At 45.9% G+C, this 115,343-nt stretch carries 91 protein-coding genes and 1 pseudogene; 18 read left to right on the top strand and 74 right to left on the bottom strand.

Annotated elements, in window-relative coordinates; all coding sequences use genetic code 11:
• Nucleotides 1-41: 41 nt before the first annotated feature.
• The 3 genes from menH to AB6D93_RS10700 are packed head-to-tail and all read right to left on the bottom strand — an operon-like array spanning nucleotide 42 to nucleotide 3,877.
• Nucleotides 42-839 (bottom strand): 2-succinyl-6-hydroxy-2,4-cyclohexadiene-1-carboxylate synthase, encoded by a 798-nt coding sequence (gene menH, locus AB6D93_RS10710; RefSeq protein ID WP_102332812.1) that lies wholly within the window; start codon nucleotides 837-839, stop codon nucleotides 42-44.
• 9 nt (nucleotides 840-848) lie between these two features.
• Nucleotides 849-2,573, bottom strand: a complete 1,725-nt coding sequence (gene menD / locus AB6D93_RS10705) for a 2-succinyl-5-enolpyruvyl-6-hydroxy-3-cyclohexene-1-carboxylic-acid synthase (protein WP_102332813.1) — start codon at nucleotides 2,571-2,573, stop codon at nucleotides 849-851.
• Nucleotides 2,570-3,877, bottom strand: a complete 1,308-nt coding sequence (locus AB6D93_RS10700) for an isochorismate synthase MenF (protein WP_017060167.1) — start codon at nucleotides 3,875-3,877, stop codon at nucleotides 2,570-2,572. Before AB6D93_RS10700 ends, menD begins: the two co-directional genes overlap by 4 nt.
• Before the next feature lie 296 nt (nucleotides 3,878-4,173).
• Here AB6D93_RS10700 and AB6D93_RS10695 point away from each other — a divergent pair, with 296 nt between their 5' ends.
• From AB6D93_RS10695 to AB6D93_RS10685, 3 genes are all read left to right on the top strand, one after another.
• The gene (locus AB6D93_RS10695; RefSeq protein WP_017060166.1) at nucleotides 4,174-5,406 is read left to right on the top strand and encodes a pyridoxal phosphate-dependent aminotransferase; all 1,233 of its coding nucleotides are present in this window, start codon (nucleotides 4,174-4,176) and stop codon (nucleotides 5,404-5,406) included.
• A gap of 344 nt (nucleotides 5,407-5,750) precedes the next feature.
• A complete protein-coding gene (yfbR, locus tag AB6D93_RS10690) occupies nucleotides 5,751-6,335 on the top strand; it encodes a 5'-deoxynucleotidase (protein WP_017060613.1) in 585 nt (194 codons plus the stop codon).
• 55 nt (nucleotides 6,336-6,390) lie between these two features.
• The gene (locus tag AB6D93_RS10685; protein ID WP_017060614.1) at nucleotides 6,391-7,734 is read left to right on the top strand and encodes an anti-phage deoxyguanosine triphosphatase; all 1,344 of its coding nucleotides are present in this window, start codon (nucleotides 6,391-6,393) and stop codon (nucleotides 7,732-7,734) included.
• 26 nt (nucleotides 7,735-7,760) lie between these two features.
• Here AB6D93_RS10685 and AB6D93_RS10680 read toward each other — a convergent pair whose 3' ends face one another.
• Nucleotides 7,761-8,360, bottom strand: a complete 600-nt coding sequence (locus AB6D93_RS10680; protein WP_017060615.1) for a tRNA-uridine aminocarboxypropyltransferase — start codon at nucleotides 8,358-8,360, stop codon at nucleotides 7,761-7,763.
• 9 nt (nucleotides 8,361-8,369) lie between these two features.
• Here AB6D93_RS10680 and rrtA point away from each other — a divergent pair, with 9 nt between their 5' ends.
• Complete coding sequence (gene rrtA, locus AB6D93_RS10675) at nucleotides 8,370-8,918, top strand: rhombosortase (RefSeq protein WP_017060616.1); 549 nt, start codon at nucleotides 8,370-8,372, stop codon at nucleotides 8,916-8,918.
• Here the strand turns inward: rrtA and AB6D93_RS10670 are convergent.
• From AB6D93_RS10670 to AB6D93_RS10635, 8 genes and pseudogenes are all read right to left on the bottom strand, one after another.
• A complete protein-coding gene (locus tag AB6D93_RS10670) occupies nucleotides 8,909-9,208 on the bottom strand; it encodes a helix-hairpin-helix domain-containing protein (RefSeq protein WP_017060617.1) in 300 nt (99 codons plus the stop codon). The two genes, rrtA and AB6D93_RS10670, sit on opposite strands and share 10 nt — an antisense overlap.
• A 224-nt stretch (nucleotides 9,209-9,432) precedes the next feature.
• The gene (gene ppiD / locus AB6D93_RS10665) at nucleotides 9,433-11,298 is read right to left on the bottom strand and encodes a peptidylprolyl isomerase (protein WP_017060618.1); all 1,866 of its coding nucleotides are present in this window, start codon (nucleotides 11,296-11,298) and stop codon (nucleotides 9,433-9,435) included.
• 218 nt (nucleotides 11,299-11,516) lie between these two features.
• On the bottom strand, nucleotides 11,517-11,810 hold the full coding sequence (locus tag AB6D93_RS10660) for an HU family DNA-binding protein (protein WP_012604504.1): 294 nt from the start codon (nucleotides 11,808-11,810) through the stop codon (nucleotides 11,517-11,519).
• A gap of 168 nt (nucleotides 11,811-11,978) precedes the next feature.
• The gene (lon, locus tag AB6D93_RS10655; RefSeq protein WP_017060619.1) at nucleotides 11,979-14,330 is read right to left on the bottom strand and encodes an endopeptidase La; all 2,352 of its coding nucleotides are present in this window, start codon (nucleotides 14,328-14,330) and stop codon (nucleotides 11,979-11,981) included.
• A 132-nt stretch (nucleotides 14,331-14,462) separates the two neighbouring features.
• Nucleotides 14,463-15,743, bottom strand: coding sequence for an ATP-dependent protease ATP-binding subunit ClpX (clpX, locus tag AB6D93_RS10650; RefSeq protein ID WP_009847283.1), 1,281 nt, complete (start codon nucleotides 15,741-15,743; stop codon nucleotides 14,463-14,465).
• An 81-nt stretch (nucleotides 15,744-15,824) separates the two neighbouring features.
• Nucleotides 15,825-16,451: an ATP-dependent Clp endopeptidase proteolytic subunit ClpP gene (gene clpP / locus AB6D93_RS10645; protein WP_004736080.1), complete on the bottom strand. Its 627-nt coding sequence runs from the start codon at nucleotides 16,449-16,451 to the stop codon at nucleotides 15,825-15,827.
• Between the two features lie 105 nt (nucleotides 16,452-16,556).
• Nucleotides 16,557-17,855 carry a trigger factor gene (gene tig / locus AB6D93_RS10640; protein WP_017065881.1) on the bottom strand — a complete coding sequence of 433 codons (1,299 nt, stop codon included), beginning with the start codon at nucleotides 17,853-17,855 and terminating at the stop codon, nucleotides 16,557-16,559.
• Nucleotides 17,856-18,149: 294 nt separating this feature from the next.
• A pseudogene (locus AB6D93_RS10635) lies at nucleotides 18,150-18,332 on the bottom strand (hypothetical protein); the annotation flags it as partial.
• A 163-nt stretch (nucleotides 18,333-18,495) separates the two neighbouring features.
• Here AB6D93_RS10635 and AB6D93_RS10630 point away from each other — a divergent pair.
• The 3 genes from AB6D93_RS10630 (at nucleotide 18,496) to AB6D93_RS10620 (ending at nucleotide 21,947) form a co-directional block, all read left to right on the top strand.
• On the top strand, nucleotides 18,496-20,316 hold the full coding sequence (locus AB6D93_RS10630) for an ATP-binding protein (RefSeq protein WP_017060622.1): 1,821 nt from the start codon (nucleotides 18,496-18,498) through the stop codon (nucleotides 20,314-20,316).
• Nucleotides 20,317-20,345: 29 nt separating this feature from the next.
• On the top strand, nucleotides 20,346-21,695 hold the full coding sequence (locus AB6D93_RS10625) for a sigma-54 dependent transcriptional regulator (protein WP_102332814.1): 1,350 nt from the start codon (nucleotides 20,346-20,348) through the stop codon (nucleotides 21,693-21,695).
• 78 nt (nucleotides 21,696-21,773) lie between these two features.
• Nucleotides 21,774-21,947, top strand: a complete 174-nt coding sequence (locus tag AB6D93_RS10620; RefSeq protein WP_017060624.1) for a hypothetical protein — start codon at nucleotides 21,774-21,776, stop codon at nucleotides 21,945-21,947.
• Between the two features lie 54 nt (nucleotides 21,948-22,001).
• Here AB6D93_RS10620 and AB6D93_RS10615 read toward each other — a convergent pair whose 3' ends face one another.
• The 3 genes from AB6D93_RS10615 to AB6D93_RS10605 form a co-directional block, all read right to left on the bottom strand.
• The gene (locus AB6D93_RS10615; protein WP_017060625.1) at nucleotides 22,002-23,363 is read right to left on the bottom strand and encodes a TRAP transporter large permease; all 1,362 of its coding nucleotides are present in this window, start codon (nucleotides 23,361-23,363) and stop codon (nucleotides 22,002-22,004) included.
• A 2-nt stretch (nucleotides 23,364-23,365) separates the two neighbouring features.
• The gene (locus AB6D93_RS10610) at nucleotides 23,366-24,121 is read right to left on the bottom strand and encodes a TRAP transporter small permease (RefSeq protein ID WP_048607896.1); all 756 of its coding nucleotides are present in this window, start codon (nucleotides 24,119-24,121) and stop codon (nucleotides 23,366-23,368) included.
• Between the two features lie 64 nt (nucleotides 24,122-24,185).
• Nucleotides 24,186-25,181, bottom strand: coding sequence for a TRAP transporter substrate-binding protein (locus tag AB6D93_RS10605; protein WP_016788636.1), 996 nt, complete (start codon nucleotides 25,179-25,181; stop codon nucleotides 24,186-24,188).
• Between the two features lie 346 nt (nucleotides 25,182-25,527).
• Here AB6D93_RS10605 and AB6D93_RS10600 point away from each other — a divergent pair, with 346 nt between their 5' ends.
• Nucleotides 25,528-25,935 carry a thioesterase family protein gene (locus AB6D93_RS10600; RefSeq protein ID WP_004736070.1) on the top strand — a complete coding sequence of 136 codons (408 nt, stop codon included), beginning with the start codon at nucleotides 25,528-25,530 and terminating at the stop codon, nucleotides 25,933-25,935.
• A 75-nt stretch (nucleotides 25,936-26,010) separates the two neighbouring features.
• On the opposite strand, the gene AB6D93_RS10595 is transcribed toward AB6D93_RS10600, so the two are convergent.
• Nucleotides 26,011-26,823 (bottom strand): 4'-phosphopantetheinyl transferase superfamily protein, encoded by an 813-nt coding sequence (locus tag AB6D93_RS10595; RefSeq protein WP_017060627.1) that lies wholly within the window; start codon nucleotides 26,821-26,823, stop codon nucleotides 26,011-26,013.
• 721 nt (nucleotides 26,824-27,544) lie between these two features.
• On the opposite strand from AB6D93_RS10595, the gene AB6D93_RS10590 reads away from it, so the two are divergent.
• The 4 genes from AB6D93_RS10590 to pfaD are packed head-to-tail and all read left to right on the top strand — an operon-like array spanning nucleotide 27,545 to nucleotide 45,017.
• The gene (locus AB6D93_RS10590; RefSeq protein ID WP_102332816.1) at nucleotides 27,545-35,380 is read left to right on the top strand and encodes a type I polyketide synthase; all 7,836 of its coding nucleotides are present in this window, start codon (nucleotides 27,545-27,547) and stop codon (nucleotides 35,378-35,380) included.
• Entirely contained in the window at nucleotides 35,380-37,428 is a 2,049-nt protein-coding gene (locus AB6D93_RS10585; protein WP_102332817.1) for a PfaB family protein, read from the top strand. The genes AB6D93_RS10590 and AB6D93_RS10585 overlap by 1 nt, the downstream gene beginning before the upstream one ends.
• Entirely contained in the window at nucleotides 37,425-43,349 is a 5,925-nt protein-coding gene (locus tag AB6D93_RS10580; protein WP_102332818.1) for a beta-ketoacyl synthase N-terminal-like domain-containing protein, read from the top strand. Before AB6D93_RS10585 ends, AB6D93_RS10580 begins: the two co-directional genes overlap by 4 nt.
• A 30-nt stretch (nucleotides 43,350-43,379) precedes the next feature.
• Nucleotides 43,380-45,017, top strand: a complete 1,638-nt coding sequence (pfaD, locus tag AB6D93_RS10575) for an eicosapentaenoate synthase subunit PfaD (protein ID WP_102332819.1) — start codon at nucleotides 43,380-43,382, stop codon at nucleotides 45,015-45,017.
• 97 nt (nucleotides 45,018-45,114) lie between these two features.
• On the opposite strand, the gene hflX is transcribed toward pfaD, so the two are convergent.
• From hflX to prmB, 10 genes are all read right to left on the bottom strand, one after another.
• Complete coding sequence (gene hflX / locus AB6D93_RS10570) at nucleotides 45,115-46,482, bottom strand: GTPase HflX (RefSeq protein ID WP_102332820.1); 1,368 nt, start codon at nucleotides 46,480-46,482, stop codon at nucleotides 45,115-45,117.
• A gap of 269 nt (nucleotides 46,483-46,751) precedes the next feature.
• Complete coding sequence (locus AB6D93_RS10565; RefSeq protein WP_017068959.1) at nucleotides 46,752-47,864, bottom strand: ABC transporter ATP-binding protein; 1,113 nt, start codon at nucleotides 47,862-47,864, stop codon at nucleotides 46,752-46,754.
• Between the two features lie 6 nt (nucleotides 47,865-47,870).
• A complete protein-coding gene (locus AB6D93_RS10560; protein ID WP_009848502.1) occupies nucleotides 47,871-48,728 on the bottom strand; it encodes a carbohydrate ABC transporter permease in 858 nt (285 codons plus the stop codon).
• The gene (locus tag AB6D93_RS10555; protein WP_102332821.1) at nucleotides 48,725-49,663 is read right to left on the bottom strand and encodes a carbohydrate ABC transporter permease; all 939 of its coding nucleotides are present in this window, start codon (nucleotides 49,661-49,663) and stop codon (nucleotides 48,725-48,727) included. Before AB6D93_RS10555 ends, AB6D93_RS10560 begins: the two co-directional genes overlap by 4 nt.
• Nucleotides 49,664-49,844: 181 nt before the next feature.
• Entirely contained in the window at nucleotides 49,845-51,092 is a 1,248-nt protein-coding gene (locus AB6D93_RS10550; RefSeq protein ID WP_004736057.1) for an ABC transporter substrate-binding protein, read from the bottom strand.
• 110 nt (nucleotides 51,093-51,202) lie between these two features.
• On the bottom strand, nucleotides 51,203-52,648 hold the full coding sequence (locus tag AB6D93_RS10545) for an ATP-binding protein (RefSeq protein WP_102332822.1): 1,446 nt from the start codon (nucleotides 52,646-52,648) through the stop codon (nucleotides 51,203-51,205).
• 45 nt (nucleotides 52,649-52,693) lie between these two features.
• A complete protein-coding gene (locus tag AB6D93_RS10540) occupies nucleotides 52,694-53,422 on the bottom strand; it encodes a response regulator (RefSeq protein ID WP_017066145.1) in 729 nt (242 codons plus the stop codon).
• A 152-nt stretch (nucleotides 53,423-53,574) separates the two neighbouring features.
• Nucleotides 53,575-55,032: a protein adenylyltransferase SelO gene (locus tag AB6D93_RS10535; RefSeq protein ID WP_102332823.1), complete on the bottom strand. Its 1,458-nt coding sequence runs from the start codon at nucleotides 55,030-55,032 to the stop codon at nucleotides 53,575-53,577.
• Between the two features lie 570 nt (nucleotides 55,033-55,602).
• The gene (locus AB6D93_RS10530; protein ID WP_017060639.1) at nucleotides 55,603-56,244 is read right to left on the bottom strand and encodes a LysE family translocator; all 642 of its coding nucleotides are present in this window, start codon (nucleotides 56,242-56,244) and stop codon (nucleotides 55,603-55,605) included.
• 253 nt (nucleotides 56,245-56,497) lie between these two features.
• Nucleotides 56,498-57,430 carry a 50S ribosomal protein L3 N(5)-glutamine methyltransferase gene (gene prmB / locus AB6D93_RS10525; RefSeq protein WP_017060640.1) on the bottom strand — a complete coding sequence of 311 codons (933 nt, stop codon included), beginning with the start codon at nucleotides 57,428-57,430 and terminating at the stop codon, nucleotides 56,498-56,500.
• 62 nt (nucleotides 57,431-57,492) lie between these two features.
• On the opposite strand from prmB, the gene smrB reads away from it, so the two are divergent.
• Nucleotides 57,493-58,023, top strand: a complete 531-nt coding sequence (smrB, locus tag AB6D93_RS10520; protein WP_017064096.1) for an endonuclease SmrB — start codon at nucleotides 57,493-57,495, stop codon at nucleotides 58,021-58,023.
• A 111-nt stretch (nucleotides 58,024-58,134) separates the two neighbouring features.
• Here the strand turns inward: smrB and sixA are convergent, their stop codons facing one another.
• Nucleotides 58,135-58,599 carry a phosphohistidine phosphatase SixA gene (gene sixA / locus AB6D93_RS10515; protein WP_017064097.1) on the bottom strand — a complete coding sequence of 155 codons (465 nt, stop codon included), beginning with the start codon at nucleotides 58,597-58,599 and terminating at the stop codon, nucleotides 58,135-58,137.
• Between the two features lie 305 nt (nucleotides 58,600-58,904).
• On the opposite strand from sixA, the gene AB6D93_RS10510 reads away from it, so the two are divergent.
• Nucleotides 58,905-61,682: an insulinase family protein gene (locus tag AB6D93_RS10510; protein ID WP_102332824.1), complete on the top strand. Its 2,778-nt coding sequence runs from the start codon at nucleotides 58,905-58,907 to the stop codon at nucleotides 61,680-61,682.
• 303 nt (nucleotides 61,683-61,985) lie between these two features.
• On the opposite strand, the gene fadJ is transcribed toward AB6D93_RS10510, so the two are convergent.
• Together fadJ and fadI are read right to left on the bottom strand one after the other, a co-directional pair.
• Nucleotides 61,986-64,202, bottom strand: coding sequence for a fatty acid oxidation complex subunit alpha FadJ (fadJ, locus tag AB6D93_RS10505; protein ID WP_102332825.1), 2,217 nt, complete (start codon nucleotides 64,200-64,202; stop codon nucleotides 61,986-61,988).
• Nucleotides 64,202-65,509: an acetyl-CoA C-acyltransferase FadI gene (gene fadI, locus AB6D93_RS10500; RefSeq protein WP_017060645.1), complete on the bottom strand. Its 1,308-nt coding sequence runs from the start codon at nucleotides 65,507-65,509 to the stop codon at nucleotides 64,202-64,204. The genes fadJ and fadI overlap by 1 nt, the downstream gene beginning before the upstream one ends.
• A 552-nt stretch (nucleotides 65,510-66,061) precedes the next feature.
• Between fadI and AB6D93_RS10495 the strand changes: the two genes are divergently transcribed.
• From AB6D93_RS10495 to AB6D93_RS10480, 4 genes are all read left to right on the top strand, one after another.
• Nucleotides 66,062-66,610, top strand: a complete 549-nt coding sequence (locus tag AB6D93_RS10495) for a sigma-70 family RNA polymerase sigma factor (RefSeq protein WP_017060646.1) — start codon at nucleotides 66,062-66,064, stop codon at nucleotides 66,608-66,610.
• Nucleotides 66,603-67,331, top strand: a complete 729-nt coding sequence (locus tag AB6D93_RS10490; protein ID WP_017060647.1) for a DUF3379 domain-containing protein — start codon at nucleotides 66,603-66,605, stop codon at nucleotides 67,329-67,331. Before AB6D93_RS10495 ends, AB6D93_RS10490 begins: the two co-directional genes overlap by 8 nt.
• Before the next feature lie 297 nt (nucleotides 67,332-67,628).
• Nucleotides 67,629-68,897 (top strand): outer membrane protein transport protein, encoded by a 1,269-nt coding sequence (locus tag AB6D93_RS10485; protein WP_102332826.1) that lies wholly within the window; start codon nucleotides 67,629-67,631, stop codon nucleotides 68,895-68,897.
• 296 nt (nucleotides 68,898-69,193) lie between these two features.
• A complete protein-coding gene (locus AB6D93_RS10480; RefSeq protein ID WP_102332827.1) occupies nucleotides 69,194-70,516 on the top strand; it encodes an outer membrane protein transport protein in 1,323 nt (440 codons plus the stop codon).
• 94 nt (nucleotides 70,517-70,610) lie between these two features.
• Here the strand turns inward: AB6D93_RS10480 and AB6D93_RS10475 are convergent, their stop codons facing one another.
• The 45 genes from AB6D93_RS10475 to AB6D93_RS10255 all read right to left on the bottom strand — a co-directional run bounded on the left by AB6D93_RS10475 (nucleotide 70,611) and on the right by AB6D93_RS10255 (nucleotide 114,707).
• Nucleotides 70,611-71,396 carry a VacJ family lipoprotein gene (locus tag AB6D93_RS10475; protein ID WP_102332828.1) on the bottom strand — a complete coding sequence of 262 codons (786 nt, stop codon included), beginning with the start codon at nucleotides 71,394-71,396 and terminating at the stop codon, nucleotides 70,611-70,613.
• Nucleotides 71,397-71,520: 124 nt separating this feature from the next.
• Nucleotides 71,521-72,741: a c-type cytochrome biogenesis protein CcmI gene (gene ccmI, locus AB6D93_RS10470; protein WP_017064103.1), complete on the bottom strand. Its 1,221-nt coding sequence runs from the start codon at nucleotides 72,739-72,741 to the stop codon at nucleotides 71,521-71,523.
• The gene (locus AB6D93_RS10465; protein ID WP_065583667.1) at nucleotides 72,741-73,232 is read right to left on the bottom strand and encodes a cytochrome c-type biogenesis protein; all 492 of its coding nucleotides are present in this window, start codon (nucleotides 73,230-73,232) and stop codon (nucleotides 72,741-72,743) included. Before AB6D93_RS10465 ends, ccmI begins: the two co-directional genes overlap by 1 nt.
• The gene (locus AB6D93_RS10460; RefSeq protein WP_017060653.1) at nucleotides 73,229-73,780 is read right to left on the bottom strand and encodes a DsbE family thiol:disulfide interchange protein; all 552 of its coding nucleotides are present in this window, start codon (nucleotides 73,778-73,780) and stop codon (nucleotides 73,229-73,231) included. The genes AB6D93_RS10465 and AB6D93_RS10460 overlap by 4 nt, the downstream gene beginning before the upstream one ends.
• 5 nt (nucleotides 73,781-73,785) lie before the next feature.
• A complete protein-coding gene (locus tag AB6D93_RS10455; RefSeq protein WP_102332829.1) occupies nucleotides 73,786-75,756 on the bottom strand; it encodes a heme lyase CcmF/NrfE family subunit in 1,971 nt (656 codons plus the stop codon).
• On the bottom strand, nucleotides 75,753-76,235 hold the full coding sequence (ccmE, locus tag AB6D93_RS10450) for a cytochrome c maturation protein CcmE (RefSeq protein WP_017064106.1): 483 nt from the start codon (nucleotides 76,233-76,235) through the stop codon (nucleotides 75,753-75,755). The genes AB6D93_RS10455 and ccmE overlap by 4 nt, the downstream gene beginning before the upstream one ends.
• Complete coding sequence (gene ccmD, locus AB6D93_RS10445; protein WP_009848525.1) at nucleotides 76,232-76,438, bottom strand: heme exporter protein CcmD; 207 nt, start codon at nucleotides 76,436-76,438, stop codon at nucleotides 76,232-76,234. Before ccmD ends, ccmE begins: the two co-directional genes overlap by 4 nt.
• Nucleotides 76,439-76,452: 14 nt before the next feature.
• Entirely contained in the window at nucleotides 76,453-77,193 is a 741-nt protein-coding gene (locus AB6D93_RS10440) for a heme ABC transporter permease (RefSeq protein WP_102332830.1), read from the bottom strand.
• Nucleotides 77,194-77,341: 148 nt separating this feature from the next.
• A complete protein-coding gene (gene ccmB / locus AB6D93_RS10435; RefSeq protein WP_017060658.1) occupies nucleotides 77,342-78,010 on the bottom strand; it encodes a heme exporter protein CcmB in 669 nt (222 codons plus the stop codon).
• A gap of 1 nt (nucleotide 78,011) precedes the next feature.
• Nucleotides 78,012-78,629, bottom strand: coding sequence for a cytochrome c biogenesis heme-transporting ATPase CcmA (gene ccmA / locus AB6D93_RS10430; RefSeq protein WP_017060659.1), 618 nt, complete (start codon nucleotides 78,627-78,629; stop codon nucleotides 78,012-78,014).
• A 278-nt stretch (nucleotides 78,630-78,907) separates the two neighbouring features.
• The gene (locus AB6D93_RS10425; protein WP_017071208.1) at nucleotides 78,908-79,420 is read right to left on the bottom strand and encodes a DUF2802 domain-containing protein; all 513 of its coding nucleotides are present in this window, start codon (nucleotides 79,418-79,420) and stop codon (nucleotides 78,908-78,910) included.
• Complete coding sequence (locus AB6D93_RS10420; protein ID WP_017064109.1) at nucleotides 79,420-79,914, bottom strand: chemotaxis protein CheW; 495 nt, start codon at nucleotides 79,912-79,914, stop codon at nucleotides 79,420-79,422. Before AB6D93_RS10420 ends, AB6D93_RS10425 begins: the two co-directional genes overlap by 1 nt.
• A 72-nt stretch (nucleotides 79,915-79,986) precedes the next feature.
• The gene (locus AB6D93_RS10415; protein ID WP_372159167.1) at nucleotides 79,987-81,099 is read right to left on the bottom strand and encodes a chemotaxis protein CheW; all 1,113 of its coding nucleotides are present in this window, start codon (nucleotides 81,097-81,099) and stop codon (nucleotides 79,987-79,989) included.
• On the bottom strand, nucleotides 81,086-81,868 hold the full coding sequence (locus AB6D93_RS10410) for a ParA family protein (RefSeq protein ID WP_017064111.1): 783 nt from the start codon (nucleotides 81,866-81,868) through the stop codon (nucleotides 81,086-81,088). The genes AB6D93_RS10415 and AB6D93_RS10410 overlap by 14 nt, the downstream gene beginning before the upstream one ends.
• Nucleotides 81,869-81,878: 10 nt before the next feature.
• The gene (locus AB6D93_RS10405) at nucleotides 81,879-83,003 is read right to left on the bottom strand and encodes a chemotaxis response regulator protein-glutamate methylesterase (RefSeq protein ID WP_102332832.1); all 1,125 of its coding nucleotides are present in this window, start codon (nucleotides 83,001-83,003) and stop codon (nucleotides 81,879-81,881) included.
• A gap of 13 nt (nucleotides 83,004-83,016) precedes the next feature.
• Nucleotides 83,017-85,215: a chemotaxis protein CheA gene (locus AB6D93_RS10400; protein WP_102332833.1), complete on the bottom strand. Its 2,199-nt coding sequence runs from the start codon at nucleotides 85,213-85,215 to the stop codon at nucleotides 83,017-83,019.
• Between the two features lie 9 nt (nucleotides 85,216-85,224).
• Nucleotides 85,225-85,956 carry a protein phosphatase CheZ gene (locus AB6D93_RS10395; protein ID WP_017064113.1) on the bottom strand — a complete coding sequence of 244 codons (732 nt, stop codon included), beginning with the start codon at nucleotides 85,954-85,956 and terminating at the stop codon, nucleotides 85,225-85,227.
• Nucleotides 85,957-86,061: 105 nt separating this feature from the next.
• Complete coding sequence (cheY, locus tag AB6D93_RS10390) at nucleotides 86,062-86,430, bottom strand: chemotaxis response regulator CheY (RefSeq protein WP_016767062.1); 369 nt, start codon at nucleotides 86,428-86,430, stop codon at nucleotides 86,062-86,064.
• A 42-nt stretch (nucleotides 86,431-86,472) separates the two neighbouring features.
• A complete protein-coding gene (locus tag AB6D93_RS10385; protein WP_017060667.1) occupies nucleotides 86,473-87,207 on the bottom strand; it encodes an RNA polymerase sigma factor FliA in 735 nt (244 codons plus the stop codon).
• Complete coding sequence (locus AB6D93_RS10380) at nucleotides 87,200-88,087, bottom strand: MinD/ParA family protein (protein ID WP_017060668.1); 888 nt, start codon at nucleotides 88,085-88,087, stop codon at nucleotides 87,200-87,202. The genes AB6D93_RS10385 and AB6D93_RS10380 overlap by 8 nt, the downstream gene beginning before the upstream one ends.
• A gap of 13 nt (nucleotides 88,088-88,100) precedes the next feature.
• Nucleotides 88,101-89,663: a flagellar biosynthesis protein FlhF gene (gene flhF, locus AB6D93_RS10375; protein ID WP_102332834.1), complete on the bottom strand. Its 1,563-nt coding sequence runs from the start codon at nucleotides 89,661-89,663 to the stop codon at nucleotides 88,101-88,103.
• Between the two features lie 27 nt (nucleotides 89,664-89,690).
• Nucleotides 89,691-91,790 carry a flagellar biosynthesis protein FlhA gene (gene flhA, locus AB6D93_RS10370; RefSeq protein ID WP_017064115.1) on the bottom strand — a complete coding sequence of 700 codons (2,100 nt, stop codon included), beginning with the start codon at nucleotides 91,788-91,790 and terminating at the stop codon, nucleotides 89,691-89,693.
• Nucleotides 91,791-92,000: 210 nt separating this feature from the next.
• Nucleotides 92,001-93,131 (bottom strand): flagellar biosynthesis protein FlhB, encoded by a 1,131-nt coding sequence (gene flhB / locus AB6D93_RS10365; protein ID WP_017064116.1) that lies wholly within the window; start codon nucleotides 93,129-93,131, stop codon nucleotides 92,001-92,003.
• 9 nt (nucleotides 93,132-93,140) lie between these two features.
• On the bottom strand, nucleotides 93,141-93,923 hold the full coding sequence (fliR, locus tag AB6D93_RS10360) for a flagellar biosynthetic protein FliR (protein ID WP_017060672.1): 783 nt from the start codon (nucleotides 93,921-93,923) through the stop codon (nucleotides 93,141-93,143).
• Between the two features lie 6 nt (nucleotides 93,924-93,929).
• Entirely contained in the window at nucleotides 93,930-94,199 is a 270-nt protein-coding gene (gene fliQ, locus AB6D93_RS10355) for a flagellar biosynthesis protein FliQ (protein WP_029235191.1), read from the bottom strand.
• An 11-nt stretch (nucleotides 94,200-94,210) separates the two neighbouring features.
• Nucleotides 94,211-95,140 carry a flagellar type III secretion system pore protein FliP gene (gene fliP, locus AB6D93_RS10350; protein ID WP_102332835.1) on the bottom strand — a complete coding sequence of 310 codons (930 nt, stop codon included), beginning with the start codon at nucleotides 95,138-95,140 and terminating at the stop codon, nucleotides 94,211-94,213.
• Nucleotides 95,127-95,567: a flagellar biosynthetic protein FliO gene (fliO, locus tag AB6D93_RS10345; protein ID WP_017060675.1), complete on the bottom strand. Its 441-nt coding sequence runs from the start codon at nucleotides 95,565-95,567 to the stop codon at nucleotides 95,127-95,129. The genes fliP and fliO overlap by 14 nt, the downstream gene beginning before the upstream one ends.
• Complete coding sequence (gene fliN, locus AB6D93_RS10340; protein ID WP_004739851.1) at nucleotides 95,567-95,977, bottom strand: flagellar motor switch protein FliN; 411 nt, start codon at nucleotides 95,975-95,977, stop codon at nucleotides 95,567-95,569. The genes fliO and fliN overlap by 1 nt, the downstream gene beginning before the upstream one ends.
• A 29-nt stretch (nucleotides 95,978-96,006) precedes the next feature.
• A complete protein-coding gene (gene fliM / locus AB6D93_RS10335) occupies nucleotides 96,007-97,053 on the bottom strand; it encodes a flagellar motor switch protein FliM (RefSeq protein WP_017060676.1) in 1,047 nt (348 codons plus the stop codon).
• Nucleotides 97,054-97,060: 7 nt separating this feature from the next.
• Nucleotides 97,061-97,549, bottom strand: a complete 489-nt coding sequence (gene fliL, locus AB6D93_RS10330; RefSeq protein ID WP_017060677.1) for a flagellar basal body-associated protein FliL — start codon at nucleotides 97,547-97,549, stop codon at nucleotides 97,061-97,063.
• A 90-nt stretch (nucleotides 97,550-97,639) separates the two neighbouring features.
• Nucleotides 97,640-99,784, bottom strand: coding sequence for a flagellar hook-length control protein FliK (locus AB6D93_RS10325; protein WP_102332836.1), 2,145 nt, complete (start codon nucleotides 99,782-99,784; stop codon nucleotides 97,640-97,642).
• 182 nt (nucleotides 99,785-99,966) lie between these two features.
• A complete protein-coding gene (gene fliJ, locus AB6D93_RS10320) occupies nucleotides 99,967-100,404 on the bottom strand; it encodes a flagellar export protein FliJ (RefSeq protein WP_102332837.1) in 438 nt (145 codons plus the stop codon).
• Between the two features lie 19 nt (nucleotides 100,405-100,423).
• Nucleotides 100,424-101,743, bottom strand: coding sequence for a flagellar protein export ATPase FliI (gene fliI / locus AB6D93_RS10315; RefSeq protein ID WP_017060680.1), 1,320 nt, complete (start codon nucleotides 101,741-101,743; stop codon nucleotides 100,424-100,426).
• Nucleotides 101,743-102,543 carry a flagellar assembly protein FliH gene (gene fliH / locus AB6D93_RS10310; protein ID WP_017060681.1) on the bottom strand — a complete coding sequence of 267 codons (801 nt, stop codon included), beginning with the start codon at nucleotides 102,541-102,543 and terminating at the stop codon, nucleotides 101,743-101,745. Before fliH ends, fliI begins: the two co-directional genes overlap by 1 nt.
• 124 nt (nucleotides 102,544-102,667) lie before the next feature.
• Nucleotides 102,668-103,729, bottom strand: coding sequence for a flagellar motor switch protein FliG (fliG, locus tag AB6D93_RS10305; RefSeq protein WP_017060682.1), 1,062 nt, complete (start codon nucleotides 103,727-103,729; stop codon nucleotides 102,668-102,670).
• Entirely contained in the window at nucleotides 103,722-105,464 is a 1,743-nt protein-coding gene (gene fliF, locus AB6D93_RS10300; protein WP_102332838.1) for a flagellar basal-body MS-ring/collar protein FliF, read from the bottom strand. Before fliF ends, fliG begins: the two co-directional genes overlap by 8 nt.
• Nucleotides 105,465-105,480: 16 nt before the next feature.
• The gene (gene fliE / locus AB6D93_RS10295) at nucleotides 105,481-105,792 is read right to left on the bottom strand and encodes a flagellar hook-basal body complex protein FliE (protein WP_017060684.1); all 312 of its coding nucleotides are present in this window, start codon (nucleotides 105,790-105,792) and stop codon (nucleotides 105,481-105,483) included.
• A 132-nt stretch (nucleotides 105,793-105,924) separates the two neighbouring features.
• Nucleotides 105,925-107,334: a sigma-54 dependent transcriptional regulator gene (locus AB6D93_RS10290; RefSeq protein ID WP_017064121.1), complete on the bottom strand. Its 1,410-nt coding sequence runs from the start codon at nucleotides 107,332-107,334 to the stop codon at nucleotides 105,925-105,927.
• A 33-nt stretch (nucleotides 107,335-107,367) separates the two neighbouring features.
• Nucleotides 107,368-108,408, bottom strand: coding sequence for a PAS domain-containing sensor histidine kinase (locus tag AB6D93_RS10285; RefSeq protein WP_017066378.1), 1,041 nt, complete (start codon nucleotides 108,406-108,408; stop codon nucleotides 107,368-107,370).
• A 184-nt stretch (nucleotides 108,409-108,592) separates the two neighbouring features.
• Nucleotides 108,593-110,059, bottom strand: a complete 1,467-nt coding sequence (locus tag AB6D93_RS10280) for a sigma-54 dependent transcriptional regulator (RefSeq protein ID WP_017064122.1) — start codon at nucleotides 110,057-110,059, stop codon at nucleotides 108,593-108,595.
• Between the two features lie 228 nt (nucleotides 110,060-110,287).
• Complete coding sequence (gene fliS, locus AB6D93_RS10275) at nucleotides 110,288-110,698, bottom strand: flagellar export chaperone FliS (protein ID WP_004736194.1); 411 nt, start codon at nucleotides 110,696-110,698, stop codon at nucleotides 110,288-110,290.
• Nucleotides 110,699-110,710: 12 nt separating this feature from the next.
• On the bottom strand, nucleotides 110,711-111,016 hold the full coding sequence (locus AB6D93_RS10270; protein ID WP_048661524.1) for a flagellar protein FliT: 306 nt from the start codon (nucleotides 111,014-111,016) through the stop codon (nucleotides 110,711-110,713).
• 3 nt (nucleotides 111,017-111,019) lie between these two features.
• Complete coding sequence (gene fliD / locus AB6D93_RS10265) at nucleotides 111,020-113,047, bottom strand: flagellar filament capping protein FliD (RefSeq protein WP_102332839.1); 2,028 nt, start codon at nucleotides 113,045-113,047, stop codon at nucleotides 111,020-111,022.
• A gap of 22 nt (nucleotides 113,048-113,069) precedes the next feature.
• The gene (gene flaG, locus AB6D93_RS10260; RefSeq protein WP_017066380.1) at nucleotides 113,070-113,495 is read right to left on the bottom strand and encodes a flagellar protein FlaG; all 426 of its coding nucleotides are present in this window, start codon (nucleotides 113,493-113,495) and stop codon (nucleotides 113,070-113,072) included.
• Between the two features lie 81 nt (nucleotides 113,496-113,576).
• Nucleotides 113,577-114,707: a flagellin gene (locus tag AB6D93_RS10255; RefSeq protein WP_102332840.1), complete on the bottom strand. Its 1,131-nt coding sequence runs from the start codon at nucleotides 114,705-114,707 to the stop codon at nucleotides 113,577-113,579.
• Nucleotides 114,708-115,343: the final 636 nt, after the last annotated feature.

Genomic DNA, 115,343 nt, shown 5'->3' with positions numbered 1-115,343 from the left:
TTCTATAGCGCTTGATACGAGAGGTTCGCTCAGTCAGTTCATCAACGACTGGCGATACATTGGATGATCAGATTTGAAAACATCTCTGGTTGCTCAAAATGAACATTATGACCCGCGTAATCCACCTGACTATATTCAAAGCCACTATTCTCAGCTAGCTCCATGAATTTACGATCTTTTTCTCCACATACATAATGCAATAAATGCTCATGAGATTTCAATGTGGCACGTAAATCCGGTTGCTTAGCTAACGAAGTAGATAACAACATATTTGCTACGGATACTCCAAGGTTACCACTACGCTTTATGACCAAAGTTTGTCTTTGCTCATGATTTAGTGAAGAAAAGACGCTTTGTTGATACCAATCGTCTAAAACATCTTCAATCGACTGCTGTGCAAAGCGAACAGCCCATTGCGTATCGTGTACTAACCTTTGTGCTCTTTCTTCATCACATTCCAAGCCAAAGTTGCCACCTTCAATGATGACTTTCTCTAAGTTAAGAGTTTCGAAGCAAGGGCTTGTTACCCCATACATGGCAAGCCTTCCCCCCATAGAATACCCAATCACCACGATAGGATAATCGACAGGAAGATCGTTGAGAGCCAGCTGAGATGTGATGCACTGAACTATCTTGGTACAGCAATGATCAAACCCTACCGGATCGATAAAGCGACTTTGTCCGTGTCCGGGTAAATCTATGCAAAGGAGAGGAAAATCCTCGAGGAATGGATGACATGCACTCCAATCATCCCCGCTTCCGAGTAAACCATGTAAGAAAACAAGCAAAGGTTTGTCAGAAGAATCTTGTACAGCTGGGTAATAATCGGAGTAAAGCATGTAAAGTCCTTAGGCTAATGCCTCGGTGAGCATTGAACTGAATTGTTTCAGCAAAGTAGACGCTTGTTCGGGAGGCGTCTTAACTTCCACGAGCAAGGTACCCTGACCCTGTTCGAAATGTTGTTCGATAATGGTTTGATAGCAATTCAAGGTTTCTGGCGCAGCGTATCCCAACTGGAATTGCGCAGCAGCGTGTTCAAAACTGAAACCATGAGGCATTTGATAAAGTGACTGTTTCTGCTGATCTGGCACCGGCAATAAATCAAAGATCGCACCACCATCATTGTTGGTCACAACAATAACCATCGGCGTTAAATTATGAGTCAGCAGAGCCAGTGAGTTGAGATCGTAAAGCAAAGAAGTATCGCCAATCAACATCAATAAGGGGTTCTGGTTGGCTTTCACTACACCCGCAGCCGTCGCCACCAAGCCATCAATGCCCGATGCACCACGATTGCTGTAAACCCGATTCGCAGAGATTGATGACAGCATATCCACCAGCCTTACCATCAAGCTGTTTCCCACAAACAACTCTCTGCCCTTAAGTCTAGACGACAAGTCAACGGCAACGCTCAACTCTGTCAGTTGGTCGTTATTAGAGATTTGCGCCAACGCTAACTGCTGAACCGTATTCGCGACTTCCGCCAAAGATGCCGCCCAGCCAGCATGTTCTCCCAACAGCGTTGGTAGATGTTGCTCTGATAACCAATGTTCGATATCAGCGACAATATGAGTTTGAGGCAGATGATCTTGATTAATACGATGTGCATCTGGTGAAACAACGATGTACTGCGATGAACAAAATGTGGCAGCTTGTTCTTTTACCCATTGGTTAAGACGCTTAGATACGATGCGCTCACCAAACTGGATAATAAAATCACACTGACTAAGCTGTGCTTTGGCTGCGTCACTTTGCATCCATAAATCATAGTGTTTCCAGTCACTACTGACACCCGATTGAGGGTCACAGAATACTGGCCAGCCCAAAGCTGTCGCAAACTGCTTGGCTTTAATTGCGGCTTCATTCTCGATAGAACCAATAATCACTGCGCCTTTACGAGCGACATAATCACTTGCTGAGACAGGCTGAGCGATTAAATGACTGGGCAAATAAGTGTTCGAGTAAAGGCAGGTTGAAGCTCTCCAAGCTGCCACGCTCTTTGTATAATCCGCATACATCTCGGCGCTATTAGCGGAATAAAGCGGTTCTGGGAACGGACAGTTGATATGAATAGCCCCACCGACGCTGCGCTGTTTCGCAAGCGCGCTATCAACCGATGTTAGAAGCCAATTCAATGAAATCTGTGTGGTTGGGCTTGGCAGGTTTAAAGCACTTTCTACATGGGAAGAAAAGATACCATGCTGCTTAATCGCTTGATTGGCACCACAGTCGACCAAGTCGATGGGCCTATCAGAGGTTAGCAAGATCAGCTTCTCTCGGGTCAGCCCAGATTCAGCCGTCGCAGGAAGCAAATTCGCCACAGCGGTTCCTGATGTCACAATCACCGCAACCGGTTTGTTGCTAGCCTTTGCTAAGCCTAAAGCTAAAAACCCAAGACCACGCTCATCAAAGTGCGTGTGTAAGGTTAACTTGGAGTTGGCTTCAGCTTCGAGAGTTAGCGGCGTTGAGCGAGAGCCCGGAGCAACACAAACATGTTCAACGCCATTGCGTGCAAGCTCTTCAAGTAACGTGTGACACCAAACTCTATTTAATACGGCTTGGTCGTGATTCATGACGCGACACCCAATGGAGGGTGATCTGAAATTAAGCTAAGCAGAGTAGACATCTTCTTGTTCAGCTCTTGCCATTCATGTTCGGCAACCGATCCCGGCACGATCCCCGCGCCAGCAAACAGTTGTACTTGATCGTTTACAATCAAGGCGCTTCGAATCGCCACGCAGAATTCCGCTCGCTGATGACTGATATAGCCTACAGAGCCTGCATACCAACCTCGTGCAAACGGTTCGTGTTCAAGAATGAAATCCATCGCCTCTTTACGAGGTAAACCCGCCACCGCAGCAGTTGGCTGTAAGGCAGCAAGCAACTGCACACCATTAACGCCATTGTTGAGCTGAGCATGGATATTGCGCTTCAAATGCTGCACCTTACGCAAGCGCACTAGACGCGCATCCTTTTCAACATGGACCGTTTGAGAATGAGGAGTGAGACGCTCAATGATGTCGTCGACCACATACTGGTTCTCATTGAGGTTTTTGCTGTCTTGAGAAAGCCAGTTGGCCAGTTCCATATCCTCAGTAGCGTTCTCTCCGCGACCAATGGTTCCAGCAAGCGCCTCGGTATCAAGCTCCATACCATGTCGGCTATATAAGCGCTCTGGTGTCGAGCCAATGAAACTGTGTTTAGAATCCAGCACCAACATAAAGTGGAAACTGTGGTGATTTTGCAGATAGCTGGCTTTAAGTAATTGAGCTGCGCAGATAGGCGCATCGAGTTGCAGTGTGGTTTTACGTGCTAAAACGACTTTTTTGTACTCTTCATCGCTAATGCCTTGCAGCACTTTATCGACAAGGTTGCCCCACTGCTCTCTTTCTGGAACGTGATTGATCTGTTCAATATGGGCAGACAAAGGCGCCAATATCGCGGCTTCTACAGAAAGCTTATTCAAAGCATTAATAGAAGAAACGCGATCAGGGGACAAATTAACCGCCAGCGACCAAGTATTGTCAAAGCGGATCAATTCAACCTGAGGAAGGAAGAAAAACGACTCCATGCAGCGACGGTTCTTTGCGGTGTGCCCATCAAACGAGCGTCCACCCCAGATTCGTTGGTCTTCACCAAGAATAGCGTACGCGGGTGCAGGATCTGAAAACGTATGTAACTGTCCGAGCGCAACAACCTCTTCACGAGTGTCGCGTGACTGCCAGTAGAACTTAGGAAAGAGCGGTTGAGCATGAAGCCATTCTATAAATGCAAACGATGGTTTTTGCGTTAGAACTTCAACACAACGAACTTCGCTTGCTTGGGCATTTTGTACTCGCTCAATCAAAGCGGAGATAGTTTGCTGGAAATGTGACAAATCGACCTCGTTCACATCTAAATTATTATTATATTAGTTTGATACTTTATGGGCAGTACCCACTTAGATCAAGAATGTACTATATCTTTTCAACATTCCTGTGATTTTAAGCGATCCCGCCCCTTTATTCATCTTAGCCAATAACCAAGAAAGCGATTAATTAAAATTTAGAAAAGAGTGACAACAAAAAGGCTAAACGTGATACTGAAATGCGACATTCATCAGATTTTTATTCTATCAAACGCCATTTTGCGGTACTTTAATAAAGTATTTAAATTAATTTCAGGAAATCGGCAATGCAAAATATCGGGATGTCGTCAAAACTCAACAGCGTATGCTACGAAATCAGGGGGCCTGTACTCAAACATGCTAAGCGCATGGAAGAAGAAGGGCATAAAATACTGAAGCTTAATATTGGTAACCCCGCCCCATTTGGTTTTGACGCCCCTGATGAAATCCTTGTTGACGTAATCCGTAACCTACCGACATCTCAAGGTTACTGCGACTCAAAAGGCATCTATTCAGCCCGCAAAGCGGTTGTTCAGCACTACCAGAAAAAAGGCCTACGTAACCTTGATGTAGAAGACGTTTACATTGGTAACGGCGCATCAGAGCTTATCGTTATGTCTATGCAAGCGCTACTGGATAATGGTGATGAAATCTTAGTTCCCGCTCCGGATTACCCACTATGGACAGCGTCTGTTGCGCTTTCTGGTGGTACACCGGTTCACTACATGTGTGATGAAGATGCTGATTGGTATCCAGATTTAGACGACATGCGCGCGAAGATCTCACCAAAGACGCGCGGCATCGTTCTTATCAACCCGAACAACCCAACAGGCGCGGTATACAGCCGTGATTTCCTATTACAAGTGGTTGAGATTGCTCGTGAGCACGGTTTGATCATCTTCGCCGATGAAATCTACGACAAAGTACTTTACGACGGTGCGGTACACACTTCAGTGGCAACGCTTGCTGAAGACGTATTAATGGTCACGTTCAACGGCCTATCTAAAGCTTACCGTGTATGTGGTTTCCGTGGTGGTTGGATGTTCTTAACAGGCCCTAAACACCTAGCGAAAGGCTATGTAGAAGGGCTAGAAATGCTGGCCTCAATGCGTTTGTGTGCCAACGTTCCGATGCAACACGCTATCCAAACCGCACTAGGTGGCTATCAGAGTATCAATGAGCTGATTCTTCCAGGCGGTCGACTGCTTGAACAGCGTGACCGTGCATGGGAACTGATCAACAAGATCCCTGGCGTTTCTTGTGTGAAACCGAAAGGTGCAATGTACCTGTTCCCTAAAATCGACACCAACATGTACAACATCAAAGACGATCAGAAGTTTGTACTCGACTTCCTTAAGCAAGAGAAGGTGCTATTGGTTCAAGGTACGGGCTTCAATTGGCCGAAACCGGATCACTTCCGTATCGTGACTCTGCCGCACATCGAAGATCTAGAAATCGCAATTGGTCGTTTAGAGCGCTTCTTACAGACTTACAGCCAAGACGACCTCATCGAAGGTTAATTAACACAAAGAAAGATGACTACAATTTGCTGTTTTAAAAGACTTTAACTTGTAATCAATCACTTCTATGCTTAAAGGGCTCCTGTTTGGGAGCCTTTTTTGTATCCGCTGTCTCGTATCCCTGTGCAAACACAAGATACGAGTGGAGTATTGTTTATACCAATCACAGTAAGTAAGTGTTCAGAAATAGCGTAGGGAAAAAGCTTGAGAACAAGGCAGCTATTTTCGACAAGCAGCTTCGATAAGTAGTTATTCTACAATCAAAAATTCTAACATAGTTATCGAGTTTTTTAACAAGCTAGGATGACCAGTTATTTACTACGATTGGTACTATAAGGACATTTATGAAACAGAGCCATTTCTTTGCCCATCTCGCACGCATGAAGCTAATTCAACGCTGGCCCCTGATGCGTTCGGTATCAAGCGAGAACATTTCAGAACATAGCCTACAGGTTGCTTTCGTGGCACACGCCTTGGCACTGATCAAAAACAAGAAGTTTGATGGTCAGCTTAACCCCGAGCACATTGCTCTGCTTGGCATGTACCACGACACCAGTGAGGTACTGACGGGTGATTTGCCAACGCCAGTTAAATACTACAACCCGGATATTGCACAAGAGTATAAGAAGATAGAAGCCGCGGCAGAACAAAGACTGCTTTCGATGTTGCCAGAAGAGTTCAGAGACGACTTCGCCCCCTTCTTAATATCTGGTACTGCGAGTAAAGAAGAGCAAAGCATCGTCAAGCAGGCAGATACTATCTGTGCGTACCTGAAATGCTTGGAAGAGCTCAGTGCGGGCAATCATGAATACGAGCAAGCCAAGCGCCGATTGGAAGAGACACTCGAACAACGCAAAAGCCCAGAAATGGACTACTTTCTCACCACATTCGCACCGAGCTTTGAATTATCACTAGACGAGATAAGCTAGCTGGGTATAAGTTGTTTTTAATTAGCTAAATAAAATCAATTTGATAGGTGCTATTTTGAATTCTCAACTCGAACCACCCTTTGTACTCGAACAAGAATGGCAGCATCGAAATGACGATGAACATAAAATAAGACGGGATGACCACCGCAGCCCGTATCAGCGTGACCGTGCGCGCGTGCTTCACTCTGCTGCTTTCCGTCGCTTACAAGCGAAAACCCAGATCCATGGCACCACGGTCAACGACTTTCACCGAACGCGCCTTACCCACTCTCTTGAGGCCGCTCAGCTTGGCACCGGTATCGTCGCTCAACTGAAGAAAAAGCAGCCCGAATTTCGAGACCTATTACCCTCAGACAGTTTGATTGATTCACTGTGTTTGGCTCACGACATCGGTCACCCACCCTATGGACATGGCGGCGAAGTCGCACTCAACTACATGATGCGCGACCACGGCGGCTTTGAGGGCAACGCTCAAACGTTTCGCATAGTCACACAGCTAGAACCTTACACTGAACATCACGGGATGAACCTATCTCGACGCACTTTGTTAGGTCTAATTAAGTACCCTTCTCTGCTGAGTGAGGTTCAAGCTAAATTGCAGTCTGAACCCGTTAAGCATCAACGACAACTCCGAGCTAAAGATTGGATGCCAGCAAAAGGCATCTACGATCATGATGAAGAGTTGTTTAACTGGGTGCTTGAACCGCTTTCAAGCAGCGACCAACAGCTCCTAAAACAGAAAAGAAAAACGCATACCGAGCCACTTGAGCACAACAAGACCAAATATAAGTCACTGGATTGTTCGATCATGGAACTTGCTGACGACATCGCGTATGGCGTGCACGATTTAGAAGATGCGATTGTGCTTGGCTCTGTGACCAAAGCTCAGTGGGTCGAATCGGCTTACCCTCAACTGAAAGAGATGGCCGACCCATGGATTTGTGAACACCTAGATTCAATTACAGAGATGCTTTTCTCTGGTGAACAGTATCGTCGAAAGGATGCGATTGGTGGGATAGTCAACGCACTGTTGACCAGTATCTCGATTAAGCGAGTGGAGGCTAACTTTGAGAATGTACTGTTGGCTTACAATGCGGTGCTCGAGCCGAGCATGGACGGCACACTCGATAAGCTGAAACACTTTGTCAGCGAGTTCGTTATTCAAGTGCCACAGGTTCAGGTCATCGAATACAAAGGTCAACAGATCATCATGGATATGTTTGAAGCATTCAGCGCAGATCCTGAACGCTTGCTGCCACTGCCCATCAAGAAGCAATGGCTACAACATCAAGATGAGTCTCGAAAAATGCGCGTGATAGCCGATTACATTTCATCGATGACTGATGATCTTGCGCAGAAAATGCATCAGCAACTGTTCTCAGCTCATACCGAGTTTTAATTCCTGACTCACTTTACTAAAACGGCTTAATCTAAGTAGTTTTTCTCAAACACGCCCGGCGGCATTTGATTGATTTGAAACTGAATCATTTGGTCAAATGCCGTTAGCAAAGGGCTAAAGTCGCCATCACGCTCTAACAAGCTAAGTAAATGATAGCCAGCTTCAACGGTTGAAAGGCTATTTTCACTGGGTGCTTTGCGAATTCGGTAATTACCCTTGAGATCTTTAGGTAAATGAACCGTGTTCAACGCATGCAAGTTACTCGATACTTGCCACATCTTGAATGCTTTCTTCCACGTGCCATCCAATAAAATCACACGCAGCTTCTTATTGGGAGATGTCGCCGACTCAACTGAAACAGAGTTTTCGCTTGGGTATAAAATCACATGTTGATACTGTTCATCGCACAACAATGCGTTGAGTTGTTCGTTGTCTGAAAAGTCTTCGCCAACAAACGTCACGCTGTTATTAAGAGATAACGAGAGAATACGCGCTGTTCCCATCGGACGATGCTCTTCTGATGGGTGCTGAAGAATGATAAGCTCAACATTCGATTCGAGTGGTGTAACCCACTGACAAATACAAGCTTTCAAAGCCTTGCTGCATTGGGGGCAATAACGAGACATGGATTTAATGTGTACCCTGTTTTAATTTTCATTTCACTTTTATGCGTCTTATTCCAATTTGAGCCAATACAAGCTTGGGTCGTTTGGGATAGCAATGCGATTGCCGATGGGCAATGGTGGCGAATCCTAACAGGAAACTTTTCACATACCAACTACTCGCATCTTCTGATGAATCTAGCAGGCTTGTGGATCATCAGCTACCTGTTTCAACCGAGTAAAAAACAGCTTGTTGTTGCTTTGCTTGTGATCAGTTTAGTGACTGGCGTCGCTCTGTTGTTTTCAAGTATTCAGATCTACGTTGGCCTATCGGGCACTTTGCATGGGTTGTTTGGCTTATTCGCGCTCAGAGAGGCTTTAAACGGCAGGAAGTCTAGTTGGCTGTTAGTATTCGGATTAGTCGCTAAAATCGCTTGGGAGCAGCTTATTGGCCCTTCTAGCACGACTGGTGAACTGATTAATGCTCGTATCGCGATTGAAGCCCACCTAGCAGGTGCATTGGCCGGAGGCTTCATATCTATCGCTTCATTTCTAACAAGTAGAAAAACGGGTCAAAGTTGAATTCTTTCGCGGTTCTTTTCAACCGTCGCTTCACCTATCCCTTTGACACTCACCAAATCATCAGCAGTAGTAAATGCCCCGTTCTGATCTCTGTAATCGACGATTTCTTTGGCTTTCTTGTCACCCACGCCAACCAATAGTGCTGAAAGTTCTTCTGCCGTCGCGGTATTGATGTTGACCGTAATCTCAATGCCTTCGTAAAGCTCAGCCTTGGTTGGGCTGTCTGCAAACACGGCAGGGCTTAAGAGCATCAGAAATGAAAGAATTAGTGTTGAATATATCGTGCGCATAAATAGTTCCTTTGTTCAAAAAACGTAACTTATGCATTTGCCGCGCTAGATAACACAATCACCAGATAAAAATAAAGCGGATCACCTAAGTGACCCGCTTCGTTATACATCTTATTTTCATCAGCTTGTTTGTTGGCTCACAAATCTGAATTAAAGCCTAACAATCACGTGTTGATTTCAGTAGTAAGCTCTAACTTGAGCTTGCTACTGAGGTAATCAAACGCTTACTGACCTTGACCCACTACGTAGTATTCAACGTCTGCGTTTTTACGAAGTACGTTTAATACGTTAGTCAGGTCTTGCTGGTTACCAACTCGCTCCAACTGTGCACCAATTTGAGTGCTGTAGGCTGGGTTGATCTCAGCCGTTACTTTAGAAAGCTCAACAACAACGATATTACCGTCTTGGTCTTTAGATTGACCGAACACAGCTTGACCTGCTTCTGGTTTCGCTAGAGCGAATACAGATGCCGCTAATGGCGAGTTACGGTCAATCGTTTCAAGTTCAGTGAACTCAAGGTTGTTGTCCGCTAGTACTGCTTCATTGCCTTGCTCAAGTTCGTTCACTAGAGAAACACCTAGCTCAACCGCTTGCTGCTCTGCTTGTACAGCAGACAGTGCAGCGACAACTTGATCTTTCACTTCAGCTAGAGGAAGAACTGTCTCATCACGAGTCTCTTCTACACGAACAACAATTACGTGCTCAGGTGCAACTTCGATAACTTCCGAGTTTAGACCGTCTTCTTTCACTTCAGGGCTCAAGATAGCTTGCATAACTGCAGGCGTCATCAGAACTTCTGGAGCGTCAACTTGAGAGATGAAATCTGTCGTTGTGATCTTCGCGTTGATAGCTTCTGCAGAATCATCTAGAGAATCTGGGAATTCAAACGCTACTTTTTCTAGCTCAGTTTGTTGCTCGTAGAACTGATCAACTGCGTGTTGGTCTAGAAGCTCTGTCTTAATCTCTGCCGCTACTTCAGTGTAAGGCTGAGCTTGAGACGCTTTTAGTTCGTCTAGCTTGATGATGTGGTAGCCGAAATCAGATTTAACTAGGCCAGTCGTATCACCAATATTCTCAAGAGCGAAAGCCGCATCTTCGAATGCTGGGTCCATAACGTCGCGTTCAATCCAACCTAAATCACCACCAACATCTGCACTACCGAAGTCGTCAGATTTCTCTTCCGCTAGCGTAGCAAAATCAGCGCCTGCATTTAGCTCGTCTAGGATTGCCTGAGCTTTCGCTTCGTCATCGCCTTGAACTAGGATGTGGCTAACTTTACGTTGCTCTTCCGTTGAGTACTTGTCTAGGTGCTCTTGGTAGTATTTCTGTGCTTCTTCATCGCTTACTTCAAGCTGAGACTTAAGCGCTTCAGCAGAAAGCTCAATGTAAGATACCTTAGCTTGCTCTGGACGAGTGTAAGCTGCTGGGTTCTCTTGGTAGTACTGTTCGATTTGCTCGTCAGTTAACTCGATGTCTTTTGCAAGGTCAGCAACAGACAGTGTCACTGTGCGAATGTCACGAGTTTGTGCGATAAGCTTGCTCTGAGTATCGATTTCGCCCTGAAGAACGAATTCACTGCCTTGAAGTGCAGTCACAAGCTGGTTGCGCATTAGGTCACGACGCATGTATTCAGCGAAGCTCTCTGCGCTGAAACCTGCACGACGTAGTGCCGATTGGTAAACTTCTTGGTCGAATTGACCCGCCGTTTGGAACTGAGGCATTTCTAGAATCATGGTGCGGATTTGAGAATCACTGATTCGTAGGCCTAGAGACTCAGCTTGCTGCTCAAGCAGTACGTCATTGATCATGCGATCAAGTACTGATTTACGGAAAGACTCTACGTAAGCAGGGTCTGCAAGCATTTGCGCGAAGTAATCGCCAAGTTGAGACTGCATACGATTACGTTCGTTTTGGTAAGCCTGTTCGAACTCACCACGAGCAATTTCTGTGTTGCCAACTTTAGCTGCTGCGTTGTTACCGCCACCGGTGATGTAGCTGCCTACACCTGCGAATACGAATGACAGGATAATCAACCCAAGGATAATTTTTACCGCGATGCTATTCACGCCTTCGCGTAATCGATCCATCATAATTTAAGTGCTCTCCGGATATGAAGCATTGGCTTCAAAATAAAAATCTATTCACGCGATATTATCAGAAAAAGAAATGCGCATCAGTAGGATGCGCATAATTTAAATAAGTTCAATGTGCTTTGTACACATACTGTTTAAGAATGAAACATCATTTTTCAAACAGTAAACGCATTTTACTGCCTTCCCCTCTTAAATGGAGGTTTCAGCAGTGAAAATTAGTTACATGCGTCTTTAAGTGCTTTACCCGCTTTGAAGCCAGGTACTTTAGCTTCTGCGATTTGGATCTCTTCACCAGTTTTTGGGTTACGACCTGTACGAGCAGCACGAGTACGAACACTGAAAGTACCAAAGCCAACAAGTGCAACTTGGTCACCAGATTGTAGCGTTGTGCCAACTGCTTCGATGAATGCGTCTAGAGCGCGGCCAGCTGAAGCTTTAGAGATGTCTGCGTTTTCTGCGATTGATTCTACTAGTTGTGTTTTATTCACTGTTTTTCCCCTATGTGTCATCTGTGACTACTTCTGATGACTGTACGTTCCATTTTGGTTTTAATTTAGCCGCAAGCCTTATTGCAAAAGGGCTGCCGCTTTGATCAATAACTTAGCGTCCAAAAAAAACGCTGACAAGCCTTTTCGGGCCTATCAGCGTAATTCTTTACTTATTTTTGCTATGCATCACTATTTTTTCACGTCAAACTCGACCCCTGACGGATCTCGTTCTAGCGCGACTTTGAGTACTTCATCAATCCACTGAACCGGGATCACCTTCAAGTCAGCGATTACGTTGTCTGGAATCTCTTCCAAATCACGCTCATTGTCTTTAGGGATCAGTACAGTTTTGATGCCGCCACGGTGTGCAGCAAGCAGTTTTTCTTTCAAGCCACCGATAGGTAAAACTTCACCACGAAGGGTAATTTCACCTGTCATACCGACCTCTGCTTTAACCGGGTTACCCGTCAAGCTAGAGACAAGTGCAGTACACATTGCGATACCCGCACTCGGGCCATCTTTCGGTGTAGCACCTTCTGGTACGTGAACGTGAATGTCACGTTTTTCGTAGAAATCTGAGTTGATACCCAGTTTTTCAGCACGAGAACGAACCACTGTCATTGCCGCTTGAATCGACTCTTTCATCACGTCGCCAAGTGAGCCAGTTTGCGTTAGCTTACCTTTGCCCGGCATTGCTTCGGTCTCGATAGTCAGTAGATCACCACCCACTTGAGTCCACGCTAGGCCTGTTACTTGACCGATACGGTTGCTTTCATCCGCTTTACCGAAGTCGTGGCGTTGAACACCTAAGTACTCTTTCAGGTTATCAATGTTAACCGTTACAGACTTAAGATCGCTGTCTAGCAAGATGTTCTTCACTGCTTTACGACAGATCTTTGAGATTTCACGCTCTAGGCTACGTACACCCGCTTCACGCGTGTAGTAACGAATGATGCCGATGATTGCAGAGTCTTCAATCTCAATTTCATGAGGCTTAAGACCGTTGCGTTGAACTTGCTTGTCCAGTAAATGGCTCTTAGCAATGTTCAGCTTCTCATCTTCTGTGTAACCAGATAGACGAATCACTTCCATACGGTCCAGTAGAGGCCCAGGAATGTCCATCGAGTTCGATGTTGCCACGAACATAACATCTGACAGATCGTAATCTACTTCTAGGTAGTGATCGTTAAATGCGTTGTTTTGTTCTGGATCTAGAACTTCTAGAAGTGCTGAAGATGGGTCGCCACGCATATCAGAAGACATCTTATCGATCTCATCTAATAGGAACAGTGGGTTCTTAACACCAACTTTAGACATCTTCTGGATCAGTTTACCCGGAAGTGAACCGATGTACGTACGACGGTGACCACGAATCTCAGCTTCATCACGAACGCCACCAAGTGCCATACGCGTGTACTTACGACCCGTTGCCGCAGCAATCGAACGACCTAGCGAGGTTTTACCTACACCAGGAGGACCAACAAGACAAAGGATTGGGCCTTTTAGCTTGTTGATACGGTTTTGTACTGCCAAGTATTCAAGAATACGTTCTTTAACACGCTCTAAGCCGTAGTGGTCTTCGTTTAAGATCTCTTCCGCTTTCGCTAGATTCTTTTTCACTTTTGAACGCTTAGCCCAAGGAACGCCCACCATCCAATCAATGTAGCTACGTACTACTGTTGCTTCAGCAGACATTGGCGACATCATTTTCAGTTTTTGCAGTTCTTGCTCGGTTTTTTCACGAGCTTCTTGAGGCATCTTAGAGTCTTCGATCTTCTTCTTCAGAGTCTCGAATTCATCAGGAGCGTCGTCCATCTCGCCAAGTTCTTTCTGAATCGCTTTCATTTGCTCATTCAGGTAGTACTCACGCTGAGATTTTTCCATTTGCTTCTTAACGCGGCCACGAATGCGTTTTTCAACTTGCAAGATGTCAATTTCTGACTCCATTTGGCCCATCAAGAATTCCAGACGTTCAGTCACATCTAAGATTTCTAGAACGTGCTGCTTGTCTACCAGTTTAAGTGGCATGTGTGCAGCAATCGTATCAGCAAGGCGAGCTGCCTCATCAATACCGTTCAGAGATGTTAGAACTTCTGGTGGAATCTTTTTGTTCAGCTTAATAAAGCCTTCGAATTGATTGATCGCGCTGCGAACAACCACTTCTTGTTCTTTTTCGTCAAGTTCTGAGGTTACAACGTATTCTGCGTCCGCTAAGAAAAACTCACTTTCTTTGAATTGGTGAATTTTTGCACGCTGCTGACCTTCGACAAGCACTTTAACAGTACCATCAGGGAGCTTTAGTAACTGAAGAATGGTAGCGACAGTACCTACTTTAAATAGGTCGTCAATTGAAGGCTCATCAGTGTCCGCTTCTTTCTGCGCTACAAGTAGTACTTGTTTGTTAGCTTCCATTGCCGATTCAAGGCAAGTAATCGATTTTTCACGACCAACAAACAATGGAATAACCATGTGTGGGTAAACCACTACATCACGTAGAGGTAGCACGGGGATTTCGATACGCTCGGAACGTTCCAAGTTCATATATTTCTCTCTTCCGCTTTAACTTATAAAGCAGTATATGGGGCTTAAACGACTGGATTCAATGGAAGAATAAAAAAAAGGAGGTAATTGCTTACCTCCTTTTTCAATTTGAGTGACTTGTCTAAAAAAGACCTACTCTGCAACAGCTGCTTGGTTATCTGAGTTGCTGTAAATTAATAGTGGTTCTGACTCACCATTAATTACCGACTCATCAATCACAACCTTGCTTACATCAGTTGAAGATGGCAGTTCGTACATAGTTTCTAGTAGAACACCCTCCAAGATAGAACGTAGACCACGAGCACCTGTTTTACGGTTCATTGCTTTCTTAGCAATGGCACGTAAAGCATCTTCACGGAATTCTAACTCTGTATCCTCAAGCTCAAATAATGCTGCGTACTGTTTTGTAAGTGCATTCTTTGGCTCACATAGGATTTGGATTAGCGCTTCTTCATCAAGCTCTGTCAGTGTTGTTGTCACAGGTAGACGACCAATGAATTCTGGAATCAGACCATATTTCACTAGATCTTCAGGTTCTACTTGAGTGAACAATTCACCGATAGTTTTGGTTTCATCTTTTGAACGCACTTCTGCGCCAAAGCCGATACCTGAACCTGTTTCTACACGCTGTTCAATCACTTTATCTAGGCCTGCAAACGCACCACCACAGATAAATAAGATCTTAGACGTGTCCACTTGCAAGAACTCTTGCTGTGGATGCTTACGACCACCTTGAGGTGGAACTGAAGCTACTGTACCTTCAACAAGTTTTAGTAGAGCTTGCTGTACACCTTCACCAGACACGTCACGCGTGATTGATGGGTTTTCAGCTTTACGAGAAATCTTGTCGATTTCATCGATGTAAACAATGCCGCGTTCCGCTTTCGCTACGTCGTAATCACATTTCTGAAGCAACTTCTGGATGATGTTTTCAACATCTTCGCCCACGTAACCCGCTTCGGTTAGTGTTGTTGCGTCTGCCATTGTGAAAGGAACGTCTAGGAAACGAGCCAATGTTTCAGCCAGTAGTGTTTTACCACTACCAGTAGGACCGATAAGAAGAATGTTACTCTTACCTAGCTCTACGCCTTCAGCTGTCGTATCACCATTACGTAAACGCTTGTAGTGGTTATAAACTGCAACTGCTAGCACTTTCTTCGCGTATTCTTGACCGATTACATAGTCGTCAAGATGCTCACGAATCTCACGCGGCGTTGGCAGCGATTCCGATTCTTTCTTAGGAAGAACATCTTTAATTTCTTCACGAATAATGTCGTTACAAAGATCGACACATTCATCACAAATGTAAACAGAAGGACCTGCGATTAACTTGCGAACTTCGTGTTGGCTTTTGCCACAGAAAGAGCAGTAAAGCAGTTTACCGCTACCACCCTCTTTGCTTTTATCTGTCATTCGCTAACCTCTTAGCCTTAACTCTCTATGCTTGAGTGTATATCAATTTGAATCACTTTGCGTTAAACAATTGCCCTGCAATTATTGACCGCGGTGATTAAGAACTGAATCCACCAAGCCGTATTCTACTGCTTGATCAGCAGACATGAAGTTATCACGATCTGTATCGCGCTCAACAACTTCTAGAGGCTGACCAGTGTGCTCTGCCAATAGTTTGTTTAGCTTTTGTTTGATCGTTAGGATCTCTTGCGCGTGAATTTGAATATCAGACGCTTGGCCTTGGAAGCCGCCAAGTGGCTGGTGAATCATTACACGTGAGTTTGGAAGCACGTGACGCTTACCAGGAGTACCACCCGCTAGTAAGAATGCACCCATAGAGCAAGCTTGACCCATACATACTGTGCTCACGTTTGGCTTGATGAACTGCATTGTGTCGTAGATAGACATGCCTGCTGTTACGCTACCGCCAGGTGAGTTGATGTAAAGATAGATATCTTTGTCTGGGTTTTCTGATTCCAAGAAAAGCAGTTGAGCCACGACAAGATTTGCCATGTGGTCTTCCACTTGACCTGTTAAGAAAATGATACGTTCTTTTAATAGACGAGAATAAATATCGTAAGAACGTTCACCACGGGAAGTCTGTTCAACCACCATAGGAACTAGTGCGTCCATAATCGATGGCATTGTATTTTTTTCTTGGTAGCTCATATTCTTATGTCCCTAAAATAAATGGCCCGAATGATTAAATCATACGGACCATTGTTAGCAGAATTGTTGACCGTACGTCAACCTTCTACGTCAGATATTACTATATTAAGCAGGTTGCTGATTCATTAGCTCGTTGAAGCTAACTTCTTTATCAGAAACTTGAGCTTTAGCGATGATTGCATCAATAGCTTGCTCTTCTAGAGCAACGTTGCGCATGTTGTTCATCATTTGCTCGTTTTGCTCGTAGTAAGCAATAACTTCTGTTGGATCTTCGTATGCTGTAGCCATCTCTTCGATGATAGCTTTAACTTTCTCGTCGTCAGCTTTTAGCTCTTCAGTCTTGATTACTTCACCAAGTAGAAGACCTACAACTACGCGACGTTTAGCTTGCTCTTCGAACAGCTCACGTGGAAGTTGGTCAGCAGCTTCAGTGTTGCCACCGAAACGTTGAGCAGCTTGTTGACGTAGAACACCGATCTCTTGATCGATTAGAGCAGAAGGTACGTCGATGTTGTTTTCGTTAACTAGACCGTCGATAGCTTGCTCTTTGATGCGGTTCTTAACAGCTTGCTTAAGCTCACGCTCCATGTTCTTACGAACTTCAGCTTTAAGACCTTCAACGCCGTCAGTTGCGCCGAACTTAGCAACGAATTCTTCGTTTAGTTCTGGAAGTTCACGAGCTTCAACTTTGTTCAGCTTGATAGAGAACTTAGCTGCTTTACCTTTTAGGTTTTCAGCGTGGTAATCTTCTGGGAAGTTTACGTCGATTTCGAATTCCATACCTGCTGTTTTACCAACGATACCGTCTTCGAAGCCAGGGATCATGCGACCAGCGCCCATCTCTAGTGGGAAGTTCTCAGCTTTGCCGCCTTCAAACTCTTCACCGTCGATAGAACCAACGAAGTCGATAGTTGCACGAGAACCAGCGTCAGCAGCAGCTTCAACTTCAGTCCAAGTTGCTTGTTGCTTACGTAGAGTTTCGATCATCTCTTCAACGTCAGCTTCTTTAACTTCTACTGCTGGTTTCTCAACAGTGATGTTTTCTAGACCTTTCAGCTCAACTTCTGGGTAAACTTCAAAAGTTGCGTTGAATACTAGGTCAGCGCCTTCGTTGTTTTCAACTGGTGCGAAAGTAGGTGCGCCAGCTGGGTTGATTTTCTCTTTAACGATCGCTTCGATGAAGTGACGTTGCATTACTTCGCCCATCACGTCTTGACGTACTGCTTTGCCGTACATTTTAGCAACCATCTTCATTGGCACTTTGCCTTTACGGAAACCATCGAAACGACGGTTTTTCGCGATGTTGCGTAGTTCAGCTGTAACTGCATCTTCGATGTTAGCAGCAGGAACAGTAATATTAAGACGGCGCTCTAGGCCTTCTAGCGTTTCAACAGTAACTTGCATTATATAAACCTCAAAACTGGCTCAGTAATCTGAGCATATGAGCCGTAACTTAGCTTTAATTCAAAAGCAGACGTTGTTGGCTGCATCCTTGTGTAGTGCTCTATCCGAACACCTAATTTAAAATCGAGCATTGATGTCTGAATTGATTATTCAACCAAACACCAGACTAATCAGCGATATCTTCGTTCTTCACACGTCGATTAAAACGCAATAAAGCTTGTTTTCAGAAACAAGAAAGGTATCTCCGATTAGCCTCAGGACAGAAATTTTAGACGCGACATTCTAGCGATCTGTTTAATCTCTGTCGAGCCGTTCACCTCTGCATGATGATGAATGCTCTAAATTCGTCCAACTAAGTGATACAAAAACGATCAAATCATCACTTAGCACAACAGAAATGGGGACAATAGCGACTTTTTCAAGGGAATCGAGGGCTTTTTTTGCTAAAAACCTTAAAAAGAGATCTTGCTCTTGTTTTACCCCTCAGAGTCGATAACTTTTTCAACAATCCCCGTTACAAACCCTTAACCTACATCCATCTGTTCACTCTCTGCTTTCAGCAAAAACTACCGCTATTTGCTACCATAAACGAGAGAAGACAGGCTTGATTGTTTACCAAAGAAATCAGCGGAGAGCCTTCATGTTTCAAGCTTTTAAAATCCCAATACTGTTAATGGTCACATACAGTTTACTGATGGTGTTTGGCGGTCATTGGGTGTGGAGCACGAGCCATGAAAGTTTGTTAAATGATCATCAATCTAAGCTGGACCGCTTTTCTGTTCATATTTCAAGCCAATTGGATAAGTTCGCGCACATTCCCGAGCTGCTTTCAAAAGACAAAGAGCTGGTCGATGCCCTGCACTCTCCAAGTAACTCTGCGCAAATCGAACTCACTAATCGTTATCTAGAGCACGTAAACTCGGTGATTCAAGCATCCGACACCTACCTACTAGACAGTATCGGCACCACCATTGCAGCCAGTAACTGGAATCAACCGCGTTCTTTTATTCGTCGTAACTTTGCTTTCCGCCCCTACTTTCAAGAAGCGATTATTGGCAATGAAAATCAATATTTTGCGCTAGGTTCAACCTCTGGAAAGCGAGGCTATTATTATTCTTACCCCGTCTCCTATGCCGCCGAGATTATTGGCGTCATTGTCGTAAAGATGGATTTATCGCTGATTGAAGCAAGTTGGAAAGGCAAACAGAGTTTTTTTGTTGCTGACGATAAAGATCAAATTGTATTTATGTCGAGTAACCCTGAGTGGCTGTTCAAAAGCCTTCAGCCGCTAAGCGAAGTACAACACACTCGAATTCAAGAAAGCAGGCAGTATCTCGATACAAAAATAGAAAGCCTGCACTTCTCCGGCGATTTAGACAGTGCCACCAGTCGTATTGAGTCGCCACACAAACTCGTCCAAGAGCAGTTCTTTAGTTCTTCGCGTTTCCTAGCCGAACCAAGACTCACCATACGGGTATTTTCTCCAACCCACTTAGTTTGGTGGGACTTGGTTGCTTACCTTGTTGTTTTGAGCCTAATCTTTGCGATTATTTATCTAACAATGCAGCTCAACCACCATAGACAACAAAGACGAGCACAGATAGACAGGCTGCAATCCGAAGCCAAGCAAAAACTCGAATTTCAAGTGCTTGAACGTACATCGGAGTTACATGTTGAGATCAAACACCGTATCGAAACCGAGCATGTTCTGAGGCAAACCCAAGACGAGCTCATCCAAGCCGCCAAACTAGCAGTGCTAGGGCAGATGTCAGCGAGCATCAGTCACGAACTGAATAACCCGCTTGCCGCGATTCGCAGTTATGCCGACAACGGCCGATTGTTTCTTGCCAAAGAAAAAACCGATCGTGTCGATGACAATCTATCGCGAATCTCGGCACTCACTGATCGTATGGCGAAAATCAGCCACCAGCTTCGCTCGTTCGCCAAAAAATCTACTGCGGAAGAGCTACACACCTTACAAATACTCCCAGTTTTACATTCATCGAAAGAGCTGATGAAGCCACAACTCAAGAGCGAGCGAGTTAAGGTCAACGAACTCCCTGAGACCTTTGATGCTTGCGTGCTCGCCAACGCCATTCAACTGGAACAGGTGATCATTAACCTGCTGACCAACGCGATTCAGGCGGTGGAACAACAAGATGACAAACAATTAGCTATTCTGTTAGAGATTAGAGAGTCCGACCATCAACAAGCCAATACCTTGCTAATTCATGTCGATGATAACGGCCCCGGCTTCACCTCCCCTTCTAGCGGAAACTTTTTTGAACCCTTCCATACCACCAAGAAAAACGGACTTGGACTTGGGCTATCGATTTCTCAACAAATAATCAACGGAATAAATGGCAAGCTCGTTACCGGTAGTAGCCCTCAAGGCGGTGCTCGAATCAGCATAGAGTTGCCCCTTGTTGGACATGAACAGCAAACAAAAACTCAGCAATAACCAGAATACAAAGAAGTAAAGGAATCACTATGTGTCACGTCTATTTCATTGATGATGAATCCGATCTAAGAATGGCGATTGAACAGAGCTTCGAGCTCGCCGACATTGATGCCGAATTCTTTCCCGATGCGGAGTCTGCTCTGCTCGCGATTCAAGAAAACGGCTTACCTCACGTGATCATCACTGATATCTGTCTACCAGGTCTATCCGGGCATGATCTGCTCAACACCGTGATGCACAAAGACAAAGAGATCCCCGTGATCATGATTACTGGTCACGGCGATATTTCAATGGCCGTTCAAGCCATCCAATACGGCGCCTATGACTTCATTGAAAAACCTTTCGCTAATGAACGCCTAATCGAAACCACTAAGCGAGCGATAGAAAAACGTCAGCTCACACTAGAGAACCTTGAGTTAAAACGTTCACTCAAAGCCAGCCAAGCACTTGGCCCAAGGATCATTGGTGACACGCAATCAATGACGGATCTGCGGTCTATCATCACTCACGTTGCCGATACCAATGCCGACATATTGCTATTTGGCGAGACAGGTACCGGCAAAGAATTAGTTGCACGTTCTCTGCATGAACAAAGCAGCAGGCGAGAACAAAACTTCGTCGCAGTCAACTGCGGCGCAGTACCTGAAAATCTGATTGAGAGTGAACTGTATGGCCATGAGAAAGGGGCATTCACTGGCGCAGAAAGCAAACGTGTCGGTAAATTTGAATTTGCTCAGGGCGGAACTCTATTCTTAGATGAAATTGAGTCCATGCCAATGCAGGCACAAATTCGCCTGTTGCGCGTCTTACAAGAACGCGTTATTGAGCGAGTTGGTTCAAACGGTTTAGTGCCACTAGATATTCGAGTGATAGCAGCAACCAAAGTCGACCTAAAGAAAGCCGCTGAAGAAGGCTCTTTCCGCCAAGATCTCTATTATCGACTCAATGTTGTGACCTTAGATTTACCGCCGTTAAGAAGCCGACAAGAAGATATCCCAGCACTCTTCCACCACTTCTTACTGGTCGCTGCGGCGCGTTATGGCAAGACTGCCCCTGCCCTTCCACAAAAGGAGCTGCACGCACTTTTGGCTCATGATTGGCCGGGAAATGTTCGAGAATTACGTAATACTGCAGAGCGTTTTGTACTTTTAGGTAAGCTTTCTCACTTATCAGACAGCGCCACTGAAACTACTCAAGAACTGTCTTTGGCAGAATTGGTATCTGACTTTGAAAAAAACACGTTGAAGCAGGCACTTATTGAATGCAATGGCAGTATAAAAGAGACCATGGAGAGGCTGCAATTACCGAGGAAAACCCTCTACGATAAGATGCAAAAGCACCAGCTAACGAAAGAATCTTATAAGGTAGAACCAAACTAAATTAGATTTGGGAGCAAGATCACCTATACTTATTTCGACAACAGGATGTTATGCAACAAATATAATAAGGGAGTGGTTATGGGTGAGAAAACAAAAGTGCCATCGATTACCGATACTTTCGAGATAGATGGTATTTTTTATGCTGACAATCATGTCGATCTACACACGCCAGAATTAGAGGCAAAACGCGCTTTGTATGAGCAGATAAAGCCTCATTCAAATCGTGGCAGAAATATAGATGAGGAGGTCTAGCGACCTCCTCATTTTTTATGGATTAAATTCCATGTCAGTGAATGACTCAAATAGCTACTTGGTTATGATCTCTGGTCCCATCAAGGTGGTTGGTAACCATGTTGATACCCAAGGTACGTAAGTGACGATAATCAGGAATAAGAACATCACCCCAACCCACGGCAATGCGGCTTTTACCACGTTCATCATCGACATCTTCGCGACACCTGCGGTCACAAACAAATTGAGCCCGACAGGCGGCGTTATCATCCCTATCTCCATGTTCACCACCATCATGATACCTAGGTGAATTGGGTCGATACCGAGCGCAATTGCAATTGGGAATACCAAAGGAGCAACGATGATCAGCAAGCCTGATGGCTCCATGAACTGCCCACCAATCAAGAGTAAAACGTTTACTACAATCAAAAAGGTGATCGGACCCAAGCCCGCAGATAGCATAGACTCAGTGATCATTTGAGGAATGCGTTCTTCGGTCAGTACATGCTTAAGAATCAGAGCATTGGCAATGATAAACAGCAGCATGATCGTCAGCTTGCCTGCATCGTAAAGTGTGTCTTTGGTGTCTTTATGGAAAAACGTTTGGAACACCTTAACCAAAGCAGGCTTTGTATTGTTCTTGTCAGCGAAAGGCCCCATATCTTTATAGATAAAGTTGGCAATGAAGAAGGCATACACCGCAGCCACTGCCGCCGCTTCTGTCGGAGTAAAGATGCCGCCGTAGATACCACCTAGAATGATGACTATCAGCAGCAAGCCCCAGCTCGCATCTTTCGCAGCTGCGAACATCTCGCCCCAGCCCACAAATGGCTGTGCCGGAATCTTCTTAATACGTGCTGCGATGTAGATAGCAATCATCAACATCACACCCGCCAGCAAACCAGGAATAACGCCACCTAAGAACATACGACCTACCGATACATCGGTCGCCGCCGCGTATACCACCATCACGATGGACGGTGGAATCAAGATCCCCAACGTACCTGCGTTACAGATAACCCCTGCCGCGAACTCTTTTGAGTAGCCGTTTTTGATCATACCTGCGATAACGATACTACCGATCGCCACTACCGTTGCAGGAGATGAACCAGAAAGGGCTGCGAACATCATACATGCCACAACCGACGCCATCGCCAAGCCGCCGCGGAACCAACCCACCATCGCGATAGCAAAACGGATAATACGTTTCGCCACGCCACCAGTAGACATAAAGCTAGAGGCCAAGATAAAGAAAGGAATCGCTAAGAGTGTATAGTGACCTGCAAAAGCATTAAACAGCGTTTGTGCGACTGAAGCTAATGACGCATCTGAGTGCATCAATAAGAATATTACGCTCGATAAACCTAGGGAAATCGCAATTGGTACACCGACCAACATGAAAGCAATTACCATTAAAAATAGAAATAACATTGCCATGATTAGTCTTCCTTACCGTTAGATTTTGTACTCGACTCATTCGCTTTGTTCTGCGGAGTCGAATTCAATACCGCTGTCGCATCTTCGTCAGAGCCCGCTAGCACGTCTGCTTTCAACGCATCCAGCTCTTCTTCGGCTTCGTGTCCTGCAATCATGCGGTCAAGCTTGCCTGTTACGACTTGGTAAGCAACTTGAGCAAAACGGAACGTTAGCATTGCCATACCAATCGGCAGCGCCATATAAGGAATAAAACGTGGCAGTTTCTCGTATCGCTCGCCTTCATTCAGCCAGTCAGCAAGAAACTGAAGCATCTCTGGCATTGGAATATCGTCGGTCTCGTACCATGCGCGATCGGTCGCGAATGGGTACCAATAATTCCAAGAACCGATAAGAAGTAAGATTGAAAATGCTAGGCAGCTTGTCACGGCGATGAGCGCATACACTTTGCGTAGCTTTTCTGGGGCAAGGTTGATGATCACATCAACACCAATGTGGAAGTGTTTTTTAACGCCATAAGATGCGCCCACTAACACCATCCAAGCAAACATGAACACGGTCAGTTCCAGTGCCCATAAGATGTTGTCATTGAATGCGTATCGAAATACCACGTTGGCAAAAGTAAGTAGCGTCATTGCGCCAAGGAAAAATGCGATTAGTGACTCTTCAATCACATCCGTAACTCTTCCGACTTTGGAAAAAAGAGAGGTTTCCAGTGCTGATTCGCTAGAATTTGGTTGTTCCATTTGAGGCTTTTCCATAATTGACTCCGCTTATAATTGTTTTAATAAGGAGTGACGAATACTCGCCACTCCCTTAGCGGTGTTATTGGTTTGAAGCTAACGCTGCATCGATAAGGTCTGAACCGATGTCTTTTTCAAACTTCTTCCATACTGGTTGAAGTGCAGCTACCCATGCTTCACGCTGTTCAGGCGTAAGTGTACGAACCTCACCACCCGCTTCGATGATGTTGTTTTTGTTCGCTAGGTTAACTTTTGAAGATTCTGCGTTACGCGTCTCAGACACTTCTTGAACGATAGTGCCAAGCTGTGTGCGTACATCTTCAGGTAGGTCTTTCCAGAAGTCGTTTGACGTTACAACTAGGTAATCCAAGATACCGTGATTAGTTTCGGTCACGCCGTCTTGTACTTCAAAGAACTTCTTACCGTAGATGTTTGACCATGTGTTCTCTTGACCATCGATAACTTTAGTTTGCAAGCCACCGTACACTTCTTTGAAAGACATCTTCTGTGGGTTAGCGCCTAGTTGTTCAAACTGAGCCACCAATACATCCGATGCTTGAACACGGAATTTCAAACCTTTTGCATCTTCAGGGCTGATAAGAGGTTTGTTCGCCGACATCTGTTTCATGCCATTGTGCCAAAACGCAAGACCTTGCAGGCCACGACGCTTCATCGCGTTCTTCAGCTTTTCACCAGATTCTGAGTTTTGGAAACGGTCAACGGCTTCTACGTCTTCAAATAGGAAAGGAAGGTCAAAAATGCGGTATTTCTTAGTGAACTTCTCAAATTTTGACAGCGATGGCGCCGCCATTTGAACATCACCATTTAACAGGGCTTCCAGTACCTTATTATCATCGTAAAGTGTTGAGTTAGGGAAAACTTGCATACAAGCTTTTCCATTCATTTCTGTGTTTACTCGCTCTTCCAGTAAAGAAGCGGCGATGCCTTTCGGGTGCTTATCGGTATTGGTTACATGACTGAATTTAATCACGATTTCACCAGGGTCACAGTTTGCAGCAGCATTAAAACTTGTGAGCGCCAGAGCAGATACAGACAGCAGGGTAAGAGGCTTAAACATTATTATTCTCCTTAGTAAACAAAGCAGCCCTTCAATGGGAACTGCGTGCTTTCACTAATGCAATTAGTGCGCCATATTGACACAATTCATTAACAAGCCTTTAACCGCAAGGCTTCATCAGATCTGCCTGCAGTTGTCGCTAACTCGCTACAAAAATTAATGGGTGGAAAATGACACATAGAATATTTGTAAATGGGTGGGAGTTGACCAAAGCATCAGTGATAAATGAGGTCTGACCAAAAGCCCCTTTCACGATGATGCCTTGAAGTAATTTCAACCTATCCTGTAGAGTGCTGCACAACTTAGTCAGATTTACTGATCCACTACTTACCAAGAGTTGCTACCCATGAGTCAGATCTACCATCACCCAGTACAGATTTACTACGAAGATACCGATCACTCAGGTGTGGTTTATCACCCTAACTTTCTTAAATACTTTGAGCGTGCGCGCGAGCATGTGTTGGGCAGCGATAAACTGGCAGAGTTGTGGAATGAACATGGACTGGGGTTTGCGGTGTATAAAGCCAATATGACCTTTCAAGACGGCGTTGAGTTCGCAGAGATCTGCGATATCCGAACCTCTTTTGAGCTCGATGGCAAATACAAAACCTTATGGCGACAAGAGGTATGGCGTAAAGATGCAACCAAACCTGCCGTGATTGGTGATATCGAGATGGTTTGCCTAGATAAAGACAAACAACTTCAGCCTGTACCCGCAGAAGTATTAAAAGCGATGCTTGGCGAAACGAGTTAGCCAATATTACGAATGGCTGAGAGCGAGCCGTGTTCAAGATTAGAAGCTAAAGGTTCTAGTGTAACGAACGTAAACTCAGCCAAGTAGCTTCGATTTGGGGAAGCACTTAATCTCTAATTGCATAGGAAGCGTTGCACCACCAAGCGTCACGGCAAATCGAAACTGGTTATCCAGCCTTCCTAAACTGCATTGCCAATCTGTTGAAGTATTGTCATTTTCAGCAGCATCCAACCCTACACCGTTATGGACAATGATTCCTCCATGTAACTCTGGTCGTAAACCCGACGAATGAACTGGCAGCGTTTGTTGAGTTAGATTGGAAAAATCGAACGAAAAACTTTTCAATGATGTGGCCAACCCCTTACCTGTCGCTTTGATGTACGACTCTTTCAGTGCCCACAAATCAAAAAAACGTTCTCTTTGAGATACCTCATCCAGCTCGAGTAAATCGTTAATCTCAAATTCCGAAAAGTAATGCTTCATGATCGCCGCGATGTTGGTCGAGCTTCTTGCATGTTCTATATCCACCCCAAGCTGTAGTGGTTGCCCTTTCGTTCGGCAGACAGCAATCAGTAAATGATCTTGACTGTGGCTAATATTGAAATTCAGTCCGGTTTTGTGTTGCTGCTCTGCAATCAAGCTTGGTTTGCCTTTTTCACCATACTCAAATCGCCACTCTTCAGCCGTCAAATCAGAGTAGATCGACAGAACCTCTCGTAAGTAGTTACGAACATAGAGCGCTTGGATCTGAGATGAAGGCATTCGATAACGCTCAACCTTAGCGACTTCATCGTCGGTCAGTTTCTGTTTAAGGCACGACACATGATCAGTACCTTCATCCAAATTGCTTAGAGAACAAAGCCACAAATCAACGACTGGTGTTTCCATCTTTTGAGCACTCACTTCTTAAAAATCACTATTCATAAAGCCATCAATAAAACATCAAAACGAACAAATTTAACTCACCTATATTTTGAGAGAAACATAGAGAATTTGGGCAGGAAACACCCTTCATATGCGGACTTAAAACTAATTTTTCAAATAATAACAAATTAAAACACAGATCACACTTAGCCTTACGGAACAGGCATCTATTAAATGTTACTTACAAAAATATGACATAGATCTCACCAAGTAAAAAAATAGAGCATAAACACTAAAAAACCACTCATATCCATTAATTATCAATAAGTTAATTGCATTAAAAATACAAAAAATAAAAGTTCAGTAAAATCATCTGGTCTGAACAGATCATAGTGGCCTCTGGGAGCATTGTATCGGCCACTCACCTCGGGTAGCCTGCTCAACCATTAAACAAATTCACACGTTTTTATTGCGGATACCTGCTTTGCATAAAGCAGTACTTTGGACAGGATTTAAATGGACATTAACCTCACATTCGAATACCCCCTTCACGCATTAAACACGTTCTCAACGTCTGCAAGTCAATGAACTTCGCACCCCCTATTTCAGTCAGGTGGCCAACTTTCGGCAGCCTTACTCTTCAGCTGCGTTTGCCCAAATCTGTTTCAGATTTATTTTCGATTCAATTAAAAGCGCAGCCTCAAAACACGACATCGCCCTCAGTGATTTCAAGTGGAGACTCATAATGAGCCAACCCGAAAAAAATACACCGGAATCAGTCGACGACACTCGACTTAATAAACGTCTTAAAGACATGCCTATTGCTATCGTTGGTATGGCAAGCATGTTTGCGAACTCTCGCTACCTAAACAAATTCTGGGATTTGATCAGCGAAAAGATCGATGCAATTACCGAAGTGCCTGATACACACTGGCGCCCAGAAGATTACTACGATTCAGATCGTACTACGCCAGACAAATCTTACTGTAAGCGCGGTGGCTTCATCCCAGAAGTTGACTTCAACCCTATGGAATTCGGCCTTCCGCCAAATATCCTAGAACTGACTGATACGTCACAGCTGCTATCTCTGATCGTGGCAAAAGAAGTACTTGAAGATGCGAAACTTCCTGAAGGTTACGATCGCGATAAGATCGGTATTACACTCGGTGTAGGCGGTGGTCAGAAGATCGCTCAAAGCTTGAATGCTCGTCTTCAATACCCTGTTTTGAAAAAAGTCTTCAAGAGCAGTGGCATCAACGACGAAGACAGCGAAATGCTGATCAAAAAATTCCAAGACCAATACATCCACTGGGAAGAGAACTCATTCCCTGGTTCATTAGGTAACGTAATTTCAGGTCGTATTGCTAACCGCTTTGACCTTGGTGGCATCAACTGTGTAGTAGATGCTGCGTGTGCAGGTTCTCTAGCCGCAATGCGCATGGCACTGAGCGAGCTGGTTGAAGGCCGCAGTGAAATGATGATCACTGGTGGTGTGTGTACTGATAACTCACCAACCATGTACATGAGCTTCTCTAAAACCCCAGCATTCACTACAAACGAAACCATTCAACCTTTCGACATCGATTCAAAAGGCATGATGATTGGTGAAGGCATCGGCATGGTTGCTCTTAAGCGCCTTGAAGATGCTGAACGTGACGGCGACAGAATCTACTCAGTGATTAAAGGTGTCGGTTCTTCTTCGGATGGTAAGTTCAAGAGTATTTACGCGCCTCGCCCTGAAGGACAAGCAAAAGCACTCAAACGTGCTTATGATGATGCAGGTTTCGCACCGCACACGCTTGGCCTACTAGAAGCGCACGGCACAGGTACTGCAGCAGGCGATGTTGCTGAATTTGGTGGCTTAAACTCGGTATTCAGTGAGAACAATAAAGAGAAGCAACACATTGCGTTAGGCTCTGTGAAATCTCAAATTGGTCACACTAAATCAACCGCGGGTACTGCAGGTTTAATCAAAGCTGCCTTAGCACTGCACCACAAAGTACTGCCGCCAACGATTAACGTATCGGCTCCGAATCCTAAACTGGATATCGAAAACTCGCCGTTCTACCTAAACACACAAACGCGCCCTTGGATGAAACGTGTCGACGGCACACCACGCCGTGCAGGTATCAGCTCATTCGGTTTTGGTGGCACTAACTTCCACGTGGTATTGGAAGAGTACACACCAGAGCACACTCGCGGTGACAAATACCGTCAACGCCAAGTGCCGCAAACTCTGTTATTCAGCGCAGAATCTCGTCAAGCACTGATCAATGAACTTAAACAGGTTTCAACTCAAACTGCAGATGCAGCGTTCAAACTGGAAGCGCTTGCTGAGCAACACGCTCTACGCGAAGTTGACGCTAAGCATGCTCGTCTTGGTTTAGTTGTAACTGACCAAGCAGACCTTCAAGCGCAACTGACTCAAGCGATTCCTATGCTTGAGAGCCAAACCAAAGCACATTGGCAGATGCCAAACGGTACTAGCTACCGTGAGTCAGCACTGATTGCTGAAAACGGCACTAGTAAAGTAGCAGCGCTATTTGCAGGTCAAGGTTCGCAATATCTCAACATGGGTCGCGAGCTTGCTTGTCATTACCCAGAGATGCGCCAACAGCTTGCTCAAGCGGACCAAGTATTTGGTCAGCACAAGAAGACGGCTCTGTCCCAAATTCTATTCCCCATTCCAACCTTCACACCAGAAGCAACCAAAGCTCAAGAAGCGGTGTTAACCAACACGGCCAATGCGCAAAGTGCAATTGGTACTGTGTCTATGGGTCAGTTCGACATCATGACTCAAGCTGGCTTCAAAGCAGACATGGTTGCAGGCCACAGCTTTGGTGAACTAAGCGCACTATGTGCTTCGGGTGTTATCTCGCAAGACGATTACTACCAACTAGCTTTCGCTCGTGGCGATGCGATGGCGGCGACACCTGAACAAGGCGACAGCGGTACTATGTTTGCGGTCATTCTAGACGCAGACAAACTTCCAGCCGTTGAAAGCTGCATCAGCCAATTCGAAGGCGTGAGCATTGCCAACTACAACGCTCCGACTCAATTGGTTATTGCTGGTCCAACAGCAACCGTTCAGCAGGCAGCCCAAGCGCTAACTGAGCAAGGCTTCAAAGCAATTGCTCTGCCAGTATCTGGTGCTTTCCACACCCCGCTTGTTGCTCATGCTCAAAAGCCATTTGCAGCTGCAATTGATAAAGCTTCATTTAGCGCTCCAACGCTGCCGCTTTACTCAAACGCAACGGGCAAACTGCACAGCAAAGACGCTAAAGCGATTAAGAAAGCATTCAAACAACACATGCTGCAATCGGTTCGTTTCAGCGAGCAAATTGAAGCGATGTATGAAGCAGGCGCGCGCGTATTCGTTGAGTTCGGTCCGAAAAACATTCTTCAAAAGCTGGTTGAGAAAACACTGGCTGATAAAAACGAAGAACTTTACGCAATCAGCATCAACCCAAGCCCTAAAGGAGACAGTGACCAACAGCTTCGTTTAGCTGCGGTTCAACTGTGCGTGACAGGTGTTTCATTAGACAACATTGACCCTTACCAAGCTGACATTGCTGAACCTGCAAAGGCATCACCAATGAACATCAAGCTGAATGCAACCAACTACATCAGCCCTGCTACTCGTAAGAAAATGGATCAATCATTGGCTTCGGGCAACGTCACCGAAAAGACTGAGATTGTTGAAGTGAAAGTTGAAGTCGAGAAAATCGTGGAAAAAGAAGTGATTAAAACAGAAATCGTTGAAGTACCTGTGGCTGCTCCTCAAGCTTCAAATGTACAACAGTCAGTTGCAGCAGCGCCAAGTGCACAAGTAGCTCAGCAACCTCAAGTGGCGCAAGCTGCACCAGCGACTATTCAGCCAGCAGCTCAAGTAACGGTTGATGAATCTTCACTGCAGTCGTTCTTCAATGCTCAACAACAAGCAGCAGAAGTACATCAGAAATTCTTGGCGATTCCTCAGCAATACGGTGACACGTTCAATACCCTAATGTCTGAGCAAGCGAAAATGGCAACAGCAGGCGTAGCAATTCCTGAGAATCTACAGCGTTCTATGGAGATGTTCCACCAGCACCAAGCTGAAACGCTAAAAGCGCACGCTCATTACCTAGAGATGCAAGCGCACAGCAACAACTCAGCACTTAACATATTGACACAAGGTTCTGTCGAAACAGTACAACCAACCTTCGTTGCTTCTGTAAATGCTCAGCCAGCGATTCAAGCTACTCCAACTACTTCAGCAGCTATCGTTCAACAGCCTGTAGTTCAAGTGCAAGCTGCTCCTGTACAAGCGGCGCCAGTTCAAAATACAACAGCTCAACAAGCTCCGGTACAGAAAGCCGTTCCTGCCCCACAAGTAGCGGCTCAAGCGGCAGCGCCTGTTGCAGCTCAACCTGTGCCAGTTAAAGCACAACCGGCTCCTGTGGCGGCACCAGTAGCAGTACAATCAGCAGATGCTGAAAAAGTGATGCTGGAAGTGGTCGCTGAGAAAACGGGTTACCCAACGGAGATGCTTGATCTAGAAATGGACATGGAAGCAGATCTTGGTATCGACTCAATCAAGCGCGTAGAGATCCTTGGTACCGTTCAAGACGAGATGCCAAACCTACCTGAGCTGAACCCTGAAGATTTAGCTGAGTGTCGCACTCTTGGTGAAATCGTTACCTACATGAACAGCAAGATGCCAGCATCAGCGCCTGTGGCAGCACAGCCAAGCGTAACCGCTCCTGTTCAAGCAGCTAACGGTCTTGATGCAAAAGTCGTTCAACAAACCATGCTTGAAGTGGTTGCTGAGAAGACAGGTTACCCAACGGAAATGCTTGATCTAGAAATGGATATGGAAGCAGACCTTGGCATCGACTCAATCAAACGTGTTGAGATTCTTGGTACGGTTCAAGATGAACTGCCTACTCTTCCAGAGCTAAACCCTGAAGACTTAGCTGAGTGTCGTACTCTTGGCGAAATCGTTGCTTACATGAATACTAAAAGCATGAACAGCAAACTTCCAGCTTCTGCTCCTGTGCCTTCACTAGCACCAGCAGTTACTCCGGCAACATCTAACAACGGACTAGATGCGGCTGTCGTTCAAAAAACCATGTTAGAAGTAGTAGCAGAGAAAACGGGCTACCCGACTGAAATGCTAGACCTAGCAATGGATATGGAAGCTGACCTTGGTATCGATTCAATCAAGCGTGTTGAGATTCTTGGTACGGTTCAAGATGAACTACCGACTCTTCCAGAACTAAACCCTGAAGACTTAGCTGAATGTCGCACTCTAGGCGAAATCGTAGCCTACATGAACAGCAAGCTTCCAGCTTCTGCTCCAGTAGCAGCTCAAGCATCTGCGCCAGCAGTATCAAACGGTTTAAACGCAGAACAAGTTCAAAGCACAATGTTGAGCGTAGTAGCGGATAAAACGGGCTACCCAACAGAAATGCTCGACCTAGCAATGGACATGGAAGCTGACCTTGGCATCGACTCAATCAAACGTGTTGAGATCCTTGGTACGGTTCAAGACCAACTACCAACCTTGCCAGAGCTAAACCCTGAAGACCTAGCTGAGTGTCGTACTCTGGGTGAAATTGTAGACTACATGAACAGCAAGCTAGCTCCGAATTCGGAAGCAGCGACAGTAGCTCCTGCTCCAGAAGCCGCTGTAGAAAGCACGAGCAACGACCTAAACCCTGCTCACGTTCAATCAACTATGATGGAAGTGGTTGCCGACAAAACAGGCTACCCAGCAGAAATGCTCGACCTAGCGATGGACATGGAAGCTGACCTTGGTATCGATTCGATTAAACGCGTTGAGATCTTGGGTACGGTTCAAGACCAGCTACCAACGCTGCCAGAGCTAAACCCTGAAGACTTAGCTGAGTGTCGTACTCTTGGTGAAATCGTTACCTACATGCAAAGCAAGCTATCCGTTGCTGCACCTGTAGCGACTGCTAAAGCTGAATCAGTAACGCCTATCGCAGAAACAGCGACAGCGGAACTTCCTCCACACAATGAGGTAGCGCTAAAAAAGCTACCAGCGGCAGATAAACTCGTCGATTGTTTCTCAAAAGACGCTTGTGTCGTGATCACAGATGATGGTCACAACGCCGGTGTTCTAGCAGAAAAGTTGACCGCTAACGGCATTCAAGTTGCTGTAGTGCGTAGTGCTCTTTCTGCCGCGTCACCTTTAAACAGTGAAATCGCAAGCTACACACTCAACAGCGTCGATGATGCTGGTGTGACTGCAGTTATTAACGACATCGAAGCAGACCTTAAAACGTCGAACAAAGTGATTGCTGGCTTCATTCACCTACAAGCTATCGTTGATGCTAAACAAAGCAACGAGCAAGCGGTTAACTTGAATGCAGACTCAAGAGCTTCACTGACGACAGCGTTCTTATTCGCCAAGCACCTAAATGGCCAACTGAATGCCGTTTCTGGTCGTAGCGTGTTCTTCACACTAAGCCGTATCGATGGTGGCTTTGGTTACCTAGATACTAAGCAATTAGCGAATGCAGAACTTAACCAAGCGGCTCTATCTGGTCTAACTAAGACACTGAGCCATGAATGGTCAAACGTATTCTGCCGTGCATTGGATGCTGACGCTTCTATTGATGCTCGTCACCTAGCTGAAGCTATCACAGGTGAACTGTTCGATATCGATACCAACACGGTTGAAATCGGCCTTAGCCATACGGAAAACGGTGAATCTGGTCGTGCAACACTGATTGCGACAACACCAGGCGCTGCACAAACTAAAAACACAGGCGCTCAACTCACCAAGAGCGACAAAGTTCTCGTAACTGGTGGCGCTAAAGGCGTGACGTTTGAATGTGCACTGACGCTTGCTAAGCAATGTAAATCTCATTTCGTTCTTGCAGGTCGTAGTAAGCATATTACTTCAGTTGATCTACCTCAGTGGGCACAAGGTAAGCAAGAGAAAGAGCTAAAACCAGCGGCTATCGCTCACCTACAAGCAACAGGTGACAAACCAACGCCGAAGAAAGTAGATGCCTTGCTAAAACCTGTATTGAGCAGCCTTGAAATCAACGCAGCACTTGCCGCTTTCAATGAGATCGGCGCGAGCGCTGAATACCTAAGCCTAGATGTATCGAACCATGAGTCAGTAGCAAAAACACTGGCAAACTTCGAAGGCATCACAGGTCTTATCCACGGTGCAGGTGTACTGGCTGACAAGCATATTCAAGACAAAACGCTTGATGAACTGAACATGGTTTACGGCACCAAAGTGGGCGGACTAGAAGCGGTTCTTGGTGGTCTTGATTGCAGCAAGCTAAAACTGATTGCGATGTTCTCTTCGGCGGCGGGTTTCTACGGAAACACAGGCCAAAGCGATTACTCAATGTCCAACGAGATCCTGAACAAAGCGGCTCTACAGCTGTCTGCTCGTAACCCTCAAGCGAAAGTGATGAGCTTCAACTGGGGACCGTGGGACGGTGGCATGGTCAACGCAGCACTGAAACGTATGTTTACAGAGCGCGGTGTGTACGTAATTCCTCTTCAGGCGGGTGCAGAGCTATTTAGTTCTCAACTACTGAACGAAACTGGCATTCAACTGCTGGTTGGTACGAGCATGCAAGGTTCTGACAACAAGGAAGCTGCTGTAAAAAAGCTTAATGCGGAGTCTGTGCACCTTGCAGAGAGTCCGCTGAATACAAGCATTACTGTGACACGTCATCTTGATCCAAAGGCATTGCCTTTCATTCAAGATCACTGCATTGCCGGTAACCCAGTGTTACCGACAGTGTGTGCCATCCAATGGATGCGTGAAGTCGCAGAGCAACTGTTAGGGGTGAACGTTAGCGTTCACAACTACAAACTGCTGAAAGGTGTGATTTTTGATACTGATGAAGTGAAAGAGCTGAAACTGGTTCTTTCCTCTGATGCTAAATCAAAAGATCAGCTAAAAGCAGTAATCAGCTGCCAAGGACGACCACAGTATCAAGCTCAGTTGCAAGTTGCCTCTGTGCAAATGTCTGAAGATGTTCAACAAGCGTCGACAAAACGCTTTGAAGCCAGCACTTCAGCACCTGTAACAACGGCACAAGCTCTATACAGTGACGGCACTCTGTTTCATGGACCAAGATTGCAAGGTATTACCTCAGTTGAGCGCTTTGACGACTTAGGCTTATTGGCTCAGTGCCAGTTGCCTCAGATTGAAAACAGCGACTGCGGATCATTTATTCCTAAGCAAGGCTTTGGCGATAGCCAACCATTTGCTGAAGATTATCTGTTGCAAGCAATGCTGGTATGGGCTCGATTGAAGTACGGCGCGGCAAGCCTACCGTCTGCAATCGGTGAGTTTATTTGTTACGCACCGATGCACAATGGTGACCAAGGTTGGCTAGAGCTGAGCGTGATAAAAAGCACGGCTCGTTCGCTGCAAGCTGATATCTCACTTTACCACCAAGATGGTCGTTTAAGTGCGGTAATGAAAGGTGCCAAAGTCACCATCAGCAAGAGTTTAAACGATGCATTTTTGCCAAAGTCTAGCTCAGCAGTATCAAAGAAAGAGGCGACTAAAAACGCAGAAAAGGAGCAATTGTCATAGTGACTGTTCCTACTAATAAAGCGATGCCATTGCGCATCGCTCTTTTAGCTCAGCCAGCAAACGCGGCTGAGCTTTCTGCCGACTTATCACCTTCGCTTCCAGAGATGGTTACTGTTGTGGTCGATGGCAATTTTAATCAAGCACTTGCTCAAGCGATTGAGGCTGTCATTCAAGGTAGTGTTATTAAACTTTGTTTAGATTCTCACTCACCATCATTGTTGATGTTAAGTGCGCTGAATGCTGCTCAGAATAAGATTCACCCACACGCGAATTTGGCGAGCTTTGTAGATACAGCTACCGGAAATAGCATTCAGCTAGCTCTGGATATTGCACGCCGCCCCGCTTCAGATTTAAGTCATCAACAGCAACACTCTGACTTATCGGCTTCGCAGCAGTTTGATGAATTGTTGAATATAGTTAATGCGATATCGAGCCGTTCATTACCGAGCCATTCATTACCTAACCATTACTGGTTCACTGAGCCAAACAAAGCACGTGTTGCTGCGTTAACTTTCAGTGACGATAGCCCAAAAGCCACCAGCCTGATATTGACTCAAGCGACCGGTTTGCACGAGCCAAAGCCATTGCTATCCAGCGAGAGTTTGATGTTTGTGGTTTCTGGCTGCGAGCAAACTGAATTGGTTTCTCAGTTGGCCTCACTAAGAGCTGAGCTTAAATGCGTTAGTGATTCGGCAGACAGAGAACTTGCTATCGCCAGCTTGATGTATTCAAACCTAAGTCATTTCCAAAGCGCTCAACACAATGCTGACTGTGGTGCGAATATCGTGATTCAGGCGGCTTCAATCGATGCTGCACTGCAAGAGATCACAGCGCTAGAAAATGCGTTGCCAAAAATAATGGCTGACAATAGCCAATACAAGACTCCAGCAGGCAGTTGTTTCTCACCAAAGCCTCAAAGCAAAGGTGGCGTTGCATTTGTTTACCCTGGTGTTGGCACGGTTTATCCCGGTATGTTGCGCGATTTTCACCACCATTTCCCACAGTTATTTGCTCGTTTAGAACGTGAGGGTAACTTGAAAGAGATGCTGCAGGCAGAGAAAACCTACGCTGAAGATTCGCAAGAAATGTCGCTTAGTGAATTGGCAATTGCCGGTGTAGGCAGTAGTTACCTGTTAACACAACTGCTATGTGATGAATTCAAAGTGCAGCCAGATTTCGCTTTGGGTTACTCCAAGGGTGAGGCTTCCATGTGGGCCAGCTTAAATGTTTGGAAAAACCCACATGCGCTGATTGAGATGACTCAAACTAGCCCTATTTTCACCACGGCAATTTCTGGCGAACTCACTGCAGTGCGTCAAGATTGGCAGCTGAACGGCGACGAAAGCATCCAATGGAACAGCTTTGTGGTTCGCAGTGATGCGCAAGCGATTGAGGCTCTGTTACCAGAGTTTCCACGCGCTTATCTCGCTATCATCCAAGGTGACACTTGCGTACTGGCAGGTTGTGAAAGCACATGTCGTGCATTGCTCAAAAAACTGGGTAAACGTGGCATTGCCGCGAATCGTGTTACCGCAATGCACACCACACCAGCATTGAGCCAACATAGCCAAGTGCGTAAGTTTTACACGCAACCACTGTTCGACGAATTGCCAAAGCATATCCGCTTTATCAGCGCAGCAGGTCTAACGACGGGCGCACCAATCAATATCGACAGCGACAGCATCGCCCTTTCAATTGCCGATACTTTCTGTTCGACGCTGGATTTCACCGCGTTGATCCAGAGTGTGCGTCAGCAAGGTGCTCGTCTGTTTGTCGAAGTAGGTGCCGATCGTCAAACCAGCACATTGATCGACAAGATCAATCGTAGCGACAACGTAGCAGACCAATACTGCACAATCGCTTCCAATGCCAAAGGCGGTGACGATGTTGTCACGCTCATCAAATGCATTGGTCAGCTCATTACTCATCAAATCCCATTGTCTGTCGAGCCTCTTATCCAAGGGCTAGAACAACAGATCACCGCAGCTAAGCAATTAAGTGGTGTGTCTCAAGGCAGCGCAGTGAATCATCAAGGAGAGCTAGTATGAGTTCTCAATCGAAACCATCTCAATATAAATATCAGGCTCAGAATAAGCAGCAAGTGAAGTGCAATAAGATCGCGATTGTCGGTATTGCTAACCAATACCCAGAAGCTGATACGCCAAAAGACTTTTGGCAAAACTTGCTGGATAAAAAAGATTCTCGAACCACATTAAGCGCTGAAAAATTAGGTGCTGAACCTGAAAGCTATCAGGGCGTGCAAGGTGAGTCAGACCGCTTTTACTGTGATAAAGGCGGCTACATCGAAAACTTCAATTTCGACAGCAATGGCTACCGCTTGACAGCAGAATCATTCAACGGTGTTGACCAAAGTTTCCTATGGGCTTTGGATACCAGTCGTAAGGCGTTAGTTGACGCCGGCATTGATTTAAATGCCGATGTTTTAGAGCGTACAGGCGTGATCATGGGTGCCCTTTCGTTCCCAACCACACGCTCGAACGACCTGTTTCTGCCGATGTATCACTCGGTCGTCGAAAAGGCACTACAAGCTAAATTGGCTAATGACCAGTTTTCACTGCTACCAACCAATGAAACCGCGCAAGACCTTAATCCGATCAATGGTGCTGCAGCACACAACGCCTCGAAGTTAGTGGCTGATGCGCTAGGTTTAGGCAACGTGCAACTTAGCCTAGATGCGGCATGTGCAAGCTCAGTGTATTCATTGAAGTTAGCGTGTGATTACTTGAACACGGGCAAAGCCGACATGATGTTGGCAGGCGCGGTATCCGGTGCTGACCCATTCTTTATCAACATGGGTTTCTCCATCTTCCACGCTTACCCTGACCACGGTGTTTCGGTTCCGTTTGATAGCAATAGTAAAGGTCTATTTGCTGGCGAAGGTGCCGGTGTTTTAGTCCTAAAACGCTTAGCTGATGCAGAGCGAGATGGCGACAACATCTACGCAGTCGTTAGCGGTATTGGCTTGTCGAACGATGGCCGTGGCCAGTTCGTATTAAGCCCAAATAGCAAAGGACAAGTACAAGCCTTTGAACGCGCTTACGAGGCATCAAACCTAACCCCAGACAGCATCGAAGTGATTGAGTGTCACGCAACCGGCACACCATTAGGTGACAAGGTTGAGTTAACCTCAATGGAGCGTTTCTTTGCTGACAAATTGAATGGTTCTAACCCGCCATTAATTGGCTCTGCGAAGTCCAACCTCGGTCACTTGCTGACTGCGGCGGGTATGCCGGGGATCATGAAGATGATCTTTGCGATGAAAGAAGGCGTGCTTCCGCCAAGTATTAATTTGGACAAGCCGCTATCGTCGCCAGAAGGTTTATTTGGCTCACAGACGCTACCAACGCAAGTTCAACCTTGGCCAAGTAAAGCGGGCAACTCAGAGCGCTGTTCGGGTGTTTCTGTATTTGGTTTCGGTGGTTGTAACGCACACTTACTGCTTGAAGCGTACTCAGATAAGAGTCATGTAAACCAGACTCTAGAGTCGGCATCTCCAAGCCTACAGCCGTCTAATTTAAGCATTACTGGCCTAGCGTCTCACTTCGGTTCTCTGCAAAGCATCAACGCGCTGAGCACTGCGATTGAAACCAACAACGATGCTTTCATTGCTTTGCCTAAGAAGCGCTGGAAAGGTTTAGACCAACATCCAGAACTGCTGAATCAGTTTGGTTTACACGGCATTCCAAACGGGGCTTACATCGATCAATTCGACCTCGATTTCCTACGCTTCAAAGTACCGCCGAATGAAGATGACCGTTTGATCTCTCAGCAGTTGCTACTGATGAAAGTTGCAGACGAAGCGATCAAAGATGCCAAGCTTGTGGCAGGCCAAAAGGTTGCAGTACTGGTAGCGATGGAAACTGAGCTTGAGATGCACCAATTCCGTGGACGCGTAAACCTGCATAGCCAATTGGCTGACAGCTTTGCCAACATGGGTATTGAGCTAACACAAGACGAATACCAATCGCTAGAAACCATCGCGATGGACAGTGTGATGGACGCAGCCAAACTGAACCAATACACCAGTTTCATCGGCAATATAATGGCTTCGCGCATCTCTTCATTATGGGACTTTAATGGCCCTGCCTTTACGATTTCAGCCGCTGAACAGTCAGTTGCTCGTTGTGTCGATGTCGCGCAAAACCTGATGTCGCAAGAATCCATGGATGCAGTCGTGATTGCAGCCGTCGACCTAAGCGGCAGTGCGGAACATGTGATTCTGAAGAACAGCGTGAGCCCAGTGTCGCTTGATCCAAAATTCGGACAACCGCAAGACGGCAGTTGGAATGTGGGCGAAGGCGCAGGTGCAATTGTTCTTGTGGAAGAAGGTCGAGTAGCGAGCAACCAAGACACAGCTTACGGCAGCATTAACGCCTTGGCCTTTGGCTCAAGCGAGCGTAACAACGCCGTTGTTGATGAGTTACTGACTCAAGTCGGTATGAGCTCAAACGATGTTTCTCTGCTTGAGCTTAACCATGCACCTGAGTCTTTGTCACACGAGCTTGTATCTCTCAACTTGGAAGTTACCAAGACCACTCAAGCGAGCCAACGTGTTGGTCACTGCTCTGCAGCTTCTGGCATGGCAAGCCTGCTACACGGTCTCCTCAACCTGAACCTTGAGTCTCTGAATCCAAATATCAGCTCTAAGAGCGCGATTGTTGCCAACATCAGCGAAGGACAATGTTCACAGCTGCTACTAAGCCAGTCGAGTGTTGAATCTCAGTCACTTTCCGTTCGTTTAAGCAATGAACTGGCGAGCGATGCTAAACGTCAATTGGTTAAGCAAGTGACTCTTGGTGGTCGCGATATCTATCAACATATTGCCCAAACCCCAGTGACTAACTTGGCAACGATTCAGCAGAAAGCTTCTGGCAAACAAGCAGCAAGAGTAGCGTCGATTCCAACGACAGCAAACATCAAAGCAGCCCTTGCGCAAAAAGAGTTAGAGAAGAAGGCATTAGCGCAGAACGCGGTAGAGCCAGTCATCGAAACTCCTACATCAGTATCCCCTACTCTGGCGCCAACTCGCCACAGTCAGCTAACAGGTAACCACAGCAATATGACTCATGTCCTATCCGCTAAAAATGGCGTATCAAATATCGACGCTAATACGGATGCAGCATCACAGCCGTCTGTAACACCACACAACCAAGCTTTTGCTCAAAATCAGCAAGCAGCTCAACAGGTACACAAAGCATTCCTGCACACTCGTGCCCAAGGCATGCAGATGGCTGATGCGCTATTAAAAGCACAGTTAAACGCAATTACGTCTGGTTTAGATAGCTCAGCCGAAACATCAACTCAGCCTGTGCAAGCTCAACCAGCTCAGGTTCAGTCAGCGCCAGTAAACGCACTTGCGACACTAGCACCAGTAAAACCTATCCGTAAACCATGTATCTGGGATTACGATGATCTGGTTGAATACGCTGAAGGCGACATCGCCAATGTATTTGGCCCTGACTACGCGATCATCGATAGCTACTCGCGCCGCGTTCGCCTACCAACCACAGACTACCTATTGGTATCTCGTGTAACCAAGCTCAACGCGACAGTGAACGAATACAAGCCAAGCACCATGACCACAGAGTACGACATCCCAGTTGATGCGCCGTATCTTGTTGATGGTCAAATCCCTTGGGCTGTAGCGGTAGAATCTGGTCAGTGTGACCTAATGCTGATCAGCTACTTAGGCATTGATTTCGAAAACAAAGGCAAGCGTGTTTATCGCCTGCTTGATTGTACACTGACCTTCCTTGGCGACTTGCCTCGTGGTGGCGATACGCTGCGTTACGACATCTCAATCAACAGCTTTGCTCGCAATGGCGACACGCTACTGTTCTTCTTCTCGTACGAATGTTTCGTTGGCGACAAGATGATCCTGAAAATGGATAACGGCTGTGCGGGCTTCTTCACTGATGAAGAGCTAGCCGATGGCAAGGGCGTGATTCACACTGAAGATGAAATCAAGGCTCGTAAACTTACCACTAAGCAACGTTTCGACCCTATGTTGCACTGCCCTAAAACGCAGTTTAACCACCAAGAACTGCGCCACCTACTGACTGCCAACATCGCAGAGTGTTTTGGCCCAACTCACCAATCTAATCGCCACCAGCCTTCACTATGCTTCAGCTCAGAGAAGTTCATGATGATCGAAAAAGTTAGCCGTGTTGAACCGCAAGGCGGCACATGGGGACTTGGTCTGATTGAAGGTCACAAGCAGCTAGAGCCTGAGCACTGGTACTTCCCTTGTCACTTCAAAGATGACTCAGTAATGGCTGGTTCTTTGATGGCAGAAGGTTGTGGTCAACTGCTGCAGTTCTTCATGATGCACCTTGGCATGCACACGCTTGTTCAAAATGGGCGTTTCCAACCGCTTGAAAATGCCCCTCAACAAGTACGCTGCCGTGGGCAGGTGCTACCACAATCGGCAGAACTGACTTACCGCATGGAAGTGACCGAGATTGGTCTAAGCCCTCGCCCATACGCGAAAGCTAACATCGATATCTTGCTGAACGGCAAAGTGATTGTTGATTTCCAAAACTTGGGTGTGATGATCAAAGAAGACGACGAATGTACTCGTTATCTGCCTTCTTTAGAAACAGCTGTCGCGACCCCTGTTATCGAAAGCTTGGACCATAAAAGCTTGGGCCATACACCAGCAGTGAACCAACAGGCTTCAGCGAATGCACCACTCATGGCGCAAATTGAAGACCTAGAAACAGCGCCAAATAAAGGCGTGATTCCTCTTCAACATGTTGAAGCTCCGGTAACGCCTGATTACCCGAACCGCACACCCGATACGGTTCCATTCACGCCATACCACATGTTCGAATTCGCGACTGGCGACATCGAAAAATGTTTCGGCCCTGATTTCTCTATCTACCGTGGGATGATTCCACCACGTACTCCGTGTGGCGACTTGCAGTTAACCACTCGTGTCGTTGAGATCGACGGCAAGCGTGGCGACTTCAAGAAACCTTCATCGTGTATCGCTGAATACGAAGTGCCAGAAAATGCATGGTACTTTGATGAAAACAGCCACCATACCTTGATGCCTTACTCGGTGTTGATGGAGATTTCACTGCAGCCAAACGGCTTCATCTCTGGCTACATGGGCACCACACTAGGCTTCCCAGGTGAAGAACTGTTTTTCCGTAACCTAGACGGCAGCGGCAAAATGCTGCGTAACGTCGACTTGCGTGGCAAAACGATCACCAACGATTCTCGCCTGCTTTCAACCGTAATGATGGGTACAAACATCGTACAGAGCTTTAGCTTCGAACTGAGCACTGACGGCGTGCCATTCTACGAAGGTACAGCGGTATTTGGTTACTTCAAAGGCGCAGCACTGAAAGACCAACTGGGTTTGGACAACGGTAAGGTGACTCATCCTTGGCACGTTGATAACAAGCGCACGCCGGATGTAAACATCAACCTGCTAGACAAAACGACGCGTTACTTCAATGCACCTGTCTCGTCTACTGGTGAAGTACAAGAGCACTACAAATTGGCCGGCGGTCGTTTGAACTTTATCGATACCGTGCAGATCACTAGCGATGGTGGTAAAGACGGTCTTGGTTACCTATACGCTGAGCGTACGATTGACCCAAGTGATTGGTTCTTCCAATTCCACTTCCATCAAGATCCTGTAATGCCAGGTTCTCTAGGTGTCGAAGCGATCATCGAACTGATGCAAACCTACGCGCTAAACAAAGACCTTGGCGCTGGCTTCCGCAATCCGAAATTTGGTCAAATCCAATCTGAAGTGAAATGGAAATACCGTGGTCAGATTAACCCTCTGAACAAACAGATGTCACTGGATGTACACATCACTGCAATCAAAGACGAAGACGGCAAACGCATCATCGTTGGCGACGCAAACCTAAGCAAAGATGGTCTGCGTATTTACGAAGTGAAAGACATCGCGATTTGTATCGAAGAAGCATAAGCCTGACAGAGAACTAGGAAAGAATTTAGTATGACAACTCAAACTACAATCAATAACGAAAAGCTATCTCCGTGGCCTTGGCAGATCGAAGAGAGCACAACTCGCTTTGATAACGCAGCAATGTCGACAATATTGAAAGACTTAAGCCTTGCTTGTTACGTCGTGAACCACCCAGAAAAAGGTTTAGGCGTAAGCCAAAAATCTGAGATTGCATCGGGCGACTCAGCAAGTGCAGCGAACAGCCAGCCTGTTAGCGCTTTTGCTCCTGCACTCGGTACACAAAGCTTGGGCGACGAAGATTTTCGTCGCTGTCATGGCGTGAAATACGCTTACTATGCAGGCGCAATGGCAAACGGCATTTCATCTGAAGAGTTGGTGATTGCGCTTGGCCAAGCTGGCATTCTTTGTTCATTTGGCGCGGCGGGCTTAATCCCGTCTCGCGTTGAGCAAGCGATCAACCGTATTCAAGCAGCACTGCCAAACGGCCCTTACGCGTTTAATCTGATTCACAGCCCAAGCGAACCCGCTCTAGAGCGCGGCAGTGTAGAGCTGTTTTTGAAGCACAAAGTGAAAACAGTTGAAGCTTCTGCATTCTTGGGCTTAACACCGCAAATCGTTCACTACCGTGCTGCGGGTCTTAGCCGCGATGCACAAGGTGAGATTCAGATCGGCAACAAGGTAATTGCCAAAGTAAGCCGTACTGAAGTTGCGAGCAAGTTTATGCAGCCTGCTCCTGCGAAAATGCTGCAAGCTCTAGTTGATGAAGGTCGAATCACAGCAGAACAGATGGAACTGGCACAACTAGTTCCTATGGCTGATGACATTACTGCAGAAGCTGACTCTGGTGGTCACACCGATAACCGTCCGCTAGTAACACTGCTGCCAACGATTCTAGCGCTGAAAGAAAAAATCCAAGCACAGTACCAGTTCAAAACACCACTGCGTGTTGGCTGTGGTGGTGGCGTAGGCACGCCTGACGCTGCGCTAGCGACGTTTAACATGGGCGCTGCTTACATTGTTACTGGTTCAATCAACCAAGCGTGTGTTGAGGCTGGCGCGAGCGAACACACACGTAAGCTGCTTTCGACAACTGAAATGGCTGACGTGACGATGGCTCCAGCGGCAGACATGTTCGAAATGGGCGTGAAACTGCAAGTGGTTAAACGCGGCACCTTGTTCCCAATGCGTGCAAACAAACTGTATGAGCTATACACACGTTACGACTCAATTGAAGCGATTCCAGTAGAAGAGCGTCTGAAGTTAGAGAAGCAAGTATTCCGTTCAACACTGGATGATATTTGGGCTGGCACTGTGGCTCACTTTAACGAACGCGACCCGAAACAGATCGAACGTGCTGAAGGCAACCCGAAACGTAAAATGGCGTTGATCTTCCGTTGGTACTTGGGTCTTTCTAGCCGCTGGTCAAACACCGGCGAACAAGGTCGTGAAATGGATTACCAAGTATGGGCAGGCCCTGCACTTGGCGCATTCAACGCATGGGCAAAAGACAGCTACCTAGATGATTACCAACAGCGTAATGCGGTCGACCTTGCTAAGCACTTGATGCACGGTGCGGCTTACTTAGCACGTGTTAACCTGCTGACCTCTCAAGGTATCAAGCTTGACCCAGAGTTAGCACGTTGGAAGCCAACTCAAAGAATGGCGTAGGCATTTCAATACAGCGTTAATTAAGCTCAACCAATAAAAAAAGCGACCACTTAGGTCGCTTTTTCTTTGGACGTTCTTATCTAAATTAGATAGACGATTAAGACTTCTGCATACGCTTTTTCAAGCGCGCTAAATCAATTGCACTTGAGCGTACAGTAAGCTTGATGCATTCGTAGTCGTATTCTTCCTTCACCACACTCATGTTTGAGCGAATCTCACCGATAATGCCTTGTCCAGAATAAGGAATCGTGATCTCTTCTTCGATCATGCCTTGTTCAGCCACACCCACAATGTACTTGTGTAGTTTGGTGATATCGAGCGGGTCACGAGTCGAGGTCAGCATTGCATCTGGGAATTCTTCAATCAGCTCTAACTGTTCTTCTTCGCTCAATCTATCGCACTTGTTCAGTACCAATAGTTTTTCGCTGCCTTCAACGCCCACTTGCGCTAATACTTCGTGTACCACATCAAGCTGCGCGCGGAATGAAACATCAGAAGCATCAACCACATAAAGCAGTAATGAAGCATCATGCGCTTCTGCTAGTGTTGAGTGGAATGAAGCAACCAGATCGTGTGGCAGTTTCTTGATGAAACCCACCGTATCTGACACTAAGATACGCGGCTGAGTGATCGGCTGAAGTGCACGAACCGTGGTATCTAAGGTCGCGAATAGCTTATCTTCACCGCTCACTTCGGTTGCGGTCATAGCGCGCATCATCGAAGATTTACCCGCGTTGGTGTAGCCAACCAGAGCAACAGTGAAAAGCTCCGAACGCTGAGTGCGTCGGTTCTTCATTTCGTCCTGTACGCTAACCAGCTCACGTTTAAGCGCAGCAATTTGGTCACGTACTTTACGGCGGTCTAGCTCTAATGAAGTTTCACCAGCACCCTGACCCATTTGACGCTCTTTATCACCGTCGGCTGTTTCACGCAGTCGAGGCACTAAGTAGTTTAGGCGAGCGATTTCAACTTGCAGACGTGCGGTACGAGTACGAGCATGGCGGCTAAAGATCTCGATGATGATACCAGTACGGTCAAATACCTCGACACCCAAGTGCGCTTCTACATTACGCAGTTGAGATGGGCTCAAATCACAGTCGAATACCACTACGTCAGCAGTACCAAACTCCACATCTTCAGATGGAAGATCATCAAAATCTAATTCATCGATCCTAGCGCGAAAATCAAAAGATTCATCGATAAAATCTTCATCTTCTGCTTCTTCAATCGAACCTTGGTAACCGGTGAGGTGTGCAATTTCTGCAAGCTTACCTGCGCCCAACACGTTTTGTCGTTGTGTTGAACTGTGGTGCTGTGATTGTGTACCGACCACTTTAAACCCTAGGGTTGTTACTAAGCGAGCAAGTTCGGCAAGAGACTCTTTTGCTTCGTCACCTTTGAAGTCCGGTGTCGTAATAGAAATAAGTAAAGCGTTACTAGCTGAGGGTTTTGCTGTTAGTTTCATGTATTCTTCTGTTTATGCACTAATGTGCAACCTAGTATTTGGTCTAAAGTAGCGCGATCCTACGCTGTTCTCGGTCAGCTTTATAGAGCTAACGGAGGCTAATTAGCGATATTATTGCAGTTAATCCATTTATCTCGTTTATCCCTCTGTTTTCGTGAGGAAATAAAACAGGCTAAAACACAAAAAAGACAGCATCACGTTACTTATTATAAGTTAGTGATACTGCCTTTGTTTAAGCTTAGACTCTCATTGAGCTACTGTCTCAAAAACTAAAAATCAATTCTCGCTTCAGTCTGAGCATCAAAGAATACCGCCTTTGATAAGTCAAAATGCAGCGGCGCCATTTGCCCAACTGACACTTCAAATTCTGGCGACAAGCGACACGCTACTTCTTGGTCGTTCACTTTCACCATCGCAATCGTATCTGGCCCTGTAGGTTCCAAGACTTCCAGCTGTAAATCTAGCTTGGTCGTTGCCGACACATCTTCACTTTCCTGCTCAGTGATGTGTTCAGGGCGCAGGCCAATCACCACTTCTTTGCCATCTTGTTCACGCATGCTTTGTGGTAATCGAATGTGGTGCTCTTGCTCAGACGTACCCGTTACTTTGATGATCGGATTCTGATCATCATCCAAATCCACCATGGTCTTAATGAAGTTCATTGATGGTGAACCCATAAAGCCCGCGACAAACATGTTATTTGGCTTGGTGTAGATCTCTTGCGGCGTACCGAGTTGCTGCAGTTCACCATCTTTCATCACCGCAATACGATCCGCCAAGGTCATCGCCTCTATTTGGTCATGGGTGACGTAAACAATGGTGGTGTTAAGCTTTTGGTGAAGGCGTTTAATCTGATGACGCATTTCAACACGCAGCTTGGCATCCAAGTTAGAAAGCGGTTCATCGAACAGGTACAACTTAGGACGACGCGCTAGTGCACGTCCCATCGCGACACGCTGGCGCTGACCACCAGATAGCTGTGATGGTTTACGATCAAGCAGTTGCTCAATTTGCAGCATTTCAGCGACGCGATTCACTTCTGCGTCGATTTCGTCTTGTGGCATCTTGCGGATCTTCAAGCCGAAGGCGATATTGCCGCGTACCGTCATGTTTGGGTAAAGTGCGTACGACTGGAATACCATCGCGATGTCGCGGTCTTTAGGTTCAACCTGGGCCACGTCAACACCATCAATCACGATTTCACCCGAGCTAATATTTTCTAGCCCAGCAATGGTGTTCATTAGGGTAGATTTTCCACACCCCGAAGGGCCGACAAGTATCAAGAACTCCCCCGAATCGATACTGATGTCGATGCCCTTTAACGTTTCGTTGTCCGCGTTGCGATAGGTTTTACGGATCTGTTTTAAATCTAATGTTGCCATGGGTAATTATCCTTTTACTGATCCTGCCGTTAGGCCACGAACAAAATATTTTCCTGCGAAGACATACACCAACAGCGTTGGCAGCGCGGCGATGATCGCGGCAGCCATATCAACGTTGTATTCTTTAACGCCCGTGCTGGTGTTGACTAAGTTATTTAATGCTACGGTGATTGGCTGAGTCTCTGAGCCGGAATACACCACCCCGAACAAGAAATCGTTCCAGATTGCGGTGAACTGCCAGATCACCGTCACCATGATGATAGGCGTAGAGATCGGTAATAAGATCTTGAAGAAAATGGTAAAGAAGCCTGCACCATCCAGTTTTGCTGCTTTGATCAATTCATCCGGAATCGAGATGTAGAAGTTACGGAAAAACAGAGTTGTAAACGCCATGCCGTAGATAACGTGCACAATCACCAAGCCGATGGTTGTGTTCGCTAGCCCCATCTTGCCGAGCATGGTTGCCATTGGTAGTAGCACCACTTGGAACGGAATGAAGCAACCAAACAACAGTAAGCTGAAGAACAGATTCGAGCCTCGGAATTGCCATTTCGTCACTACATAACCATTGAATGCACCGAGCAATGTTGAAATCGCAACCGCAGGAATCACCATTTGGAACGAGTTCCAGAAGTAGCCTTTGATGCCTTCACATTTCACGCCCGTACAGGCGGTGTCCCACGCTTTATACCAAGCATCAAACACCCACTCTTTCGGTAAGCTCATCAAGTTACCTGCCTTGATGTCTGGCAGAGTTTTGAATGAGGTCAGCGCCATGACAAACAATGGCATTAGATACACCAAGCAGAAGAAAAGCAGTGCTGAATAAATAAAGATTCGAGCAAAATTGATGTTATTCATCATGACTTTTTCTCCCTAAGTTCAGAGTAAAGATAAGGCACGAGAATCGCTAAGATACCAGCAAGCATCATCATGGCACTGGCAGCACCAAGGCCGATTTGTCCACGCGTAAATGAGTGTGCGTACATGAATAGCGCAGGAAGATCCGATGAATAACCTGGGCCACCCGCTGTCATCGCGGTCACAAGGTCGAAACTCTTAATCGCAATGTGTGAGGTGATGATCACCGCGCTGAAAACCACAGGGCGCAAGCAAGGTAGAATGATTTTCAGATAAATAGTGGGTAAGCTTGCCCCATCAATTTGAGCGGCTTTGATGATTGAAGAATCAATGCCACGAAGGCCGGCTAAGAACATCGCCATCACGAAGCCTGACGACTGCCAAAGTGCTGCGATAACCAAGGTATAGACCGACATTTCAGAGTCGACTAACCAATCGAATTTGAAGTCGGTAAAGCCCCAATCTTGCATCAGCTTTTCAATGCCAAGACCCGGGTTAAGAATCCATTTCCAAGCGGTACCCGTCACGATAAATGACAACGCCATTGGGTAGAGGTAGATAGTACGAATCGCGCCTTCTTGACGGATGTTCTGGTCAAGTAATACAGCTAAACCAACACCTAGCAAGATAGCAATCGCCATGAATAGAAAACCAAACACACCGAGGTTGGTGATAGAGGTGATCCAACGATCGTTATCCATCAGCTTTTCATATTGGGTTAAACCAACGAAGTTGAAGCTCGGAAGAAATCGAGAGTTGGTGAACGACAATGCGGCCGTCCAAAATATATAACCGTAGATACACACCACGGTCACTAACGCAGTTGGCGCCAGCACAATTTTAGGTAACCAATGTTGCAACCTGTCATCAAAACTCGGTTTCGGTGCAGGCTGGCTCCTTGTGGGTTTTGGAGTCGACTCAGTCAAAACATGCTCCATAACTTATCCTTGTTGCACAATCGAGCCAATGGCTTACCTTTCGGTACCACATCAGCATCACGCATATTAGAATTGGGAGTGAAGAGCAGATAGGCTCCCTACGAGCCTACCCACCCTGGGGGTTCGATAAAACAACACAACCCGTCACTCACGTGCGTTGTGTGTCACTTATCAAGTTAGATTAGATAGCCGCTTTCACTGCTTTTGCTAACTTAGCTGCCGCTTGTTTCGGATCGGCATCTTTCTCATTGAAGAAGTTAGTCACTACGTCATAGATAGCGCCTTGAGCGTAGCTTGTTGTCGCTAGGCCGTGAGCCATACTCGGAACAAGGTCGCCAGATTCAGCACTCGCTTTGAAGGTTGCCATTGAGTCCAACGCACATTGGTCAAACTTAGACATGTCCATATCTAGACGGACAGGGATAGAACCCTTGTTAAGGTTGAAGACTTCTTGGAAATCTTTGGTAAGAATGGTTTTCGCTAGGTCTTGCTGCGCTTTTTGGTTCTCTTTGTCGCTTAACTCAAAGAACGCAAAGCTATCGATGTTGAAAGTGAATTGGCCATCAGTACCTGGAGCTGGTGCACAGATGTAGTCTTTACCCGGCACTTTGCCTGCCGCAGTAAATTCACCTTTCGCCCAGTCACCCATGATCTGCATTGCCGCTTCGCCATTGATAACCATTGAAGTTGCTACGTTCCAATCACGGCCTGGAGAGTTACTGTCGATGTAATCACGCATCTTTTTGAACTTGGTGAATACTTCCACCATTTTGTCGCCAGATAAAACGTCCATATCAAGATCAACGAACGCTTTGTTGTAGTCTTCACTGCCTAGTACATCAAGCGCCACCGCTTCGAAGACTGTCGCGTCTTGCCAAGGTTGACCACCGTGAGCCAGTGGAATGAAGCCAGCCGCTTTAATCTTGTCTGCAGCAACGAAGAACTCATCTAACGTAGTTGGAACCGTCACGCCTGATTTTTCTAAAACAACAGGGTTCGCCCAAAGCCAGTTAACACGGTGAACGTTGACAGGAACCGCCACATATTCGCCATCCCACTTCATCACTTTAGTGACCACTTCTGGCAGTAGCTCATCCCATTGTTCTTGTTTCGCCGTTGCATCGAGAGACGTTAGAAAACCTAAACCACCCCACTCTTGAATATCATGACCTTTGATCTGCGCGGCAGATGGAGGATTGCCCGACACTGCTCGAGTTTTCAAAACAGTCATCGCACTTTCACCGCCGCCACCAGCAACAGCAAAATCTTTCCAAGTATGGCCTTGTTCTTCAATCATCTCTTTCAGTACCGCTGCGGATTTCGCCTCGCCACCGGCAGTCCACCAGTGAAGTACTTCCACTTCACCAGCTTGAGAAAATGTTGAGGCAGCAAGAAGAGATAGAGTAAGTAGGGTTTTATTGATTTTCATTATTATCTTCCATGTTTAGCGGACTCGACGTCCGGTTCAATAAAGAGTCTACTTATTTTGATTTTTAGGATTGAAACAAAAGGTAAGCTCTATGTAACATAATTGTTACATTACACTTCTAGGCCTGTTGGGATATAGACTTTGGCTTCTAAGCCGCCTTGAGGGGAGTTGCGAATAATGAGATCTCCGCCGTGTCCATGCAGGATATTTCGGCAGATCCCGAGGCCAAGACCGTGTCCTTGATCATCCGTTGCTAACCTAAAGTAAGGTTCAAAAACTAACTCTAGCTTGTCTTCTGGAATGCCATTGCCACGGTCTTGAATGGTCACGACTACCCAAAGCTCATCACCGCTGATTTCTACCACTGCTGATGAACCATACTTAACCGCGTTGTCGATTAAGTTGGTCAGTACACGCTTTATCGCCAGTGGTTTCGCGACCAATGGCTCAATGACGACCGGCTCGAACTCTACCTTCGTTTGGTACTGGTTATGAGATTCAATCACAGCAAGTACCATTTCGTTGAGGTCAATAATGGCGTTATTCTCGTGTAGATCTGTGTCTCTTACCGCTTGCAAAGCACCTTTAACCATCATCTCAAGCTCATCGAGATCTTTATTGAATTTGTCTTTCTTTACTTCGCTCTCCAACAACTCTGCACGCAATCTAAGCCGTGTTATTGGTGTCTTTAAGTCATGGGAAATTGCCGAGAAAAGGTGCTCCCGGTCGGCAACATAGCGACGAATCCGTTGCTGCATTCGATTAAAGGCCCGAGTCGCGGTGACCAGTTCCGTTGCCCCTTCTTCATTAAGTGGCGGCTGCTGGATATCCATACTCATCTCATTGGCCGCTCTTGCCAATTTCTTAAGCGGACGTACTTGGCGACGAATCATCAAGTAAGTCAAAACCAAAAGAATGAGGGTCGAGGAAACTAAGAAGATCACCTGTTCTCTGCCGAGAATCGTATCGTCGAGTTTGACGTAAGGCGCAGGCAACAACGCGGCGATATACACCCATTCATGACTGGCTAATTCTATCTGAACAACCAGAATAGGAGGGTTAAGAGGTTCTAAGGTTAAAGTATGATGTGCCCACGATCGCGGGAGATCGCTCAAGTAGATGTCATTTTTAAGCAAACGAAGATGTTCAGGGCGAGAGAAATCAACCCGCACTGATTCGACTTTATTGAGCTTGCTACTCAAAACACTTTCTATAGCTTCAATCGAGGCGGTTTTTAAACGGGTATCAGGGATCGGTTCGACAATCAACGCCTCTTTATTGAAAGAGACGAAAAAGCGCGTACCGCCCATATTGCGGATCTGATCTAATACGATATGACGATATTTGACGGGTAGAGACTGAAAGAAAGTCACCGTCGAGGCAAACATATTGGCCATGCTTTCGGAGGCAGAACGAATCCCTTCCAACTCTTTGTGTTTGGATTCGCTATACCAAATAGACGTTGCGATACCCTGAGCAATCACCACGGCTAACAAGGTCAGTAGCAATGTTCTTGCGACCAAGGAGTTGGGTTTTAATCGACTCATCCAGTTCATAGGAAATACTTCATTGGCAAGGTGTTCATTGACAGCACTTGATTATCAGTGCTCATACTGAACAGGCACAGCGAGAATATAGCCATTGCCGCGCATGGTTTTGATGTAATGAGGATATTTGCCGCTGTCGCCCAATCGGCTTCTCAGGCGACTAAGCTGCACGTCGATGCCACGTTCAAAAGGCAACGCTTCGCGGCCTCTGGTCGCGAATGAGATAGTGTCACGGTCGAGAACTTCGTTAGGGCGAGTTAAGAACAACATCAACAGAGAAAAATCACTGCCCGACAAATCCATCTCTTCCGAGTTTTCATTGTGGGAAATTCGATGCGCTAACGTATCAAGCGTCCAATCACCAAAAACAATCTGTTTTGGCAATGCATCACTTGTCTTGTCATCCACCACTTGAACGCGGCGCAACAACGCTTTGATACGCGCCATTAACTGACGAGGGCTAAACGGCTTGGCAATGTAATCATCAGCACCAATTTCTAAGCCGATAATTTGGTCGGTTTCATCCGATACGGCAGTCAGCATGATGATAGGCACATTCGATTGCTTACGGACGCGTTGACACAAGGTAAAACCATCGTCACCAGGAAGCATCACGTCTAGAAGTATCAGGTCAGGATAACCTTGGCTTTGGAGATGAGTTTCTAGTTCAACACCATCTCCAACCGAAGAGACATCGAAACCCGATTTTGTAAGGTACTCTTCCAGCAACTCGCGGATTTCTTGATCATCATCCACCACGAGAATTCGAGTATTTGTTGGCATCGCCCAAACCTATAAAATTTACAACTTATTCACATAGTGTATAGGCAGGTCGAGTATTTGATTATTGATATGTTTGTAAAGTTAGAAGAACAAACAGATAGAGATCACAACTAAGCGACCGCTATCTGTTGGTTTTATACTGATAAGCCGATTTAAGACGAGCAGCTGATCTCCATGGCTTTACCCCACTCAGGAGGTAAAGCCGCAAGGTGCTCATAATCCGGGTGTTCCGCGTAAGGGTCTGCCAGTACCACCATCAAAGCATCAATGTCGCTGCTATCACCGCGCTCTGCTTTGTCTATCGCCAGTTGAGCTAGGTAGTTTCTGAGGATGAATTTCGGGTTTGCCTGCCTCATATTTTCGCAGCGCTCTGCCACTGAGCTCTCTTCCAGTTCACAGCGTTGTAAGTAGTTATCTACCCACAGCTTTGCTGCCTCTCGGTCGATAACCAAATCAATCACTTCTTGCGGCTGCAAGGTATCCAAATTCGACAACGTTCTAAAAAATCTTGGGTAGTCGACTTTGTTTTGCGACATCAGCTCGAACATAGATTCAAACAAACGACTGTCACCTTCTTGTTTCGAAAGTAGCCCCAACTTACGACGCATCATCTGACTAAAGTAACCGTTCATTTGCGGTTCGTACTGCTCTAAAGCCGCCTCTAAGTCGGCCTTATCCATCAGCGGAGAAAGTGAGTGAGCCAGTGCCGACAGGTTCCAAAGCCCTATTCTTGGCTGCTGGTTAAAAGCATAACGACCTTGGTAATCCGAGTGATTACAGATCAATCTTGGGTCATATTCATCAAGAAACGCGAACGGGCCATAATCGAAAGTTTGCCCGATGATCGACATGTTATCGGTGTTCATCACGCCATGAGCAAAACCATTCGCTTGCCACAACGCAATCATCTCCGCGGTACGGTCAACAATCTGATTAAACATAGCAGCGTAGGGTTTCTCTTCATCGAGACACTCAGGGAAGTGCCATTCAATGACTTTATCGGCCAGCAACTTATGCTCAGCCAACTGATTGGTATAAAACAGATGTTCAAAGTGACCGAAACGGATGTGTGATTCGGCAGCACGCACCAACAATGCGCCCCACTCTTGCTTCTCTCGATATACCGGTGTGTCGCTGGTCATCATAGCCAACGCGCGAGTGGTTGGGATATTGAGCCCTGCCATCGCTTCGCTACATAAGTACTCACGAACGGTTGATCGAATAACAGCGCGTCCATCGCCCATACGTGAATAGGGCGTTTTACCGGCACCTTTAAGGTGTAAATCGAACGTTTCGCCACTTTTCGCGACAATTTGAGCTAATAACAGCCCTCTTCCATCACCTAAATCCGGGTTATAAGAACCAAACTGGTGGCCTGCGTACTTCATTGCTACAGGCGAAAACTGCTCAGGTTCAACATTGCCAGATAACGTTTCAAGCAATTCCTCGGAAGCATCATCAAATGACGGAAAACCGAGTTCATCCGCAAGCTTATGGTTCCATGCGAGCCATTGGACATTGCTGAGCGGTGTAGGTTGAATTGGGGTATAGAACAGTCGAGGTAATGCAGTAAATCGATTGTTAAATGAAATAGAATCCCAGACAGACATGAGAGATACACTGTAGATAAAAGATAACTTAAGATTATCACAGTTTCGTAACAACTTCAGAAGTGCGATGGCGCTTGTTTATAGAGGTAAGGTGATAAACCATTCCACAGGAAGAAGGTGGCGGCTTTAGGGGAAGAAGACGACTACGAGAAAGGGCGACTAGGAGTAAATTACTGTGGGATGCTTGCTAGAAGAAGATGACTAAGAAAAAATTAAGTGGCTAGCCTGATGAGAAAAGCCACATTTATAAGAGAAAGAGTTCTGACTTTGAAGACTTTTTAACAAGTGATTTCATAATAAAAACTAAAAATATAGAGCCATGAAGCTGACTACATTAGAGCAAGAATACCCACTAGAGAAAGGGTAGAGAAAATCCAAGTACGACTGATTACGCCAAAGTTACTGTGTTGAATCATTTCTTGATGCTGCATATGTCTCTCCTTGAGAACGTGATGGTGTAACTACAATATATCGGCTTTTCGCCAAAAGCAGCAAGCACATTAATATTAACCTTTTATGACAGCATCAAGAATATTCTGTAACCATTCACCTCTCTGATAAAACAGAAAGTTATGCTCGACTGGTCGTCGAAAGCAGTGCGCCAGCCCCAATAAAGACACCTCCAGTGACACGATTAAAGACCTTGGCTCGACCTTTCGCAAACAACCAATTTGACGACTTCGCCCCCAAGTAGGCATACACCAATAACCAAGACAATTCCATCACTGCGAAGGTAAAAGCAAACACGGTAAACTGTGGTAATAGCGCAATTGAGGGATCAATAAACTGTGGGAAAAGTGCAGTAAAAAACAAGATAGCTTTGGGGTTACTCGCGCCAACAATAAAGCCACTTAAGTAATGCTGCGCAGCGCTTTCTTTGACAGATTGAGCACCGCCTTGTTGATCCGATAACTTGTCATAATCTTGTTGGCTAGAGCGCAGAGACTTCCAACCGAGGAAGATCAGATAAGCTGCACCAGTCCATTTTATGACATTAAATACCACTTCAGACGAAGCAATAATTACCCCTAGCCCGGTAAACGATAAAGTTAAAATACCAGTAATCGCAGTTAAGCTCCCCAAGGCAGTAAATATCGATAATTTAAAGCCAGATTGCACACCTTTGGTCATGCACAATAAAGAACTTGGGCCTGGTGATGCCGTTAAAATTAGCACCGCTAATAAATAATAAATCCATGTATCAAAGCTCATCGTGAATCCTCCTTAACTCACTAAAACGACTAAATATTAAACACCAATATGTAATAAGCCCTCATATTAATCAACTAAATATTGCGCTTAACGTCTTCGATATAAATGCAAACATCTTTAATCTAGGCAATAAAAAACGCCATGCATTGCTGCATGGCGTTTAAATAAAAACGTTTCAAATCGAACGTCTTACTAGATGTCAGGTTCTAAGCTTACAGCCCTAAGATAGGGGCACTAACCTAATAATTGAAACCTAGTCTTTGTAGATAGAGAACTCATCAGCGCAAGCAACAAGCTGCTCACGAGTGATCATGAATACGCCATGACCACCGTTAGAGAATTCAATCCAAGTGAATGGAATCTCTGGGTACTGATCCATCATATGAACCATTGAGTTACCAACTTCACAGATAAGAATACCGTCGTCAGTTAGGTAGTCTGGTGCATTAGCTAAGATGCGACGAACCAATTTCAGACCGTCTGTACCCGCTGCTAGGCCAAGTTCTGGCTCGTGAGTAAACTCATCTGGCAGGCTGTTCATATCTTCTTCGTCCACGTAAGGTGGGTTAGATACGATCAGGTTGTATTTCTCTTTTGGCAAATCACGGAAAAGATCTGAACGGATTGGGAACACTTGCTGCTCCATGCCGTGATCTTGAACGTTCTGCTCTGCAACTTGCAATGCGTCAGTAGAGATATCAATCGCATCTACTTCAGCGTCTGGGAATGCGTGAGCACAAGCAATAGCGATACAACCACTACCCGTACACATATCCATGATGCGAGTTGGCTCTTCAGTTAACCAAGGTTGGAATTGAGCTTCGATCAGCTCACCAATTGGAGAACGAGGCACAAGAACGCGCTCATCAACGAAGAACTCAAGACCACAGAACCAAGCTTTGTTGGTTAGGTAAGCCGTTGGTGTACGATCATTAATACGCTTGATTACGCGCTCAACAATACGTAGACGTTCGCTGCTCGTTAGACGAGAGTTCATCACATGCGAAGGAACATCAATCGGCAGATAAAGAGTAGGTAAGATAAGTTGTACTGCCTCATCCCACGCGTTATCAGTGCCGTGACCATAAAATAGGCCCGCTGCGTTAAAGCGGCTAACAGTCCAACGAATCACATCTTGAAGCGTGTGTAGTTCTGATACCGCTTCTTCTACAAAAATCTTATCCAAAATTGTCTCCGAAAAGCGCTACAATACTGCTAATTACGTTTCTAATTAGAATTCATAACCTGATGAGCAAAAAAGACACCGACTTCGATGACGATTTCGCCCTGTTCAACGATGCAGTAAAGGGCGTTAAAAAGTTGCAACAGGATACCATAGTCCAGCAGCCAAAAAGAAATGCCAAGCAAAAAGAAATTACTCGAACGGCAAGACAAGCCAGTGATAGCGAGTTTTATTTCTCGGATGAGTTCATTCCGCATCTTAGCGAAGACGGTCCGACGCGTTATGCGCGTGATGATGTCTCTAAATATGAGGTCAAGCGCCTCCGTCGTGGTGTCTACGTGCCTGACGTGTATCTCGATATGCATGGTATGACTCAACAAGAAGCCAAACGTGAGCTTGGCGCGATGATTGCGCACTGCGTGAAAGAGAGCGTGGCGTGTGCTTGCGTTCAACACGGTATCGGTAAACACATCCTTAAACAGAAGGTGCCTTTGTGGTTAGCACAGCACCCAGACGTGATGGCTTTCCACCAAGCGCCGTTAGAGTTTGGCGGCAATGGCGCGCTGTTAGTCTTGCTTTCGGTTCCTGAGAAGTAATTCTGGTTAACAAACTCTCTCTCACCAAAAAACAACAAAGGGCATCCCAATCATATTGAGATGCCCTTTCTAATTGTCTGCAACTTTGTCATCAAACAGAGCTCAACGAGCTTATGGATTGATGTTCCAAAGCAACTCACCTTTTTGTGTCTCAAGGTTGAAGTCGATACACGCTAGGCCCGAAGTGGGAAACATAGGCGGCGCCATGCCTGTTGCAAACTCTGCAGTTAGGTAGCCCACTAGAGGTAAATGAGAAACAAATAAAATGGTCTCTAGTTTTTCTACTTCAGCCATTGCTAAGGTCAAATCAAACACATCGTCGGACATTCCATAAGGCGTAATATCATCACAGGTTTCTACTTTCTTTCCAGAAAACGCCTGAGAGATCTCTAACCACGTTTCTTGTGCCCTTAAATATGGGCTCACCAGCACTTTATCGAATTGACTAATCCCCTGCTCATTTGCAGCTTGTGCCACGGCAAGAGAAGCCATTTTCCCGCGCTTGGTCAACGCTCTTTCTGCATCCGAGTTGGCAAAATGTTCTGCTTCACCGTGGCGCATAATGAATATTTTCATGTTCAATCCTGTCTTCGTAACATGTCGAAAGTCGATATATCCCATATATCAGCGAAACGCTACTTAGGTTTGGCTCTCAATCCAGAGAAACCGCAGTCAATATAAATAATTATATCAAGTCACTTGCCAAAGAGTTCGACTTTCTTAACAATCTTGTTAAAAGAAAATAAATTACTGATAAAAATCGATAAAAGTGATTTAGAAATCGCCAAAAAGCACTTCATATCCCAAAATATGATCACAAGGTTTGCACGCCGAATCATCGGGTACATAATTTAAAAACCACCTTCTCTGGAGATGCTCCTGTGCACTTAAGCCCAAATGATGAACATCAATACCGCTACATAACCTTAAATAACGGGTTACGTGTACTGTTAGTTCAGGATCAAAATGCTCAAAAAGCAGCAGCCGCATTAGCCGTCAATGTGGGGCATTTTGATGACCCTACAGACCGAGAGGGTTTAGCTCACTACTTAGAGCATATGCTATTTTTGGGAACTGAAAAGTATCCAAAGGTCGGAGAGTTCCAAAGTTTTATCAGCCAGCATGGCGGTAGCAACAACGCTTGGACAGGAACAGAGCACACCTGCTTCTTTTTTGATGTTGAATTGAATGCCTTTGAAACCGCACTCGATCGCTTCAGCCAATTTTTTACCGCTCCCCTTTTCAACGAAGAAGCGTTAGACAAAGAACGCCAAGCCGTTGACTCCGAATACAAGATGAAACTCAACGACGACTCACGACGCTTGTACCAAGTTACCAAAGAACTGGTGAATCACAATCACCCATTCTCGAAGTTTTCTGTCGGTAATATCGATACGTTGGGTGACAGAAACGGCGAGACGATTCGACAAGAGATCTTGGCTTTCCACCAGCAACAATACTCTGCTGACTTGATGACACTGACACTGTCTGGCAATCAGTCGTTAGATGAGATGCAAAGCTGGGTTGAGGATCGCTTTAGCTCAATCACCAATCACAACCTACAAGGCAAAAAGGTTGAAGTTCCGATTGTTGGCGAGTTGAGCACAGGCGTACAAGTGCGTGTTGAGCCAATTAAAGAAGTACGCAAACTGATCTTAACCTTCCCGATGCCAAGCATGGACGAACACTACGGCGTTAAGCCTTTGTCGTTCTTTGCCCACCTTTTAGGTTACGAAGGTGAAGGCAGTTTGATGATGCAACTCAAAGAGAAAGGCTGGATAACATCTCTCTCTGCAGGTGGTGGCGCGAGTGGCAGTAACTACCGTGATTTCACAGTCAGTTGCTCATTGACCATAGAAGGTTTAACCAAAACCGATAACATCATCCAAGCGATATTTCAGTACATCAAGTTAGTCGAACAACAAGGCATAGAAGAGTGGCGCTACCTAGAAAAACGCGCCGTTTTAGAGTCTGCTTTCCGCTTTCAAGAGCCAGCAAGACCGCTTGATGTCGTCAGCCACCTCGTCATCCACATGCAGCACTACCAAGAGCAAGATGTGGTGTATGGCGATTACAAAATGTCGCATTTCGATGACGAATTACAGCGTTCTTTGCTGCCTTACTTAACCGTAGACAACATGCGAGCGACCATTGTTGCTCAGGGATTCGAGTATGACAGGGAAGCGAAGTGGTACTTTACTCCCTACTCGGTCACACCTTTTAGCGCTGAACAAGTTCAATGCTTTACGTGCATTAACCCCGGTTGGCAGTTTGAACTCCCAAGCAAAAACCCGTTTATTTGCTACGATCTAGACCCGACTGAACTGGAAGGTGACGCTAAGTTCCCACAACTGTTAGAAGAGCTCGACGGCTTTAAGCTGTGGCACCTGCAAGACCATCAATTTCGAGTTCCTAAAGGTGTGGTGTATGTCGCTATCGATAGCCCGCACTCAGTTGCTAGCCCAAGAAATATCGTTAAAACACGCTTGTGCGTAGAGATGTTCTTAGACTCACTCGAAAAAGATACGTATCAGGCTGAAATCGCCGGAATGGGCTACAACATGTACACCCATCAGGGCGGTGTAACGCTCACTCTGTCCGGGTTTAGCGAGAAACAGCCACAACTGCTCAATATGATTCTTGAACGTTTCCAAGCACGCGACTTTAGTCCAACACGCTTCGAAACCATCAAGCATCAATTGCTCAGAAACTGGAACAACGCGTCGCAAGATCGCCCTATTTCGCAGTTGTTTAATGCAATGACTGGGATACTTCAACCAAATAACCCGCCTTATTCCGTGTTAATTGAAGCCCTAGAAACGATAGAGGTCGATGAGCTCTCCTCTTTTGTTCAAGCAATCTTGGCGGAACTTCATGTTGAGATGTTTGTGTATGGCGACTGGAAAAAAGCCGATGCACACAAGATGGCTGAAACGCTAAAAGATGCACTGCGTGTTCAAGATCAGGCTTACGAAGAATCACTGCGTCCGCTCATCATGCTCGGTGAAAACGGCAGCTTCCAACGTGAAGTGGTGTGTAACCAAGATGATTCAGCAATTGTGGTTTATTACCAATGCCCTGATATTTCACCTAAAAATATCGCGCTGTATTCATTGGCAAACCATTTGATGTCGGCCACTTTCTTCCATGAGATACGAACCAAGCAGCAGCTAGGTTACATGGTCGGTACTGGCAATATGCCGCTCAACCGACACCCTGGTATTGTGTTGTATGTGCAATCACCGAATGCCGCCCCTGCTGACTTGTTAGCTTCAATAGATGAGTTCCTCAATGCCTTTTACATGGTGCTGTTGGAGCTTAACGACTATCAATGGCACAGCAGTAAGCGCGGTCTCTGGAATCAGATTTCGGCACCAGATACGACTTTGCGAGGGCGAGCTCAGCGCTTATGGGTTGCGATAGGCAATAAGGATGTTGAGTTCAACCAGAGAGAGCGCGTATTGGAAGACCTTAAGGGGTTAACTCGCTCAGACATGATGCGTTTTGTGGTTAGCCAGCTAAAACCACGCACGGCAAATCGCCTGATTATGCATGCTCACGGTAATGCTCATAATGAGGAAGAGAAGCTGTCAGCAGGTGTTGAAATTGGCTCTATTGATGAGTTTCAGTTACGCCCGAAAGATACTGAGCTAGGCTGATAAAGCTGGAATGAAAATCATAAGGTTGATGTGAAAGCATCAACCTTTTTTATTGGATGCAGCCCAAAAGCAGATCTCCTATTACGCTCCTTCGTCGCTTTAGGAGATGACGGTAGTTTTGATTGACGTGTGTTTGACCACCTTTCTAATCAACGCAATAACTTACTTTTTATCTCTCAATCATCATTCCCGAGAAGGAGGAACGACTGAGTCGGGAATCTCATTCCTTTCACACTCGTTCATAAAACAGAAAAGCCCGCATCAATTGCTTGATACGGGCTTCTTAATCAATGAGTTAGAGAGTTACTTGTAGAAAGACTCACCCAATCCAGCACGTGTCAGTAGGCCATCACATGGCGCGAAACGATCACCGTACTTCTTAGCGAAATCGTTCATCATCTCAACCAGTGACTTAATGCCGATTTGATCCATATAACGGAACGGACCACCTAGGAATGGCGGGAAACCGATACCGAAAATCGCACCGATATCACCATCACGAGGGCTGCGGATAATGCCGTCGTCTAGACAACGAACCGCTTCGTTTAGCATAGGTAACACACAGCGCATCGCGATATCGTTATCGCTCAACTTAGGATCTGGTTGCAGCTTAAGCAGCTTGTAAACTGACTTATCCACTTCCTTCTTCTTGCCTTTGTAAGTGTAGAAACCTTTACCACTCTTGCGGCCTTTACGATTGTCATTCAAAAGAATATCGAACACATCAGGACCTTGGAAACGATCGCCAAGCTCATTCACTAAAATCGGAATGATCTTCGCACCGATATCAACACCCACCTCATCTAATAAAGTGATAGGACCAACCGGGAAACCGAAGTCCAATAACGTGCTGTCGAGCTTTTCAATCGGCTCGTTCGCTAGCAGTAAATGCGCTGCTTCGTTCATGTACGGAGCAAGAATACGGTTCACATAAAAACCAGCCGTGTCTTTCACAACAATCGGCGTTTTACCTTGCTTCTTCGCTAATGCAACAACCGTAGAAATCGTCTCTTCTGACGTAGTTTCATGAGGGATAACTTCTACTAGCGGCATTTTTTCGGCTGGGCTGAAGTAGTGAAGACCGACCACGTTTTCTGGTCGCTGCGCCTTCTCCGCAATCTTATGGATCGGCAATGAAGACGTATTCGTCGCGAAAATAGTCTCTGGCTTGGCATTGGCTTCGATGTCCGCAACCATTGACTGCTTAAGGTCGAGGTCTTCAAATACCGCTTCAATCACCACATCGGTGTGATTAAAGCTCGTAAAGTCGATACCACCAGACAGTTGAAGCATCTTACTTTCAAGGCCCGCTCGGCTCAGAATGCGACGCTTACGCTGCTTATCGAACAACTTGAAGTTGTAGTTAAGCGCGTTCAGTACACCTTCATTTGATACGTCTTTAATGCGTACAGGCACTTTCGCCTTAGCAACACTGACATGGCTGATGCCTGCGCCCATAAGACCACCGCCTAGCACACCAACACGCTTAACCGCTTTGGGTTCAGCGTCTGCGCCGTGTTCTTTTTTCATTTCCGTGGTTGCAAAGAAAATCGAACGAAGGGCTTTAGACTCTGAAGTCATAACCAGTTCTGAGAAACGCTTCGCTTCATACTGAAGACCTTTATCAAAGCCGTTCTCAAGGCCATAACGAATCACGTCTAAAATCGCATCCGCTGCTGGGTAATTGCCGCGTGTTTTCTGATTGGTCTTCTTAGAAGCTTGTTCAAAAATCACTTTACGACCAAGGCCGTTACGTGAAATCAGCTTTTCTTTGGTCGACGCTTGGCTTTTCGACGCAAGGCGCTTACCTTTTTTACTGCCCGTATTCTTTTCAACAAAGCTTTTAGCGACTTCAAGCAGGATAGTTTCAGGCACACAAGCATCGACAACACCGAGCGATTTCGCTTTCTTAGCGCGCAGTTGCTTACCCGTAAGGATTAGGTCAAGAGATGGCAGCAAACCAATAAGGCGAGGTAGACGCTGTGTACCGCCAGAGCCTGGTAACAGACCTAACTGTACTTCTGGCAGACCAACGCGAGTCTTATCTGAATCGGTACATACACGGTAATCACACGCCAGTGCAAGCTCTAAACCACCACCTAAACATGGGCCGTGAATCGCTGCGACTACTGGGTACGGTAGTTCAGAAAGCGTTTGGAACATCTCCTGCCCTTGGCGAGCCAGAGACTGTGCTTCGTCAGCCGTTTTACACGCATCAAGCATTCTTACATCAGCACCAGCGATAAAGTTATCTGGCTTAAGAGAATGAACGATTAGGCCCTTAACTCGGCTTTGCTTTTCTTTGAGTTGCTCGAAGATGGCTTTCATTTCTTCAGCAAAAGCCGCTTGCAGCGTGTTCATTTTCTCGTTTGGTACATCAATCGCTAACCAAGCAATATCTTGCTCATCGATATTGAGAGTAAATGCTGTCGCTTTCTTTTTGGTTGATTCAGTCGCAGAGGTTGAATCTGGTTGAGCGACTGTTTCTTTTTCTGTTGTTGCATCAAGAGTCGTAGACATTATTCTACCTCCAAGATCATTGCTGCACCTAAACCACCAGCCGCACACGCTGTGTTCAGTGCCAAGCCGCCACCGCGACGTTTCAGTTCACGTAATGTTTGAGTCATCATGCGTGCGCCAGTCGCTGCAAACGGATGTCCGTAAGCAATCGAGCTACCCAGCACGTTGAACTTCTCCATATCAATCTCACCGATCGCTTTATCGCGGCCAAGATTCTTCTGTGCAAACTCATCGCTTGCGAACATTTTCACGTTAGCCAAAACTTGGGCAGCGAATGCTTCGTGCATTTCGATCAGTGTTAGGTCTGACAACTCTAAACCGGTGTTCTTTAATACTTGTGAGGTCGCGTAAGTCGGGCCCATCAGCATATCTGTTTCAACACCAATCGCTGAGAACGCATAACCACGAATATAACCAAGCACTTCTAAGCCTAGTTCTTTCGCTTTACCTTCGCGCATCAACATCACTGCTGCACCGCCATCAGTCAGTGGCGTAGCATTGGCTGCCGTTACACTGCCGTACTTTCTATCAAAAGCAGGACGTAGCTTGGCGTATCCTTCAACCGTTGAGTCGTGGCGAATGTTGTTGTCTTCCGCTAGATACTTTTTGTAAGGTGCCGGGAATGCCGTCATCACTTCGTCTTTAATCTTGCCTTCTTTCCATGCCTGAGAAGCCAAAGAGTGAGAACGGTGAGCAAGTGCATCTTGAGCTTCGCGAGTAATACCATGCGTCTTAGCCATTTGCTCAGCCGTTTGTCCCATGGATAAACCGGTCGAGTATTCAGCAACTGCAGGTGGTACTGGCATCAAATCTTTTACGGAAAGTGTTTTAAGAATTTTCAGCTTTTGACCCATAGTTTTCGTTTTACTCAGCGCTAATAGATTTGCCGCTAACTTTTTCGAAACACCGATAGGCAATACAGAAGAAGAGTCCGCACCGCCCGCAATACCGATATCAATCGTGCCAGCCATAATGCTTTCGGTCACGTTAACTGCCGCTTGGAAGCTGGTCGCACATGCTCGTGTGACACTGTAGGCATCGGTATTGATGTTCATGCCTGTGCCCAACACGATTTCACGCGCAATGTTCGGCGCTTCTGGCATTTGCACTACTTGGCCGAACACAACTTGTTCGATAAGCGCAGGATCGACATCCGTTCTTGCAAGCATTTCGCTCACAACCATTTTGCCTAGGTCAACCGCAGGCACTTGGCTAAATTCTGTGCTCTGACGAGCAAATGGGGTTCGTAATCCAGCGACAACGGCAACACGTTCTCCAGAACGCGTTTTGACTTCCTGTTTGCCCATGGTTTCTCCTTAAAGTTAAGAGGTCTGACCTGAAGCATTGTAAAGAAGTTGTTAATTAAATCAAACGAGCGTTTAAATAAACGTGATACGAGTATCTCACTGTTTGAAAATATAACTGCGCATTCAGGCGAACCTTTTGGGGGGAAAGGTTGTCGTAAGAGACTAAACTATTGTAAGCAAAGACTGTTATCGCTGTGTAGGGAATGGTTTTCTTGAGGCAAAAAAAAACCACACAAAGCTGTGTGGTCGGAATGTATATAAAGCAATTAACTTAGCGCCAATTGAAATAATCAGTTTCCTGATTAGGAGAAAGTAAAGTCAGCCTTCAAAAGGAAGTGTCGTCTTGCTCAACATGCTAGCCACGAATGACTAACTAGACGACAAGGTGTACTATAACGGGTTCGAGGCCTTAGATTTTGAAGTAGATCAATTTTAATGTGATTTTACGATTTCCTGCCGATCGTTAGCTCTAAAAATATAAAAACGAAGCACAACGTATAGAGGACAGCTATACGCAGAGCAATTATGGAGGCTCGTGTGTCAATAATAAAAATGTTTGGAAAGAAAACAGCCAAGCGTCCGGTCAACTCTGATATGGACAAACAAAGAAAATACGAAGCACTTGTGCGCGCCTATCATCGTGACCTCTTTCGCTACGCCTATTGGTTATGCAAAGACAAAAGCATTGCCGAAGACTTAGTTCAAGAAACTTGCCTTCGTGCATGGAAGTCACTCGATAGCCTTCAAGATGAAAAAGCCGCCAAATCTTGGCTGATTACCATCTTGAGACGCGAGAACGCTCGACGTTTTGAACGCAAACAGTTTGATCTGGTTGATATCGACGATCACGGTAACGATGCTAGTGTCAGTGATGACCCGCACCATCAGCATCAGTGGTTGCAAGCCCAGATCATGAAACTTGAAATTGATTACCGTGAACCTCTCTTCTTGCAAGTGATTGGTGGTTTTAGTGGTGATGAGATTGCCGATATTCTCGATCTCAACAAAAACACGGTGATGACACGTTTATTCAGAGCTCGAAATCAGTTGAAAGAGCTGTTGGATACAGAAGAGGCAGAGAGGGGGCAACATAATGGATGATTTGGAATTTCGTCGTCGTGTATTGTCGGAACCTAAACAACGTACACAAGATATTGTTGATGCGACCGCGAATAGCGAAGCCAATAGTAACTTCTTAGACGATGTACTAGCGCTTGATAAACAGATCCACTCTGCGATGAATGTGGATGTGCCAGACGATCTTGCTGATCGTATTCTGTTCAATCAGACCTCAAGCGAAGAAAGCAAAGTAGTAAGGCCAACGTTTGCGAGACGAGCAATGGCAATGGCCGCCTCAGTAGCATTCGTTGCAGGTTTATTAGTTGGCCAAGTGAATTGGGGAAATGCATTCGTTTCACCTGCGCAAGCTAGTTTAGTTGATACAGCGATGAAGCATGTTGTTGATGAGAAGAGCTTTGTTAGTAGCATCGATGAACAGGTTACATCGCAGCAGATCAACGCAAAAATGAACCCATTTGCTTTTCAGTTTGATGACGCTTTCCCTTACCATGTTTATTACCTAAACCACTGTGGCTTTGGTAAATCCAACGCAGTACATATGGTCTTCCAAGGCGCAAAAGGCAAAGTAACACTGTTTTTAACCGGTATTCCAACAGACAAACCTATCGATTTTGATGAAAAAGGCATGTCCGGCTCGGTAACACCCGTAGATGGCAGCAGCTTAATCCTTGTGGGTGAAAATGGTGAGGATGTTTCCAAAATCGCCGAAAAGCTGACAAAAATGATCAAACCAATGAGCTAATTCGCTCTTAAAGCCCCGTCACAAAAGGCCCAGCAATTATATTACTGATATTGCTGGGCTTTATTTATAAATAAACCACAAAACCATTCACACCACCAATACATCTAGAGTTAAAACTCTAAAAAACAGCATTTCACACCATTTTCGTGCCAGATAGGCGTCATTTCCATAATTTTCCACTCAAAATTCTCAATGGTCGGATTTGTATATCGTATACTTGCGAATAGGATCAGCCACCATTGAGCAATTGCTCAAATTAATCGCCCTGTAGAGGCGGATATATAAAGGAATAAATGAATGACTACCAACAACACGCGTCTGTTTAAAAAGTCTCTTTTAGCAGTAACAATTACACTGGCGTCTTCGCAAGCGATGGCAGCAGGTTTCCAACTTAACGCACAATCAGCTACCGGTATCGGCCGTGCTTTCGCTGGTGATGCAGTAATCGCAGATAACGCGTCAGTAATGGCACGTAACCCTGCGGCAATGGCACTGTTTGACAAAACTGAACTATCTCTTGGTTTTGAAAGCATCACTTCTATGATTGAAGTTAAAGACGCTAGCTACAATCCAGGTGGAGTTTCTTCTCCTTTGTCTTCAAATGCAAACTACGATGATGCTGGTGATACTTCTATCGCTCCAAACATCCACCTTATTGTTCCTGTTAATGACAAGTTTGCATGGGGTATCAACGCTTACTCTAACTTCGGCACTAAAACTGAGTTCTCTTCAGATTACGCTGGTAACGAGTATGGCGGTCTAACAGATGTACAAAGTGTTAACTTTGGCCTTGCTGGTTCATACCGTCTGAACGAACAATGGAGCTTTGGTGCTGGCCTTGACCTAATTTACGGAAAAGGCGAGCTTCAGCGACCAAACCCTCTGGGCATGCAAGGCGATGCTTTAAATGTCGATGCAGATGGTTGGGCTCTAGGCTTTAACTTAGGTACCGTATTTGAGCTAGATAAGAACAACCGTTTCGGTCTAGCTTATCATTACTCTCCGAAGCTAGAAGCTGAAGGCGATATCTCTTACTTAGGTACTGAGTACAAAGACGACACGTTGTACATGCCTTTACCAGATCTTCTTGAGTTCTCTGGTTACCACCGCATTGAAGATACAAAATTTGCAGTACACTACTCTGTTCAATGGATCGGCTGGAGCTCTTTTGACAAGCTAGAAGCTAAAGATGCTGGCGTATTGAATGACTACGAATGGCAAAACGGTATGCACTATGCCATCGGTGGTACATACTACCTAAACCAAACTTGGACATTACGTGCGGGTTACATGTACGACACAAGCGCACAGGATGAGCTAACTTCAATTTCAGTTCCAGACTCAGATCGTCAATGGTTCTCTGCAGGCTTCACATATCACCTAGACGAAAAGTCGAACATCGACTTTGGTTTCACTTACCTAATGGGTGATGATGTTGACGTAGAAGAGAAGACTGAAAACCCATTCTTTGGTGCACCAGGTCAACCACAATACCTTTCATCAATTACTGGTACGACACATGCTGATGCAATCCTACTGGGTCTGCAGTACAGCCGTAGCTTCTAATATAAGCTAATAAGTAATCTCCAAAGGGCCGCATAATGCGACCCTTTTTTATTGCCTAAACCACTGACCTACATCAATTTAAGCTTACAACTGTAGCCTGCAAGGTCAATATATGACTACAAGTGTACGCTCAAACTTCGCAACACAGCAGAAACATTTAGATTATTTCTCTAATAATTAAACACATTTACTCATTAAATCCCTAAAACACTGTTTTATTCGAATTTCATTTTTAAAGTAATGACTCTAAACGTAGAATCACGCCACTAAATACTTATGATTCAGCGAACATAATAATGAAAATGAATAAGACTCTTCTATCTGCTGCAGTGGCAGTTGGACTACTTTCGACTTCTACCGTCACTCACGCGGCAGGTTTTCAACTAGCAGAATACTCGGCAACAGGCCTAGGCCGCGCATACGCTGGTGAAGCAGCAATGGCAGACGGTGCAGATGCTCAATGGCGTAACCCTGCAATGCTGACTTACCTAGAAGGTACACAAGTTTCTGTTGGTGGTATTTACGTTAACCCTAACATTGATGTTAAAGGTGAAGTAAACCACGCTCACCCAGCGTTAGGTACAAGCCAAGCATCTTCAAACGATTTCGCAGATGACGCTATTATCCCGAATCTTTACATTTCTCACCGTTACAACGAAAAGTTTGCTATCGGTTTTGCATTTGGCACGAATTACGGAATGGAAACGAATTTAGGTGACGACTTCAACGCATCTCATTTCGGTAACGAAGCAAGCGTAATCACTAAAGAAGCTAACTTAAACTTCGCTTATCAAGTTGTTGAGCAAGTAAGCATTGGTGGCGGTATCCGTTACGTTATGGGTGAAGGCAGCTTCGGTGCAACAGCACCAGCGAAAAATGCAATTGGTCTAGATTCAAACCAAATGCCGATCTCAGCTCCAGAAGGCACTACACTGAAATATATGGAAGGTGAAGACACCGCTTGGGGTTGGCAAGTAGGTACAGCGTGGCAGATCAACGAAGACCACCGTATCGGTTTTGCCTACAAGTCTGAGGTTGAGCTGAAGTTAGAAGGTCACGCAGAAGGCATCGGCTTTGGCATGACACCTGGTCAACGTGACAATGGACATATGATGTTAGCACTTCCTGCAACAGCAGAGCTTGCAAGTTTCCATCAACTCACTAAAGCACTTGCAATCCATGCTAGTTTTAATTGGACTGACTGGAGTTCTTTCGAAAAATTGCAAGCTGAGCTACATACATATGGTAGCCATACAGTTAAGGTTGAGAATTGGGAAGATAACTATCGCTTTGCTGTAGGCGCAACTTACCAAATTGACCCTAAACTGGCACTACGTACAGGTGTGGCTTACGATACTTCTGCAGTTAGCGATAAAAACCGTACTATCACTATTCCAGAAACTGACCGCACATGGTTAAGTGTTGGTGCTGGTTACCAATGGTCTGAACAGCTTTCATTGGATGCTGGCTTTACTTACATCATTGCTAAAGATGCTCCCATCACAGAATCTCGCGGTTACGCATCTGACGATGCAGCCGAAGCTGTTGGCGGCCAATTTATTGGTACAACAACGGGTAATGTTTGGCTAGTTGGTGTACAAGCTAACTACCGCTTCTAATCTGTTTTACTTAATCTAAAGTAACAAGCATTAAAAAGGCTCGATGTTGTATCAACATCGAGCCTTTCTTTTGTCGATTTTCTAAAACGTATTTCTAGTAATCTTCTAGATAACCATCAATGAAGTCTTCTTCTTCGAGATCAAACTCTTCAGGTTCAATTTCGGCTTTAAAGTCACGACGTTGAATGTAGACCTCACGAGTCAAAGCATATGGATCTGGCGAGTCGTCCAATAGTGATTCTTGTGACACTAACTGAGCGCGAGTCTCCATGCCTTCGAATGCCCACTTTCCTAAGCTAGCCCAGAAGTTCAAGAAAGACAGAGGCACATACATACCATCAACGGTTTCAGTTACTTCACGCGTTGTTATTGGGCCATAACCCGGCACCATGAAGTAGGGACCATTCCCTACCCCGTAATGACCAATCGCATCAGAGAACGACTTATCATCGTATTTGGTGATCCCCGCTTCGCTGGCAATATCGATTAAGCCTAACAAACCAATCGTTGAGTTAATCCAAAAACGATTGAAATGGTCGAGTGCTTTTTCACCATTGCCCATAATAAGGTTATTCACCATGCTTGATGGTTCGTCTAAGTTGGCTAGAAAATTGGATATACCAGAACGTACTGGCACAGGGGTGTAGTCAACATAAGCGAGGGAAACAGGGCGAACTAAATAAGGATCTAGATATTCGTAGTTGATATCCCACATCGCTCGGTTGAAGCCTTCAAAAGGATCATTCGGGTGGGACTCTTCGACGTATTCAGAGGTTTCGAGGTTATCATCGTCAACACTTTCGTCCGGCGCACTTGAACACCCAACCGTTAAGCTTGCGATAAAAAGTAAACTCGAGAGTCTTAAAACACTGACAGACATATCACCTTTTCCATAAGGAATCCAAATAATAAAAAAGGCCAGCAATCGCTGGCCTCAATTGTTTGGCTAAGTCTATACCGTTTATCTGCAAATCGGAATAGCTAACACCTATGCAAAGTGGTGATTAATATTGCTTATTGATATCAATGGTAACTGGAGCACCCAGTTCAACCACTTCACTTTCACCGTACCAATCGCCTTCGCGAGTTGAAACGTTGCCGTCTGTATCAAGCCTAGCTCTAACCATCAGAGTTTCAAGGCTAGACAGCTCTTGTCCTTCCAGCATGCTGTTGCCGTCATCTAGAACAACAGTACGAGGGAAAGTCCCTAGTGGGTAACGAGCGGCTGCGATAGGCATTGGAGAACCATCTGCTCTGTGTACTGAAACAATTAACACTGAGTTAGGGTCAGCATTCACGTCTGCAGATAGATCGAGCGTTACAGCAACAGTCTTACCTTGGTCGACACCCATATTGTCGCCCATTTTCTTCTGAGCACTTTCAATACTGCGCGAAAGCATTTCATAGCGACTGTCTTGTGGACCAATCATCTGCTGCATGATGCTCCAGTACTTCACCGCACCTGGGTAGTCTTGACGCTCAAACGCATCAAACGCAAGCAGTGAGAACACACGAAGGTCAACGTAATCGTTTTGAATCAAACGGCTCAAAATCAAACGAGCTTGGTTTTGATCAGCTTCATCAGGAGAAAGCATCAGTGCTTGTGCGAAACCTAACTGAACATCTTCATTCTTAGGTTCAAGCTTGTAAGCTCGTTCCATAGAATCTTTTGCTGTTTCAGCGTCGCGGTTAGCCAGTGCAATACGACCGAGTAGCAACCAACCTGTTGAATCTTTTGGTTGGTAATGCAGACGAGTACGAAGCGCTAGAGTCAAATCTTCCAACTCATCATCCGTTAGTGCACCACCTTCCGATGACATTAGCTTTTTAGACAATTCAGGAAGGTTCGAGCTCACTTCTTGCCAGTGTTGAACTTTGTCCAACGCACCGAACTTAAAGTACATACCATAAGTCACAACGACGACAAGGATGATCGACGGTACAACCACACCAAGCGTAGAGATTTGAGTCTTCTTCATCTCTTCTTGTGCAGGAACATCATCAAGCAGAGACTGTTTCAAATCATCGATCAGTTCTTGTTGGTTATCAACAAGACCTTCCTCTGCTTCTACTTCTAACTCGACAAGACGGTCTTTATAGAACGCTTTATTCAACTCGTCGCGAAGCATCTCGTCATTGTTTGCCTTCTTGTTAATGAAAGGCAGAACAATTAAGAAAATTGCCGCTAGCGAAAGGATAATGGTAGAAATCCAAAATAGAGTCATTACTTCTTATCTCCGTCGTTCTCTTCATCGAGTAACGCTTTTAAGCGAGCTTCTTTGTCTGCATCCCAGTCTTTATCTGACTCTACTGCTGCTTTTGATTTTGACTTTCTGCTTCGTAAAATAATCAAACCAAATCCAAACACAACAACCGCAAACGGACCAATCCAAAGGATCGATGTAGCTAAGGTCAGTGGCGGGTTGTACGTTACAAAGTTACCGTAACGAGCAATCATGTAATCAATAATTTCTTGCTCAGACTTGCCGTCTTTTGTCATCTCGTACACTTTTTGGCGTAAGTCGACCGCTAGCTCAGCATTCGAATCACCAATCGTGTTGTTCTGACATTTAGGGCAACGTAGCGTATTACTCAACTCTTTGAACTGCTGTTCTTGATCTACGGTATCAAATTCATGGAACTCGATAGGCGCAGCAGAAACAGTCGCTGAAATTGCGAACGTAGCGAATAGAGTAATCAGTGCCTTTCTAATCATTTCGATTCCTCCAACAACTCTTGATACATCGGCTCAAGCGTCGATGCCCAGTTGGTTGGGTTCACGTCACCAACATGGCGGTAGCGAACTACGCCGTTAGCATCGATTAGGAAAGTTTCAGGCGCGCCATACACGCCAAGGTCAAGACCTAGCATGCCATTACCATCAAACAGGCTAATTAGGTACGGGTTACCCAACTCTTTTAGCCAACCAACCGCTTTGTTGCGATCATCTTTGTAGTTAAGACCAATGATCTTAACGCCTTGATCCGCAAGCTTGTTCAGGTAAGAGTGCTCTGCATAACAAGTAGGACACCAAGTCGCCCACACGTTAAGAAGCAGTGGCTCGCCTTTAAAGATCGCTTGATCATGAAACTTACCTGGTTGTTCTAAGTCTTCTAGACCAAACTCAGGAACAGGCTTACCAATCAATACGGATTCTAGCTTAGTTGGGTCATCGCCCGACTGGTTGCGCATTAATTGCGTTGCAAAGATTCCAGCTAGAACCATGAACGCAATCAATGGAATGAATAAAATCTTCTTGTTCATTCGAATTAAGCCTCCTGCTCTTCAGCCGACTTTTTGATTGGCTTACGGAAACGGTAACGACGGTCACTGATAGCAATAGCGCCACCAATCGACATAATCAAAGAACCTGCCCAGATCCAACGTACAAATGGTTTGTAGTAGATACGTACAGCCCAAGATTTGTTGTCGTCTAAACGTTCACCCATTGCAATGTAAAGGTCGCGCGTTACGCCACGGTCAATCGCTGCTTCTGTCATCATAGACTTAGCTGTGGTGTAGAAACGTTTTTCAGCGTGAAGCGTGTTGATGTATTTGCCTTCTTTAGTAATTTCAAAGTCAGCAATGTAACCATCGTAGTTAGGACCATCTTTGTCACGAACCCCTGTAAACAGGAAGCTGTATTCTTCAAGCTGGTAGCTTTCACCTGGCGCCAGACGTACATCACGTTCGATGCTGTAGTTTTGCACCATCGCGATACCAATCACTGTCACGGCTAAACCTATGTGACCACACATCATTGCCCAGTGGCTACGAGGTAGCTTAGTTAGACCTTTCAAGAATGTATGACGGTGAGTCGCACGCTCATGCAGCTCAAAGCCGTGCATGAAGATGATCCAGAACGCCATTACCCAACCAGCAAACGCAGTACCACTGAAGCGGTCAGCCAGTAGAGCAACCATTAGCGCACTCAAGCCAAGTGAGAGTGCACCTGAAATCAGCATTGGTTTAACAAGCTTAGACAGGTTGTCACGTTTCCATCGGATCAGAGGACCGATACCAAGCAGGAACGAGAACGGGATCATTAACCAAAAGAACAACATGTCAAAGAATGGTGCACCGATAGATACCGAGCCCAAGCCTAACTGTTTGTGAACTAATGGCAGTAGCGTACCGACTAATACAACGACAAGCGCTGCAATCAATAAGATGTTGTTACCAAGCAGTGCGTTTTCACGAGAAACCAAATCGAAGTTACCGCGAACACGAACCGATGCGCCTTTAACCGCGAACAACAGCAGTGAACCACCAATAACAAAGACTAGGAAACCTAGAATAAACATACCACGAGCAGGATCCGACGCGAATGCGTGAACAGATACCAAGATGCCCGAACGAACTAAGAATGTACCTAATAAGCTTAGCGAGAATGCAGAGATAGCCAGCAATACTGTCCAAGCTTTAAATGTGCCACGCTTTTCAGTTACCGCTAGTGAGTGCATTAGAGCAGTACCAGCCAACCAAGGCATGAATGAAGCGTTTTCTACTGGATCCCAGAACCACCAGCCACCCCAGCCAAGTTCGTAGTAAGCCCACCATGAACCTAGTGCGATACCTACCGTTAGGAATAACCAAGCTGCGATTGTCCAAGGACGCGACCAACGAGCCCATGCCGTATCAAGACGACCACTCATTAGAGAAGCGATGGCGAAAGAGAACGCAACAGAGAAACCTACATAACCCATGTAAAGCATTGGCGGGTGAATAATCAAACCCGGGTCTTGCAGTAGTGGGTTCAAGTCGCGGCCATCTACAGGGAAGAAAGGCAATGTACGTAGGAACGGGTTAGACGTTACGATAATGAACAGCAAGAAGCCGACAGTAATCAAACCCATGATAGCCAGTACGCGAGCCACAGACTCTTGAGGCATACCACGGCTAAACGTCGCTACTGCAACTGTCCAACCCGCTTGGATAAGAACCCAAAGCAGTAATGAACCTTCGTGAGCGCCCCAAACCGCCGTAATTCGGTAGTACCAAGGCAGTTGGCTATTCGAGTTACTTGCTACGTATTGAATCGTAAAATCATTGGTGTAGAACGCGTAACACAAGATAAAGAACGAAATCGCTAAGAATCCGAACATACCCCACGACAACGGTCGTGCGCTGTTCATCAATAATGTGTTATTTCGAGCGGCTCCATACAATGGGAGCACGCTTAGCAGCAATGCAAGTCCCAAGGACAGGATCATCGCAAAATGGCCGATCTCGGCTATCATTGAGCATTTCCTTCTTTTTGTTCAGTCGTGTATTGCAAAGGCTCATGGGTTTTCTTCATTGCTTCCGCAACTTCAGAAGGCATGTACTCTTCATCGTGCTTTGCCAACACCTCAAACGCTTCGATTGTCGTTGCATTTTTAAGCACACCCTGAGCAACAATACCTTGGCCTTCACGGAAAAGATCAGGAAGGATGCCATCGTATAGAATCGTTACTTTAGGGCCTACATCTTGCAAATCAAAGCTTACACGTAGTGATTCATTGTCACGGCTTACAGAGCCGACTACGACCATGCCACCAATACGTAGGCGTTGACCAACTTCAGGTTTTTTACCATCTTTGCCGTTGACCAGCTCAGTTGGTGTGTAGAACAGATCCATGTTCTGGTTAAGTGCGTAAACCATCAATCCAACAGTCGCACTGATACCAAAAAAGATCGCTAAGACAATGCCCAGCCTCTTTTTACGTCTTGGGTTCATAGAGTGTTCTCCATATTTTTTGCTGCATCGATACGAGCCTGACGATCAATCTTAGCTTGTACTTCATTTAGTAATTGCTTACCACGACGAACGCTTACGACCAGTAAAATGATCATCGCGAGAAATGTGATTCCAAATGCACTCCATACATATGAGGCGTAGCCCCCCATGGCAAAGAAATCACTCAAAGATTCAAAATACATAATTACCTACCCTACTACGCTTTTTCGGCCGCAAGCTTGCGAACCCATGGACGGTGACTCTCTTTACTGATGATTTCGTTACGGAAACGAACCATAGTCACAGCACCAAAGAAAAAGGCGAAGCCGAAGATGTTAAGAAGAAGCGGCCATAGCATGTCACTTGAGATCGAAGGTTTTGCGAACTTAGTAATGGTCGCGCCTTGATGAAGTGTATTCCACCACTCTACAGAGAAGTGAATGATAGGGAGGTTGATGACACCAACGATAGCCAAAATGCCTGCCGCTTTCGCTGCTGTTTTTTGGTCGTCAAAAGCGTGGTGTAGTGCGATCACACCCAAGTATAGGAATAGAAGAATCAGCTCTGAGGTTAAACGCGCATCCCAAACCCACCAAGCACCCCACATTGGTTTACCCCAAACTGCGCCAGTTAGTAACGCAATGAAGGTAAACACAGCGCCAATCGGTGCCATCGCCAGTGCGGCCATGTCTGATAGCCTTACCTGCCATACCAAACCGATAAAGGCAGCAATCGCCATCGACATGTAGACGCCCATCGACCAGATTGCAGACGGAACATGGATGTAGATGATACGGAAGCTATCGCCTTGTTGGTAATCAGAAGGCGCAAATGCAAGCCCCCACACGGTACCGACGGATAGACACAATAGCGCTAGGATCGAAAACCATGGCAAAAGTTTACCAGCAAGCTGATAAGAGGTTTCTGCTTTGGCATAGGGATGGAGCCATTTCCACATGTTGTAATCTCACTCTTACTTCATATTGCTTACAGCTATTAAAGCTATAATTATAATAATTTTATTTGTCTTGCTTTCAGTTTTATTGACTCTATGAGTCCAATCGACACATTTGGTTCACATTGGCTATACGATAACGGAACCCCAATCAGTTCACACTTACTCTAAGTGCGGCACTGATCGCAAAAGGCGTCATAGTCATCGCACCCATTAACATTGCCCCAAGCACCGCCAATTGACCGTTGTATGCAACGCCCAAAGCCGCAGCGTCAATTGCTGACGTCGCGAAGATTAAAATGGGGATGTAAAGCGGCAAGATTAACAGGCTTAACAGGACTCCGCCCTTCTGTAACCCAACGGTTAACGCAACACCAATCGCACCAATAAAACTCAATGCGGGTGTTCCTACCAGCAAGGTCAACACAACTGAGAGCCATGTATCAAAATCTAAAGACAACAAAACAGCCAATAATGGGCTGATTAAAATCAATGGTAACCCGGTCAACAACCAGTGTGCTATGACTTTGGACAATACTACCAACTGCAACGGGATTGGCATCAGCATCATCTGTTCAAGGGCGCCATCTTGAAAATCATCACGGAAAAGACGCTCTAAAGAGAGCAATGCAGAGAGCAAAGCGGCCACCCAAACAATACCCGCAGCAATACGCGCAAGTAGGTTTGGCTCTGGGCCAATACTCAAAGGGAAAAGCGTGATAACAATGATGAAGAACCACAAAGGGTTAAAGATATCCGCTTGACGTCGAAACGCGATAAGCAGTTCGCGTCGGATAATCGTGGTCATTGAAGAGATCATATTACTCACCCAACTTTATTTTTCTTAGTTTCGGGCTATCAGCAAACATATCTTGGTGTGTGGTTAACAACACAATGCCACCGTTGTCTGCATGCTGAGAAAAAAGAGATTCGAGAACTTTCACGCCCTGCTTATCAATGGCAGTCAGCGGCTCATCAAGAATCCACAACATTTGCTTGCTCAACCAAAGGCGAGCCAACGCAACTCGGCGTTGTTGGCCTGCTGAAAGTTGCCCCGCAGGTACGTCTTCTCTGCCCGCAAGCCCGACTTGAGCCAGCGCGTGATAAAGCTCTTCTTTGCTGGTACCGCCACTGTGAATCGACTGATAAAAGCTCAGATTCTCATAAGCACTAAGCTCGCGCTTTACGCCTGTTTGGTGACCAAGAAAAAGTAAATTTTGATGATAAACATCTCGACTCGATTCAATAGACTCACCGTCCCAAGAGATAGTGCCGTCATCGCGATCGCCTAAGCCAGTAATAATCCTAAGGAGTGTCGTTTTCCCGGTACCGTTACGACCTTCAACTTGAACCAGCTCACCTGGTTTCAATTGAAAAGACAACGATTCAAACAGAATCCTGTCGTCACGAATAGCAGTTAAATTTGAGACTTCTAGCATAGGTAAATTTAGTCGAGTAATGAGAGCGCTATAGTAGCACACCAACATGGTGACAAAACAGGACTAGGCGTTTTCGATAGAACAAAGTCGGTAAGAAACTGTTACCACCTCATCACAATTTACACATTTTCATCAACAAACAAGATATTGTCGTAGATACAAGCACTTATAAACATCGTTCTATATAGACCGGGCAGGCATAAAAAAAGAAGCCGAAGCTTCTTTTAAGAGGAATACGTAATAAACATCAATTGCTCAATACGAATTAAGCGCTCAATTTAACGACGTCGAGGCGGGTCTCTGCGATCGCGAGAGGCATCGGGTTGATCATCGTACGATGAAGGGTCACTTCTCAACGAAGGGATTTTTTCCTTACCCGCGAGCTTATTCTGTAGAGACATCATTAGCTCAGCTTCCGCTTTAGGTAATTCACACTCTTCGATCAGTTCGTTAATCCCGGCACCAAGCTGAACCATTTTCGTTGCACGTGTGTACAAGCGTCCATCGGTGTCAGCATGTTCCAACTCAACAATACGTTCATTCAAGTGCTTTATCAGATCTTGCTGTTCCGTCACTTTCTGGCCAAGGCCAACCACAACAGAGCGAACCTCAAGTAATTGCTTACTCGATTTTTGAAGCTCTTTGTCCAAGTTACGAACTTGCAGGCGTGACTGATCGAGCTGCTTTTGAATCGCACGTTTTACTTTGCTAATCAAAATCAGGATAAATAACGTAAAAACCCCAACGCCTGATATCAGAGCGACAGGGCTTAAAGGAAGCGCTTCAAACATTACAGGTGAGCCATCTCATCCCATTCGTCTTCGCTTAGTAGTTTGTTTAGATCTACTAAGATAAGTAGCTTGCCATCTCGGTTACTTACACCTTGGATGAACTTAGCACTTTCATCAGTACCAACACTTGGCGTTGTGTCGATTTCAGAAGAACGCAGGTAAACCACTTCAGCAACGCTATCTACTAGAATGCCAATTACTTGACGCTCAGATTCAATAACGATGATACGAGTGTTGTCTGTGATTTCACCTTGCATCAAACCAAAGCGAGAACGAGTGTCGATAACAGTAACAACGTTACCACGTAGGTTAATAATACCTAGAACGTAATCTGGAGCACCCGGTACTGGAGCAATTTCGCTGTAACGTAGTACTTCACGTACTTGCATTACGTTGATGCCGTAAGTTTCTTCTTCTAGCTGGAAAGTCACCCATTGAAGTACTTCATCATTCGTTTGCTCTTTTCTTACTTCAACTTCACTCATATGAGACATAGATAATCCTCTTGCCGTCGTTACCGACCACTATTATTAACTTGATGCTTATTGTTAGCCCAATGCTTATTACTAGCTTAATGCTTTTACATCTAGCCCTGCGTTTAGCATGGCGATTAATGCTTCAACATGAATCAAAGCACACATTTTTTCTTTTACCATACCAGCGAGCCATGGGCGTTTCCCTGCCATTTCTCGCCAACGTACTTTGTCTGTATTAAGTAGCTCGGTGCCTTTGAGCTCTGTGCCCGCAAGGCCCCACAAGCTTTCTCCAAGCATCACTATATATTGATAGTTTTCTTTGTATTCGTCACCTGATAGTTTCTCAGACATCACCCATTTTGCGGTGTCGACCACATCTAGCTGACTATCACGGTTGGTTTGTAAACCTAAATACCAAGCTGGCTTACCAATGATATGACTTAACTCTTCAAGGCGATGGATGCCGCCAAGCTCATCAAGTGGCACCGCAAAGGTCACGCCGTTTACATCAAAATACAAGACTTGAAAGTCTTCTTTGCGAACCGTACTTTCCCAAGAGGTAAACTGGTCAGCACCTCCGGCTTGAGTTTCGGATTCAATAACTGTCTCGGGATCAGGAACGTCAAGTTCAGGCTCAACAGCCTTAACTTCTACTTGTTCCGTCTCCAACGATTCAGCTTGTAACTCTTCAATTTGCTGCGATTCAACAGGTGGCTCTAAAACAATTGATAAATCGGGTTCTGGAAGATTCCAATCCTGAATCTCTGGCTCTTCGAACACTTGAACAGACTCAACCGCGGCATCAAACATTTGCATGTCTGCTTGCTGGGCGATTTTCTGGGTGTTCTGATCCATCAACTCATCAAGGTTCAGTTCATCAACAACATTGGTCGCCTCTAAACGGCTGAGTAGTTTCTGAACATCTTCAAGGTTAGGAACCTCAAACTCAGCCGCGCGTATTTCTGCGTAGCTAGAGTGGTGACTCGAAAATTGGCGCTCTGGCTCTGGCTCTGGCTCTGGCTCTGGCTCTGGCTCTGGCTCTGGCTCTGGCTCTTCAGATTGTGATTCGTCGCTCGACTCGTCAACAAAAAAATCGTCAGATTCAAAGCTTTCATCACCTAACAGCGCAGTAAAATAATCATCCAGTGCTTGTTCACTGGAGAGACTTGGCTGCGCCAATGTTGATTCTTTATTCGCGCTCATTTATCGCCAACCTTTCGAGATAAATAAGCAACTGTTTATAAGCAAATACACCACGGCTACCCGATGCAAAATGAGAGGCTGGCAAGCGCTTTAGGCTCGCATCTCGAAACTTGGTATCAATCGGCACAGCAGACGTCCAAACTTGGTTTGGGTAATCATCTTTGAGCTGCGTTAATGTTTGCAGTGAGGCTTTGGTTCGCTTGTCGTACATCGTCGGGACAATCGTAACCTTAAACGGTGTTTTGCGAGACTTCTGCATGATGGTCAAAGTGCGAATCATGCGCTCTAAGCCCTTCATCGCCAAAAATTCCGTCTGTACCGGAATCAATATACGATCGCTTGCAGCCAATGCATTGACCATCATCACACCAAGAATTGGCGGGCAATCGATCAACACATAGTCGTAGTCATCTTTTAAAGCGGCCAAAGCACGCTTCAAGATCAACCCCATGCCGCTTCGATTTCCCATTACACGGTCTAATGTCGCCAAAGACATATGCGCAGGGATAATATCGATACCTTCGACTTCCGTTTGTAAAAGCAAAGGTCTTACCGTCTGCGCGTTAAATTCACGCAGCTGGAACAGATCAAACAGGCTCGATTCCACCGTATCTGAATCGTAACCCAGATAGGTGGTCAGTGATGCATGTGGGTCAGTATCAACCAACAGAACACGGTGCCCCTTCAACGCAAGTAAACCTGCTAGAGTCACGGTCGTGGTCGTTTTACCAACACCACCTTTTTGGTTTGCAACACTCCAAACAATCATTTCGATTTACCTAAGCTAACCCAACTTCGACCAAGATCCTTTCCGCGATACGGTCTAGAGGGAGGTCTTCAGTAGAAATGCCAGCTTTTGCTACAGCTTGAGGCATACCATATACAACACAGCTATCTTCGTCTTGTGCCCAAATTGTCGAGCCCGCAGTTTTCAACATACGCGAACCTTCTCGACCATCTGCGCCCATACCAGTCAGGATCATAGACAACACTTTGTCGCCGTAGATCTTCGCTGCAGAGCCGAATGTGACATCCACACAAGGCTTGTAGTTCATGCGGTCGCCGCCATCGATAATTCGTAGACGTGCAGACCCTGCGCGGCCATCCACCATCATCTGTTTACCACCCGGAGCAAGATACGCCACGCCAGATTTTAACACATCACCGTCTTGCGCTTCGCGAACTTCAATCTTACACAAGGTGTTCAATCGGCTCGCAAAAGCAGCAGTGAATGTTGCTGGCATATGCTGAACTAACACAATTGGGTGTGGATAGTTAGCAGGGATGCGAGTCAAAATCTTCTGTAGAGCAACAGGGCCGCCAGTCGACGTACCAATTGCTGTTAATTGATACTTCTTACCTGACGCTCTGAATTTCGCCGTAGATGCAACCGCAGGCTTCGCTGTCGAAGTCGAAGCAGCTGTTGAAATCGGCTGGCGCAATGGCGTAGCTGTTGAAGTCGTTGCTGTCGCTCTCGGCGTAATAGGAGCACGGCGCATAAACGCACGCTTTGCTGCAATCTGAATCACACGCTGTTGAAGCAATGCAACTGCATCGTCGCGGTTACGTGCAATATCTTCAAACTTCTTAGGTAAGAAGTCGAGAGCACCTGCATCTAACGCATCTAACGTTGCTCTCGCTCCATCATGCGTTAACGATGAAAACATCAAAATAGGCGTTGGAGACGCGGCCATGATTTCACGAACGGCAGTGATACCGTCCATGACAGGCATTTCAATGTCCATAGTGATGACGTCAGGTCTTAGCTGTTTCGCTTTTTCAACGGCTTCTTTACCGTTTACTGCTACATCAATGACTTCTAGGCGAGCCTCTGAGTTGATGATCTCGCTAACGCGACGACGAAAGAAACTCGAATCATCAACGACTAATACTTTAATCGCCATATTTATCCTTAAATTAAATTCTTGACGCAGCTGCGTACTGCTTCAACAAGTCCGGCACATCTAGAATCAATGCAATGTGTCCGTCACTTGTAATTGTCGCACCTGCCATTCCTGGCGTGCCTTGCAGAAGCTTATCAAGCGGCTTGATCACGACTTCTTCTTGACCGATAAGCGTATCGACAACAAAACCAACACGTTGGCTACCAAGTTGTACGATAACAACATGGCCGTGCCCTTTACGCAGTTCAACAATACCCGCTTTAGAAGCAAGCCAGTTTTGCAAATAGAACAACGGAATAGACTTATCGCGAACGATGATCGTTAGCTGACCATCAACCACATTTGTGCGGCTTAAGTCTAGGTGGAAGATCTCGTTAACCGATGCCAATGGCAATGCAAATGGGTGACCCGCAACACCGACCATCAAGGTTGGTAGAATCGCTAGGGTTAGTGGAACCTTGATGGTGATCTTAGTGCCTTGTCCCATTTCTGAATCAATATCAATAGAGCCGTTCAGTGTGTTAATCGCCGTTTTCACAACGTCCATACCTACACCACGACCAGAGATATCCGAGATCTGCTCTTTGCTTGAGAAGCCAGGAGCAAAAATCAGGTTGAAACACTCTTTATTTGATAAGCGAGACGCTGCATCTTCATCCATCAGGCCACGTTTGACCGCAATAGCACGAAGCTTATCGGGGTCCATACCGCCACCGTCATCAACGATAGCCAGCTCAATGTGATCACCTTCTTGAGAGGCAGACAGAATCACTTTACCCGTTTGTGATTTACCCGCAGCAACACGGTCGTTCGGCATTTCGATACCATGGTCGACAGAGTTTCTCACCAAGTGAATCAGGGGATCAGCAAGTGCTTCTACCAAGTTTTTATCAAGATCAGTTTCTTCGCCACGCATTTCAAGAACGATGTCTTTCTTCAAGCTGCGCGCAAGGTCACGGACAACTCGTGGGAAGCGACCAAATACTTTCTTGATCGGCTGCATACGAGTCTTCATTACCGCGCCTTGTAGGTCTGCAGTAACAACATCTAAGTTAGAGACAGCTTTCGACATTTCTTCGTCGTTGCTGTTTAGGCCAAGACTGACAAGTCGGTTACGCACCAATACCAGTTCACCCACCATGTTCATGATGGTATCCAGTGTTGATGTATCGACACGAACTGTAGCTTCAGCTTGTTGCTTCTTCGCTGGCGCTTTAACTTCAGTTTTTGCTGGAGCACTAGGTTTCGGTTCTGCTTTAACCGCAACCGGAGCAGCAGGCTTAGGCGCAGCTTGAGGTGCAACTGGCGCAGACTTCACTTCTGCAGGCTTAGTCGCAGCATCGAGCTCTTCAATCGAAGGTCCGTTACCTGAACCATGCAGTTGGTCCAGTAACTTCTCGAACTCTTCGTCAGTCATCAGATCATCGCCTTCAGACATCGCCGAAACAGGTGCTGCTGGCGGCGTTGGCGGTGGAGGAGGCGTTGAACTTGCCGCTGTCGGGCTCTTACCCGCACCGTGCAATTCATCTAATAACTTTTCAAATTCGTCATCAGTAATATCACCACTGTCAGCAACAGACTGAGGTGCAGCGGGTGCTGGCGGCGGTGTTGCTGCAGAAGGCGCTGTTGGTGAACCACCTTTACCGTGAAGCTCATCAAGCAAGCGTTCAAACTCATCTTCAGAGATATCATCGACTGAAGATGCATTGATGTTTGAGCTTTCAGCAGTAGGTTCCGGAGCAATAACAGGCTCAGGCGCTGCAACAACAGGTTCAGGGATAATAGGTGCAGGCGCTTCTACTGGTGCCACTTCATCCGCAGACTCTGGTTTACAGAGACGGTGAAGTTCATCCAATAAAGATTGGTCGGCTGGCACTAAAGGTTCCTGATCTTGCACGGCGCGAAACTGTACATTGACTGTATCTAGCGCCTGCAGCATGGTATCCATCAAACCTGATGTTACGCTGCGTTGGCCGTTTCGCAGAATGTCGAACACATTCTCAGCACCATGACAAGTATCCACCAGCTCAGTTAATGCTAGGAAACCAGCACCACCTTTTACTGTATGGAAACCACGGAAAATAGCATTTAATAGGTCTTTGTCGTCAGGGTTATTCTCAAGCTCTACCAGTTGTTCTGATAGGAGTTCAAGGATCTCTCCTGCTTCGACTAAAAAGTCCTGAAGAATATCTTCGTCTAAATCGTAGCTCATACGTTACCTTTAAAATCCAAGACTGGATAACAAATCGTCGACTTCATCTTGAGATGCGACAGCGTCTTCGCGCTCTTCTGGGTTCATAATTGGACCTTCAGGCGCAATCGATGCTTTCTTCTCTGACTCTGGAGTTGGCTCTTTTTGATTCGCACCGAATACCGTGAGAATCTCGACCAAACGTCCTTCCACCTCATTCACCAAGGTAATAACTTTGCTGATTATCTGCCCAGTTAAATCTTGGAAATCCTGAGCCATCAAGATTTCAGTCAATTGTCCGCGTAGTTCAGTACTGTCGCCTTCTACTTGGACAAGCAATCCATCAATGCGGTGACATAAAGCTTTAAATTGTGCCAGCTCAATGCGGCCATGCATCAGTTCATTCCATTGAGGCCTTACTTGAAGTAAACACTCGTGTAGGTTGTCTGCGATTGGCATACAGCGATCGACAGCGTCCATCGTCTTATTTGCCGCAACTTCCGTTTTATCAATGACATACTGAAGGCGATCCCTTGCATCAGGGATTTCGTCATTTGCGATAACGCTGATGCGTTCATCGAAATTGAATTGAGTCAAAGAGTCGTGGAGGTCGCGTGTCAGACTTCCTATTTCTTGAAGCATTGGATTGTCTTGAAGACTAAAGTTATCTTCATAAATGCTTCTCACAAGAGAATCAGCATTTTGCTGCTCATCGTTCTCAAGCAGCTCTACTAATTTTTTTGCTTGTTCTAATGAAATCATCCTGAATTCGGCCTTACTCCGCATACTTTGTGCGCTTAGGCTATCGAGATAAACAGATAACTTATCAGTCAGTGTTTACCTAGAAGTGCCTAAATTTATTGATGCTTATAAGCGATCAAAAATCTTATCAAGTTTCTCTTTCAGCGTTGCAGCAGTGAAAGGCTTCACAATGTAACCATTAACACCCGCTTGCGCAGCTTCGATGATCTGCTCACGCTTCGCTTCAGCTGTTATCATAAGCACTGGAAGGTGCTTAAGTTCTGCGTCTGCGCGAATGTGTTTAAGCAGGTCAATCCCTTGCATGCCTGGCATGTTCCAGTCAGTTACCACGAAATCAAATTCGCCTTTTTTCAGCATAGGTAACGCGGTCAAGCCATCATCTGCTTCTTGAGTGTTGTTGAAACCTAAATCGCGAAGTAGGTTTTTAACAATTCGGCGCATCGTTGAAAAATCATCAACAATGAGAATTTTCATGTTTTTGTTCAAATTAGCCTCCACTGAATAGGATCAGTGTTGTTAGTCGTTCTGTGTCCAAGCACTTAACTTAGTGCGTAAACGCTGCATAGATTGGCTCAGTATTTGGCTGACACGAGATTCGCTGACACCTAACACTTCCCCAATCTCTTTTAAATTGAGTTCTTCGTCGTAATAAAGCGAAAGCACAAGGCCTTCCCTTTCCGGAAGTTGTTTTATCGAATCGATCAAAGCTTGGCGGAATGACTCATCAGCAACCCCTTGAAAAGGCGTATTATCTTGAGAGTCTTCATTCGGAGATATTACATCATCTGAGACGCCTAAATCTTCAATTCCAACCAGTCTTGAGCAATTAATGTCAGTTAAAGCACTGTGATACTGCTCTAAACTGAGCCCCATGTGTTTTGCCACTTCGGCATCACTCGGGTCGCGGTTGAGGATACCCTCTAATTCCGCAATTGCACTGCTGATTTCTCGATTGTTCTTATGAACCGATCTCGGCACCCAGTCCCCACGGCGAATGTCATCCAACATTGCCCCGCGAATCCGAATACCAGCATACGTCTCAAAGCTTGCGCCTTTGGTACCATCATAGTTTTGTTGCGCTTCAATCAAGCCGATCATGCCAGCTTGAATTAAGTCATCAACCAATACATTAGGCGGTAATCGCCCCAACAAGTGATGAGCGATACGTTTAACCAACACAGAGTACTTCTCAAAAAAAGCCTGTTGGCTATTGTGATTAGCGTGTTGGTCGTAAGTAAGCGCTTTATTCACCAAATGGTTCCTCTATAAATTCAGTACGATTCAGCAGCCTTTCAACAAAGAACTCCAAGTGTCCGCTCGGTGTTTTTGGTATTGGCCAGGTCAAGGCTTTGTTAGCCAAAGAGCTGATTGCCAATGCAGCTGGAGAGCGAGGAAACGCATCGACTACGATTTTCTGTCTCTTGACTGATTGACGTACTTTATCATCTAAAGGAATACATGCTACGAGTTCGAGGCTCACATTCAAGAAGCGCTCTGTGACCAAAGTCAACTTTGCAAATAATTCTCGGCCTTCGCGGTAGCTTCTGACCATATTTGCAACAACTTTGAATCGCTGAACTTGGTGTTCTCTGCTTAAAAGCTTAATCAAAGCATATGCATCCGTGATCGAGGTAGGTTCATCACATACCACGACAACCACGTCTTGCGCCGCTCTTGAGAAGCTGATCACCATGTCCGAAATACCGGCTGCGGTATCAACCAACAAGATATCCATCTCGTCTTCAAGCGAACCGAATGCGCGAATCAAACCAGCATGCTGTGCGTGTGAAAGTTCAGTCATGCTTTGAGTGCCCGATGTCGCTGGAATAATTTTAATTCCGTGCGGCCCTTCGACAATCGCATCCTTAAGTTCACATTCGCCAGCCAACACATGCCCAAGGTTTCGTTTAGAACGAATACCTAGCATGATATCGACGTTCGCTAGTCCTAAATCGGCATCTAGCACCATGACTTTTTTGCCTTGGCGCGCCATGCAAATAGCCATACCTAACGTCACATTAGATTTACCAACGCCTCCCTTACCACCGGTTACAGCGATAACTTTTGTGAGTGAAGGCTTGGTTAAGCGACGGAGGCCGCTAGCTTGGTCATGTATCATATTTTCATTCATATTTATCCGCCGCCTAGAGCCCTTCAGAATCGCTATTCCAGTAATGAGGTTCATTCTCTGTAGATTTTTCTAATAGCTCATTAGCCTTAGCAATCATGTACTTTGGCTGAGCTATAACGATATCTTCAGGAACTCGTTGACCATTTGCTATGTAAGCAACTGGTAATGCATTTTGTATTACGACACTGATGAATTCACCTAGACTTAGGGATTCATCCAGCTTAGTCATGATGCATCCCGACAACGGGATTCTTCTAAAGTGTTCAATTGTTTCTTGCAGCACTTTGCGTTGCGCGGTTGCAGGCAACACAAGGTAGCTATTGATAACGGAACCACTCTCTTGCATCAATGTGTCTAACTGCTCAGATAGGCGAACATCTCGTTGTCCCATGCCTGCAGTATCGACCAGAATCAGGCGACGATTACGTAACTGATATATTACATCGGCCAGTTCGCTAGAATCTTTAGCAACTCTTACAGGACAACCCATAATTCGGCCGTAGATCGATAACTGCTCATGTGCACCTATACGATATGTGTCAGTTGTCACTAGTGCGACGTTATCAGCGCCATATTCCATGGCAGCACGTGCAGCTAGCTTTGCAACAGTCGTTGTTTTACCCACGCCGGTTGGGCCAAGTAGAGCCACAATACCGCCGCGTTTTAAAATATCTTTTTGTGTAACGGAGATTTGGTCAGCAACCAGAGCTAACAGAGCCTTCCATGCACGTGCAGGTTTAGTATCTTCAGGAATGTAGCAAGCCATTTGATCGGCAAGCTCTGCAGATACACCCATACGTTCAAGGCGCTTAATAAGCATGGCTCTCAGTGGTTCACGGCGCTCAACTTCTTGCCACATCAACCCAGAAACTTGATGCTCTAACAGACGACGAATTGAGGTCATCTCTTCGCGCATCGTTTCCATTTCAGTATCAGAACCTTTGGACTGAGTGTTCTCTCGACCACGATCATAACGGGTAGGATCCAAGCGAGGTGTCGGGCGCTCTACTCTGCGGTCTTCAGCAATCAACTTAGACAAACCCGTTTCACGAGCAAATGCAGAATCAAGATTTCCGTGAGACTGTTGGTTACCGTGAGATTGCTGATGGCCATGAGACTGCAAATTGCTTTGAGTCTGATGACTATGAGGCTTATGGCCCGTGCTTGATTGGCGATTGAGCAATGCTGACAATGAATCTTCATTTTCTGCACGATGCTGTGGCTCATCATCGGCGCCATGACTGTATTGCTTAAGCATATTCGCAAAGCGCTTAGTCATTGAGCGTCCACCTTCAACATTCGACTGTAGGCTAACCTTGTCATCGTCTAGTTGACGTCGCCCAGCAGGAGCTGCGGGCGCGGCCATTTGCGTATATTGGCTTTGTGCAGGCTGCTGAGGTTGATTTAATCTCTGGCTCGCTGTCGACGGGCTGGATTCGCCATCAATAGCGGCAACAATTTCCACGCCACCTGCGACCTTTTTGTTAGACATGATCACCGCTTCTGAACCAAGTTCTTCTTTAACTTGGAGCAGAGCCGTTCGCATATCTTTTGCAAAAAATCGTTTAATTTTCAATTCGATTGTCCGTTCTAATTAGGCGGCTTAATTACCAACAGCTTGTACTATACGTATCTGCTTTTCGTCCGGTATTTCTTGGTAAGACAAGACTCGCAAGCTTGGGATCGTGTTCTTAACGAACTTAGCCAGAGTCGAACGCAACACGCCAGAGGTCAATAGTACCGCGGGCTCACCTTTCAGCTCTTGCTCTTGTGTAGCGTGGCTGAGAGAGGTCTGTAAACGTTCGGCTAAACCAGGTTCAATACCAGCAGATTCTCCGCCGGATGCCTGCATGGTTTGATGCAAGATTTGTTCCAGCTCAGGAATCAAGGTTATCACTGGTAACTCGGGCTCTATACCATTGATTTCCTGAACAATTAATCGTTTCAATGAGATGCGAACCGCCGCAGTAAGTATGTCAGGTTCTTGACTCTTACCTGAATACTCCGACAAAGTTTGGACTATGGTTCGAATGTCACGAATTGGAATCGCTTCATTCAGCAGGTTCTGTAGCACTTTCACAACCACACCCAACTGCAATTGATCCGGTACAAAACCTTCCACCAGCTTAGGTGTTGAGCGGCTGAGCATCTCAAGTAAGTTCTGAACTTCTTCGTGGCCAATGAGCTGCGATGCGTTGTTGGTTAGCAGCTGGCTAAGGTGTGTCGCCAGTACTGTAGAAGAATCTACAACGGTATAACCTAGAGCTTGTGCGTGTTCACGCTGCTCTTCACGAATCCAAACCGCTTCAAGGCCAAAGGCAGGGTCAATCGTCGGCTCGCCATCGATCATGCCATAGACTTGGCCCGGGTTAATCGCGAGCTCCATGTCTGGCTTAATCTCAGCTTCACCCACAGCAACACCCATCAGGGTAATACGGTAGCTGTTTGGTGTCAGTTCTAGGTTATCGCGAATGTGTACCGCTGGGATCAAGAAACCAAAGTCTTGAGACAGCTTTTTACGCACACCTTTAACGCGTTCAAGCAATTCACCACCTTGGTCTCTATCAACCAAAGGAATTAAACGGTAACCCACTTCTAAACCAATAATATCGACAGGTTGAACATCATCCCAAGAGAGCTCCTTCTGAGAGCCTACTTCTCCATTCGCTTCAACTGTCGCCGGAAGGTTAGGCTCTTCCGCCTTCTTCTTGTTCTTTTTATCGATGTAATACGCCCCCGCGCCTGCAACGATGGCAAGGCTCAAGAACGAGAAATGTGGCATACCCGGAACAATACCCATGATGCCAAGGATGGCGGCGGTGATCATCAAGGCTTTTGGATTGTCGAACATCTGGAAGACAAGTTGCTCACCCATATCTTCATCAGTATTTTGGCGCGTTACCATCATCGCAGCTGCAATAGACAGTAATAGAGATGGAATTTGTGCAACCAGACCATCACCGATAGTCAGTAGCGTGTAGATTTCGATTGCTTCACCAAAACCAAGATCAAACTGAGCCATACCAATGCTCAAGCCACCAATGATGTTGATGAATAAGATTAAGATACCAGCGATCGCATCGCCTTTAACAAACTTAGAAGCACCGTCCATCGAACCGTAGAAGTCAGCTTCTTTGGTGACTTCAAAACGTCTCAGACGCGCTTGGTCTTGGTCGATCAAACCTGCGTTCAAGTCGGCATCGATTGCCATCTGTTTACCCGGTAAGGCGTCTAACGTGAAACGCGCGCTTACTTCCGAGATACGACCCGCACCTTTGGTTACAACCATGAAGTTGATGATCATAAGAATCAAGAACACCACTAAACCAACCGCGTAGTTACCACCGATAACCACGTTACCGAAGGCTTCAATCACGTTACCTGCCGCGTCGCCACCTTCGTGACCATGGAGCAATACCACACGTGTCGAAGCAACGTTCAAGGCCAATCGAAGTAGAGTCGCAATCAGCAGGACGGTCGGGAATGCAGCGAAATCTAAAGGCCTTCGGGTATAAACCGATACCAATAGCACAACCATAGACAATGCAATATTGAAGGTGAAGAACATATCCAACAAGAAAGCTGGAATGGGCAACACCACCATAGCAAGCGTTGCAAGTACCATAACAGGTGCACCAATCGCAGGCATGGCACGGTTAGGGATTTTAGGTAGCTTGTCCACAAAAGGCAGGGAGAATTTCATAAATCTAGACAGTTTCGCTATGTTGTAGCTCTCTGAACAAGTGGATTAGGTCTTAGTCAGGGCTGTTTGCTATGGGCTTATAATGTTCAGGCTACTACAGCAAACACTGTACCAACATCTCACGTCAAATTATCGCCATCACCTCTATAAAAGGAAGATTAGCTAGCTCGCTATTATCAGGGTTCATCACGCAGAGCTCAAGCAATTGATCTAATGACGTAAATCAGGTGGGATCGGCATATTAGAATCTTGCAGCTTTGGTCGCTCACCACCTCGTTTTCGGTACTGTTTAAGCTGGAAAACATATGCAAGCACTTGTGCAACTGCTGTAAACAGACCGTCAGGAATTTGTTGTTCTAGCTCAGTGGTATGATAAAGCGCCCTCGCCAATGGCGGCGCTGGAACGATATAGATGTCATTTTCACGCGCAATCTCTCGGATCTTCATCGCCATGTGGTCGACACCTTTAGCAACCACAATTGGTGCTTTGTCTTGATTCTGCTTGTAGCGCAGCGCCACTGAGAAGTGCTCTGGGTTGGTGACTATCACGTCCGCTTGCGGCACATCGGCCATCATACGACGCTGAGCCGCCTCCCTTTGCAACATGCGAATTCGACCTTTCACCTCAGGCTTACCCTCGGTGTCTTTGAATTCGTCTTTGACTTCTTGTTTGGTCATCTTCAGCTGATCAGCGTGTTGCCAAATCTGGAATGGGATATCAATCGCCACAACAATCAACAAAGAACAACTGATCAACAGAATAAAGTTGAGCAAGATATCCAAGGCATGGAAGATGTTTTGTGGATAGACGTCCATGCTCAGCTGCATTAAATCATGCTGAGAGGCTTGAATCAGATAAATCGCCATCCCCGATACGAGCGCTACTTTAAGAATAGACTTGAGCAGTTCAACCCAACTTTGCAGGCCAAACATACGCTTGATACCACTGAGTGGGTTGAGCTTAGACGCCTTTGGCATCGCCGCTTGCATTGAGAAGTTAATCCCACCGACACCCGCAGCGCCGATGACGGCAGCAACAAACAAAGTTATCAGTATCAAAAACAGCGGGAACAGCAGGTTCACCAGTGCACCACCAGCGATTTCTAGGAGTTTGTTAGTGTCAAAGATCTCGTCGCGACTCAAAGAGAACAGGCGTTGCATCGCCTCGAACAAAGCCTTCGCCATCGATTCGCCAAACCACATTAAAGCAATCGCACCGACAATTAATACCGATGCTGACGCTAGCTCTTTTGACCTTGCAACCTGCCCTTTCTCTTTGGCCTGTTGCAAGCGTTTGGGCGTGGCGTCTTCTGTGCGTTCTTGACCGTCTGACTCTGCCATTTCAGTCTCCTAGCAATCTAACCGGATTAGACGACATATCTGTTGTTCGCCCTGCATCCAGAATAGCTCATAGTGACTATACAAGCCGCCAAGGATGTACCAACAAAGTAACAGACCCACGAGTAGCGCAAATGCAAAACCCAAAGAAAAGATGTTTAATTGAGGTGCCGCACGCGTCATTACACCAAAAGAAAGGTTAATCGTTAGCAGCGCAATAATCCCCGACAATGACATCGCTAATGCCGTTTTGAACATGATGCCGAGCCACAACGCGAGCTCTCGAAAATCCACAGAGGTTAGAGAGCCACTGCCAATCGGCAAGGTCTTAAAACTAAACACCACCAGCTGCAGCATTTTCAAGTGACCATCGGTCGCCAAAAAAAACATGGTCGCTAGCAGCATGAACAGCTGACCAAGTACCGGCGTATTTTGCCCGTTAGCCGGGTCGACCATTGATGCAAAACCCAAGCTCGATTGCATACCGAGGATCTGACCCAGCATAACAAAGGTTTGAATCATGAACTGGGTAACAAAACCCATGGCCACGCCAATCACAATTTGCTCGAAGACAGTCAGGAAGCCTTGAAAGGACAGAAGTTCAATCTCTTTGGGAACGGCTGGAATCGCAGGCATCACCGCAAAAGTGATCGCCAAGCCTAAATACAGACGAATACGCGGCGACACGAAGCGTGCCCCTGTTACCGTCATCACCATCAGCATCGCTGAGATGCGAGTGTATGGCCAAAAATAATTGGCTAACCACTCTAGTACAAGGCTCGTTGGGTATTCCATATCGGTTTAATACAGAACTTGCGGCAAGCGTTCGATGAGCTCAAAAAAGAACTCCATCATCATCTGGGTCATCCAGTGTGCGAATAGCATCAACGCCAACAAAGTTACGATCAAACGCGGCAGGAAACTCAGGGTTTGTTCGTTGATTGAGGTCGCAGCTTGGAAAACAGCCACAACCAAACCGATCAGCAGGCTAGGAATAATGATGGCGCAAACCATGATTAATACCATCCAAAGGGCATCTCGGAACAACTCTACGAATATTTCAGGATTCATTATTCCCCCAGCTACAAGGCAAAACTGCCGGCGAGTGTGGAGAGTATCAAGTTCCAGCCATCAACAAGAACAAACAGCATCAACTTAAACGGCAGCGATACAATCATCGGTGACAACATCATCATACCCATAGCCATCAATACCGATGCCACCACCAAGTCGATGATTAGGAAAGGCAAGAACAGCATAAATCCGATTTGGAAAGCCGTTTTTAATTCCGATGTGATAAATGCTGGAATCAGAACCGCCATCGAAACATCTTCAGGGTTAGTCACTTCCGCGCCAGAAATATCAACAAAGGTTTCAAGATCTTTGATTCGAGTCTGCTTGAGCATGAAGGATTTAATCGGTTTTTGGGCAACATCAAATGCCTGTCGTGCCGATATCTGTTCATTAAGATAAGGCTGAACTGCTTGTTCGTTAACTTGATTAATCACTGGCGACATGATGAAGAAGGTCAAGAATATCGCGATACCAATAATGACTTGGTTAGACGGTGTTTGTTGTAGACCCATCGCCTGACGCAAGATAGACATCACAACCACAATACGAGTGAACGATGTCATCAAAATCACCATCGCCGGCAAGAAGCCAAGCATGGTCATTAACGCGAGAATTTGCAGGTTAATCGAGTAGTCTTCACCGCCATTGGCATTGGTTGTCATGGTAAAGGCAGGTATGCCGCCACCATTGCCAGTCAAGCTGCCCGTGGTCATGGTTGTCGATTTGGCTTGGTCTTGTTCCATCGTGCTGATAGTGACCGATTCCGAGCCAGCGGTATTCGCAGGAATGACGGTGCCGTCTTCAGCTTGTGCAAATACCGACACACTGAATACGATTGAGCATAGGAGAATAAGCTGAACCAACCACACTTTCACCGTTCGGAAAGCTCCGGCTTGGTGAAAGTAAGAGGAGTTCAAAAGTCCGTTACTTGTTTGCATCTTTTTTTATTAGCTGGGAAAGCTGACTTGAAAATGTACTTTTTTCCAGCATCTCCTGAGTAAGAGGTTTATCGAGCTTAGAGATCAGCTGAATCGATTGTGTGGTAATCCCTACCAAGAACTGTTCATCACCCGCTTGCACAATAGCGATACGCTCTTTAGTACCAACAGGGATTTGCCTAACAATCGCCAAACCTTGTTGATTCGACATCGCAGGTACTTGCATTCGCTTGAGTAGCCAAGCAATAAATAAAATGAAGGCTATAACGAAAATTAGCGACCCAAAGGTGGTCGCTAAATCGAGAGAAGGCGGTGTTGCTGCAAAGGCAATGGAAGGAGCCGTTAATAGCCCTACTCCCAAGATTCCTCGTAACAAACCTGTCATTCCGAGAAAAGAGCCCGCAAGTCTTTGAGACAAAAAGCTCATTAACGCAGCTTCTTAATTCGTTCTGTCTGGCTAATAACGTCAGTCAAGCGAATACCAAACTTGTCGTTTACTACAACCACTTCACCGTGAGCAATCAGAGTTCCGTTGACCATCACGTCTAGTGACTCACCAGCGATTCGATCTAGCTCAACAACCGAACCTTGGTTCAACTGAAGTAAATTACGGATACTGATCTGAGAGCGGCCAACTTCCATCGAAATAGTCACGGGGATATCCATAATGGTATCCAGCTTACGACGCTCATCTTCAGAAATCGGAGATGATGAATCGGTTAGCTCATCAAGTGGTGCCGCAAGCACATCATCAACATCAATTGACGGCGCTGAAGGATCTTCACCAAGTGCTGCAGCCCATTCGTCTGCTAGCTTTTGATCTTCACTAGGTTCCATTACCAATTCCTATACTTTTATCTATTTTACTATTCGTCGTCATCATCACTGTTTTCGAGCTCAGACAATAAGTCTTTACCTAGAAAAGCGAGATCAGTTTTAACCACATGTGGTCTTTGGATTTTTTCCGAAATCTGTACTGCAAGCTTCTCACCAGAACGGCCCATTTTCACACGATAAGTCGGCAGTTCTTCGACAAACATGGTTGCGTGCTCAGGCATGTTCATTGGGATAACATCACCAGGGCGCAGCTCCATCAGATCACGAAGGGAAATATCTTGCTCTAGCAAATTCACGCGGAAATTGACGGGCACATCCATGATCTCATCACGCAGTGCGGTACTCCAACGAACATCGGTTTCCATCTTGTCTGATTGAACACCCGCATCAAGCAGTTCACGGATCGGCTCAACCATGGAGTAAGGCATGACAACGTGGAAGTCACCACCACCGCCATCCACTTCAATGTGGAACGAACTCACAACAATCACTTCGGTTGGGCTCACAATGTTCGCCATACTTGGGTTCACTTCGGAATCCAAGTATTCAAACTCAACCCCCATCACTGGCGACCAAGCTTCTTTGTAATCTTCAAAAACAATTTTCAGCAGTAACTGAATGATTCGTCTTTCAGTAGGCGTGAATTCACGACCTTCAATCTTGGCGTGGAAACGACCATCACCGCCAAAAAAGTTCTCTACGAGAATGAAAACCAGACGAGCTTCCATGGTGATGAGTGCCGTACCTTTCAATGGACGGAAACGAACCATGTTTAAACTGGTGGGTACATACAATGTGTTTTGGTACTCACCAAACTTCATCATCTGTACGCCGTTGATCGACACTTCAGCCGTTTTACGTAACATATTAAACAAGCTGATACGCATATGACGTGCGAAGCGCTCGTTAATAAGTTCAAGGGTCGGCATTCGACCACGGACGATTCGATCTTGAGATGAGAAGTCGAAATTGACCGCATTGTCATTTTCGGTTTCTAAGACATCTTCAACTTCTTCAACATCATCAACGCCATGTAACAGCGCATCAATTTCGTCTTGGCTTAATAAATCGGTCACAAATTACCTATTGAATTACGAAGTCAGTGAATAACACTTTTTCAATCACAGGCTGGCCAACAGCTTGAGCCAGGCTTGCTTTAATATCTTCTGTTGCCTTATTACGCAGTTCCACGCGGCCTGTTGGTGAGCGCAATTGATCAACCGTTGCCGAAGCGAACGTGGCCAGTAGCGTACTTTCTACAAGTGGAGAGTGGTAACGAGCCAGGTCTTCATTCTTACTGCCACGTACCATGAGCTGTGCTTTTATCTGAACTAGGCGATCTTTTTTGTCACCTGTCACATTAAACAAGAAGGGCTGAGGAATATTAACATACATAACCGGCTCTGCAGCGACCACAGCCGTTGCTGGCTGAGACTGAGATTCAGAGGCGCTATCGTCAGAACCTAAGAAAAAGTACAGCGCACCACCTATACCAAGCAGTAACACAACTACGGCAATAATAATTATAAGGAGCTTGCTCTTCCCTTTAGGTGCATCTTGTTCTTCGGCCATATCTTACTCTAACTTCCTGTTCTTGCGATTAACTGATGGTTCTTTTTATTAACTGGTTTTTTCTATTAACCAAGCGTTCTTAGCCTGATATTAGGCATAATAACTAATTCCATCACGCTTTGATGCGACATTCAATTCAAGATTGCTGCCACTATCAAGGTTTTCATCACCTTGCGTATCATTTGTGCGGTTAGCGCCGGATTGTTGCTCACCATTGTTGTATCTATCTTGTCCCTGACCGGAGTTCTGTTGTTGAACAGACGAATCGGCAAGCTGCAGACCTTGCTGAGCAAGCATCTCTCTCAAGCGAGGTAAGGTTTGTTCAATCACATCTCTCGCTTGCTGATTACTCACCGTAAAGTGCACGTTTGCCACGTCATTATTCATGGTCATGCGGATTTTCATTTGGCCCAATTCTGGTGGGTCGAGACGAATGTCCAAGTTCTTAAGGTTCTTAGACATCATCATTTGTACTTTTTCAGCCACTTGCTCATTGGCTAGCTCTTTGGTGAGCTGTAAGGGCGCTTGTTGAGCAGCTTGAATTTCAGCTCGCGTAGGTGCTGAACCCACCGTTGCCGTACCTTGTGCACCAGCCGCAGAAGCGATCTGCTGAGCAAAGGTCGAATCTTTAGAATCTTCTTTAGCACCCGCTTTACCCAAACCAGACAGTGCTGCTGCACCGGCGCCCGCTTTAAGAAGCGTATCAGTCGAGCCTGCTTTTGTGGCAGCTGGCGTTGCATTCATCGCCATTCCTTGCGCGGTTAAAGCTGGATCCAACGTTGCTTGCTGCTGAGGTGAAGCCACATTAGCTTGTTGAGCTGCGGCCTGTTGGGCTGCGGCCTGTTGGGCTGCATGTGCATTATTGGCGTGCAGCATTGCCGCCTTGTCCGTAAGAGCATTGTTTGCTGATTGAGAAGCGGCCTGCGCTGACACTTGTTGTGTAGCCGTCGCTACAGCTGCTGTTGATGCTGCCGCAGCTAAGGCTTTAGTTTCGCTTGAATCCGTATTATCCCAATCGATAGCAGTGGGTTCACCAGACGCACTGTTCGCAGCCGGAGCTTGACTTAGCAAAGCTGTTACTTGTTGTTGAACGTTAGCGAGCTGTTGATTCAACAGGTCTAGGTTAGAGGTCGCTTTAGCCAAAGCGGCTTGCTCATCGACCGTCAACTTAGCGCCACTTTGTTGCTTATCAAGCAAGCTATCGACAACAGACTGCTCTGATTCGATTTGTCCATTCAATTGGTTTAGCGCTTTGGTATGGGCATCTACTTGCTTTGCCAGTTCAATATCCACGGCTGACAATGCTTGGCTCTGCTCGGCAGCAACCGCACTAGCTGCATTCTTTTGGCTCAGCTCTCGGCTCATACTGGCTTCAATTTGTTCTGGAGTGACGCCGTTATCCATCAACTGTCGAATTTCAGTATCAGTTAGCTGAGAAACACCCTTACCTCCGGTAAGTACAGCGATTTCAGAATCGACTTCAAGGCTCTTCTCCTGATTTGCAGCCTTAGCTTGTTGTGTCGCCTTATCCGTAACGGAAACTCCTGCAACAGAAGCACCGGTGATATTACCTTGGGCTTGTTCTACCTGACCTTGCTGAGGCAAGCCTTTGCCGTTTGGCGCTTGATTTAGGGTTTTGTTTGCCTCATCCAATTGACCAAGCAATTTATTGCCTTCGCTCATCGCTGCATTGGCTTGCGATGCCTGCGTAGCACCATCTACCGCTGATGGACCCTGAGTTTGGGATTGAGCAATATGTTCTTTAGATTCGTTAGTCGTATCCTGCGCATCTTTACCATCTGCCTTATCTGCAACAGTCTTATCAGCGACAGTGCTATCAGTGCCCGAATTGGCTTTGAGCTGAGCCTCAGATCCAGACGCAGCCTCTGCTGATGTTTTATCAGCAGCTTTCTCGCCTTCTACTTCTGAAGCTGCTTGCTTGCTTTGCGCTTCGCTCACTTCGTCAGTAGCCTTTGATTCAGCGGAATCACCTTTGTTCGCTTCGGCTGACGCTTCACCTTCGGTAGATGTCTGTTTAGTATCAGGTTTCGCAGTGCTTTCTGTGTCTTTTGCTGCGACTTTACTGTCACTTTCTTCAAAGCCGAGCGCTTCTTTAAAGGACTCAAAGAAACCTTTAGAGTCGCCGGTTTCTTCTACCTTGGAAGAGGCAGAACCGGTGTCCAACAACGATGACATTTTGTTGGTCGCTGAATTTGAGGAAAGACTAACATTCATATATACAAGCTCTATCTACTAGCTTTGCTGCCATGAATCAGGCAACAAAAAGAAAGTCGGATGCTTTTCATGCCTTTGGTGGGCATAACGCGCAATTTTATATAAAACGGAGCAAGAAACATGCCTATAAGTTCGGTTTTCACAATATAGAGAACAGCACTGACGTCATTCGTGGCTTAGGATCACATCTTCTTTCGGCTGTATAACAGAGTCGAAAACTCATCCATTTGCTTTTGTTCTCTTCGATCTTGCAGCTTTGCTTTCTCTTTCTGCTTTTTCTCCATCAACCACTCGTAGGATTTACGTTTTTTGTGTAACTCCATCCAGTAGCTTTGGCAGTTGTCGACTTGATTTTTAAAGTGGTGCTCGGCTTCTCTCTGTTTGGATAATGTTTCATCCAACTGAGTTAAGAAGCGGTTCAAGTGACCATATTGGCTCGCCGTTAAGCCTGCCTTGCCGCGGTCAACGAGCTGCTGACAGTAATCCAGTCGATACTTTTCAATCTGCGCAACCTGCTCATAGTAGCCTTGCAGCTCAGAGTTCGCTTTGTTGAGCGCAAGTACCGCTTGGTTCTCTTGATCTTTGGCTTGATCGAGCAAAAATTCTAATGCGTTATCCATGACTAACCTTATTCACCCGTTAGCCACCCAATACATGTTTCAACATGTTGACGCACATGTCGTATGGGACGGTCTCTTTCATCTTCTGCTGCAAGTACTCATCCAGTTTTGGTTTCAACGTGAAGGCACTATCGATTGCTGGATCCGTTCCTGGCTTGTAAGCACCAATCGACACCAAATCTTGGTTTTTACGGCAGATAGACAGCACTTGCCTTACCGCTTTCGACATCAAGACATGTTCTTCAGTGGTGATTTGCGGCATAACACGACTGACGGATTTCTCAACGTCAATCGCTGGGTAGTGACCGGCATCGGCCATCTCACGAGATAACACAACGTGACCATCGAGAATTGCTCGCGACGCATCCGCAATCGGATCTTGTAAGTCATCGCCTTCGGTTAACACGGTAAAGAAAGCCGTGATAGAACCTTGTTCATCATTGCCGTTACCTGCTCGTTCCACCAGCGCAGGAAGCTTAGCGAAGACTGATGGCGGATAGCCCTTGGTTGCTGGCGGCTCACCCACAGACAGAGCAATTTCACGCTGAGCTTGAGCAAAACGGGTCAATGAATCCATGAGTAGCAGAACATCTAAGCCTTGGTCGCGGAAGTACTCGGCGACAGCCAACGCGGTTTGACAGCCTTTTAAGCGCATCAATGGTGATGAGTCGGCAGGAGCGGCAACAACAACCGAACGCTTACGGCCATCTTCACCAAGAATCTCTTCAATAAATTCTTTAACTTCTCGTCCACGCTCACCGATTAGGCCTACGACCACTACTTGCGCAGTTGTGCCTCGAGTCATCATGCCCAGAGTTACGGATTTACCGACACCAGAGCCAGCAAACAGACCGATACGTTGCCCTTTACCCACGGTTAGCAAACCATTAATCGCTTTCAAGCCGACATCGAGTGGTTCAGAAATCGGTTTACGAGCTAACGGGTTGATTGGCTCCGCATTAAATGAAGCGCGTTGCTCTGTATAGATTGGACCTAAACCGTCGAGTGGATTACCTACGCCGTCGATCACTCGACCGAGCAGTTCCATTCCAACAGGGATACCACTTTCGGTAGTCATTGGCGTGACGCGAGCGCCAGGTAAGATCCCGGTGATTTGCTCACTCGGCATCAAAAATAGGTTATCGCCAGAGAAACCGACGACTTCGGCTTCCATCTGACCAGACATGGTTTCGACTAAACACAAACTGCCGATTGGCGCTTTACAGCCGGTCGCTTCAAGCGTTAAGCCAACAACGCGTACTAATTTACCAGAGGCAATTGGTCGCGATTTTAGCCCCTCGACTTTGTACTGACTGAGACGATTCGCTAACTCAAGCATTACTCATGACCTTGGTGACGATTTGCGCCGCAGAAATTTTGAATAACGTTCTTTACACGATCTTCCATGCGGTAGTTAACGCTCGACTCACCCGCTTCAATTTGTACATCACCACGGTTGAGTGCTGGCTCTGCGACCAGCGTCCAATTACGGCAGTCCAATTCAGTCTCGCCATACGCAGAGCGAATGATCGCCACATCTTCCGGATTGAGTTTCAATGTGATTGCGTGACCAGAAATCGGCAACGACTCTACCGATTCTTTAACGGTATCTAATATGATTTGTGGGTTGGTTTGCACTTCAACATGAACCACTTCTTTGACCATGGTAAGCACCATGTCGACCAATTGCTTCTCCACCTGAGCGTTCATCAACTCTAATGGTTGAGCGAACTGGTTTGCCAGCCCCATGAAGACGGCCACCTGCTGTTGAATGTACTCTTGACCCGCGGTTACGCCTTCAAGCTTGCCGGCTTCGTTGCCTTCTTCGTGACCGGCAGCAAAACCTTCTTCTTTGCCTTTTTCATAGCCTTGCTTAAAGCCCGCCTCTTGGCCTTGATGCAGCCCTTCCTGATAAGCGCCTTGTTTAATCAGCTCGATTTGCTCTTCAGTCAGAACCAGCTCTTCATCTTCAATGGCTTCTTCAACCGTTGGCATCCAACTAGGGTCGTAGTTAAAAGCGGTTTCTTTGGCTTGTTTGCTCACGTCAGAGGTGTAGTCAGGCAGCCCCCATTTCTGAGGTTGGGCAACCGTATTATCTTCTTCAGGGCGAAGGAAGCCGCGTTTTCTATCACCTGACATATCAGTACCTATCTATGAGTGGCTTAACTGTATTGTGAATTCAAGCAGTTAAACTGAGTTAATCTGTGGTTCGAGATTGGATAAAGAAAAGCCCCAACAGTGTGGGGCTTTTGAGATTTCTGTATTAAAGGAACTCGTCGGCGCCACCAGACAGCATAATTTCGCCACTGTCTGCCATCTTCCTCGCGATACCCAAAATCTCTTTCTGAGCCGCTTCAACATCAGAGACTTTGACTGGCGGCATCGCCTCAATATCGTCTCTCATCATATCGGCAGCACGTTTAGACATGTTCTTGAAGATCTTCTCACGTAGACCTTCATCTGCACCTTTAAGTGCTTTCTGTAGAATATCTTGTGGAACATCACGTAGTAGTCGTTGAACACCTTGGTCATCAACTTCAATAAGGTTTTCAAAGACAAACATCAGATCTTGAATCTGTGTTGCCATGTCTTCGTCTTGGTCACGGATTTGATCCATCAAGACGCCTTCCACGTTGTTATCCATGTAGTTCATGATCTCAGCCGCGGCTTTCAGGCCACCAATTTTGGCAGCTTGAGCACCCGCTTGACCCGCGAACTGTTTCTCCATGATTTCATTCAGTTCAGCAAGCGCCGAAGGTTGAACTTCTTCAAGGTTGGCAATACGCATCATCAGATCCAGACGAACTCGCTCTGGGAACTGAGACAGGATCTCAGCCGATTGATCGGCATCGAGGTACGACAACACAATAGTTTGAATTTGAGGGTGCTCGTTGATGATAATGCTCGCCACCTGACGAGGATCCATCCACTTAAGCGAATCCAAACCTTTCGAACCTGTGCCGAGAAGGATTTGGTCAACAAGGTTATTCGCCTTGTCTTCACCCAGAGCAGCAACTAACGCATTACGCATGAAGTCTTCGCTGCCCATACCAATGTTGGTGTACTTCTGAATATCATCTAAGAAAGCACGGTGCACAGCGCCTACTTTCTCTTGGGATAGGTCTGTAGCTCGCGCCATCGCACTACCCACACGCTGAACCTGCTTTGGCTCTAGGTGACGAATAATACCAGCAGCATCTTCTTCATTTAAACTGAGCAACAAGATCGCAGCGCGCTCATCGCCTGAGATAGAGCCGATATCCACGCTAGAGACATCAAGCACTTCACCGCCTTCAGTTTGTTGTGGAACTATTTCGTTAGCCATCTACCATCCAATTCTTAACTACTTGAGCTGCTAGCTCTGGTTCATTCGCTACAAGTGCACGTACTGCTTTCAGCACGTCCTCGTCTTTATGAAGGTTTGGTAAGTCGATACTTGAACCAAATTCAAACAGCTCACCACCTTCAATATCACCACCAATTAAGCTGGTTTCGCCGTCGGCACCAATTGGCATGCCATCAGGTCCGTACATCTGTTCATCGTTGTCTGCTGCTGGGTTAAGCAGTTTCTTCATTGCAGGGCGAACAAGTACCAACACCACCACAATGATAACCAAGGCACTTGCAAACCAACGAACCCAATCATTGAAGTTTGGATGCTCCCAGATTGGCACATCAGCAACAACATCTGTTACTTGAGGTGCAAACTGCATGCTTAATACGTTGAGTAAATCACCACGAGTCTCGTCAAAGCCCACCGTACCGATCAGCACTTGGCGAATCGCATTGATTTCATTCGCTGGAATTGGCGTATGAACCACCTCACCCGTATCTGGGTTCAAGGATTGGCGGTCTTTAATGGCAACAGAAACCGTCTGGCGATTAACCGTGCCGCTCTGTTTACGTTCATGACTGATGGTGGTGTCTAGCTCAAAGTTTCGAGTCGCTTCTTTGTGAACAGAGCCTTGACCTGTCATCGCGCCGTCTTTCATCTGAGCCACATCTTGTGGAATTGAGGCATCCGCTGGAGGCTGGTTACTCAACGCACCCGGAATACCCGCCACCGTATTTCCATTGTTGTAATCTTCTAAAGTGTATTCACTTCGAGTCGCCGGTGTATTCGGATCAAAACGTTTTCTGGTTTGCTCCACAGCACTGAAATCGAGCTGGATATCAACCTGAGCGGTGTAGTTACCAAACCCAAGAATAGGAATCAGGATGGAGTCAATTTTTTCACGCAGCGCTTGTTCTTGATTGCGCTCTAACTCGTGTTCTTTACGACGCGCCGCTGACATAGGGTCTTGAGAGCCTGAGCTCAACAATCGGCCATGCTGATCGGTCACCGTAATACGTGAGGTTTTCATTCCCGGAACGGCACTTGCCACCATATCCACAACAGAATCAACTTCTTGCTGCTTGAGGTTAGTACCTGTTTTTAGAGTTAGGAATACAGAAGCAGAGGCTTCTTGATTATGACGTACAAAAACACTCTGCTTCGGCAGGGCCAATAAAACCTGAGCTTTACGCACCTGTTTCATCTGCTCAATGGCTTTGGCAAGTTGTCTTTCGCGGCTTAATTTAAGGCGTTCTTGTTCTAAACGTTGTGATACACCAAAACCCATGTCTTGCATAAGGATGTCATCACCCGCGTTTCGCTCTTGATTCAAACCCGCTCGTACCATATTAAGCTTTAATGAGTTGTACTCACTCGCCGGTACTGAGATGGTATTGCCTTCAAGCGTGTAATCGATCTTTTGCAGATCTAAGTAATCAAGAACGGGGATCAATTCTTCTGTTTCGTAAGCCCCTAATGGACGCATTTCTGGCTCTTTTACCCAGAAAAACAGCATCACAATCAGCGCTACACAGATAGAGATAGAAAGGACTAAGACGACCTGACGAAGTAAATCAAGATCACCGACAGCCATATCGAACTTCGATGAACTGCGTTCACCTAGATCGGGATTTTGCCCTTCTCCGTCTAGCTCAGAGCCTGCAATAAGTGCATGGTCGTTGCTATCGCTTACGGTTAAATCTGTTGTTTGACTATTATCTGCCACTATTTAACTACCCAACTTATACCGGCATATTCATCAGCTCTTTGTACGATTCGACCAATTTATTTCTAATTTGGATCGTCGCCTCAAAAGCCACACTAGATTTATTACGAGCAATCATCACGTCCGATAGGGATACGCTTTGGTCGCCACTATCAAAACGAGCTTGAAGATCACCTGAGGTCTTTTGTAATGAGTTCACATTATTGATGGCATTAGTCAGCATGTTGCCAAAATCTGCACCGACCGCTTGCCCCGTTGCTGCGGGACGCGCGCTGGCAGCTTCGACCATCATCGCCTGCATTTCGCCTTGTAAACCATCTATTCTCATCTACTACCTCAGGAGTCAAAATTATGACTATCTATTTAGCTATATTATTGACAGAGCAATTAGCGTGCCACACATTAAATTGACTAGATATCGTATTACACTAGTCAGAAAGCTGACACTACTAATCTATCCTCAGTTTGGGATATCTATTCCAGCATCGCGCATTTTAGCCAACTTGTAACGCAGTGTACGAGGGCTAATACCCAGTTTTTCAGCCATATCTTTGCGTCGACCATTACATGCAATCAGGGTTTCAAGAATGATCGCATACTCTTGATCTCTAAGCTCATTACCTAACCCTTCGCTGCTAGCCGCGATTTTATTGATTGGGTTTGCTTCGGCAATAGGCTTGATTTCTGGCGCAGCTACGTCAGTGCCTTCGACGATTTGTTGTAGGCTGCTTGCGTCTTGCCAATCGACACCTTCAAGAAGGATATGCTCACCAGAGATGTTCTCTTGTTCGCTCAATATTAACGCACGCTGTACCACATTGTCTAATTCGCGAACATTGCCCGGCCACGGATAATTGACGAGTTTACTGATCGCTTGTGCTGACATAACGGGTACAGGCATACCAAGTTTGGTGCAGTGGCGCTCGACTAAGTGCTTGGCTAAAGGCTCAATATCGCCTTTACGCTCGCACAATGGAGGCCAAGAAATTGGGAATACATTCAGGCGGTAGTATAAATCCTCACGGAAATTCCCTTCAGAAACATACTGTTTAAGGTCTCGGTTACTGGTCGCTAATACACGAACATCCAATTTGATGCTCTTACGACTACCTAATCGCTCAACTTCGCGCTCTTGCAAAACACGCAGTAGTTTGGCTTGTAGGCTAAGATCCATTTCACTGATCTCATCCAACAGAATTGTACCGCCCTGCGCTTGCTCGAATTTCCCCGGGCAAGCTTGAATAGCGCCAGTAAATGCGCCTTTTTCATAACCAAACAGGGTCGCTTCTAACATGTTGTCTGGGATCGCCGCGCAGTTAATCGCGACAAACGGGCCATCTTTTCGGCTAGAAGCATTGTGAATGTAGCGAGACATCACCTCTTTACCAGAACCACTCGGGCCCAACACCATGACGTTGGCATCGGTTTTCGCAACTTTATCAGCCAGCATCATTAGCTTGATACTTTTTTCATCAGCAACGATAGCGTCGCCGTTGTCATCCGACTTTACAGGCGCATAACGGCTGACCATGTTGAGCAGCACTTCTGGCGCAAATGGCTTTGCCATATAGTCGATAGCGCCCTCTTTCATTGCAGCAACGGCATCTTCGATGTTGGCGTACGCTGTCATTAGCAATACCGGCAAATTTGGCCAATGCTGCTTAATATTTCTCAATAGTGCCAAGCCACCCATGCCCGCCATCTGCACGTCAGATACGACAATATCAACGGAGTTCGATTTTAATTTGACCAGAGCATCTTCCGCACAATCCGCTTCCAGCCATTCATAGCCAGCAAGCGCGAGTGTGTCGACAAGGGCTTCGCGTAGACCTTCATCATCTTCGACGATTAACACTTTGCTTTGAGCCATAGGATTCTCCAGTGTAAATTCAGTTAAAACTTATTAGTCTTCAGAAGAAGCACTTCTTTCAAGCGGTAGACACATGGTAAAGCATGCGCCGTCGCCTTCTTCTGATATCAATTCCAGTCGGCCTTCATGTGCTCGACATACCATTTGTACAACCGCTAAGCCTAGACCTGTACCTTGTGAACGAGTGGTAAAGAAGGGTTCCATTATTTTACCTTGAAGCTCTTTCGGTACGCCGGGGCCACTGTCTTGCACTGATATCTTAAGCTCGCCATTTACGGGCCTAAAAAACACATCGATCTGCGATTCCTTACCCGCAATTTGAACCGCGTTCAACACTAGGTTGCTTAACGCTGAGGCGATAGCATTGGCGTTGCCGAACATTTGAGTCTGTTCGCCCTCAACTTCTTGGCAATAATCAATCTGGTTAGTTTTCAATGCCGCTTCCACCATAGGGTGAAATTCAGTGATCAATTCAGCCACAGTAAATGGCTTAACGACTTTGTTGTCACCACCTTTGGCAAACAACAGCATGTCGTTCACTTGCTTCTCTAAGTCATGCAATCTATCCATAAGCTTAGATTGAAAACGCGTTTTTGTTGCCGGCGGCAGATTTGGCGCGGCAAGGTTTGATGCATACAGCATCGCACTTGAAAGCGGCGTTCGCACTTGATGGGCAAGCGAGGCCACCATTCTACCTAATGAAGACAAACGCTGAAGATCACTCACGCGAGACTGCAATAGTCGGGTCTCGGTCAGATCGGTAATCAAAATCAGCTGACCCGTGGTAGAGGCTGAAATCGCCAAACGCACTTTTCGCCCGTTCTTCAATGAGATCTCATGACCGTCATCGTCTTTTGGGTCAAAGGCACTTTGAATCACTGAAAACCACTTCTCGCCAACCAACTCAACACCAAGAATACGATGCGCTTCAGGGTTCGCTTCTCTCACTTCGCCGTGTGTATCTAACAAGATAACCCCTGCTGGCATCACGTCGAGTACTTGCTTATAGCGCTCAACCTGCTGTTCAACAGAATCTAGGTGTGATTGATTTTCTGGTTCGTTAGATACGCACATGTCAAAAATTTGCCTCAAATACTAAAACAGCCTGAGACGTACAACACGAGTCAGGCTATTTGCTATATTTATCACATAGTTAAGCAAGCAACAACTCGACTATGGTTTATCTGTTCACTTAGCTAGAGTTACCAAATAGCTAAAAAGTGTGTGCTAGTTTTTCGTTTTCATCGAAAACTGGACACTATCGCTGCAAGTTATATTTACGCATTTTTTCAACCAGAGTGGTTCTACGCATTCCAAGCATGTCAGCAGCACGAGCAACAATGCCGCCCTGCGCTTCCAACGCTTGATTGATCATATTCACTTCCATATCCGCGAGTAGCTCTTTCAAGTTAACCCCTTCTGGCGGTAACTCTTGAGGCGCATTAGCATTGTCGGCAATATCATCTTGCTGATCAAAACTGAAATCTTCTGAGAATAAGTCAGCAAGTGCATCACGCTCTTGCTCCTCTTCAGATCCAAAGCTATTAAACTCTGGCTGGAACTCAGGGATATCGCTGTATCGATATTTAGTTGGCAGGTGATTCACATCAACCAAGCTGTTTGGATACAAGATAACCATTCGTTCAACCAGGTTCGCTAGTTCACGAACGTTACCTGGCCAGTAATGCTCCATCAAAGAGTTGATAGCACGAGCCGTGAAACAGATAGGCATGCTGCCTTCCGCTTCCATTCGAGTCATCAGCTCTTGAAGCAACAGTGGAATATCTTCTTTACGATCTTGAAGCGCCGGCATTTCAATCGGGAATACATTTAAGCGGTAGTAAAGATCTTCACGGAACGAATCATCGTCGATCATATCTTCAAGGTTGCGGTGGGTTGCCGCAATCACTCTAACATCAGCTTGTATGGTGCTATTGCCACCTACACGCTCAAAGCATCGCTCTTGCAGTACTCGTAGCAGCTTAACTTGCATCGCCATCGGCATATCGCCAATTTCATCAAGAAACAGTGTGCCACCTTCAGCCAATTCAAAACGGCCTTTACGTGCGGTAATCGCCCCAGTAAATGCGCCCTTCTCATGACCAAACAGTTCACTTTCAAGCAAGTCAGGTGGAATCGCGCCACAGTTTACAGGAACAAAAGGCCCTGAACGACGTTTAGAGTGATAGTGAATGTTACGCGCTACGACTTCTTTGCCTGTACCAGATTCACCAAGAATCAGCACGTTCGCTTCCGTAGAAGAGACTTGTTCAATTAAGTGACGTACTTCTTGAATGCCAGCACTTTGTCCTACTAGGCTGCGAAACAGGGTGTTCTTGCGTGCCGAAGACACAACTTGAACACCTTTGCGGCCTAAGAAGTCTTTACAGTGTCTTAATGCATCACTTAATTGCGGGTAGTTAAGAGGAAGTTCAAGCTCACCAACATAGTTAGTCAACTCGTCAACCGGGTGATTGTTTTTGCCAATCACCAGTAAAGGGATGTGATTGGCGTGAACAAGCTTCTCATTCAGTAATGCGTTGAAGCCTTTACCTTTAATGGTACCAATAATGCAGCCGGCCCACTGTAGTGACCAGTCAACTTTACGTGCTTGTTCAGAGCTGATTACTTCGCAGCTCTCTCCTACAAACTCTAATATTGTGCTTAAATTGTGACGATCTTGAGCGTTATCGTCGACGACAAGCAGTTTTGCCAAACCTTGCATAAGTAGGAATTATTGCCTTTATTTTGGTGCGATGCGGAAAAACGGTGAGCAACGTAGTCTATAAAACAGTGAGATGTATCAATGATTATGGTCTACGTGGACAAATTTAGGAAATCAGCAACGAAAAAAGCCATTAGGCTATCTAATGGCTTCTATTTTATTTGATTAAAAAAATAAGGCAACCAACCAATTAAGGGATATGAGATTGGTTAAAACTGCAGTTTTTCTTTAAATACCTACGTCAGCGGACGTCAAGTTGTGATATTCGTTCGGAATTTGGTCCCAAGCGCTCTTAATTTCGCGAATAATATCGATAACATCATCAATAGGCTGTGGGTCATTTTTGTGATTTGCCGCAGAAATTTGCGTGATCATGAACTCATAAAGTTGATCTAGGTTTTTCGCAATATCGCCACCATCGTCCATAGATAGGCAACTACGTAGGCTAATAATGATATCTAGAGCCTTACCAAGTCGCTCACCTTTCACTGGGATGTTGCCTGCTTGCATTGCCGCTTTGCCTTGAATCAAACGCTCGATAGCACCTGCCATTAGCATCTGTACAATCTTATGCGGTGAGGCAGCCGTTAGCTGACTATCCACTGATACCTTTTTATATGCCTGTAAAGAACCGCGCATAGTAAACCTCTTCTATAAAAACTTTTTGTATTGTTGAACTGATTTAGCACCGTGACGATATTTGTGTAGGGCCTTACCTACTCGACTCGTCTCAGACTGCATCAATTCGACTAATTTTCTGGTTCTGATAATGGCTTCAAACCATTCAGAACTTTGCTTAACGTCGGGGTGTGAGTCGATTATTTGAAGCACGTTTTGCAATAACTGTTCTCTGTTATCGACAAGCAGCGTTATTTCTTCAGCATTAATTTCACTAAATTCAAGCTTAGAGAGAATTAATTGATCGAGTTCACAAAGCTCTTTTAGCTGGCTATTCATCTATTAGCCCAACGCATTCATCATACTGCCCAACTGAGATTGCATCTTACTGGTCGCATCTTGCATGGCCGTGAACTTAGAGTGGGTACGGCTCTCAAGGCTGTCCATGCGGCGGTCAAGCGCGCTTTGGTCATCTGCTAGGCGGTAATTTTGCTCGACCAAGCTCTTTTCTCGAGTACGGATTGAACCCGTGATACCTGTAATGCCTTGAATCGCGTCTTCCACTTTTTTGGCGAAGCCGTTGTTGCCACCAAAGAACTCACCCAACTTATCAAAGTTATTGTTAAGTTGACGGTCAAGCATGTCGTAGTTGATTTCTAACGAGCCTTGTCTTGTGGTCGTGATACCAAACTCGGTCAAAGATTTTAGGTTATCAGGCGCGCCTTCAATGCTTGATGAGAACACACCTTTTAATCGTGAGTCGGCGTTACGCACGGTACTGTCACCAGACAGCGGGCCTTTTTGGCCAGTCGTTGGGTCAACACCCGCCAAGTTTTTAGACACTTGGTAAAACTGATTATAAGAATTAACAAAAGCTTCAATGTCTTGGCGAACACTATTACGGTCGTACTCCACACCAATTTCTGCCGGCGGCTTATCTTTTGGCGTTTTTCCTTTCACCGTAATATCAATACCTTCAATGGCATCTTCAATCACATTGTTATTACTAGAGAGTTGAGCAACACCATCTAGGACAACCATAGAATCTTGGCCAGCCTGAACTTCAGTCATTCCACTATAGGTATCAAAAGATTGCTGTGCTTGTTCAAGGTCTGCTTGCGCTTTATCGACCTTCTCTAAGAGCTCGCGCTCTTCGGGTTCTAATTTGGCACGCTCAATTTTCTTGGCTTGCTCTGCGGTGAGTTCGCCTTTTTGAACTTTCTCAGCCAACTCCGCTTTTTCTTGTGAAATCTTCTCTTCGATACGCGCTTGCTCAGCCTCAAGCTTTTGTTGGGCTTCTTTCGGTGTCACGTATGAATCGGTCAGAGTACCTGAGGCAGCATTTGACCACCCCGGCACATCGGGTGCCTTCTTTATCGCTTTTTCATCAAGCTCAAGTTCTGGTGTGTAGTAAGAATCTAAAAGCGTACCTGACGCGGTTTCAGTCCAGCCAGGGATATTATCTTCAGGCATCACAGACTTTGCCGCTTGAGCTGCGTCTAGGGCGGCTTGGCCGTCGGCGGCTGCTTGCTCACCGTAGCTGAGACTTTTAGAGTCTCCGTCAACATCTGAAGTAGAATCGGTTTGGGCTGCTGGGATGATATTGCCATCTTTATCGAGTGTTTCATTCGCATTTGGGTCATCGCTAGCGATCACTTCATCGATGAGTTCAACGGCTTTTCCTGCAGGGGTTAGAGCTAGAATATCTTGAGCAGCAACGCGCGCTTTCTCTAGCGCTTTAACACGTTCTTCAAGCGTTTTGTATTCGAGTTTTTTTAAGGGATTGGCAGCATCTGACTCAACATTAATGCTGATCTTCTGATCTGAACCAGACTGGTTCGAGGCAATAATAAGTCTTGGACCTTCGACATCGTTGATAATAGATGCACGAACGCCTGGGTTGCTATCTGCACCGTTGATACCACGAACAACTTCGATAAGTCTCGATCTGTCGCCAACTTGCACGTCAAAGCTGTCATCACCAAGCGAAACCTGCAGCTTACCTGGGCCAAATTTCATGTCCTCTGACAGTACATCAGAAGCCACTTTATGGCTTTGGGCAAGCTGCAACACATCGATGGCATATTTGCCAGCGATCGCTTCGGTAGTCGCGGTTGCAGAGACAAGCGCTTCATCGGTACTTTCCACTGTTCGCACAGCAAAAGCTTTTTCCTGACGAAAGTTTGTCATCAGGTTTTTCATCGAATCAAGGGATTCTCTGAGTCTTCCATAGGCACTAATGCTGGTATCGATTCGCGTTCGTTCATTGTCGATTCGTTGCTGTTTAGGTACACGCTCCGAATCAACAATTTTGCTGACCATGGAATTGATATCCATGCCAGACGAAATCCCCATTGGGCCAAAACTCATTAAATCACCTCAATAATACGACTTAAACCTTCACCTCAAATATTCGACTATTCGAGTTTTGGGCTGCTAGGCGTCTTAGAATTTCAAGCATTTCTTCATCAGGGATCTGGCGAATAATATCACCGGTTGTGGTCTCATAAATGGTAACCACATCTCTCCCAGATTCTTCATCGACCTTAAAAGCCACACCTTTATTGAGAGAGGAGATAAACTCGTTTACCTTCTCCACCATTTTGACTCGCTCTTCATCATTTAACTCTTGTCTATGTTGAGCTAATTGAATCGCCGCTTCGGTAGCTTCCTCTTTCGATTTCTCTACCTTGTCATAAGATGTTGCTTCTTTTAGTCGCGAAAGACTCGACGCACTACTACCTTCATCGCTTGCAATTTTAATGCCATTAGGTGAGCCATAAGGCTGGATGTTCGATGCGTTGGATGATATTTCCATAACACTCTCCCTCCCTCCTTTATGAGCCAAACAGTAAAACTCTACCCAGAGTAGAGTTTACCGCTACTTACCGAGGTAAGTTTAGCCCAATAAGCTTAGAGCTGCTGATGGTGACTGTTTTGCTTGAGCTAGGATAGAAGTACTCGCCTGTTGTAGGATTTGAGACTTCGTCATAGCTGTTGTTTCTTTCGCATAATCGGTATCTTTGATACGGCTCTTAGACGCATTAACGTTTTCGTTGATGTTGTCTAAGTTGCTGATTGCATGGTCAAAACGGTTTTGGAAAGCACCTAGAGAAGCACGTTGGCTATCAACAGATTTTAGAGCACCATCAATGATAGATACTGCTTCGTTTGCACCTGCAACAGAAGTTACGTCGATATCGTTAACGGTAACGTCTTTACCAGCACCGATACCTAGTTCGCCCGCAAGGCTGCCGCCAAACTCAACATCACCTTCAACTTTTTGGCTTGAAGCGAAAAGTTGCAGTTTACCGCCTTCACCCACAGACGCTTTAACGTCTTGGCTTTGACCATTGATGTAAGTTGCTAGCTCTTCGATATCGTTGCCTTCTTTAGCAGAAATAGATAGCTCTTGCGCTTCACCAAACTTATCGTTGTATTTGATTGTTAAATCAGCACCCGCACCTACACGCCAAGAAGCATCTTTGCCTTCTGTAACGCCGTAGCTCTTACCACCCATGTCTTGAGTGTCAGTACGCATGTTGCTCATAGATAGCATTACTGCTTCACCTGAGTCAGCACCGATTTGGAAAGATTGGCTGCCGTAAGTACCGTTCAGAAGCTTGTTACCACCAAAAGAGGTCGTTTCAGCGATACGGTTAAGTTCTGTGTTTAGAGCAGAGACTTCTTCTTGGATCGCAACACGTTCAGATTTGCTGTTCGAACCGTTTGAAGATTGAAGAGAAAGGTCACGCATACGTTGCAGAATGTTGGTTGACTCATTCATTGCACCTTCAGCTGTCTGTGCAATAGAGATACCGTCATTCGCGTTTTTCACAGCCATATCTAGGCCACGACTTTGCGACGTTAAGCGGTTAGAGATTTGTAGGCCTGCAGCATCATCTTTTGCGCTATTGATTTTATAGCCAGAAGACAAACGCTCCATTGATTTTTGAGTACCTTCAGCCGCGCTATTCAGGTAGCGCTGAGCCGTCATTGCAGACACATTAGTGTTTACATTAATCGCCATAGTTGATCTCCTTTAGGCATTTTTTAATGCACTTATGTGACTCTCACCTCACACAAATACATGTCAATTTGTTTATGCACCAGTGTCTCTCTCACCTTACATTGGTACATATCATTTCTCTCAATCCCTTTAACGGCGCCTTAATTAGAAGCTTTAATAAAAAATGCGCTTTTTTTCATATTCTTTTCAACAACAAAGGAAAGTGTGATCGGGCTTCAATTAATAGGGCGACATTCGCTAAAGTTGCCCCATTATTTAAGTTAATGAGCGTAGTGTTGAATATAAAGTCAGAAGAGATCCCTGATATCTCGTTCTACTCGATTCTGGGGTGACGAAAGACTGCTTCGATGTAGTAAGCGAGGAAACCATCATTTCCCAATTCCCGTCACTCCCTACAGTGAGGAGCGAGCGTGATAGGGAATCTCGCTTTCCAATCAACGACCAACACCAAAACTCCCCCCTTCTCCAAATTGCAGGCAATAAAAAACCCAGCCGAAGCTGGGTCTGTTTAGCGCTCATCTCTCACCACGAGCTAATTTGTGGAAGCCTAACGTTGACGCTTATAGTCAACGTGGCTTTTTAATCGATTAACCTAGTAGGCTAAGTGCCGAGTTCGGAGCTTGCTTCGCTTGAGCA

This window comes from Vibrio sp. 10N.247.310.23, assembly GCF_041467155.1.
GTDB lineage: Bacteria > Pseudomonadota > Gammaproteobacteria > Enterobacterales > Vibrionaceae > Vibrio > Vibrio crassostreae_C.
The sequence above is the reverse complement of the archived record's forward strand: the minus strand, read 5'-3'. Positions and strand labels throughout refer to the sequence as shown.

Coding starts and splice junctions, on each gene's coding strand:
- clpX (WP_009847283.1), bottom strand. CDS start 15,743: ATGACAGATAAAAGCAAAGAGGGTGGTAGCGGTAAACTGCTTTACTGC.
- AB6D93_RS10465 (WP_065583667.1), bottom strand. CDS start 73,232: ATGATTAGAAAGGCACTGATTACTCTATTCGCTACGTTCGCAATTTCA.
- AB6D93_RS10560 (WP_009848502.1), bottom strand. CDS start 48,728: ATGATGAATAACATCAATTTTGCTCGAATCTTTATTTATTCAGCACTG.
- hflX (WP_102332820.1), bottom strand. CDS start 46,482: ATGAAACTAACAGCAAAACCCTCAGCTAGTAACGCTTTACTTATTTCT.
- ccmB (WP_017060658.1), bottom strand. CDS start 78,010: ATGATCTCTTCAATGACCACGATTATCCGACGCGAACTGCTTATCGCG.
- fliG (WP_017060682.1), bottom strand. CDS start 103,729: ATGGCTAACGAAATAGTTCCACAACAAACTGAAGGCGGTGAAGTGCTT.
- AB6D93_RS10425 (WP_017071208.1), bottom strand. CDS start 79,420: ATGTTTGAAGCGCTTCCTTTAAGCCCTGTCGCTCTGATATCAGGCGTT.
- clpP (WP_004736080.1), bottom strand. CDS start 16,451: ATGAGCTACCAAGAAAAAAATACAATGCCATCGATTATGGACGCACTA.
- yfbR (WP_017060613.1), top strand. CDS start 5,751: ATGAAACAGAGCCATTTCTTTGCCCATCTCGCACGCATGAAGCTAATT.
- AB6D93_RS10620 (WP_017060624.1), top strand. CDS start 21,774: ATGGGTGAGAAAACAAAAGTGCCATCGATTACCGATACTTTCGAGATA.
- fliR (WP_017060672.1), bottom strand. CDS start 93,923: ATGGAATACCCAACGAGCCTTGTACTAGAGTGGTTAGCCAATTATTTT.
- fliH (WP_017060681.1), bottom strand. CDS start 102,543: ATGTCAGGTGATAGAAAACGCGGCTTCCTTCGCCCTGAAGAAGATAAT.
- AB6D93_RS10400 (WP_102332833.1), bottom strand. CDS start 85,215: ATGAGCTACGATTTAGACGAAGATATTCTTCAGGACTTTTTAGTCGAA.
- AB6D93_RS10630 (WP_017060622.1), top strand. CDS start 18,496: ATGTTTCAAGCTTTTAAAATCCCAATACTGTTAATGGTCACATACAGT.
- menD (WP_102332813.1), bottom strand. CDS start 2,573: ATGAATCACGACCAAGCCGTATTAAATAGAGTTTGGTGTCACACGTTA.
- AB6D93_RS10290 (WP_017064121.1), bottom strand. CDS start 107,334: ATGGCTCAAAGCAAAGTGTTAATCGTCGAAGATGATGAAGGTCTACGC.
- fliN (WP_004739851.1), bottom strand. CDS start 95,977: ATGGAACCTAGTGAAGATCAAAAGCTAGCAGACGAATGGGCTGCAGCA.
- AB6D93_RS10530 (WP_017060639.1), bottom strand. CDS start 56,244: ATGAGCTTTGATACATGGATTTATTATTTATTAGCGGTGCTAATTTTA.
- AB6D93_RS10545 (WP_102332822.1), bottom strand. CDS start 52,648: ATGAACTGGATGAGTCGATTAAAACCCAACTCCTTGGTCGCAAGAACA.
- ccmI (WP_017064103.1), bottom strand. CDS start 72,741: ATGACTCTATTTTGGATTTCTACCATTATCCTTTCGCTAGCGGCAATT.
- fadJ (WP_102332825.1), bottom strand. CDS start 64,202: ATGTCTACGACTCTTGATGCAACAACAGAAAAAGAAACAGTCGCTCAA.
- AB6D93_RS10410 (WP_017064111.1), bottom strand. CDS start 81,868: ATGATTGTTTGGAGTGTTGCAAACCAAAAAGGTGGTGTTGGTAAAACG.
- AB6D93_RS10395 (WP_017064113.1), bottom strand. CDS start 85,956: ATGATTTCATTAGAACAAGCAAAAAAATTAGTAGAGCTGCTTGAGAAC.
- fadI (WP_017060645.1), bottom strand. CDS start 65,509: ATGGGCAAACAGGAAGTCAAAACGCGTTCTGGAGAACGTGTTGCCGTT.
- AB6D93_RS10255 (WP_102332840.1), bottom strand. CDS start 114,707: ATGGCGATTAATGTAAACACTAATGTGTCTGCAATGACGGCTCAGCGC.
- AB6D93_RS10270 (WP_048661524.1), bottom strand. CDS start 111,016: ATGAATAGCCAGCTAAAAGAGCTTTGTGAACTCGATCAATTAATTCTC.
- pfaD (WP_102332819.1), top strand. CDS start 43,380: ATGACAACTCAAACTACAATCAATAACGAAAAGCTATCTCCGTGGCCT.
- AB6D93_RS10595 (WP_017060627.1), bottom strand. CDS start 26,823: ATGGAAACACCAGTCGTTGATTTGTGGCTTTGTTCTCTAAGCAATTTG.
- AB6D93_RS10285 (WP_017066378.1), bottom strand. CDS start 108,408: ATGTGCGTATCTAACGAACCAGAAAATCAATCACACCTAGATTCTGTT.
- ppiD (WP_017060618.1), bottom strand. CDS start 11,298: ATGATGGATCGATTACGCGAAGGCGTGAATAGCATCGCGGTAAAAATT.
- tig (WP_017065881.1), bottom strand. CDS start 17,855: ATGCAAGTTACTGTTGAAACGCTAGAAGGCCTAGAGCGCCGTCTTAAT.
- AB6D93_RS10480 (WP_102332827.1), top strand. CDS start 69,194: ATGAAAATGAATAAGACTCTTCTATCTGCTGCAGTGGCAGTTGGACTA.
- ccmA (WP_017060659.1), bottom strand. CDS start 78,629: ATGCTAGAAGTCTCAAATTTAACTGCTATTCGTGACGACAGGATTCTG.
- AB6D93_RS10440 (WP_102332830.1), bottom strand. CDS start 77,193: ATGTGGAAATGGCTCCATCCCTATGCCAAAGCAGAAACCTCTTATCAG.
- AB6D93_RS10540 (WP_017066145.1), bottom strand. CDS start 53,422: ATGCCAACAAATACTCGAATTCTCGTGGTGGATGATGATCAAGAAATC.
- AB6D93_RS10550 (WP_004736057.1), bottom strand. CDS start 51,092: ATGAAAATCAATAAAACCCTACTTACTCTATCTCTTCTTGCTGCCTCA.
- AB6D93_RS10455 (WP_102332829.1), bottom strand. CDS start 75,756: ATGATAGCCGAGATCGGCCATTTTGCGATGATCCTGTCCTTGGGACTT.
- AB6D93_RS10600 (WP_004736070.1), top strand. CDS start 25,528: ATGAGTCAGATCTACCATCACCCAGTACAGATTTACTACGAAGATACC.
- ccmD (WP_009848525.1), bottom strand. CDS start 76,438: ATGTATTTTGAATCTTTGAGTGATTTCTTTGCCATGGGGGGCTACGCC.
- fliE (WP_017060684.1), bottom strand. CDS start 105,792: ATGAGAATAGATGGTTTACAAGGCGAAATGCAGGCGATGATGGTCGAA.
- fliD (WP_102332839.1), bottom strand. CDS start 113,047: ATGAGTTTTGGCCCAATGGGGATTTCGTCTGGCATGGATATCAATTCC.
- smrB (WP_017064096.1), top strand. CDS start 57,493: ATGAGCAAAAAAGACACCGACTTCGATGACGATTTCGCCCTGTTCAAC.
- menH (WP_102332812.1), bottom strand. CDS start 839: ATGCTTTACTCCGATTATTACCCAGCTGTACAAGATTCTTCTGACAAA.
- fliJ (WP_102332837.1), bottom strand. CDS start 100,404: ATGGATAACGCATTAGAATTTTTGCTCGATCAAGCCAAAGATCAAGAG.
- fliO (WP_017060675.1), bottom strand. CDS start 95,567: ATGAGCTTTTTGTCTCAAAGACTTGCGGGCTCTTTTCTCGGAATGACA.
- AB6D93_RS10535 (WP_102332823.1), bottom strand. CDS start 55,032: ATGTCTGTCTGGGATTCTATTTCATTTAACAATCGATTTACTGCATTA.
- fliS (WP_004736194.1), bottom strand. CDS start 110,698: ATGCGCGGTTCTTTACAGGCATATAAAAAGGTATCAGTGGATAGTCAG.
- AB6D93_RS10555 (WP_102332821.1), bottom strand. CDS start 49,663: ATGGAGCATGTTTTGACTGAGTCGACTCCAAAACCCACAAGGAGCCAG.
- cheY (WP_016767062.1), bottom strand. CDS start 86,430: ATGAAAATTCTCATTGTTGATGATTTTTCAACGATGCGCCGAATTGTT.
- sixA (WP_017064097.1), bottom strand. CDS start 58,599: ATGAAAATATTCATTATGCGCCACGGTGAAGCAGAACATTTTGCCAAC.
- AB6D93_RS10485 (WP_102332826.1), top strand. CDS start 67,629: ATGACTACCAACAACACGCGTCTGTTTAAAAAGTCTCTTTTAGCAGTA.
- AB6D93_RS10475 (WP_102332828.1), bottom strand. CDS start 71,396: ATGTCTGTCAGTGTTTTAAGACTCTCGAGTTTACTTTTTATCGCAAGC.
- AB6D93_RS10415 (WP_372159167.1), bottom strand. CDS start 81,099: ATGAGCGCGAATAAAGAATCAACATTGGCGCAGCCAAGTCTCTCCAGT.
- AB6D93_RS10580 (WP_102332818.1), top strand. CDS start 37,425: ATGAGTTCTCAATCGAAACCATCTCAATATAAATATCAGGCTCAGAAT.
- AB6D93_RS10460 (WP_017060653.1), bottom strand. CDS start 73,780: ATGAACAAGAAGATTTTATTCATTCCATTGATTGCGTTCATGGTTCTA.
- fliP (WP_102332835.1), bottom strand. CDS start 95,140: ATGCAAACAAGTAACGGACTTTTGAACTCCTCTTACTTTCACCAAGCC.
- AB6D93_RS10610 (WP_048607896.1), bottom strand. CDS start 24,121: ATGGAAAAGCCTCAAATGGAACAACCAAATTCTAGCGAATCAGCACTG.
- AB6D93_RS10420 (WP_017064109.1), bottom strand. CDS start 79,914: ATGTCTCATATGAGTGAAGTTGAAGTAAGAAAAGAGCAAACGAATGAT.
- AB6D93_RS10380 (WP_017060668.1), bottom strand. CDS start 88,087: ATGAATGAAAATATGATACATGACCAAGCTAGCGGCCTCCGTCGCTTA.
- AB6D93_RS10325 (WP_102332836.1), bottom strand. CDS start 99,784: ATGAATGTTAGTCTTTCCTCAAATTCAGCGACCAACAAAATGTCATCG.
- flaG (WP_017066380.1), bottom strand. CDS start 113,495: ATGGAAATATCATCCAACGCATCGAACATCCAGCCTTATGGCTCACCT.
- AB6D93_RS10495 (WP_017060646.1), top strand. CDS start 66,062: ATGTTTGGAAAGAAAACAGCCAAGCGTCCGGTCAACTCTGATATGGAC.
- AB6D93_RS10680 (WP_017060615.1), bottom strand. CDS start 8,360: ATGTCTCGTTATTGCCCCCAATGCAGCAAGGCTTTGAAAGCTTGTATT.
- AB6D93_RS10565 (WP_017068959.1), bottom strand. CDS start 47,864: ATGGCAACATTAGATTTAAAACAGATCCGTAAAACCTATCGCAACGCG.
- AB6D93_RS10605 (WP_016788636.1), bottom strand. CDS start 25,181: ATGTTTAAGCCTCTTACCCTGCTGTCTGTATCTGCTCTGGCGCTCACA.
- AB6D93_RS10490 (WP_017060647.1), top strand. CDS start 66,603: ATGGATGATTTGGAATTTCGTCGTCGTGTATTGTCGGAACCTAAACAA.
- fliI (WP_017060680.1), bottom strand. CDS start 101,743: ATGCTTGAGTTAGCGAATCGTCTCAGTCAGTACAAAGTCGAGGGGCTA.
- flhA (WP_017064115.1), bottom strand. CDS start 91,790: ATGAAATTCTCCCTGCCTTTTGTGGACAAGCTACCTAAAATCCCTAAC.
- AB6D93_RS10280 (WP_017064122.1), bottom strand. CDS start 110,059: ATGCAAGGTTTGGCAAAACTGCTTGTCGTCGACGATAACGCTCAAGAT.
- AB6D93_RS10405 (WP_102332832.1), bottom strand. CDS start 83,003: ATGGCGATTAAAGTATTAGTCGTTGATGATTCGAGTTTCTTTCGTCGT.
- fliL (WP_017060677.1), bottom strand. CDS start 97,549: ATGGCCGAAGAACAAGATGCACCTAAAGGGAAGAGCAAGCTCCTTATA.
- AB6D93_RS10695 (WP_017060166.1), top strand. CDS start 4,174: ATGCAAAATATCGGGATGTCGTCAAAACTCAACAGCGTATGCTACGAA.
- AB6D93_RS10625 (WP_102332814.1), top strand. CDS start 20,346: ATGTGTCACGTCTATTTCATTGATGATGAATCCGATCTAAGAATGGCG.
- AB6D93_RS10590 (WP_102332816.1), top strand. CDS start 27,545: ATGAGCCAACCCGAAAAAAATACACCGGAATCAGTCGACGACACTCGA.
- lon (WP_017060619.1), bottom strand. CDS start 14,330: ATGAACTTGGAACGTTCCGAGCGTATCGAAATCCCCGTGCTACCTCTA.
- fliQ (WP_029235191.1), bottom strand. CDS start 94,199: ATGAATCCTGAAATATTCGTAGAGTTGTTCCGAGATGCCCTTTGGATG.
- flhB (WP_017064116.1), bottom strand. CDS start 93,131: ATGGCAGAGTCAGACGGTCAAGAACGCACAGAAGACGCCACGCCCAAA.
- ccmE (WP_017064106.1), bottom strand. CDS start 76,235: ATGAACCCAAGACGTAAAAAGAGGCTGGGCATTGTCTTAGCGATCTTT.
- AB6D93_RS10670 (WP_017060617.1), bottom strand. CDS start 9,208: ATGCGCACGATATATTCAACACTAATTCTTTCATTTCTGATGCTCTTA.
- AB6D93_RS10660 (WP_012604504.1), bottom strand. CDS start 11,810: ATGACACATAGGGGAAAAACAGTGAATAAAACACAACTAGTAGAATCA.
- AB6D93_RS10615 (WP_017060625.1), bottom strand. CDS start 23,363: ATGGCAATGTTATTTCTATTTTTAATGGTAATTGCTTTCATGTTGGTC.